This window comes from Candidatus Planktophila sp. (assembly GCA_030681675.1).
Lineage (GTDB): Bacteria > Actinomycetota > Actinomycetes > Nanopelagicales > Nanopelagicaceae > Planktophila.
On the sequence record JAUXRP010000040.1, the window covers coordinates 288,358 to 402,965 of the forward strand.

The following is a 114,608-nucleotide window of genomic DNA, read 5'->3' on the forward strand; positions in this document are numbered from 1 at the left end:
CGCTCTAACGTGCCTGGGCGGAAATTTTCAATGAAGACATCGGATTTCTTAATTAACTCTTTTAATACTTCGCTACCAGCTGGCTTTCCTAAATCAAGTGCAAGGGTTTTCTTATTACGTGCCAACATGGTCCACCAAAGCGGTACGCCATCTTTTGAGTGTCCGTGCAAACGAACTGGATCACCTTTAGTCGGATGTTCAATCTTGATCACTTCAGCGCCAAAATCTGCCAACATGGTGGCAGCCATCGGCCCCGCAAATAGAGTTGCGGCATCAAGTACGCGAATTCCTTTTAATGCGCTCAAGCTCGGAACTGATATTTTCCAACGGCCGCATCAACAATCTTGCCATTCTCTAGAACGTGATTGCCGCGCACAAATGTGTCGGTAACTTTGGCAGTTAAAGTGAAACCTTCGAACGGTGTGTATTCCTGCGTCGATTCTGAATCAGTAGCGCGCACTGTGTAATTGACATTCTCATCAACGAGAGCGATGTCGGCTGCAAAACCTACCGCTAACGAACCTTTGTTCTTTAAGCCATAACGTTGGGCAGGTGCATATGAAGTTAACTTGGCGATTTCTGGTCGAGTTAAACCGCGCTTTAGACCTTCCGTAACCATTCCTGGCAATAGATATTCAGCGCCACCGAAACCAGATTTTGCCAAGAAGACATCTTCTTTGGGATTTCCAAACTTAAGTTCTTCTTTGCAGCAAGCGTGATCGCTAACCACCCAGTCGAGTTCGCCCGCTTTGAGGTGGCCCCAAAGTGATTCCACATCAGCGCGCGGACGAAGTGGTGGATTTACCTTGCCCCCAACACCTTTGGAGTTCTCGATGTCGGCGAGCAAGTGTCCTACAGTGACTTCGCGACGGAAATTGATATGCGGGAAAGTCTTCTGCATCATGAGCGCAGCCTCTACCGCTTTGCGCGATGATAAGTGCAGCAAATTTATATTTGGAAGTTGAGTTTCATATGCCAAATACGAAGCGATTGTGATTGCCAAACCTTCTGAATGTGGCGGGCGTGATTGGTGATATGCCTCAAGCCCGCTGTATTTACCCTCTTCTTCAACTATCTTGGTATACGCGTTCATGATTTCTGCAGTCTCGCAATGCAAACCGAGTGAGATTGCATCAGCCTTGTCGCCAAATTTTTCGCGCGCTGATTGAATTCCACGCATTACAAATTCAAAGTGGGCAATATCGTAACGCTCATCTGGGGGAGTCATCAAGAATGAACTCTGATCATTTGAGCGACCATGTAAACCATGGCTACCGTAGAACATAAAGATCTTGAACGAGCTCACACCGAATTGCGAAATGATTTCGGGAATTTCTGAGATGTGCTGCTTGGTCATTGGAGCTAAATGGAAACCGTAATCAATGTGTGCACGATTTTCACTAAGCGCTAACACCTCAGGGAAGAAGTCTAAATAACTGCCACCTTTATTTAAGTAATACTGGCCGGTGCGCATATACGTAATCGCGGTGGTGACGCCGCCTTGGGCAGATGCTTTACTTTCAGTTACGGTGTCTTGGTCGAGAGGGTTATAGATACCCCAATGCTGGTGGCTATCAATTGCTCCCGGGTATGCCACGCGCCCGGTGCCATCAACAACCTTCTTAGAGTTGCTTTCATCTAGCCCGGAACCGATCGCCGTGACGATGCCATCGGTAACAGCAATTTCTTGTGGCGTAGCAGATTCGCCATCGTGATTTACCACTTTTACATTTTTAATCAGTAAGTCGTATGTCGCCATCGCCGCACCTTTCACAAAAACCGAGTGTTCCACCTAGTGAAACTCTATTCCATTACAATACCTGAAATGTGGTGCATCAACAAGTGTTTCCTCTTCACAATTCAATTTTATGGTGTTACGCTCTGCGGAACGAGATTCCATTTTGGGAAAGGCACGATCAATGGTTTCTAAAAGTAAATCACAGCGTATTGCGACTGTAGAACGCGCAGCCGATGTGTTATTGCTTTTTTCACAATGCGGTGAATCAGATTTAGGCGTCACTGAAATTGCCCTTAACCTCGGAATATCAAAAGCAGCAGTTCATAGAATCTTGGCCTCTCTTAGGAGTAGGGGTTTTGTTGATTTAATTGAAGATACAAGACGGTACGCGTTAGGAACATCCTCGTTGGCGCTTGGTCTTACTTGTTTATCTCAACTCGATATACGTTCAATTGCTGCGCCCGAGTTAGCAGCTTTGTCTCGGGCAACTCAAGAAACTGCAACACTTTCTATTCGATCTGGATTTGAGAGGTTGTATGTCGATCAGGTTATTCCTAACCGAGAGATTGTAATGTCTGTTGCAATGGGGATAACTTATCCTCTTCATGCCGGAAGCTCATCGAAAGCTTTCTTAGCATGGATGCCCGAAACGGAAATCTTGCAATATTTGAAGCGGAAACTGAAGCCTTTAACACCTGCGACTCCAACCGACCCTTCTAAGATTATTAATGAACTGCGTCAGATTCGTACTCGAGGATTTTCACAATCAGTTGGCGAACGTCAGGTAGGCTCCGCATCTGTTGCCGCACCTATTTTTGACCGTTCAGGTCAACCAGTTGCAGTAATTAGCATTTGTGGCCCTGCAGATCGATTTAAGTCCGAACTTCCCCAATGCGTACCCCTACTTCTTGATTCGGCAGCACGTATATCTAAACGCATGGGTTATTTGCCAAAGAAAAAGCAAATATAAGAGCTTGCAAATAGAAGGCTTAAACTTTGGTCGAAATTCAAGGTGGTGCCCATCGATTTGCGATATTAAAGCGATATGCCCAGACCCGCCCGTAAGATTGGGGCGATAAGATTAGTTGCGCGCGCCGGGAATAAGTGCAGATTGGCAAGCGCTGGATATTTTGAACATAGATAGAAATTGACTTGGTGATTAAGAGTTAACGGCTAACTTCTTGAGTGCATCTCCACTAACTCGGAATACGGTCCACGCATCCATGGGCACAGCTCCAAGGGATTTGTAGAACTCAATTGCAGGCTGGTTCCAATCAAGGACCCACCACTGTAATCGCTCGTAATTTCGTTCGACACATATCTTTGCGAGTTCTTTTAATAGTGTTAGACCAAAACCTTTTCCGCGATAAGCGGGATCTATGTAGAGATCTTCAAGGTAAATTCCGGGCTTACCGAGCCAGGTTGAATAATTAAGAAACCAGATTGAAATTCCAACTACTAGTCCGTCGACTTCGACCACATGGCAATAGGCATGCGGGTTAGGCGAAAAGAGAGATTCTTCTATCGCTTCGAGCGTAGCTTTGGCCTCTAACGGTGCTTTTTCATACTCGGCAAGATCCTTTATAAGCGCAAGAATGCGGGGGGAATCCTCTTTACGAGCAAATCGAATCACGAATTAAGTGTAGAGGAATGCGCCGTTGCTAGATAGTTTTGAATATCTACTCTATTCTTCTGGAACTATGACAAATGCTAACAACGAGCATGAGATAGGTTTACTAAGAACCGAGCAAGTTGATTCTAAATTTAACATGCTCGACGTCATGACAGTCTCAGAGTTATTACTTGCCATGAATGAGAGTGATGCCGAAGTTCCTAAAGCCATAAGTTTAGTTCTTCCTAAAATTGAAAAAGCGATTGATGGTATCGTGGATCGAATGCTTCAAGGGGGCCGACTTATATATATCGGCGCGGGAACATCGGGGCGTTTAGGTATTTTAGATGCAGCCGAATGCGGACCAACATTTTCCGTTACATCGGATCAAGTTTTAGCATTGATAGCTGGGGGTGACAGCGCAATTAAGAATGCCGCTGAAGGTGCTGAGGACCAGCCTGAACTAGGTGTGAAGGATTTGAAATCTGTACATGTTGGACAACTTGATTGTGTTGTTGGAATTGCGGCAAGCGGTCGAACGCCATATGTAATGGGGGCAATTGAATATGCGCGCAGAGTCGGGGCGCTAACAATCGCTTTAACTTCTAATCCCAATTCACAGCTCGGCAAGATTAGTGATCACGCCTTGGACATCGACTCTGGCCCCGAACTTCTTGCAGGCTCGACTCGGCTTAAATCAGGAACTGCGCAAAAACTTGTCCTCAATATGATTTCAACCGTTTCAATGGTCCGCCTTGGCAAGACCTTTGGAAATCTGATGGTCGACTTGCAAGTAAGCAATGGAAAACTGGCAGATCGTGCCGTACGAATAATACAAACTGCTACTGGTTCGACAAAAATTGAAGCGAGTGAGGCGTTAAAAGCTTCGGGGCATGAGGTGAAAGTGGCGATTCTCATGCTGCTTCTGCATGTTGAGCCTGAAATCGCGCGCGAGCGCTTACAGGCATCATCAAATCGGATCCGAGAAGCACTCACCGATCGTTAGATAACGGCGATTCGTTACCAAAATAGGCTTGACGTGTCGGGATTTCGGCGATAATTTTCACCAATCACAATATTTCTTGAAGGTTATTTTCATGAGGGGGTAAGCAATTGGCAGTTTCGCTAAAGAGCCCCTCAACGAATAGTACTTCCTATAGCGACCTATTAGGTGAAATCAAAAGCTCATTTAAATCCTTCCATGCCAGCGAAGCATCAATTGCAAACTGTGTACTTCGAGATCCGCACGGTGTTTCACTTCTAAATATTTCACAACTAGCTGACTTCAGTAAAACATCAGTTGCATCGGTTGTTCGCTTCAGTAAAGCAATTGGTTATAAGGGATTCCCGGAGTTTCGAAGGGCTCTGATTAGCGAAGTAAGTCGTAATGGTTTAGACACTCAAAATATCTCTGAGCTTGATAGCGGTATCGAACTTGAAGATTCAATAGAAGAAGTAATAAGAAAAATTGCCCTTGCCGATTCTCGAGCAATTCAAACCACTGCTGAACGATTAGATATTAACTCATTTATGAGAACAGTTGATGCTTGGAATAGCGCGCAAACGATTGGAATATTTGGGCTTGCTTCCAGTGGTTATGTAGCAATGGATTTACAGTTGAAGTTGAACAGGCAGGGTAAATCTACAACTGCATGGAGTGATGCACACACTGCTTTAACTTCGGTATCACTTCTTAAAGCCGGTGACTGTCTAGTTGCTATTAGTCATAGCGGTACGACAATAGATGTCGTTGATGTTATGCAAGCATTCAAGTCGCGTGGAATTTCGATAATTTTAATTACAAATGCTCTAAGAAGTACTGCAACAGCTCTTGCAGATATTGTTTTACATACATCGGCACGGGAAACCACCTTCCGTTCTGGAGCAACGGCTAGCCGTATTGCTCAACTAACGGTGGTTGATTGTCTCTGTGTCGCTTTGGCACAGAGAAACTGGAGCGGCACCAAGTCAGCTCTTGAAGAATCTAGAGCAGCGGTGGGTAGTCGCTCTGGAGCAAAAGTGAGTGCAGACGAGGGTATGCGCTCGCAACCATCAAATCGCAAACGAGGAGGAAATAAGTGAAAATCTCACAACGCCGCATCCGCGGATTGGTGGCGATTGCTGCATCAGTATCCATAATTTCTGGGTCACTCATTGCAGCAGGACCAGCACAAGCGGCTAGCAAAGATTTAAATATCGGGTTAACGCTTGATATTGATAAGTTAGATCCACAGGTAGCAACTAGCTTTGCAACTGTTCGCGCACTAGGTCTTGTCTACGGCTCACTAGTCGAAGTAGGACCAAAATTAGATATTCGATCAGGTCTTGCCCGCTCATGGGGATTCAATGCAGAGGGAACGCAGTTACGTCTTCACCTTCGCAAAGGTGTTAAGTTTCAAGATGGATCAGCCTTTGATGCATTAGATGTAAAAGCATCTCTTGAGCGAATTCTTGATCCTGCTACGAAAGCGGCAGCACGTGCAAATATATTGACAATTAAATCGATTCGCGCTTCAGGATATGAAGTCACGCTTGAGCTAACAATTCCTAACGTGGCTATTTTAGCTGCGCTAGATGGAGTTAACATGGCCATGCTTTCGAGCGATGATATAAAAGAGGGTAATGTTGGTAAAACTGTAAACGGAACTGGTCCCTTTAAATATGTTTCCTGGGAGCCTGGTCAAAGTGTCAAACTTGCAGCCAACACAACCTATTGGGGCGGAAAGCCAAAGTTAGATACAATTACATTCCGCGTGATCCCAACAGAAGCTTCAATTATCTCTGCGCTTAATGCAGGAACAATTCAGTTCTCTGTGATTACAAGTCCACTTGTTGCAAAGCAGGCAGGATCAAACCTAAAAGTCTATAAGACTCCAGGTTTGGCATATGTTGCACTCCAACTTAATGCGAAAGTAGCTCCATTCGACAAGCTCGGCGTTCGCCTTGCTATTCAATGCGCAGTGAGCCGAGCTGAAGTTGTGAAAACGGCTTCATCAGGTGAAGGTGCCGTGATTGGGCCAATTACAAGTCCTGCTTATGCATCGAATCCAAAATCTCGCCCATGTCCAAACGTTGATTTAGTTAAGGCCAAGCAGTACTTGACCGATGCTGGATATCCAAATGGATTAACGTTCAAAACAATGGTTGCACCAACTCAGTTTGCTACTGCTTCAGGCACAGCTCAAAGCTTGAAATCTCAGCTAGCTAAAGCTGGAATCACAATGGAGATTGATGCAGTAGATGATTCGACCTTTATTTCTCGCTGGTTAGCTGGAAACTTTGGATCATCTGTTGCAAACAATGGTGGTCGTATCGATCCAGACACGATGTACACCCGCTACTTCACATCAACAGGTAACCTTAATAAGGTTGCTGGATATTCATCTGCGACACTCGATGCTAACTTTGCTAAAGGTAAATCATCGGGCAGCGACTCAGACCGAAAAGCTGCTTATACGGCTATTTCAAATGAGTTGGAAGATAACGCTGTATGGATTTGGCTGTTTTCACCATACGAATACCGCGTAGCTACTAAGAATGTAACGGGATTCATCCCGCTTGCAACAGGTTCATTAATTGAACTACGTAAGGTAGACCTCAAGTAAGTACATGAGGGCGGTGTGTGGAATCTAATTTCACACACCGCCCTTTTCTTGAAATTTCACAGTATGTCAGCTTAGGGATGGGAGGCAGCTAGCGATGAACTTTAGACGAATTATGAAGTACCCCGGTGTTTCCCGTACCCTCAGCGTACTTACAACACTATTTGGAATATCGGTTTTTGTATTTCTAGTTCTTCGCGTTATTCCTGGAGACTCGATTACTGGTGCCTTTGGAATTGAAACAGGGGCGCTATCACCACAACAGATAGCTGAGCTTCGTGTCTACTATGGCATCGATCAATCCTTGTTTATGCAGTACATCTCTTGGATGCAAAGTTTCCTTTCGGGAAAATTTGGATTTGCCTACTCCACAGGCGTTTCAGTTGCCACGCTTACTAAATCCTCGTTACCAGTAACTATTGAACTTGCAATTATTGGAACTGTGCTTGGCGTAATTCTCGGGATTGCAATTGGAATGTTTAGCGCTAAAAAGCCTGGGAGTACAAGGGATTTCGCTGGCCAACTATTTGGATTATTGGCCTTAGCAATCCCAGGATTTGTCTTGAGCACTGGAATAGTCACAATTATGGCTAATAAGTTTCACTACTTTCCCAATGGTTATGAGTACATGACACCGTGGGAGAACCCCTGGATGAACTTCCAACAGATGATGTTTCCGGGTCTTGTCCTTGGTATCGCTGTGGCTGCTCCGGTTATGCGCACAACAAGATCTGCGCTACTTGAAACTGTTGACAAAGATTTCGTACGCACAGCCCATGGCAAGGGTGTGCCAAATAATACAGTGCAGCTTAGACATATTTTACGTAATTCTTTGATACCCATTGTGACAATGACTGGAATTCAATTCGGATACTTGTTAGGTGGCGCGGTAATTGTCGAAAAGATTTTCGCACTTCCCGGAATGGGGCGACAGATTTTGGATGCAATCATGAAGCGCGAGTATGCAACTGTACAAAGCAGCATCATGATTTTTGCCATTATGTTTGTATTAATTAATGTCGCAACAGATATTATCTATCGTAAAATCGATCCTCGGATAAAAAAATGAGAAATAAAGAGGAGAAGGCAAAAGGCGCACTTCATTACTATTTACAAAGCACGAGCGGTATCGTGGGCGCAGTACTAGTTTTGATCATGATTCTTGTTTCCATCTGTTCAATCTTTGGTATAACGCCTTATGACCCAGTAGAACAACACATTGAGAATATTTTGCAAGGTCCTTCTGCCCACTTTTGGTTTGGAACAGATGAGTTTGGTAGAGATGTATTTTCGCGAACATTAGAGGGCATGCGCAGATCGCTTACTGTGTCGATTACCGCTGTCACTCTCGCCGCCACTTTAGGCGTCTCTTTCGGAATTCTCGCAGGATATATTGGTAAATGGTTCGATCAATTAGTAACACGCGTAAGTGATGTATTTTTCGCTTTCCCGGCAATTTTGTTGGCCTTAGCGATTGTGGCTAGCCTCGGCAATGATTGGTATGACACAGCTCTTGCAATTGGAGTTGTTTACACACCGATATTTATTCGTGTAGCACGCGGTCCTGTCTTAACAGTTAAAGAGATGGATTACATTAAAATTTCGAGAGTTCTTGGCTTTTCATCCTTTCGAATTCTGAGAAAACATGTCTTTCCAAATGTTTTTGCGCCAATTGTTGTACAAATAGCACTCTCGCTATCTTGGGCGATTTTGACTGAATCTGGCTTAAGTTTCCTTGGTTTAGGTACCCAACCACCGACTCCTTCGCTTGGCCTAATGGTCTCGGAAGCTCAACCTCTCGCAGCCTTTGCGTGGTGGACTCTGGTTTTCCCATCACTCTTTATAACGATTGTTGTTGTGGGATTGAATTTGGTTGGTGATGGCTTACGTGATGCCTTAGATCCAGCTCGGAGAAGCTCATGACCGCACAACCATTGTTATCAGTTATTGATTTAGGAATTTCAACTATTCAAGATCCACGGGTACTCGTAAACAACGTTACATTTCATATAAATCCAGGTGAAGCCGTCGGCGTTGTTGGTGAAAGTGGATCTGGGAAAACCCTATCTGCGCTCTCAATTCTTGGACTTTTACCTAGAGGTGTTGGTGTTGTAAGTGGCGAAATTTTATTCAACGGCAAGAGCCTTCTAACTTTAAAAACTGATGAGTTACGACAGATACGTGGCAATGAAATTGCAATGATTTATCAGGATCCAATGACTGCATTGAATCCTGTGATGAAACTCGGCAAACAGTTACTAGAAGTAATCGCCTCTCATGACGGAATTGATTCTGAATCGGATAATCAAGTCAGAGCACTTCTCTCTGAAGTTGGAATTCCAGATGTGAACCGTGCAATGGAAAGTTATGCGCATGAATTTTCAGGTGGAATGCGCCAACGAATTATGATTGCTATGGCCCTATTGCTATCGCCCAAACTTCTGATTGCAGATGAGCCAACAACGGCTTTAGATGTAACCATTCAGCAGCAGATTTTGGCACTTGTTTCTGATGCTCGAAAAAAGAGAGATATGTCAATGCTCTGGATTACCCATGATTTAGGGGTTGTTGCAAATCTAGTAAACCGATTAAACGTTATGTATGCCGGAAGAATCGTTGAATCGGGTACCGTTGAAGAGATTTTTAGGAGGCCTAAACATCCATATACGGACGGACTTCTCTCATCACTTCCAACTTCTACTGGTACACAAAGAGAACGCTTAACTTCAATCGCAGGTGTCCCTGAAAAGCCCTGGCTAGTGGGGAATTCTTGTGGATTTGCTGCCCGTTGTTCACGCGCGCAGAACCGATGCCATAAAGAAATCCCACTTTCGGTAATAAAAGACGACAGCTCAGTAGCATGCTTCTTCCCGATAGGGAGTAAATAATGAATCTTGAAATTAAGAATGTAGAGAAGCTGTATAAGATAGTTTCAACCCAAACCATCATTCACGCGCTTAATGGCGTGGATATTACACTTCCTAGAGGAAAAACTCTTGGAATAGTTGGCGAAAGTGGCTGTGGAAAATCAACACTCGCAAGACTCGTCACTGGACTTGAAGCGCCTAATAGTGGCAGCATTATATGGAACGGTTCACCGATTCATAATGTAAATAAGGGAAGCTTTTCAACAAAGAAATCCGTAGTTCAACTTGTTTTTCAGGATCCTTATTCATCGCTTAATCCAAGACAGAGAATTGGGGATGCGATAAGTGAGATTATCTTCGTTCACAAGTTAGTTGAAAAGCAAGACATTGATTCTCGCGTCTCTGAACTTCTCTCTCTCGTCGGTTTGGCAGATGATTTAAAAAATCGATATCCCCATCAGCTTTCGGGAGGACAGAGGCAACGAGTAAGCATCGCTCGTGCATTAGCCGCTGAACCTAAGCTTTTAGTACTTGATGAGCCAGTCTCCGCCCTTGATGTTTCAGTTCGAGCAGAAGTGATGAACCTGTTAATTGATCTACGAGAAAAGTTAGGTCTTACCTACATTTTCATAAGCCATGATCTTGCAATGATTCGTTACATTAGTGATTTTGTCGCAGTGATGTATTTAGGCAAAATTGTAGAGTTTGGAAATTGGGAGCAGGTAATTAATGATCCTAAACATCCTTATACGCAAGCGTTAATTCAAGCGATGCCTGATCACACAGTTATCGGTAACCCCGAGTCACTTTCAAAAACTCTGCAAGGCGAAGTTCCTGACCCGGTTAATTTGCCGACTGGCTGTGCATTTCACTTAAGGTGCGTAAAAGCCACTCCGGCATGCGCGCAAGTCCCCCAAATTCTTACTGAAATCTCCCCGAAACACCAAGTGGCATGTATGGAGGCAAAGGCATGAAGATCATAGGTATGATTTCCGGTACTTCGTATGACGGAATGGATATTGCTTGTTGTGAGTTCGAGCAAGTTGGCGACACAATTGAAATCAAGCAAGTTGGCTTCGAAAGCGTTGAATACACGAGCGAGCTTCATGATTTGATCGCAGATTCAATGCCTCCGCGCGAGATAACGATGGAACGTGTCTGTATTTTAGATACACGAATTGCGCAAGAGTTTTCCCAAGCGGCTCAAAGGACTATGAAGCGTTTCGAATTCAAGCCAGATCTCATTGTTTCGCATGGTCAAACACTCTTTCACTGGATTGATGCCGAACACAAAGCTAAGGGCACGTTGCAATTAGGTGAACCAAGCTGGATAGCCGAAGAAACAGGCGTTTCCGTCCTTTCGAATATTCGATCTAGAGATGTTGCAGCAGGAGGACACGGAGCTCCATTGGTAAGCATTCTCGACCATTTGTTATTTAATGCCAGTGAGCAACCTGAGGGCGCTTTAAATTTAGGTGGTATTTCTAACATCACAATTGCAGGAAAAGGATTAACATCTACTGCTTATGACATTGGTCCAGCAAATGGATTAATGGATGCTGCGATTTTTGCTTTCACAGAAGGTGCCAAATCATTTGATGACGGCGGATCCATTGCTGCAACTGGAGTTGTAGATCAGGTATTACTTAAGAAGTTTCTTTCAGAGCCTTACTACGAACTACCTGCACCAAAATCAACGGGCAAAGAGTTATTTCATCTACCGTACATTATTGAATTCGCCGGTGCAATAGATACATGGAACCTTCCAAATCTCATGGCGACGCTTCTTGAATTAACTGTCGAAACTGTGGCACAAGAAGTTGAAAAGTTTAAACTTGCCAAGCTCTACGTTGCGGGAGGAGGATCGGCAAACCCGGTATTAATGGCTAGGTTGGGCCAACGCTTAAGTAGGTGTGAAGTGCTTTCGATGGGTGCATTAGGTATTGATCCACGGGCTAAAGAGGGCGTAACTTTTGCCCTTATTGGCTTTCTATCAATGCATGGTCATGCTGGACAAGTACCTAGCTGTACCGGTGCACGTGGTGAACGGATTTTGGGTTCTCTTACACCAGGAGTGAATGGTTTTCACGTGCCGGCGGCAAATCCAGTAAAACCGGTGCGAGTCAGAATAATTTAGATGGGGCAAGCATTTCGATCTCTGGATTTTTCCAGCGATCATCGATGCGCTCTTGCCCGGTCTCTTGAAATCCTAAGGAGCGATACAAATGTCGAGTCGGGGCATTGTTCTTGAAGACCCACAGCGTGATTTCTTCAAATCCAATCTCGCGAAGTGAAGCGAGTGCGTGCTTTAACAAAATCTTTCCCAATCCGCGCCCGGCATTATCTGGATGGACATATAACGAGAACAGGTGTCCTCGCATTGAATTCGACTCGTCACTTCCAACTCGAGTAACACCAACAACTTGGCCGGCTAGTTCGATCACAAAGGTGGTTCGAGCTGCATGTGGCGCCACAGAATGTGCCCACATCTGGTGCGCCTTTTCAACACTCATTTCATCTCTTACCGACTCGGGTAAAATATCTTTATATGAGGTTAGCCAGCAGGCTCTAAAAATCTTTACAAGAGAGTCTAAATCGGCCGTAGTAGCTTGCCGCACGAGAGATTCCATAGGTCACATACTATGACGAAAATAGTAGAAACTTCACTTGCAGTTCGAAAAGAGGCTTTGAATTCTAGTTTTTCTACCTCGCTTCGATCAGTGAGCGAACTTGATGTTATCGAATTCCATATCAAAACCGATGATGGTTATTGTGTTTTTGGTGAGACCGTAGCAACTCCAGCCATTACCGGTCACACATTAAGCACCATCCAAAGCGACTTGTCCGGAACCCTTACTACAGCGATTCTAAATAAGGATTTTGAACTTCCAGGAGATTTCTACCGTGACCATGTACAGGCCGAGACTGCAACCACGAGTGCCAAATCGGCAGTCGATCTAGCACTTTATGAACTTGCAGCGACGATACAAGCAAAAACATTGCCGGATTTGTTGGAATGCACAGTTAGTGAAGTTAAAAGCGATGTGACATTGCCGCTCTCGGGGGTTGATGATATCCCTCAACTTCTTGCTGCCCGATCAGAGTTCACTTCCTTTAAAGTCAAACTAAGCGGTGAAGAAATGGAGATTCGGGTTGAGAAGATCCAACTGATTAGGGATATTGTCGGAAGTAACTGTGGAATCCGCGTTGACCCTAATCAAGCATGGAGCGTTAAAGAGAGTATTAAGTTTTTAGAGGCAGTAGAACATCGAGGGCTAAATATTGAGTATTTGGAGCAACCAGTTTCTGCCCAAAACAAAAAGGGGTTGGCACAGATACGTGCACAAAGCAACACAAGGATTATGGCCGACGAATCAATATTCACGATCTTGGATTTAGAACAGCTAGTCCAACTTAATGCAGTCGATTTAATCAATATCAAGATTATTAAATCTGGTGGGATTACCCCTGCCTTAGAAATCATTAGTCGCGCAGAGCAGTTAGGTATTGATTTTTCCATTGGAACGATGATGGAGGGAGATAAAGGCGTTTTAGCGGCCGTTCTTCTAGCAGGTGCTTATAAATCTGATTATTGCCATGATTTAGATGCAGCGTGGTGGGCCACCAACTCCATACTTAAATACCGCAAAGGTAGGGTTTACATATGAGCGCGCCAGGGATGGTTATTGGAACATCAATTTCAGGTAACCGCACAATAACTGCAAGTGGATTCAGAAGTACTTTAGACCGGGATATCCCTCTAAAAATGCAGTCAGATACAAGCTTTGATTTAGCATCACTCACAAAAATTGTCGCTACGACATCATCACTCATGGTTCTTGTGGCAGAAAATGAAATTGGAATCGATGATCGAGTATCAAAGTTTCTTCCAGCGTGGAATACTAGTGAAAAGGGCGAGATTTCAATTCGTCACTTACTACAACACCGCTCTGGTTTGATGGAATGGAGACCGTTATATATATCTGCGAGCGATGTCGAAGGAGCACATTCGCTGATTGCCACTTCGCCTCTTCGCTACACAGTCGACAAGCAGAGGGCTTATTCGGATTTGGGTTTCATTACATTAGGATCCGTTATATCAGCAGTCACCAAAGTTGGATTTGTAGAAAGCGTAGGTAAACTCACTCTTAATAGATTGCCCCTTACGGCAACCAAATTTGCCACACCAGTAAATGTGAATAATGTTGCCGCTACATCGCGTGGTGACCGGTTTGAATACCAAATGGTTCAAAAGAAGATTCCATATCCAGTATCTGAAAATGTGGATGATTTTAAGGTTTGGAGGAGTCAAATAATTTCTGGAGAAGTTAACGATGGGAATGCTTTTCACGTATTTGACGGTGCCGCTTCCCATGCGGGTCTATTTTCAAATGCAAACGATTTATTGCAGTTTGGTGAGTTACTCCTGGAGCTAAATGAATTTAGAGTTTTTTGCCAAGATGGAATTGACGCGGACTTTCACCTGGGATTTAGAAGTTGGGTAGACACCTTTGACAACTGTAGCGCCCGTTTTTATGGTCACACTGGATTTACAGGAGTAATTCTCGCCGCCTCGCCGAAGCATAACGCAGTATTTGTTGGATTAAGCAATCGTCTTCATACAGATGGAGAAATTACTCCAACGGAAGAGATTTTTTCTCCGCATTTGCAGGAGCTTCACAGCCAACTTCATTAGCATGGAAGTCGATACCGGCTACGGGAAATTGACTGAATTAGTTGGTCTTCAAGAAGACTAACTAGCGCCTTTTCAACCTGTGATTCATCGGGCCAGAGTTTCTTGATTGCGTTTTCTGTAAGTGAGTTATTTTCACGGAGCGCCTGCACAATTGTGCCACGACATTTGCGGTCGGTGCCATGCCAACTTTGAGATCTACGAATCAGCTCTGTTTTTGGATAACCATTTATTCGCCAATTACATAAGGAGATAACCGGGCAGGTCTCACACTGTGGACTCTTGGAAGTACATACTACCGCGCCGAGTTCCATGGTCGCCGCCGCCCAGATGTGTGCATCTTTGATTGGAACTAGAGCATGGCGCTCTATTTTTTCCTTCGATGTTGGTGCGGGTGTCGGATGTTCATTGCCGTCAATAACGCGCGTTAGCAATCGGCGAATATTTATATCCATGACAAGTGTGCGTTTCTGAAAAGCAAAGCCAGAAATTGCCGCCGCAGTGTATTCACCAATACCTGGCAGTTGGCGAAGAGTTAATTCATCCTCTGGAACTTCATTGTTGAAATCCTCGGCAATAGTTTGTGCGGCGCTATGTAAGCGCAGTGCACGTCGCGGATAACCGAGTCGACCCCAAGCGGTAATTATTTCTGCTGGCGTAGCCGCTGCTAAATCTTTTGGTGTGGGCCAGCGATCCATCCATTCAATCCATTTAGGTAATACTCGGTTGACTGGTGTTTGTTGCAACATGTATTCGCTCACCATGACTCCCCACGGCGAAGTATTGCGCCACGGCAGATCTCTTATATTTTTCTTAAACCAATTAACTATCGGCTTTTCAAGCGGATTCATTCGCCAGTGATTTTTACCCGCGAGAGGGCTTGATCAAGGCGCGATACTTCAACTATCTCCATGCCATCGATCTTCACCTCTGATCCAGCAGGTACCAATGCGCGTTTAAAACCTAACCTGTAAGCCTCTTGCAATCGACGGTTAACTCCGCTGACTTTTCGAATTTCACCAGCCAAGCCGACTTCACCGATTGCAACTAAATCAGATGGTAGAGCCAGACCTTTTGCCGCCGATGCAACGGCCAGAGCTAGCGCTAAATCTGCGGCGGGCTCGGACATTTTCATTCCGCCAACGGTTGCTGCATAGACATCACGCCCACCTATTCGCACACCGGCACGAAGTTCTAGAACCGCTAGCGTCATTGATGTACGGGCAGAATCAAGACCCGATACAACTCGGCGAGCGTTTCCGAAATCATTTTCACGACCTTGACTAACTAAAGCTTGAATTTCGGCAAGTAAAGGGCGCCTGCCTTCAAGCGTCACGGTTACGCACGTACCTGGAACAGGTTCGGCGTGGCGAGAAGTAAATAAACCTGTCGGATCTAATACGGATTCGATTCCGGCATCGCTTAAATCAAAGCATCCAACTTCATCGGATGCACCAAAACGATTTTTTATCGCACGAATTAAGCGCAGCCGCGAGTGGCGCTCGCCTTCGAACTGCAAGACAACATCAACTATGTGTTCGAGCAAGCGAGGACCGGCAATTGATCCATCTTTTGTAACATGACCAACTAATAATAAAGTTATGTCGCGATCTTTACAGATTCGAATTAAGGCGCCAGCAACCTCGCGCACTTGTGTAACACCGCCAGGCGAACCATCGGCAGTTGCGCTACCAATAGTTTGTACAGAATCAATTATGACGAGCTGTGGTTTAACGGCATCGATATGTGCGATGACGGCACCTAAATCAGTCTCAGATGCCAAATACAAAAGAGGGTCGATGGCTTTGATTCGTTCGGCACGTAATCGAACCTGAGAAGCCGACTCTTCACCACTTATGTAGAGGGCAGATAAACCTTTAGATGCTGTTTGAGCTGCAACTGAAAGTAGCAGTGTGGATTTACCAACGCCCGGTTCACCCGCCAATAAAATTGCCGCGCCTGGAACTAAACCGCCACCTAAAACTCGATCAAGTTCAGAGACTCCAGTGGGACGTGCATGTGCGGCAGATAGATCGACGTCTCCAATTGGCGTTGCCGTATGTGTTACACGGCCTGGCACAAGTGAGAGTTTCTTAGGTGCGGCAATCTCTTCGACACAGCCCCACGCTTGGCACTCTCCACAGCGCCCAACCCATTTTTGTGAACCCCAACCGCACTCAGTGCAGCGGAATGGATCCTTTTCGACTTTAGCCATGGGAAGAGCCTAGAACTAAGGGCTGACTATTTCTTGGCTGCGGCAAGTGTTGCTGGATGTTGAATTACGAAGAGTGGGAGCGAGCGCGACTGGGCCTCGCGGATTCCCGCCATACGAATATCGCACAGGCGTGCGAGTTCGGCGTAAGGGAGTTCACCCATTAGCTTTTGAAGTTCGAATTTATTTGAGATGTATACCGGCTCGGTACCGACATGCGCATCCGTATTGCTCGTGCAGTACCAATCAAAATCATCTCCACCATCTCCCCATGCAAGACGCTCATACTCACCAATTACAGTAATCGAATATTCGCGCTCGCCAACTTCCCGAGTCTCAAAACTACGACGAAGTGGTAACTGCCAGCAAACATCAGGCTTTGTATCTACGAAATGCTTATTCTCTTTAATTGCTAAGTGGTGAAGAACACAACCAAATGATCCTGTGTATCCTTCGGCTTCATAACCTTTACGATTCAAAAATATACATCCATCTTCAACGCGGCGAGTTTTACGATCGCCATCCTCATCCTTTTCGGAGATGCGAAGTTTGGCACCTAACTTCTTAGGTCGAGCCTCTGAATAAAATTGCCACATCTCTGGGGTTAAATATGCCGCGGCTTTATCAGTGCGTGCCTCATCATCTTCATCGGTGTACATCGCACCTTCCGTACAACAACCTGCATTAGGTTGGCTCTTAAAAACTCCTTGGCAACCATCACCATAAATGCAGGTCCAATAAGAGGTTAACCAAGTGAGGTCGCACTTAAAAATTTCCTCTGGGTTGGTTGGATCTGAGAACTCAACCCAATCACGTGCAAAACCTGGCTTTACTTCGGACATAGTCGCAGAGCCTACACGCTTAACAGGTAGGCTTGCACAATGACGAAGTCGAAATCAGTTGGTGTTATCGGCGCTGGAGTAATGGGCGAAGCGATTATTGCTGCGCTGATTTCATATGGGGTATCACCGAAGAATATAACTATCTCTGAAAAACGAAAAGATCGAAGCGATGAACTCAGTAACCGATACGGGATTAATGTCGCAGAGATCGACGACAACGTTTCAACTGCGCAAGTGTTGCTTCTTGTTGTAAAGCCTCAGGATATTACTGGCGTATTAGAAGATATAAAAGCAGATTTTCTCCCAGAGTGCCTCTTTATCTCCTTCGTCGCAGGGAAGAAAATTAGTTATCTCGCTGATCTCATCGGGACTGGCGCTAACCCAGTCATTCGCGTTATGCCAAATACTCCGACTTTGGTCGGAGCCGGCATGTCAGCGATTTCATGTTGCGAGCTTGTCACTACAGAACAACGTGAATTTGTTCTTGGCTTTTTAGGCGCAGTCGGTAAAGTAATAGAAGTTGATGAAGAACTACAAGATGCCGTAACTGCGACAAGCGGATCTGGGCCGGCCTATTTTTTCAGATTCGTGGAGGCCATGGTGGAGGGTGCTAAAGAGCTCGGCCTATCGCATGAAATTGCGACAGAGTTGACAGTACAGACCATGCTTGGCGCCGCTAAATTATTGGAAATTTCTGGAAAATCAGCTTCTACTTTGCGTGAAAATGTCACAAGTCCAAATGGGACAACTGCTGCAGCATTGGCATCTTTTGACACTGATCAGATATCGACGATGGTTGCCAGAGCAATGAAAGCCGCGCACAATCGCTCGCAGGAACTAGCGTGAAGCGATTTTTGTCTTTAGTATTAATCTCAACGTTTTTAGTAATTTCGCCGGCACAATCGGCTCCGAATAAGATTGCCGTTAAACCTTTGAAGTTACTTGCCTCAATAAGTTATAGCGAAGGAACCGCGGGATTCTTGATAGCGGGATCGTCGATAATTCTGTACGGGACATCAGGTGAAAATTCATTCGCTCGTGCTATTGACGTTACAGGTCAAACATTGTGGAGTATCGAACTTGATCTAAATTCACCTTCTATTGCGACTTCAGGAGTAATAGATAGTGAAGGAAACATTTGGATTGCAGGTGCAACATCTCTTTTTCGTTCAACTCCAGCGCCATTGCCTTCTCCTGCACTCAACCCAGATAGTGTCACTGTAACTTCAGAGGTATTTCACCCTGATTTAAACGCTTTAGCTCTCTGGAAGATTCCAGCTGGATCAACGGAACCAATTCTCTTTACATCCCAACAAAGTTCGCCGGTACTCATTACAGCAATCGCGGTAGACAAGAACGGGATTTCTCTCGCTGGAATCGCTCGAGCATCAAAGGGAAGCGCGGGTTTTGTAGTCTCTGTTAGTTTGTTAGGAGAGTACGGGGTGCCAGTTTTTATCGGTAAAACATCAACTACCCTTGATTCTGTCGTTCGGAATGTCGATGGCAGTACAACGCTCACAGGTGCCAGTGGTGAAACTATCGGTGGCAAAAAACTAGCTGGAACGGTTGATGGTTTAATCGTAAAGTTATCTACAACAAATAAGATTCTCACCGTTATTCGCAGCTCTGCTATTAAGGCTAAGCGAAACTGGAGTAGCGCTACACCAACATTTCTACTTGGTGGCCAAGTTGTTACTGGTAAGAAGATTGAGAGTGCGGTGACTAAGTTTACGAAGAGCTATGTTCCCTCTTGGACATATAGATTTCGCTCTACTGGTCCAGTATTTACTCAAGGTTCGATTTATGCCCTATTCGCATCCTCTGGAGCTATTCCACAGTTAAGGAAGTGGGCGCCGAAAGTACCTCAACCGATACTTCTAAAATTCGATTCCAAGGGCACAATTATTGCGGCATCATACGCACCCTCGGATCAGAAGGAAATTATTGCAATAACGAACTCTAAAACGTTGGGGATTTTATGTCTGACACAGAATGCTCAGGCAATCTCTATTTTTAGCGTTGGTAATTAAGGTTTGAGCAGGGCTAATTTATTACTAACCGTGGCAAGTAAATATTTAACCTTATTAACATTGACCCAGGCGCTTTGTGTAGGTTCAGCCTCTTGGTGGCTGCGAACTAATCGAATTGCAGATTGGCCAGCAGTTTTCTTACTTGTATCCAGAGCGCATAAACGATCCTGGCAGTTAAAGACAATAGTCTTTCCATTAATAGATAAGTAAGCACTTGGTGCGCCGAAATTTTCAGTAGTCATTCCCGAGATTATTAAGGGTGCACTTAGCATGGCCCAACGAATTTGATTGGGTTTTGGAAAAGAGGCAGTAGATGTTGCAAGCCAAGCTGCCATGACGTCACCATTTACTTTGGCTAAAGCTACGTCATAACCAAAAACTGATGCCTCATCCGTGGATACATCAAGAGTCTGGTAACTCCATGCCGTGGCATCACTTCCAAACCGCGTTGCGACTCTTACAGCGCCTGCTGAGATTTCATTCTTTTGGTTAACACTGACTACTGAATCGTAGATAAGAAAAACCTTGGCATCAGCAAACAGGGTCTGCAAATGAAAGCCCACATCGCCTGTGGATCGTCCATCAGTTGTACGATCCCCATCTACTAACTCATAAACCCAAGGAGAGTTCTTTTCCTTTACCGCCCCCAAGAGAATACCTTGGCTCTCGTCGCGATAAAAGACTTGGACACCGTTCGCTGTTGCTACGCAAGCGTTCGAGATACTCACATCACTTGAAGTTCGGACGCGAACTGGATCTTCATAGTTATTGACCTGTGGACCATCACCGTCGACTATTTCGAAAGTAAAACTCTTGCCATTAAAGACTGCATAACGGAGATCTTTATCAGTTGCATCGCTGTAGAAAATATGAAGAGTCTGCTTGGTTCCACTGCCGTTAACGCACAGCGAAAGGCTACTATTTATTGAGTTTGATGTGCGACCACCTGTGCCACCTGCGCCATCGACAGTTGTCTTTTTCCAAATCTTGCCATTAAAGGTTGCAAGTTTTAAGTCGCCGTTCTTTGAATCGGTATACGCTATTGCGGGCTTACCGTTGAAAGTTGTGCTTACAACTGATTTCCCATCGGCTCTACCATCTAAGACAGTGCTCTTCCAACCAGCTTGCGGGATTACAGCCTTCGTGATTGCCGGCTCGGATAGCCCTAAAACGTTTTTAGCAACAACACTAAATGTGTAAGAAGTTCCGTTCTTTAATCCAGATACTACGACAGGACTTGAGACTGCCTTTTTTTCAAATCCAGTCTTTAAGTTTTTAATGATGTACTCACTTATATGCGCAGTTCGCAGATTTACGGGTGGGTCAAAAGATATGAGTGCTGCAGTATCGGCGGTAAAGGCTTGAACATTACGGGGTGATTGAGGCATATCAGTGGCCATACCTGCAGGTGGCTTCGTTCGCATATCTTCCAGCATCGCAAGAAGCAGTGGACCTGGCTCCTTGAAGATTTCTCCAGGTTCTAGATTTGGTGTCATTACCGAGTCCAGTCCAGAATTTGAAAATGTCGCTTCATCTAAATGACTTATAGAAGATCCAAATTCGTAACGAGATGGGGTGTACAACTTTGGCTTAACCCCGCCATTAGCTTTTATTGCATTTTCACCTGACCACACCAGGGAGGAAGTGAGTGCAACCGCTAGCTCCTGTGATGGTGTTGGCAAATCCGCTAAACGAAGATTATTAGGCGTTTGAGCATATGCATCGAATGGAGTTGGTTGGTCAAGACTAGCGACTCCGAAGTTAGCGTCGTAGGCGTCATTAGATAAAAAGCCAAGACCATGCGCAATTTCATGTAAGAAAACCGACACTAGATCGTATTCCTGCGTAGTTGGCAAGCCATCTCCGCGAGTATTCCAACCAGCATTTGAATTAACTTGAATATCAATATCGGAGTTAGCTCTATCTAAATCCTTACCCGAAAGGGCATTCGCTAAAGCTGATGCGTACCAGAGCGATGGATCTGGTGCTCCGGCAAAAGATGAAAAGAAACTAACTGGACGTGCACTTCCGAGAATCCCCCACGAACTAGAACGTCCCCATGAAGCATCCACGCTAATGGGAACTGTTGAAGCGAAATTCGTTGACCAAATATCGACAGCGGCCTGAACTTCTTTTTTAGCCCACTCGGGAAAATTATTATATGTAACGTTGAAACTCGATTTAGCCGTACCAACAGCGAATTTTTCGCGGGGAGAAGCGGAAGTAACTGGGCTTTTTCCTGCATAAATATGGCCCCACTGAACTCCAGGAACTTTTAGGAAGAGGGCTTCGGCGGCGGGTGCATTCAGAAGCGACCCAGCGAGTGCAGTAATTACGACCGCTACCCGTATCTTCCTAAAGTTGAACGCCCGCATAAGCGCAAACACTACCAAGATGAGATGATTTCACCATGGTCAATAGCGGCGGTAGTGAATTCTCTAAGCAAATTGACAGGGTTGCTGCTTGCAGAATCACCGTCTTTACCCGCCATGGTTGTCATTTATGTCAAGTCGCTATAGATCTTTTGGAATCAATGCGCACTGAATTGGATTTTACAATTGAGAAGATTTACATCGAAGGCGATGAAAAACTTGAGAGACTCTATGGAGAGCAGATTCCAGTAATTCATATCAATGGAGAGCACCATGGGTTTTTCAAAGTTGATCCAGAACGCTTCAGATCTTCCCTTGAAAAACATCGTCGGCGTCAATAATTTTGTAGGAATATCCCTGCTCGGCTAAGAAGCGCTGACGGTTTTGTGCGAAGTCTTGATCAATAGTGTCTCGAGATATTACTGAGTAAAACTTAGCGCTTCGGCCATCAGATTTTGGTCGAAGAATTCGTCCCAAACGTTGTGCCTCTTCTTGTCGGCTACCAAATGCACCTGAAACTTGAATCGCAATCGTCGCATCGGGCAAGTCAATTGAAAAGTTCGCAACTTTTGATACAACTAAACATGTTATTTCTCCAGATCTAAACTTATTAAAGAGAATTTCACGCTCTTTTATTGGAGTGTCGCCCTTTATGAGCGGAACACCGAGGGTTTCAGAGAGTTCATCCAGTTGATCGATGTACTGTCCGATTACCAAGATCTGCTCACCGGCATGTTTTTCAACTAATGCCTCTGCGACGTTTCTTTTTGTAAGAGTCGTCGCACATGTGCGATATCGATTCTCGGGTTCGGCCGTTGCATACGAAAGCCTTTCTTCTTCCGTTAAGTTGACACGGACTTCTATACACTCAGCCGGAGCAATGTAACCTTGAGATTCAATCTCTTTCCAAGGAACGTCATATCGCTTAGGACCAATGAGAGAGAAAACTTCACCCTCCATACCATCTTCGCGCACAAGTGTTGCTGTTAAACCTAAGCGGCGACGAGATTGGATGTCAGCTGTGAATCGAAAGATAGGCGCAGGCAGTAAATGAACTTCATCATAAATAATCAGACCCCAGTCATGAGTGTCAAAGAGATCCAGGTGCGCATAAACGCCATTCTTCTTTTTAGTCATAACTTGGTATGTTGCAATAGTTACGGGACGTATCTCTTTCTTCGCTCCTGAGTATTCACCAATCTCATCTTCATTAAGCGTTGTGCGATGTAAGAGTTCCTCTCGCCACTGACGAGCTGCAATTGTATTTGTAACTAAAATTAAGGTCGTAGCCTTTGCGTGAGCCATGGCGGCAGCACCGACTATCGTTTTTCCAGCGCCACATGGGAGAACTACAACTCCAGAACCTCCATGCCAAAACCCTTCCGCGGCTAGCTCTTGATAGGGACGTATCTTCCAATCCTTTTGAACTAACTCAATTGGGTGAGCCTGTCCATCCACATACCCCGCGAAATCCTCAGCGGGCCAGCCTAAGCGAAGTAACGCTTGCTTAATCGCTCCACGTTGACTGGGCAGGACTGCGATGGTTTCAGCATCAATTCGTGCACCAAGGAGCGGGGCAATCTTTCGTGCGCGAATAACCTCTTCTAGCACGGCAGTATCGGTCGTGACAAGAATCAATCCATAAACGGGATCGGCTTCTAATCGCAATCGACCATATCGAGACATTGTTTCTGCGACATCAATCAAAATTGAGTGGGGCACGGCATAGCGGGAGTATTCAATTAAAGTGTCGATAACTTGCTCAGCGTCATGGCCTGCCGCACGAGCATTCCATAACCCAAGTGGCGTCAGGCGATATGTATGAATGTGTTCAGGGGATCTTTCGAGCTCAGCAAATGGCGCTATTGCTCGCCGACACTCAGTTGAGAGGGGGTGGTCGATATCTAGAAGTAAAGTCTTATCACTTTGAACAATTAACGGACCATCAGTCATTGAGAATATCCTTTATAAAGGCATGTAAGAATTTGCTCCGACTTTCCAGGGTTGTTATGTCGATCCATTCATGTGCAGCGTGTGCGCCATCTCCAACTGCACCCAGACCATCTAATACTTGAACACCAGTTGCGGCGGCAAAATTACCATCGCTTGCACCTCCAACGGATGCATGTCCCAGTGGGGACATACCTAAAGTTTTAGCAACTTTCTCTGCACGTTCGTATAAAGCTATTGTCGATGCAGTTTCAAGAGGTGGGCGATTAAATCCACCGGTAATTTCATATCGAGCTAATGGGTTTACTGAAACTAATTTCCGAATCGCTGCATCTACTCGATCTAATTCAGACATCGAAAAAGAGCGGACATCAATATCAAGAGTTGCTAAATCTGGGACGGTGTTTGTCGTGTTTCCAGCCCGCAACATTGTTGGAACCACAGTTGTTCCGAGATCAATATTTTCTAAGCTCGAAACTTTGAGAATTGCATGAGCGATTTCAATGGTCGCATTAATACCTTTTTCAGGCTCAAGTCCAGCATGAGATGCCCTGCCATGAATCGATATTTGATACATGGAAGTGCCTTTGCGCCCAGTTTTAACCTTTCCATTTAATGAAGCTTCGAGAACTAGAACCGCCCTAGCGCGAGCAGAAATCTCTTTAATAAAATCCTTACTAGAAACACTGCCAGTTTCTTCATCGCTTGTTGCTACAAGAGCCACAGCACCATCAATGCCCACCATCGCAAATAAGGCTTGGATAAATCCAGCTTTCATATCAAAGATTCCAGGCCCAGTCGCCGCCTTTTCAGTAACGCTCCATAAAGGTTGAAAAGATCCCTTTGGCCAGACAGTGTCCAAATGTGCAAGCAGAATCACTTCTGGAGTATGTGGACCCCACCAAAAAATGGGGCGACCATTAATCTCCTGAATCTGTGCTGGAGTACCAAGAAGCTCATGAGCAATCTGGCTAGCGCAATCCATGACTTCACGGCATGCTGCTAAATCCTCAGTTGGAGATTCAACACGAACAAGTTTTTCTAGCGCCGACAGCATAAGGCAATCCTATATCGGCGCTACGCCGGTAATGCGTGGAATTCGAAAGGATTGAACTTCACCAGTTGCATGGTCACGGGCAATTAATGATCCAGCGCTGACCCGAATTGGATCAATTATTCTGTGAGTAACCGAACCGTTGTTATCGGCATATCCGATGGAGAGGGACTTCTCTTCAATAATAAATCTATTTACTAAATCCATGGTTTCATTTGCGGTGCTACGGGGAAGAGCTCCCAAAGCCTCATTAGCAATTTGACGCAAACGCGTTTGTTTGTGGGTAGATTTTTCACCAGTTCGTATCGCTCGTATAGCTGAGATCAAAGAATCTTCGCTCGGAATCTCGATTTCACCGATGACACGGGGAGGTCGCGGCTTAGTCAAAGCCCGATTTGCTCGAGTGCCCATCAACATCAAACCATTGGCAGATTCGGCTGCAGGTAAATACCCGGATTCTTGTAAATGACGCATGAGTTCATTGGCATCGTGATCGCAGATAACAACTTCAGGTGCGATTCGACGAAGTGAAAGTATCTCTAATTTTTTGTCAAGCATTATTTGTGAGATAAGAGAAGTATCTTCACAGCGGATAAAAGATGATGTATTCCCAACTCGCAACTTGCCGTGCTTTTTGGCAACATCGGTAATTAAGTATTCAAGTGGCTGCGGCATAGGTGTTTTGGAGGTTTTGGTTAAAAAAGATCTAATCTCATCGCCAGTTTTTCCATGATCTAGCGCGCGACGAATAGTAGCTTCACTAAAGCGATAAACCGTTGCACCACCGCGACTTTCAATTTCGGCCATAATCGCTAACTGTTGTGATATTTCATGTTCTAGCGGTCCCGGCGCAATCGCCGTATTGTCGCTTTGTATCAAGATGTGGTCCACAGTTTTAGGTAGATCACGATTTATTAAATCCAATTCTTCTCCGTTAAGGAAACGAACACCGTACTTCGAAATTGCACCTTGGCCAGTGATTCCTAACCATTCAGCTTCACGCAGAGTCCAAGCGGCTAGCTCTTCCTGCAAAGAGGAGTTTCTTCGTACCGGCGCACGCCAAGCAAGTAACTCATTAAAACTCTTACTCTCAGGTGCCACAGACTCATTCTCAGTAAGAATTGAGAGTGTTAATGCACGCACACGAGCAGCGTTAACACGATCTAGTTCCGGTCCCAAAGCGGCAACATTCTTCGCCTCGGCCCGCCCAACTAAACCACTAACACGTGAAGTAATTAACCATGCAGATGCAATCGCTTGCCATCGATCTGAAGGTGTTTGCATTAACCAAATGTCGAATTTATTGCTTGGCATAATCCGATTGGCTGCGTCAACACTTATTAAAGAGGCCAAGTACGCTAACTCCACAATAAATGCCGTACATGATTCTTCGAGTCCGAGGTGAGTTGCGATAATTTTTAAATCACGTACGCCCAATCCTCCGGCTCGAAGCGCATCTGCAGGCTCTTCCGCCCAGAAATTAAGTAGCTCTTCAACCCAACGCAAAACCGTCGAAATATTTGCAATTGCTGCACGATTGACTTGATGCTCATCTCGTTTAACTCCAGACAACGTTGGTGCAGTAATGAACATTTCTTTGTGTGTTTTCCCACCACGCAGGTATAAGCCCACTTCACGCGGTAAAATAACTGTGCGTTGATCTAGAGGTACTAAGAATTTGCGCTCCAATAACCATCCAACTCCAGCTCCGGGGTTTTTAATGTCACCAACGCTGCCACGGGGAGGTCCCCATATAAGACGCTCCAATACTTTTTTCGCGTCGGCCGGGGCGTTCTCTAAATCTGCCAGCTTAAGTTTCGCCAGCGAAGTCGGCCCAAGTCCTGCCGGCTCATTACCAATTAAATCTCGAAGTTGAGATGGAAGTCGCATGCCATCATTGGATGGATATACAAGACCGATAGCAATTAAATGCTCAAGAGCACTGGTGGCCGCTTTATGGGTGAGTGCAACTAATGATTTGACTGAAAAGGGTTCGTTGAGTGTTCCTGCCGCTTCTAATACTTGAAACTGCCATTGGTTGAGCGAGTCAATCGCCCGCGCCAAACTAGGCGCCGAACAAGCCCGGACGGAGAGAGATGTTATATCTGGAGGTACCGGTGTAATTAAATCAGGCCTGGCAGTAAATAACTCCAAAAAGGAAGCGTCATCGATACTACGTAAGTAGTCGGAGAAAGAGCGCATTTCCATAACTTGCTAACATTACTGGGCTTTAGTACGTAATGGGTAATTAACTGCGCTTTCTGCGGGGAGTAAGCCATGTCACCAACGCTGCCAAGCGTACGACCAGCGGGGAGACTGCCTTTCCAATGAAACGGGCTTTACGGAAATCATAAATTGGCCACCCTTCGGCCATTGCTCGAAGTCCGAGAATTGCATCAGGATTAATCGCAGATGGATGACCCACACATTGCAGCAAAGGAAGATCATTGTTGCTATCAGAGTAGGCATAACATTCGGATAGATTTAAGCCTGTCCGCTTTGCTAAATCTTGAACAGCAACGACCTTCTCCTTCCCATGTAATAAGGCACCCAACATTGCGCCAGTGTATGCACCATCTTTAATTTCAGCTTTGCTTCCGAGAGCGCCTGTAAATCCTAAGCGATTTGCAATCAAAACGGCCATATCTTCCGGAGCGGCAGTGACTAACCAAACTTCTTCATTGTTCGAAAGATGTTTTTGGGCGATCTCAATTGTGCCTTGCCAAATCGCTGGCGATACATACTCATCATAAATCTCTTGGGCGATTGCTTCTACATCTTTTACAGAGTGGCCGCCAATAAAATCCGTAGCTGATTTTTGGAATCGCGCGATCTCCTCTTTATTTTCTTTTCCTGTTAAGCGAAATCTCAGATTTGCCAAAACAAATCGTGAGATATCTCTTTTGGTGAAATAGCCCCTCTGATACATGCCGCGACCAAGGAGGTAGATGGTTGAACCACGGATAAGCGTGTTATCGACATCAAAAAAGGCCGCTCGCTTCGCTGTGAGTGCCATGTCACTACCTTAACTAACTTGGCCTACAAGAGAGGCTTTATGCTTGCGCAATGAGTTCAACGGTCCATGTTATTCGTCACGGTGAGGTAGAAAACCCGGCCAAAATTCTCTACGGTCGACAGCCAGGCTGGAAACTCTCGCAACGAGGCCAAGAGATGGCAGTGGTTTTAGGAGATTGGTCAAAATCAATTGACCTGGGTGCTTTACATGTTTCACCTTTGCAACGTGCACAGGAAACCGCAGCCCCAATTGCGCAAGCACACAATGTGGCAGTCACAACCGATGAGCGGTTAATTGAAGCTTCAAATATTTTTGAAGGCAAAGCTTTTGGGGTTGGTGACGGAGTTTTGCGCCACCCAGCAGCATGGCGACACTTATGGAATCCTTGGAAACCATCTTGGGGAGAGCCGTATGAAGAGCAAATAGCACGAATGCTTGCTGCAATCTTTTTCGCTCGTGACAAAGCAGAAGGCAGAGATGCTATTTGTGTCTCACACCAACTCCCTATTTGGATTCTACGAAGTGCCATTGAGAACCGTCGATTGCTGCACGATCCTCGTAAACGCGAATGTTCATTAGCATCTGTCACAAGTATTCATTTTGATAATGACGGGTTAATTTCTGGCTTAACTTACTCCGAACCTGCACGTCACCTATTGCCAAAGAAATGACTATGAGTTTTTTTTACAGATATCTAAGTTTCATAGTTGTAGCACTTATATTGGCCGGTTGCAGCGGAGGCGGAGGCGGAGCGTCAAGTGCTCAAGAGAGTTTTGTTTCGGGTAACGGTTTAGTGACACTTATCAAATCTCAAGATCGAATCGAAGCACCTTCATTAACAGGAATGACTCTTTCAGGAACAAATTATTCACATGTCTCTGGTCGAGTTACTGTAGTAAATGTTTGGGCATCTTGGTGCGCACCTTGCAGATCCGAAATGCCAACGCTAATTGCTTTGTCCAAAAAATATAAGGAAACCACATTTATTGGAATTCTTACCCGTGATAATCTTCCGACGGCAGAGGCATTCCAACGTCGATTTCAAATCCCATATCCAACACTGATTGATGACTCAATCTTGATAGGCTTTAAAGGCTCACTACCCGCAAATGCAATTCCCACAACAGTCGTAATTGATCGAGATGGGAAAGTCGCTGGACGAATTTCAGGAGCTATCACAGTGGCTTCACTATCTAAGTTAATCGAAACCGTGAGTAACGAATGAGAGATTTCTTTGTAGAGCAAATCCTTAATGGTTTTTTGATTACAGCTTTTCCAATTGCAGTAATTGCTGGCCTTGTCTCCTTTCTATCCCCATGCGTACTTCCTTTAGTTCCAGGCTATTTATCATTTGCCGCAGGATTTTCAAATAACCGAGGTAAAGTATTTTTAGGCTCACTTTTGTTTGTTTTAGGCTTCTCAATTGTATTCATCTCGTACGGAGTTATCTTTGGAGGTTTAGGTAATCAACTTGCGGCCAATGAGAAAATTATTTCTAGAGTTCTGGGTGTATTAACTATTTTCATGGGATTTATCTTCCTGGGAAAATTTCCTATGGTACGTACATTTCGACCACAGATGAAGACGACTAGTGGCTTAATTGGTGCACCATTACTCGGTTTTCTATTTGGAATTGGTTGGACGCCTTGCATCGGTCCGGCTCTTGCAGCCGTCCAAACTTTAGCATTTCAAGAATCAAGTTCGATGCGAGGGGCTTTTCTCTCACTTGGTTATTGTCTTGGATTAGGTCTTCCATTTATAGCTTCAGGAGTTTTTTTCGATCGTTCCGAAAAATTGCGCAAGTTCTTAGTTCGACGTGGAGATTTGATCTCTAAAATTGGAGGCGTTTTTCTTATTGCTTTGGGGTTCCTTCAGGTAACTGGCACATGGGGTCAGATCATCAACTCAATGCGCTCACTTATTTCAGATTTTATTCCGGTAGTGTAAATGAGCCAAGAGGTTCAGCTTCCAGAGTTAAGCAGCGTTGATTTATTGCGATTTGGATGGCGTCAATTAACTAGCATGCGCACTGCGCTTATCCTTTTAATGCTCTTAGGTATTGCCGCAGTTCCTGGTTCTCTTATTCCCCAACGCACACAGAACCCAATGGCAGTTACTGCTCATTTTAAGCGCGATCCCGAACTTTCACAGTGGATGGATAGATTCTCACTCTTTGATGTATACGGTTCTGCCTGGTTTAGCGCTATTTATATTCTGCTTTTCATCTCACTAATTGGTTGTGTACTCCCGCGCACAATCGAACATTTTCAAGCGATGCGCTCACTTCCACCCGCTACACCTAAAAATCTTAACCGAATGGAGTTCTTCTCGACGTGGGCTGCTAGTGGAGGAGAATTATATTTAGCTCGAACCTGGTTTAAGACTAATCGATTTAGAATCCTTGAAAGAGACGGCACTATTTCTGCCGAAAAGGGCTATCTGCGCGAAACGGGTAATTTATTTTTTCACGTGGCACTTATTTTAATTTTATTAGGAATCTCTTTTTCCTCGCTCTTTGGAATGCGCGGCGAGGCAATTCTAAATGTTGGCGAGAGATTTGTTAATACACCAACCAGTTATGACTCGTTAGCGTATGGGAAACTCTTCAAAGATGGAAAGCTTGCGAATTTCATTGTGACTGTTGATAAATTTGATGCCTCGTATAACGTTGTAACAAATGCACCTGAGGATTACACACTCAATATCACGCTCCGGCAGGGAGATCTCTCAATTCCCGAAAGGCGAGTAATTAAAGTGAACTCTCCATTGGCAATTGGAAATACAAAAATCTACCTTCAGGCCAATGGTTACTCTCCAATAGTGACGGTACGAGATTCAAGAGGTAATGTGGCATTGCAGGGTCCAATCCCATTTCTTCCACAAGATGGCAACCTACGATCAATCGGTGCAATAAAAGTTCCGGATGCTATTCCGCAAGTAGGTTTTGTAGGATCCTTTGTACCAACATATGCAAGAAGCAATGGAAATGGAGCTATCAGCGTATTTCCTCAGGCGTTAGATCCTCGGCTATTACTCTCGGCTTGGAGTGGAAATTTAGGTTTAGATTCAGGAGTTCCACAATCTGTTTATCGACTAGATACATCCACGCTTAAGACACTTGGTTTGAAATCACTAAAACCCGGTGAGACTTTCACATATACGGGTGGCTCAATAACATTTGAAGGATATGTCCAGTGGGTTAATCTCCAAATAGTTGACGATCCTGGCAAGCACTATGCCCTTCTCGGCGCTATTGTTGCCATCCTTGGACTACTTGCATCTTTGTTTACTCGACGTCGACGAATTTGGATTCGATTTGGAAGTGAAGTAGAAGTTGCAGGTTTAGCAAAGAATGCAACGCCAGGCTTAGAGCAAGAGTTAACTAAGTTAATAAGTGTATTAAAGGGAGAGATTTAAATGTCACGTACTTGGGCCTACCTTTCTAACTACTTGATCTATTCTTCAATGGCGGTTTACACCATCTCCTTTTTCGCTCATGCTGTTGAGACGGCTTGGGCGGTAAGAATTCCGGATGTCTTAAGCGGAAAAATCTTCGACTACAAGCGGACAGAAAAAGTTGCGCGAATCGCAACGGCAATGATGGGTCTTGGATTTTTACTTCTTTTCGCCGGCGTCATCGCTCGAGGAATTTCTGCAGGACGCGTCCCTTGGGGCAATATGTATGAGTTTTCTATAACTGGAGCATTGGCATTTTCAGGTGCTTATCTGGCCGCGCTTCGCAAATATGATGTGCGCTGGTTGGGCCTACTTGTTTCAATTGCAGTTTTATTAACTCTTGGCACAGCCGTTGCTGTTCTTTATGTTCCTAGTGCCCCATTAGTCCCAGCACTTAAATCAACATGGCTAGTTATCCATGTTTCGGCAGCGATTATTTCGGGCGGAGTGTTCTTACTTGCAAATGCGATTGCTGCTGCCTACTTGTATCTAGATTCAATGGAGTCAAAAGGTGAACGAACTCCATGGGCAAAGCGATTACCAACTCTTGAATACCTGGATCAATTGTCATACCGCTTAGTCGCATTTGTTTTTCCATTATGGACTTTCGCTGTTATTGCCGGAGCTATTTGGGCTGAGAGCGCATGGGGTCGATATTGGGGCTGGGATCCAAAAGAGACATGGGCCTTTATTACCTGGGTTGCATATGCGGCATATTTACATGCTCGTGTAACGGTTGGTTGGCGAGGGCGCCGTGCGGCATGGCTGTGTTTATTTGCCGGCTCCACATTTTTATTTAACTACGTATATGTCAATATATGGGGAACGGGCAAACATACCTATTCGGGACTTTAAAGCTTTCTTAAGAAATCAGGGTCATCATCTGGCGGCAATATTCGTCGCTGTGGTCGCTTGAAACCTTTTGGTTTATTTCTTCCGGCAATTAAATACGCAATTGGTCCAATCGCAACCGCCTGTGGTCCCAGAAGGATAATTAAAAGTAACCAACCCCACTTTGGGAGGTTCTTAATCTGAGATTCATCGGCACGGGCGCAATCAATTAGGGCATAAATAGTTACACCAAAGATGAGAACTAATGGAATGATGCGTGACATGGTTTTATTGTATCGCCAAGGCCACCGCAAAGATTGCCGAAAAGATAAGCTGGAGTTTTCCAGTCTTACCTAAGAGTGGGATCAATGCCGCTCCAGATGCGCCGCCTATCACTTGGCGAGCTAATGAGAGTGTCAGTGGTGCTACAAGTAAAGTTATAAGAACGGCTGGTTTAAAGGTAGCGACCGCCGAGATATGGGTGATAACTAGTAGAGCAACAAATGCGCGCCTAGCCGCGGCATCCCCCATTTGTACTGCAAGGGTTCTTTTTCCAGCAATTGCATCTTGGTTCAAATCTCGTAGGTTATTAATTGCAAGGATGGCACACGAGAGTGCGCCCACTGGAATCGCCACTATGAAACTCATTAAGGTAATCCTCTGAGTTTGGACATAGAAACTTCCAACCGTTGCTATTAGGCCAAAGAAGACAAAGACTGAAATTTCACCAAATCCAATGTAACCGTACGGCCTTCGCCCCCCGGTATAACTCCAGGCTGCTGCGATAGATAAAATACCGACCCCGATTAATATGGGCGAAGTTAATACGGCTAACCAAAGGCCGCAGATTGATGCGATACCAAAAGAAATGAAGGCCGCAGTTCTTACGCTCCGGGCAGTTGCCAAGCCACTGCCAACGAGTCGAGTAGGTCCAATACGATTGGCATCGGTTCCCTTGATTCCATCTGAATAATCATTTGCGAAATTCACGCCGATTTGCAGCCACAAAGAAACTTTTAGTGCCAAAGCGGCGCGAAACCAATTGAAATCGCTGCCAGCTAGTGCCGATGCCACTAGTACTGGCGCAAAAGATGCCGGTAAAGTGCGTAGGCGCGCTCCAAGAATCCATCTATTCATTTCTAACCATCCTTGCAAGAGTTAAACGATCAACTTTCCCAATACCGAGCAATGGTAGTGATTCAATCGAATGAATGCCTTTTGGCTTTGCTATTTGCCCGAGTGCGCCCTCCAAATAAAGCGAAATTTCATTCTCATTAGCTTTGCCAACAATTGCAATGTGAAGAGCTTGTCCCCACTGAGGATCTTTGACTCCAAAAGCTGCGCACTCCATATCTGGAAATCGAACTGAGAGCACCGCTTCGATTGCCATGAGTGAAAGATTTTCTCCTCCAGTAATAATTACATCATCAGCACGACCAAGTACAATCAGTTTCCCATCATTTATTTCACCAAGGTCATTTGTAGTGAACCAACCATTGTGGAGCTCAAAGAGATTTGATGAGTTCAGATAATCACTTGCCATCACAGCGCCACGAATTTTTATAACACCCTGATCATTAATTGCAACTTCCACTCCATTTAAGGTGCGACCATCATAAACGCATCCACCACATGTTTCAGTCATTCCATATGTTTCAACAATATTAATACCCTCAACCTCTGCTTGTTCTCGAAGGCTTTGAGCCAAAGCAGCGCCTCCAACTAAAACAGTTTTAGCGCTCTGCAAATGACGAAGCATGCGCTCATCTGAATTTAGAGCTCTAAAAAGTTGAGTTGGAACGATCGAGGTAAAATCTACAGGTGGATACTCTCCTTCGAAATTGCGAAGGTCAAGTGGAAGAGTGCCAAGTTCCATTGACCGAAGAATTACATTGACGCCTGCGATGTGATTGATAGGAAGTAGAAGTGACCACTGTGACCCAGGCGTTGCACCAACGAATGAGTTAGATGCTTGCGCCGATGAAATGAGGGCGGCCCGAGTGAAAGCGACCTCTTTTATTAAACCTGTGCTGCCACTTGTACCAATAACCATGGCGAACTCATTGGATAGGTTTTTAGTGCGGACCTCGCCAAAGCTCAGGGCAGGGCCATTTCCAACGAGGGCGGCCGTGATTTCGGCGGCTAACTGCGGAATTGACCACGCAGGGTTGGCTCGAAGTATTTCTCGTTGTGACGACATGTCCATTGCAGCCGTAGGCTATCGCTAGCGACGATAATGGAGGAAATGTGAGCAAGCCGATTAATCGTGAGTTTGGTAGCCGTGTGATTCCCGCCTGGGTAATAGCGCCGGGTGGCGAGGAGTTTATTGATATCAAATATCAAATAGGTGATGGCATGGCGAAAATCACTATCAACCGCCCTGAAATTCACAATGCATTTCGTCCTCAAACCATTATTGAGTTAATGCAGGCTTTCTCATTAGCTCGTGACAATGAAGAGGTCGGTGTAATTATATTAACCGGCGAAGGTACTGAAGCTTTTTGTTCAGGTGGAGATATCACCGTCCGAGGCGATGATGGCTACCTTGGCGATGATACGTTAGCAAAAAAAGGTATCGGCCGGCTCAACGTTCTAGATCTTCAGGTGCAGATCCGTCGAACACCGAAACCAGTTGTTGCGATGGTCGCTGGTTGGGCCATTGGTGGAGGACATGTGCTTCATGTCGTTTGCGATTTAACAATTGCCGCCGACAATGCAAAATTTGGCCAGACAGGTCCGAGAGTTGGTTCATTTGATGGAGGATACGGAGCAGGCCTCCTTGCAGCCCACGTAGGTCAGAAAAAAGCGCGCGAGATTTGGTTTATGACTCGCCAATATGATGCACAAGAAGCGCTTGATATGGGATTGGTAAATACTGTAGTGGCAGTGAATGACTTAGAAAGTGAGACGGTTTCATGGTGTCGAGAAATGCTTCGCAACTCACCATTAGCGCTCCGTTTACTGAAATCAAGTCTAAACGCTGCCGATGATGGTTTGGCAGGCGTGCAGCAACTTGCTGGCGATGCGACACTTCTTTTTTACATGAGTGAAGAGGGTCAAGAGGGCCGTGATGCATATAAAGAAAGACGTGCACCAAACTTTGAAAAATTTCCAAAGCGTCCTTAATCGATGCTTGATTCAATATTAGGCTCGCTCAAAGTCGTTGCACTGGCGACTAAGACTGACTTTCGTTCAGTCACTTCCCGAGAAGTCGCACTTTTTGAGGGATCACAGGGATGGGGCGAGTTTTCTCCCTTCCTTGAATACAGTTATGAAGAGTCAGTGCCATGGCTCTTAAGCGGTATAGAAGCCGCTTTTGTTGAAACGCCGGCAGCAGTGCGGCAGAGAATTGAAGTTAATGCCACGTTACCGGCTATAGATGATCCAACAGAAATTGAAAAACTCCTTAATGCATTTGAGGGGACTAAAGTTGTGAAAATTAAAGTTGGTGGAGAGCCGGAGATAGATTTAGCTCGAATTGCTTGCGTCCGAGCGCTTCGCCCAGATGCAAAAATTCGCTTAGACGTTAATGGATTATGGAGTGTTAACCAGGCTCATGCATTCTTAACTCAAGTGGGCGAGATTGAGTATGTCGAACAACCTTGTTCAACGATCGAGGAGCTTCGCGAGTTAAAACATCTCACGGGAGTAAAGATTGCTGGTGATGAAATCATTAGAAAGGCCAAAGATCCATTAACTCTAGATCTTTCAGGTGCAATAGATATAGTGATGCTCAAAGTGGCGCCACTTGGTGGTATCACCAAAGCTTTAGAAATTGCACGTCACTATTCTCTTCCAGTTGCGGTCTCAAGCGCGCTAGAGAGCGCGGTTGGAATTTCGCATGGACTAAAGCTTGCTGCTGCGATTTCGCAACTGGATTATGCATGTGGTTTAGGAACAGGAGCCTTACTAGCAGTAGATGTTGGTGAACTTCCCATTATCGACGGCACAATTGAGGTTACAGATGTAAAACCAGATGCTTCGGCGTTAAATAAGTTTGCAGTGTCGAACGAGCGCTTAAACTGGTGGAAGAATCGAATTCGCATGGTGTGGACTGCTGGAGCAGAACAAGGTATTAAGAATAATGGGTGGAATGAATGAATACTTCGACAGCGTTAGCTCGGACAGTAGTTCGTCAGATTATTGAAGCCGGCATCACCGATGTAGTGGTCTCTCCTGGCTCTCGAAATGCACCTCTTTTGCTGGCATTCAACGCTGCTGCTACACGCGGACTTATTAAAATTCATATTCGAATCGACGAGCGCACCGCAGCTTTTTTTGCACTGGGTCTTATTAAATCTACTCACAGACCTGTGCCTATCGTTTGCACAAGTGGTACGGCAGTTGCGAATTTCCACCCCGCGGTTTTAGAAGCAAACCACACGAATGCTGCATTGCTAGTTTTAACCGCTGATCGCCCGGCAATGCTTCGGCGCACGGGTGCAAATCAAACTACAGAGCAGGCACGAATCTTTGGAAAAGCCGTTCGATATTTTGCCGATATTGACGGACCAGTTTTTCCAATGGAATTACCTTTGGATAGCTTACGGTTCGGTCCCGTACATTTGAATCTCCAGTTTGATGAACCGCTGTTGCCTGATGAATCAGCTGAGTGGTTGGATGAGATTGAAATCGCCACGCCTTCATTTGAATCTCGCAAGAGCGCAGTAAAACTAAAAGTGCAGGCAAGTCGTGGAGTTTTAGTGATTGGCCATGATCGCGGCGGATTAAGTGTGGATGAGGTGAGTACATTTGCTAAGAAACTTGATTGGCCAATAATTGCAGAAGATCCACTTACTTTTCCGCACGCGATCGCACACGCCTCGATTTTCTTAGCCGCAGCCCAAGTAAGAAGTGTTTTAGTTCCGCAAGCCGTCATTGTTATAGGGCGTACAACACTTTCACGATCGATCAATGCACTTGTTGGATTGGCACCATTGATTTATGTTATTGATCCACGAATCGCAACAGTTGATAGCGATCGGTCTGCAGAAAAGCGCTTTACTGAAATTCCGCTGTTAGACAATGTGATGGCATCCGAAGATTGGATTGCTCAATGGCAGAAATACTCAGCGCGCTGTGCGAAATTAATTAACGAACTCGATGGCTGGAACGAAGCTGCGATTGCAAGGCAGATAGGAGAGGCGATTCCAGATGGATCAGCTCTATTTATGTCCTCATCACGCCCAATTCGAGACTTTGAGGGCTTTGCAACTCCTCGCTTTGGCGTAACTACCTATGCAAACCGAGGTTTAGCAGGGATTGATGGGAATATCTCTTCGGCATTGGGTGTAGCGTCGGGACATCTTCAAACTTTTGCAGTACTTGGAGATTTAGCTTTTCTTCATGACATCACTGGGTTAATTGAGTGCGAAGATATTAACTGTAAGTTTATTGTAATTAATAATGATGGCGGTGGAATTTTTTCAACACTTTCACAACGTGGGATCGAAGGCTTTGAAAAAGTATTTGGAACCCCTCATGGTTTAGACCCTGCAGCTATTGCAAAGTCATTTGGAGTACCTTCAACAACGATTACATCTATTGCAGAACTTAAGAATGAATTGACGAAGCCGATCAAAGGTGTCTCTGTTGTAGTCGCTAAGGTTCAATCACGTGATGCTAATGCGCAATACTTGAAATCGATTTATGAAAAAATGAGTTCTATTTAATTAAAGCACTTCGCATTGGTATTAGTTTGGCTTCACTCTCTGCTAGCTCTTTGTCGGGATCGGATCCGGCAACTATCCCGCAACCAGCAAAGATTCGAATTGTTCGCCCCTTAATCTGACCACATCGAAGTGCAATCCCAAGTTCTCCATCTCCGGCGGCATCAATCCAACCAACTGGACCGGCGTATCTACCACGTGAGATTCCTTCAATCTCGGCTATTAATAAAGCAGCCTGTTCTCGCGGTGTACCACAGACTGCCGCTGAAGGATGAAGTTTTTCAAGGATTGTAAAAGCATCAACATGGGCCAATTTTTCAGCTAAAGCACCAGTTACATCGGTTGCTAAGTGCATGACATTTGCTAAGTGCAAGACATATGGCGACTCAGGAACATTTGTTGAAGTACACAGTGGTTCAAGAGCATCGGCAACAGATCGCACAGCATAGATATGTTCCTCTAAATCTTTCGAAGAACGAGCAAGAGATGCCGCAAGCGCTAAATCGCGCTCGTCATCACCGGTTCTACTAATTGTCCCAGCTAAAACTCGAGAAGTAACCATTTTACGGCTCAATCTCAGTAGTAATTCAGGTGTAGCACCGATTAATCCGGATACTGCAAAACTCCATGTCGAGGGATATTCGACTGCTAACTTTCTTAAGATCGTTCGCGGCTCAATATCTTCTTCGGCACTTCCAGTGAAATCTCGGGCAAGTACAACTTTATCAAGAGCACCACCTTGGATTCGATTAACTGCAGTAGATACCCGAGCTTTCCATGCGCTATCTGCATCGTTGTTAACATCCCAAGAAATCGAGGTGGGAATTAATTGCGGAGAGAGAGATTTCAAATCTGGTTGGGGGGATGGACCGATCCAAGTGATCCAAGATTTCTCTGCTTTCTTTCCGACGATTACTTCCGGAATAATTAAGACTGATTCATCCTCTGCCGAAAAAGAAAAGGATGCAAATAGAACTGGGCCTGTTCCATTTCCATGTACAGAATTTGTTACCGCAAAGCTTTCAAGTTGTTTCAACCACCAGTTACGTGCATCGGCAAAGCGGTTCGGGCCACTTACGGTTGTTGTTGCATAAACACCCCAACCAACTAAACCTTCTCCGTTGCGAACCCAAGCAACTGGATTCGAATCAGGTAAAAGATCGAGAAGAGGCAAGTGTTTACCAAGATGGGTCGTTGTTACTGAGACTAGCGAGGGCATGGAGCCGGCAAAACCATGAGGGAAATCTCCTTGGGCGATGAAGTTGTGGATGAGCCTACTTCAAGGGAGAATGCATGTATGTCCCGCGCTAATCTCGGCAAAGATCCTAAAGAGGTTGCGGCGATGTTTGATGGTGTGGCCAAACGCTATGACTTCATCAATGATCTCCTGTCTCTTGGCAGGACTAAAGCCTGGCGCAAAGCGGCAACGAAAATAATCGCACCAGCCCCTGGCATGACAATTCTCGATATTGCCGCCGGACCGGGATCTTCCTCAGAGCCCTTGCATAAAGCCGGCGCAACCGTACTGTCAACTGATTTTTCTGAGGGAATGCTCGCTCAGGGTCGAAAATCCCGCCCATATCTGAACTTTTCCAAGGCCGATGCCCTAAATCTGCCCTTTGATGATGAGAGCTTCGATGTAGCAACGATCTCTTTTGGCTTGCGAAACACAGTGGATTACAACAAAGCGCTCGCCGAAGCGCTACGTGTGGTTAGGAAAGGGGGGCGAATGGTCGTTGTTGAATTCTCCCACCCCACATGGCGCCCTTTTCGTAGCCTATATATGGGGTATTTGATGCGCGCTTTGCCCGCAATAGCTCGGAAAACAGCGTCAAATCCCGATGCCTACCTCTATTTAGCGCAATCAATCAGGGCATGGCCAAATCAAAAGGGTCTGGCAAAGGCGATGGAGCTCGCAGGCTGGAGTTCGGTAATCTGGAAAAATCTGACTTTTGGGGTTGTTGCAGTTCACATCGGGATAAAGGGTTAGCGGTCATTGGCATAGGCCATACGACTCTAAGATTTCGTACGTGATATCCACATCTAATCCATATGTGCCGATTCTCGCACTAGGGGCAATTGGCTTTGCCTTTGCCTTAATCTCGGTAGTTGCAGGTGCGCTCACAGGTCCTGCCCGTTATAACCGTGCAAAGTTAGATTCATATGAATGCGGAATCGAACCATCTCCACAAGCTGCAGAGGGTGGACGTTTTCCAGTTAAATACTTTTTAACGGCGATGCTATTTATTATTTTTGATATTGAGATCGTTTTTCTTTACCCATGGGCAGTCACATTTGATCAATTAGGACTCTTTGGCTTAGTTGAAATGGCAATTTTTATTGGCACCGTATTTATTGCTTATGCATACGTGTGGCGGCGCGGCGGATTGGAGTGGGATTAAGAAATGGGTCTTGAAGAAAAAATTCCAAGTGGATTTCTATTAACTTCCGTTGAAAAACTTGCTGGTTACATGCGCAAGAATTCATTGTGGCCAGCAACTTTTGGTCTTGCCTGTTGTGCAATTGAAATGATGGCCGTTGGATCGGCTGCAAAGTATGACATTTCGCGTTTTGGTATGGAGGTTTTTCGCGCATCTCCACGTCAGGCAGATTTAATGATTGTTGCCGGACGAGTGTCGAATAAAATGGCTCCAGTATTGCGCCAAATTTATGATCAGATGTCGGCACCCAAATGGGTTATTGCGATGGGTGCTTGCGCTTCTTCAGGTGGAATGTTTAATAACTACGCAATTGTCCAAGGTGTAGATCACGTAGTGCCTGTTGATATTTACCTTCCCGGCTGTCCACCCCGCCCAGAAATGTTAATGGATGCAATTTTAAAGCTTCATGAAAAAATCTATGATGAAAAACTCGGCGCTAATCGTGCGCAAATTATTAAGGAAGTTGAACTCGCTGCGATGAATGCGAAACCAACTCAGCAGATGAAAGGTTTGCTTGCATAAATGACTGATTCTGGAATGTTTGGGGCACGTGGTACGGGTGATACCTCCGGTTATGGTGGTCTAGTTAGAAGCGCGGCATCGACAGGCTCATCAGAACGTCCTTATGGTGGCTATTTCGATGGTTTAGTTGATGATTTAGAGCGTGCTTACCCCGAGTTTTCAGCCTCCATTGAGCGCGTAATTGTTGATCGTGGCGAACTAACACTGCATGTAAAGCGTGAAAAATTAGTTGAAATTTCCTTGGTTTTACGCGATACATTGAAGTTTGAAATGTGCATGGGAGTTTCTGGTATCCATTACCCAAACAACACTGGTCGCGAACTTGTAGCTGTGTATCCACTCCTCTCCATGACAAATAATCGTCGCGTTCGTCTCGAGGTTTCGGTTTCAGAGGCCGATGCGCACATCCCATCATTAGTTGAGGTGTGGGCGGGCAATAACTGGCATGAGCGCGAAACCTTTGACATGTTTGGAATAATCTTTGATTCTCACCCAGGTTTAACTCGGATTTTGATGCCAGATGATTGGCAGGGCCATCCTCAACGCAAAGATTACGCATTAGGTGGAATTGCAGTTGAATATAAAGGCGCAACAATTCCTCCGCCTAGTGAACGTAGGAGCTATTCATGACAACATTTGACCCATACGCACCTTCTCGCGAAACCACCGAAGGAACGGTTTTTTCAGTAACTGGTGGGGATTGGGATTCACTCGTTCAAGAAATTGGTTCGACTAAAGAAGAGCGCGTAGTCGTAAATATGGGGCCGCAGCACCCATCTACTCACGGAGTTCTTCGTTTAATTCTTGAACTAGAAGGAGAGACTGTCACGGAAGTCCGTTGCGGTATTGGATATTTGCACACAGGAATTGAAAAGAACATGGAGTACCGTAGTTGGACGCAAGGAACAACTTTCGTAACGCGTATGGATTACTTAGGGCCAATCTTTAATGAGACTGCTTACTGCTTAGCGATAGAAAAACTTCTTGGCATTACTAATGACGTTCCAGAGCGTGCCAGCGTTATTCGCGTGATGATGATGGAGCTCAACCGTATCTCATCCCATATGGTCGCCCTTGGTACAGGTGCTCTCGAACTCGGCGCAATTACGCCAATGTTTTTTGCTTTTCGCGAACGTGAAATTGTTCTAGATATCTTTGAAATGATCTCGGGTTTACGCATGAATATGGCTTATATCCGCCCAGGCGGAGTTCAACAAGATCTTCCGGAAGGTGCAATTTCAAAGATTCGTGATGCAGTAAAACTGATGCGCAAAAACTTTAAGGACAACACAAACCTTCTTGTCGGAAACTCAATCTGGTTAAAACGAACACAGGGGATCGGCTATCTTGATTTAGCTGGAGCTACAACGCTTGGTATCACTGGTCCAGTACTTCGCTCGACCGGTCTTCCGTGGGACTTACGTAAAATGCAGCCATATTGTGGATATGAAAACTATGACTTTGATGTAGTCACTGCCGATACGTGTGATGTTTATGGTCGTTTCTTGATTCGCATGAACGAGCTAGAACAATCACTGCGCATTATCGAACAGGCACTTGATAAATTAGAAAATCTAGATGGCGCACCTGTCATGGTTGCCGATAAGAAAATTGCTTGGCCCGCACAGTTAGCCCTTGGCAGCGATGGACTTGGAAATTCACTTAACCATATCCGCGAAATTATGGGAACTTCAATGGAATCACTCATTCACCATTTCAAATTAGTTACCGAAGGCTTTCATGTTCCAGCCGGTCAGGTCTATCAAGCAGTTGAATCTCCAAAGGGTGAACTCGGTGCTCATGTTGTATCCGATGGTGGTACACGTCCATACCGTATGCACTTCCGAGAGCCATCTTTTAACAACTTGCAAGCAACATCGGCAATGAGTGAAGGCGGAATGATCGCCGACATAATCGCCGCAGTCGCATCAATCGATCCAGTAATGGGAGGCGTTGACCGCTAATGGCTTACTCAAGCGAAGATCTCGCGATAATGGATTCAATAGTTAAGCGCTATCCACGACCACGTTCGGCAATCATGCCGCTTTTACATTTTGTTCAATCACGTGTGGGTTTCGTAAATGGCGAAGGCATTGAACTTATTGCCAAGATTTTAACTTTAGAGATGGCAGAAGTTTCAGCAGTGTCAACGTTTTATACTCAGTACAAGCGCAAGCCGGTTGGTGAGTATCACGTAGGTGTGTGCACTAATACTTTATGCGCAGTAATGGGCGGGGATGCAATTTTTGCTGGTCTTAAAGAGCATCTTGGCGTAGAGAATGATGGTGTTACTGAAGACGGGAAAGTCTCTCTTGAACACATTGAATGTAACGCGGCCTGCGACTATGCACCAGTAGTTATGGCTAATTGGGAGTTTTATGACAACCAAACTGTGCAATCCTCAAAGGATTTAGTTGATTCAATGCGCGAAGGAAATCCAATCCCACCTACACGTGGTCCAGATAAGTTAGTAACGTGGAAAGAGGCATCGGCAGTTCTGGCGGGGATCAATGATGGAAGAGCACACGAAGGTGTTCAAGCTGGCGAACCAACTCTTCTCGGTTTAAAGATTTCGAAAGAGGGCAAGTAATGACTGCGTTAACGCCTGTACTTTCAGCGCATTGGGATGAAAAGGATTCATTCACGATTGAGGCATATACACGTCACGGTGGATACACAGCTTCGAAAAAAGCATTAGCTATGGATCCCGATGAAGTTATTCAATTAGTCAAAGATTCTGGCCTCCGTGGTCGTGGCGGAGCGGGATTCCCAACTGGAATGAAGTGGGGTTTTATTCCGCAGGGCGATAATAAAGATCACTACTTAGTTGTAAATGCCGATGAGTCTGAGCCAGGTACGTGCAAAGACATGCCATTACTCATGGCAAACCCACACGTGTTAGTAGAGGGTTGCATTATTGCTGCTCATGCAATCCGAGCGAAGCATGCCTTTATTTACATCCGTGGAGAAGTCACACATATTGTCCGCCGACTCAATCAAGCAATTGAAGATGCCTACAAAGCCGGTCATCTTGGTAATGGAGTAGATTTAGTTCTACACGTCGGAGCGGGTGCATATATTTGCGGTGAGGAGACTGCACTATTAGATTCACTTGAAGGTTTTCGGGGTCAACCACGTCTGCGTCCACCATTCCCAGCTATCGCAGGTCTATATGCTCGTCCAACCGTTGTTAATAACGTCGAGTCCATCTCAGCAGTTCCAGCGATTGTTAATAATGGTGCTGAGTGGTACCAATCGATGGGAACTGAAAAGAGCAAGGGTGCAACGCTGTATTCATTGTCGGGCCATGTTAATAATCCAGGTCAATTCGAAGCACCTCTTGGAATAACTTTGCGGCAAATTCTTGAAATCTCTGGCGGAATTCGTACTGGGCATTCCTTAAAATTCTGGACACCTGGTGGATCCTCGACTCCTATTTTTACGTCCGATCATTTAGATACTCCGCTTGATTACGAAGGCGTAGCCGCTGCTGGGTCGATGTTAGGTACGAAAGCGTTACAGATATTTGATGAGACAACGTGCGTTGTCCGTGCGGTACTTCGTTGGACCGAGTTTTATAAACATGAGTCATGTGGAAAGTGCACACCATGTCGTGAAGGCACATGGTGGTTAGTCCAGATTCTTCGCGATTTGGAGGCTGGTAAAGGTACAGAAGAGGATCTTGCAAAACTCCTAGATCTTTGCGACAACATTTTAGGTCGCTCATTTTGTGCTCTAGGCGACGGCGCAACGAGTCCAATTACTTCTTCAATTAAGTATTTCCGTGATGAATACATTGCACATATCACGAACAAAGGGTGCCCCTTTGATCCAGTTGCTTCAACACTCTTTGTTGGGGCAGGTGCGTAAATGGATACTACTGAAATCGTGGACTTGATTACTGTTGTTATAGATGGTTTTGAAGTTACTGTTCCGAAGGGGACTTTAGTAATCCGCGCAGCTGAGCAACTTGGAATTCAGATTCCTCGATTCTGTGATCACCCACTGTTAGATCCAGTCGGCGCATGTCGGCAGTGTTTAGTTGATATTGAAATTAACGGTCGAGCATTTCCTAAACCACAGGCATCATGCACAATTCCGGTTGAGCCAGGAATGATTGTAAAAACACAGCTCACATCAACTGTTGCCGATAAAGCACAGAAAGGTGTTATGGAGCTTCTGCTTATTAATCACCCTCTGGACTGCCCAGTCTGCGATAAGGGCGGAGAGTGCCCACTTCAAAACCAAGCGATGAGCACTGGTCGCTCGGAAACGCGCTTTGAAGGCGTAAAGCGAACATTTGAAAAGCCAATTAATATTTCATCCCAAGTCTTACTCGATCGTGAACGTTGCGTATTATGCGCGCGTTGTACTCGTTTTTCAGATCAAATTGCTGGCGATCCATTTATTACTCTTAATGAACGTGGCGCACTACAGCAAGTTGGTATTTACGAGAAGCAACCTTTCAAGTCATATTTTTCTGGAAATGCAGTTCAAATTTGTCCAGTTGGAGCCCTAACTGGTGCGTCTTATAGATTCCGCGCTCGACCATTTGATTTAGTTTCAACTCCTTCGGCATGCGAGCACTGTGCATCGGGCTGCGATATGCGCACCGATGTTCGTCGTGGCAAGACACTTCGTCGGCTAGCTGGTGATGATGCCTCAGTTAACGAAGAGTGGAATTGCGATAAAGGACGTTGGGCATTTAAATACGTAACTGCGGTTGATCGCTTAACTCATCCACTTGTACGCAATGAAGCAGGAGTGCTAGTTCAAGCATCTTGGCCAGAAGCAATTGCCGCCGCAGCTAATGGTTTAAAATCAAATACTTCGGCAGTCCTTGTTGGCGGACGTGCAACACATGAGGATGCATATGGATATAGCAAGTTTGCACGTATTGCACTAGGTACAAATGATGTTGATTTCCGTTCCAGGATTTCCTCAGATGAGGAGCGAGACTTCTTAGCGGCCCACGTAGTTAGTTCAACCACAACGTATCGCGATATCGATCGCGCCGATCACGTTGTATTAGTTGGCTTTGAACCCGAAGAAGAGTCGCCAATTGTTTTCTTGCGCTTAAATAAGCAGGTACGCAAACGCGCGTTGAAAGTTACGGCGATTGCTAGCAAACTTTCAATTGGAGTTGAAAAACTCAAAGCTGAGTTTGTAAAGGTTGCACCAAGTCAAGAGGCAGCCGCACTTTCTTCATTGGCATTGACTGCTCAATCAATTTTTCTCGTCGGAGAACGCGCATGCGAGAGCGCCGGGGTTTTAACGGAAGTTGCCGCCTTGGCAGTTTCAACCGGTGCGAAGATCGCCTGGATTCCACGGCGTGCAGGCGAGCGTGGAGCGTTAGAAGCCGGAGCAATTGGAAACTTATTACCAGGTGGACGTCCCGTGATAGATGCGCTAGCCCGTGTAGATATTGCCGCATTATGGGGCGTGCCATCACTTCCAGCAACTGTTGGTCGAAGTAGCGATGAAATCTACGCCGCGGTTAAATCAGGTTCGATTGGAGCACTCATTATTGGTGGAGTCGACCCACTAGATTCTAAAAACAGTGCCGTAGCCCTTGAAGCCCTTGATAAAGCATTTGTTGTCAGTCTTGAAATCGCTCCAAGTGAAGTGAGCGCGCGCGCAAATGTAGTTCTGCCAGTTGCCGCAATCACAGAAAAGAGTGGATCATTTTTAAATTGGGAAGGACGGGCACGTTCATTTGATGCGGCCGTTCATGATTCACTCAATCGCAGCGATCTTCGAATTCTCTCAATGATTGCCGAAGAAATGGGTGCTGAATTAAACCTCGGAACCGTCACTGCTGCAGCTAAAGAGATTGCATCTCTCGGTGCGTGGGATGGTGCACGAGCATTAATGAAGCCAGTGAACTCAACAGATGCCCCAATGCTAAGTGACAAGCAATTCATTCTTAATTCGTGGCGCCGTTTATTAGATCTTGGCACACTTCAGAAAGGTGAAGAAAATTTAGCTGGTACAGCGCGCCAAACCGTTGCAGTTATTTCGCCAAATCGCGCACAAGCAATGGGCGTTGTCGATGGAGATCTCTTAAAGATTTCAACATCTCACGGTTCAATTACCTTAGCTGCGTTAGTTGAAGATATTCATGACGATGCAATTTGGGCGCCACGTAATTCACAAGGCTCTCAATTACTTGTAAACCTAGGCGCTGGACATGGCGCAGTAGTTACGGTGGTGAAGCTATGACAACAGCGCAGTTAATCGGAGCAGATCCAGGTTGGTTAATCACTGTAAAAGCCTTACTCGTCTTTATCTTTTGTGTTGTGCTCACACTGCTTTCTGTGTGGGGAGAGCGTCGCTTAGTCGGTCGCATGCAACAACGCCCCGGACCTAACCGCGTTGGTCCATTTGGTTTAATCCAAGCTCTGGCTGACGGTGTAAAACTTGCACTCAAAGAGGACATCATTCCTGCTGCTGCAGACAAGATTGTCTTTATAGTAGCCCCCATTATCAGTGCTACCACATGCTTTATGTCTTTTGCCGTGATTCCAATTACCGGCCCGGTAAATCTCTTTGGGCAGAAAACTGCCATGCAGCTGACCGATCTTCCCGTCGGGGTTCTCTACGTCTTAGCTATCGCCTCGGTAGGTGTTTATGGAATTATTTTGGCAGGTTGGTCATCGGGCTCTACATATCCACTTCTCGGAGGGCTCCGTTCAAGTGCACAGGTAATTTCTTATGAAATAGCGATGGGTCTTTCACTTGTAGCTGTCTTTATTTATGCAGGTTCGATGTCAACATCAGACATCGTGGCCGCTCAATCCACGACCTGGTATGCAGTCGTCCTGTTCCCATCCTTTGTTATCTATGCAATATCAATGGTCGGTGAAACTAATCGTGCACCATTTGATTTAGCAGAAGCAGAAGGCGAACTTGTCGGCGGTTTTCACACTGAGTATTCATCACTCAAATTTGCACTCTTTTTCTTAGCTGAATATGTCAACATCATAGCTGTCTCAGCCCTTGCGACAACTCTCTTTCTCGGTGGATATCACGCACCACCGTTCCTTGGCTTTACCGAAAATTGGTTAGGTGGTTGGTTTACCGCAATTTGGTTCTTCTCAAAAGTTTTGGTTTTCTTCTTTGTATTCGTTTGGCTGCGAGGAACACTTCCTCGACTTCGCTACGACCAGTTCATGCAGTTTGGTTGGAAAGTCTTAATTCCAGTGTCAATCGTTTGGATCTTAGTAGTTGCAACACTTCGAGTAATGTCCTTACAAGGCGCACCTCGATTGACCGTTGTGGCCTTCGCTAGCTTTGTAGTGCTTCTCGTCATGGTGGTCAACATTGCCTTCGATAATGCAAAGAAGAAGAAGGAATCCATAGTGTTCAAAGATGCAACAGCGCCTAGCTTTGCAATTCCAGAGCTGCCAATGAATATTTCTGCAGTCAATATTTCTGAACACAGTAATGGAGGCGACCGTGGCTGAAATTGAACCTTTAAAAAGCAACGATATGGATTTAAAGAAAGTAGAATTCACACAGGTAGATCAACCTGGCTCAGTTGGGTTGACCGGTCATATGAAGGGATTCTGGACCACTTTTTCTACTATCTTTAAAAAGCCTGAAACCGTTGAATACCCTGAAGTCAAAGCACCAACACAAGAACGATTCCATGGACGTCACCAACTCAATCGCCACCCAGATGGTCTTGAAAAATGTATCGGCTGCGAACTATGCGCTTGGGCTTGTCCGGCCGATGCAATCTATGTCGAAGGTGCTGATAACACCGAAGAACATCGGATGTCACCTGGTGAGCGCTATGGCAAGGTTTATCAAATTAACTATCTTCGCTGCGTTTTTTGTGGGTTATGTATTGAAGCTTGTCCAACTCGCGCATTAACAATGACTAATGAGTACGAACTTGCCGATGATTCGCGAGAAAAACTCATCTTTGAAAAAGATGACTTACTCGGACCATTGCGTGCAGGAATGTTGATGCCACCACATCCAATGTACCCAGATATGAATGATTCAAACTATTACAAAGGTGACGTGCTTGGTGCTCATCCATCGCAGGAAGTAAACAAATGAGCGATCTAGCATTACAAGTTGGTCAGACTGCATCGCCAGAAGCGACGCTCTTTTGGATTCTCGCCCCGCTAACTTTTTTGGCAGCCCTTGGTATGTTGCTCGTAAAAAAAGCGGTTCACTCAGCGATTTTAATGGCATTTGTAATGGTCGCCCTGGCTATTTTTTATATCGCACAAGGTGCACCATTTCTCGGAATTGTGCAGATAGTTGTTTACACCGGCGCAGTAATGATGCTCTTTCTATTTATTCTTATGTTGGTTGGCGTTGATTCATCGGATTCGTTAACTGAAACAATCCGCGGTTTGCGACCTATCGCAATTATGGCCGCCCTTGGTTTTGGCGGATTAATGGTTTCTTTACTCGCACGTGCATCTCTCGGCCGCACAGCGGTCGGAGTCGAGGCGGCAAATGCCGACGGAAACGTTCAAGGAATTGCACAACTTTTATTCTCTACTTTTGTTTGGCCATTTGAAGTTGTTTCTGCGCTTTTAATTACCGCCGCCCTTGGCGCTATGGTTTTAGCTCACCATCATCGAATCCAAGAACGTCCAACACAGCGTCAACTCTCAATAGAGAGATTTCGTGGGGAGTCACTGGCAAATGCCGCTGGTCTTCCAGCACCAGGTGTTTTTGCCCGTCACAACGCAGTTGATGTTCCTGCGCTATTGCCAGATGGCACGGCTTCGGTGGCATCGGTTAATGCCAGCTTAAAAGCTCGCGGAGATGTTTTGGATCCATCGCAATTTGAACTTAGCTCTATCGATACAAGTGTTGAGGAGGAGAAGTAAATGAATGCCGCTAACTACCTCTACCTTTCCGCACTCCTTTTCACAATTGGCGCAGTTGGCGTTGTAGTTCGCCGGAACGCAATTGTGGTTTTTATGTGCGTTGAACTAATGCTCAATGCTGCAAATCTCTCTTTCGTAACATTTTCTCGTATCAATGGTGATCTCAATGGTCAAGTAATTGCCTTCTTTACAATGGTGGTAGCAGCTTGCGAAGTTGTGGTTGGTTTGGCAATTATCGTGACGATTTATCGTTCACGTCGATCAGCATCCGTTGATGATGCTAGTTTGTTGAAGCGATAAATATGATGACTTCAAATAGCCTCGTCTATCTAATTGCACTTCCACTTGCTGGCGCTGTAATACTTTTACTTTCTGGCCGTCGAAGCGATAAGTGGGGACATTTGCTTGCAACAGCGCTTTCTGCCTCGTCGTTCTTCGTAGGACTTTATCAACTCTCATTGATGCTGGACCGTACAAATGAAGAACGCCCAATAACTCAAAAACTCTTTGAGTGGATTTCAGTTGGAACTTTTAAAATTGACGCTGGCTTACTTCTTGATCAACTATCCATCTGTTTCGTACTTTTAATTACAGGTGTGGGTACCCTGATTCATATTTACTCTATTTCTTACATGTCTCATGACCCAGATCGTCGACGTTTTTTTGCATTCCTTAATCTCTTTATCGCTTCGATGTTGTTACTGGTTTTGGGTGATAGTTACCTCAATCTCTATGTCGGTTGGGAAGGCGTAGGTCTTGCTTCTTACCTCTTAATTGGATTCTGGAATCAGAAGCCGGCCTATGCAACTGCATCTAAAAAAGCCTTTGTCATGAATCGAATCGGCGACATGGGACTCTCCTTTGCCATCATGATTGCCTTTGCCACGATGGGCACCGTTTCCTTTACTGGAGTAAAAGCTGCGGCCGAGCACACATCAACGGCTGCACTAACTGGGATTGGAATTATGTTGCTTGTTGCAGCTACAGGAAAATCAGCTCAATTCCCACTCCAGGCATGGCTTGGCGATGCGATGGCTGGTCCAACTCCTGTTTCAGCCCTTATTCACGCTGCGACCATGGTGACTGCGGGTGTGTATCTCATTACTCGATCAAACTTCATATTTGATGCAGCCCCTACCGCACAGCTATTAGTTGTGATTGTTGGTGCAATTACATTGATGTTTGGCGCCTTGATCGGTACAGCAAAAGATGATATTAAAAAAGCGCTTGCCGCTTCGACTATGTCGCAAATTGGTTACATGATTTTGGGTGCCGGTCTTGGCCCAGTCGGATATGCATTTGCCATCATGCACCTGCTCACTCATGGCTTCTTTAAAGCTGGAATGTTCCTTGGAGCAGGATCCGTTATGCATGGAATGAACGATGAAGTAAATATGCGCAAATACGGTGCGCTTCGAAAGTTTATGCCAATTACATTTATCACTTTTGGTTTAGGGTACTTAGCAATTTTGGGAGTTCCTCCATTTGCTGGCTTCTATTCAAAAGATATGATCATTGAGACGGCATTTAACGCTGGCGGCATAAAGGGAATCATTCTTGGTACTGTCACATTGCTAGGCGCAGGGATCACCGCTTTTTATATGACTCGGGTAATGGTCCTGACTTTTACAGGCCCATCACGGTGGGATGAAGAGGCACATCCTCATGAATCCCCATGGCTGATGTGGCTGCCAATGGCGATTCTTGCAGTAGGTTCGGTTACATCAGGATATTTATTGAGCAATGGCGACGCCTTAGTTAACTGGCTATCACCGCTGTTTGAAGATCATGGAGAGCATGAAGAGCTCTTGTCACCGATCTTAGTTTCGGCAATGGCTTTAACAATGGTGGCTATCGGTGTTGCATTCGCTTTCATTAAGTATTCACTCAACGAAGTTGATGAAGTTGCTCCTTCTGACGTTTCAATCTTTACCAAAATTGCGCGCCAAGATCTTATGCAGGATCGCTTCAATGAAGCTGCCTTTATGCGCCCAGGTCAAGCACTTACCGAGGTTTTACTTAAGACCGATGAAGTTGTAATCGATGGGGCGGTTCGTGGTATTGGGCGAGCGGCGCTAGGTTCAGGTGCATCTCTGCGTAGGATTCAGTCCGGCTTTGTCCGTAGTTATGCGATGTTAATTTTGATTGGTGCAGTCGCACTGGTCGCAGCGATTTGGGTGGTGACTCAATAATGATGTGGTTAACACTCTTAATGGTTTTGCCTCTCGCGGGTTCAGTTTTAATAGTTAGTCTTCCTAAAGCAAATGAGAAATTAACTAAGCAAGTAGCTTTAGCTACAACTTTGGTTGTCTTGGGCACGACTATCGCGATGGCAGTTGGTTTTGAACGAGATAATGTAGAACTTCAATTCGTCGAAAAGTATGCATGGATTCCCTCCTTTGGCATTAATTACGCGCTAGGGATAGATGGCTTGGCACTTGTATTGATATTAATGTCTACAATTCTGGCACCTGTTGTTGTTCTGGCTGGTTGGAATGAAGCACATGGCGGACGTTGGAGTGTTAAAACTTTCTATATCTTGATTCTCGTTCTTGAAACAATGATGATTGGCGTCTTTGCTGCAACCGATGTCTTCCTTTTTTACGTAATTTTTGAAGCGATGTTGATTCCGGTTTATTTCCTTATTGGGGGATACGGCACAGGGGAGCGATCGGCCGCAGCAGTTAAGTTTCTAATTTATAGCCTCTTTGGAGGCTTGTTGATGTTAGCCTCCATCATTGCACTGTATGTGATGTCAGGTGCCCAAGGCGGTCACACATTTGATCTGGCTGCACTTTCAGATCTTGAAATGAGTTCAACTACTCAGAACTTTCTATTCTTGGGATTCTTTTTAGCTTTTGCAATTAAAGCGCCGCTCTGGCCTCTCCATACATGGCTTCCCGATGCTGCAGAATCAGCAACACCAGGAACTTCCGTGCTGCTGTTGGGCGTACTCGATAAAGTTGGAACTTTTGGAATGATTCGTTACTGCCTCTCGCTATTTCCTGAAGCGAGCAAAACATTCACTCCGATGATTCTTGTCTTGGCGGTAATCTCAATTATCTACGGTGCGATCCTGGCTATAGGACAACGTGATTTAAAACGCCTCATTGCCTTCACATCGATCTCCCACTTCGGTTTCATCACTATGGGAATCTTCGCAATGACCTCCCAAAGTCAAAGCGGAGCCACGTTATATATGTTTAATCATGGGTTTTCAACGGCAGCGCTCTTCCTTGTCGGCGGCTGGATGATTTCGCGTCGTGGCTCTTCAACGATCACAGACTTTGGCGGATTGCAACGGGTGACACCTGTAATGGCTTGGATGTTCTTCCTAGCCGGAATGTCTTCTCTTGCCCTTCCAGGACTCTCAAGTTTCGTGAGTGAGTTTCTAGTTTTAGTTGGAACATTCACTCGCTATCCAGTTCATGCAATTATTGCAACATTTGGAATTGTGTTAGCTGCACTTTACATACTGATTCCAGTACAGAAAGCTTTACATGGTCCAACTACATCTGGCAATGAGAATCTTAGTGATTTAAATCTTCGAGAGAAGGTCGCCATCGCTCCGGTTATTGCAATTATTGTTGTACTTGGCTTCTATCCATCGCCACTGCTTAAAGTTATCAATCCAGCGGCCACACATGTCATCGCTCAATTTGGTTTCAGCGATCCTGTACCGAATTTGAATAGTGGGGGTAAGTAATGACATTCACAGCACCAGTTCTTAACTACACACTTCTCTCACCAATGTTAATTCTCCTTGCCGGCGCATTAATCGGCGTGCTTGTCGAAGCTTTCGTATCAAAAGCGCTTCGCCCAATAGTTCAGCTGAGTATCACCATCGGCACTCTAGTTTTATCTCTCGCGCAATTGTGGCGAATTCGACATGAAGAATCTACGTCAGCTGCAATGGGATCGGTGGTAATAGATGGACCAGCAATTTTGTTGCAGGCCTCAATACTTATCATTTCAATTATTTCGGTTTTTCTTATTGCAGACACTGATCATTTTACTGCTCTCGCCGCTGCCCTACCGGGCTCTGATGAAGAGCGTCACGCAGTGCAGAAAGGAAATCAAGTAACCGAAGTTTATCCACTAACTCTTTTTGCAATCTCTGGAATGATGTTGTTTCCAGTTTCAAGTGATTTGATCACCCTTTTTGTCGCCCTTGAAATGCTCTCTTTACCGCTCTATTTAATGGCCGGGCTCTCACGTCGCCGCCGTTTAGCATCACAGGAAGCAGCGTTGAAATACTTCTTACTTGGCGCGTTTTCTTCGGCATTTTTCCTCTTCGGAATGGCTTATTTATACGGCTATTCAGGCTCAGTAACTTTTGCTGGAATTCGTGAATCTGTAGTCGGCGGAAGTGGTAACGATGTATTACTTCTAATCGGTATCGCCTTTGTTTCAATTGGACTTCTCTTTAAAGTTGGAGCAGTACCGTTTCATGCCTGGTCACCCGATGTCTATCAAGGTGCACCAACTCCAGTAACTGGTTTCATGGCCGCAGCGACGAAGGTAGCAGCCTTTGGCGCAATGCTGCGTATTTACTACACGGTTTTCGCCAATGCGGAATGGTCATGGTCGCCTCTGCTCTCCGCAATTGCAATCATTACAATGTTATTTGGTTCATTGGTAGCGATAGCCCAACGCGATGTTAAACGTATGTTGGCTTACTCTTCAATAGCACATGCCGGTTTTCTTCTTGCAGGTGTAATTGCTTTGAACAAAGCTGGACTTGAAGCTTCAATCTTCTACCTATTTACATACGGAGTTGCAACCGTTGGCGCATTTGCAGTTGTAACTTTGGTGCGAGATTCAGGTGGAGAAGTAACTGATTTGAATCGTTGGAAGGGTTTAGGCAAACGTTCACCTTGGGTAGCTGCAACCTTTGCTGGGTTCCTATTGGCATTTGCCGGAATTCCTTTGACAAGCGGCTTCATAGGAAAGTTTTCTATCTTTTCTGCGGCCTATGAAAATGGTGCTAAAGGCGTTGTAATCGCTGGCGTTCTTTCAAGTGCAATTGCCGCCTTCTTCTACATTCGCGTAATTGTCTTGATGTTTTTTACCGATCCAATTCAAGATGGTACAAGTGTAGAAATTCCATCCGTACTTACGCGTGCTGCAGTCATCTCTTCAATAGTTCTTACTATTCTGCTCGGTATTTACCCAGCACCACTTCTGACAATGATTACAAACTTCTCAACCTTTATTCGCTGATGTCCTCATTTGGTATTCCAAACATTGCTCCAGAACTTGAAGCGACACTGCTTGCGCAAATGGCACAAGTTGAGAGCTTACTTTTTAACCACACACAGAGCCAGTACCCATTTGTTAATGAGACTGCCCACCACTTATTGGCCGCCGGAGGTAAACGCCTTCGCCCTTTATTAACCCTATTAACAGCTCAATTTGGGGATCCAACGAAACAGGAGGTCATTGCTGCCGCGGTTGCCTGCGAAATAACCCATTTGGCAACGCTTTATCACGATGATGTTATGGATGAAGCGCCCCTGCGTCGAGGTGTAGAGAGTGCAAATATGCGTTGGGGAAACACCATAGCAATCTTGACGGGTGACTTTCTATTTGCAAAATCATCTGACTTACTTGCCGATCTTGGCCCCGAGGCGGTTCGTCTACAGGCCCGAACTTTCGAACGACTTGTGGTTGGCCAGATTATGGAGGCTCAAGGACCTGCATCAGGCCAAGACCCATTAGAACATTATTTAAAGGTCGTCGCCGATAAAACCGGATCATTAATTGCAGCAAGTGCGCGCTATGGCGGAATTGTCTCTGGTGCCCCTGCAGAAATTACTGAAACCGTCACTTTATTTGGCGAAAAAATCGGAGTTGCTTTTCAGTTAGCGGATGATGTAATCGATATCGCAAGTGAGTCAAATCAATCGGGTAAAACACCGGGTACAGATTTACGTGAAGGTGTTCCAACCCTTGTGACTTTAAATGTCATGAAGTCAACCGATCCTGCTGACCGAGAACTACAACGATTACTCGCAACGCCAATAGAAGATGAAACGACAGTTGCGCACGTATTAGTGGCACTGCGCAATCACAAAGCTTTGGATGATTCACGTAACCAGTTACATCAAGTTGCACGCGAAGCCAAGCTTGCACTTGGCCCACTTCCTGTCAGTGATGCAACTGGTGCATTGGTGTCGTTATGCGAAGCCGTTATCGATCGCTCGGCTTGATTTAACTAAATCAATAGCCAGTGTTATAAGCGCAATCCAGATAATAAGAAATCCAATCCAGCGCGCAGTTGGCATCGCTTCATGCCGGACCCACACTCCGATTGAAAATTGAATCGTTGGAGTTATGTACTGCAGCAGGCCAATAACCGTAAGTGGCAAACGAGTGGTCGAACCATTAAAGAGGAGAAGAGGAATTGCAGTTATTGCTCCAGCACTAATGAGAAGAATGGTTATACCCAGACCATTACCGAACTGTCCGGTGCCCTTCTCGCCAAGGTAGATCAAGAAAAACAAGTATGGCAGGCTCGCTACTAGCGTTTCTATCGCTAATCCCTCGAGGGCTCCAAGGCCAAGTTGTTTCTTTACAAAACCGTAACTGCCCCATGAAAAGGCAAGCGTGAGTGCAATCCACGGTAAGCGTCCATAATCAATTGTGAGCACTAAAACACCCACTGCAGCAATACCAACTGCACACCATTGAAGCGCGCGCAATTTTTCCTTCAAAATTATGGTTCCAAAACCAATCATGACTAATGGATTTATGTAGTAACCCAATGAGGCCTCTACAACGTGTCCATTATTTGTTGCCCAAATATAAACCAACCAGTTAATTGAGATAAGAATAGAAGTTAGGAATAACTTTGCTGCCACTTTCGGGCGGCGCATAGTTTCACGAGTAGCGCGTAAAGATTTTGTGATTGCTAAGATAATGATACAAAAGACCAGCGTCCAAACTGCACGATGTGAAACTATTTCAAGTGCTGAAGCAGGTTCCAGGAGCGGCCAATACAGCGGAAAAGCACCCCAAAGAACATAGGCGCTCACTCCAAAGAGTAGGCCCGTTTTGTGGTGGCTCAATTATCTAAAGTTCGTAAATTGAACTGCAAAATCCCAGCCACCATCTTTAATCATCGCCATAGTTTCTTGCAAGTCATCGCGGCTCTTTGACGTTACCCGTAGTTCATCACCCTGAATTTGAGTCTTTATAGATTTAGGTCCCTCGTCGCGTAAAAACTTCGCAATCTTTTTCGCGTTCTCAGTTGAAATTCCCTCTTTCAAAGGTGCGGCAATCTTGTAAATCTTGCCGGATAAGAAAGGTGCACCTGGATCTAAATGCTTTAAAGATACTCCGCGCTTGATCATCTTATCTTTGACCACATCAAGTGCTGCTTTAGCTCTCTCCTCAGTATCAGCCTCAATCAAAATCTTTTCACCCTCTAACTCGATCTTTGAGCCCGTATTTTTAAAATCAAAGCGAGTATCAATCTCGCGTATCGCCTGGTTAATGGCGTTATCGAGCTCCATACGGTCAATCTTGGAGGTTACGTCAAAACTGCTATCTGCTGCCACTTTGGGGCTCCATTCACTCGAAAAAGCGCGGTTTGTGCGCCTACTCGCCTAAGGTATCCTTTCCCTTCGCACTATCCATAATTGCCGCATAACTTGTTCGACCTTGGCGGGTTGCCCGAGCGGCCAATGGGAGGGGACTGTAAATCCCCCGGCTCTGCCTTCGAAGGTTCAAATCCTTCACCCGCCACCAGTAAGACATCATGAAAATGAGCGTGAGTTCCGTATTTAGTTGTATTCAAAACGCATTCTCTCACTAACCACTGACAATTTCTAGTGCGCTCAAATTGCAGGTGTAGGCAATCGTTTCATACCAAATCAATACTGAAAAATAAATAGAATTTCCTCCCCCCAAGGTTAAATTAGGTCTAGTTGATTAATTCACCAGGGCTTACGTATAGTTGTCACAATTCTAAATAATAACAACGTGCCCGTAAAAACAAACTACAAACCACGATTGGCTCTTAAAATTGGTGGTGAAATTACTCAAAATGTAGTTCAATTAAGACCCAGTGAACAGTTGGCTAAAACTTGGAGAAATTTTATCTTGAGTATAGACATAAAGTCGGAGCTATATTTTGGATTGAATTCGACAATTTTACAGAACGAAGTATTGAGATTGCGAATAATTCCTGATTTAGGTTGCAAAATTGTAGAGATATTCGATAAAGAAAATCAGCATGAATGGCTCTGGTCTGATAAGTCGCGTCCAATAAAGTTAGCTGAATATGGTGATGCTTACGACAAATATGACATCAGTGGTTTCGACGAGTGTTTTCCCAATATCGGAATATCTAAATATCCTGAGAAAGATGAAATCGAATTACCAGACCATGGTGAGATTTGGTCCTTGCCGTGGAAAGTAGAAAATACCGAACTAGGTATTACCGCAACTGTAATTGGAAAAATCTTTGAGTACCGATTTTCCAGAAGAATTTCATTAATAGGTCGCAAGATATTAATTAATTATTCTGCTTCGAATATTGGGAAAATTGACATTACCTATTTGTGGTCGGCTCATCCGCTCTTCAAAATCGATGACGATATGAAAATTGAGATTTCTGGAAACCCAAAGATGTTGAAGGAGTTTGGCTTTGGCGGACGAATTGGTGATGATGGCGAGGCTTGGCACGGCGGTCACTTATCAGAACATACCTGGCCAATAGTCTTAAGTAGAAACGGAAATCTAAGCGATATTAGTGAGGTTTCGCTTTCGAAAATTTTGACGGATAAAGTTGTTTTAGATGCGCCAACTGACGGGATAGTCAAACTTAGAAAACTCAACTCTAATCGGATTTTATCAATGAAATTTGAACCAAATAAAATTCCATATCTTGGAATTTGTTTTAACTTCGCCGCTTGGCCATTAACGGGTGAACCAGCAACTTGGGTAGCGCTGGAACCAACTACCGGAAGAACCGATCGATTAGATGAGTGTAAGAGTTTAGACAGTGCGAAAATTCTGAAAGCGAATGAAAGCAAGGACTGGCAGTTAGAACTAGAGATTAATTGAAGAGAACTGTCTTATTGCCCTTAATCCCTGGATCTATCACGAAAGTCATCCCTGACTTTGGATTTTCTGTATCGTCGGTGCTGGCTGTAGTAATTACTAACATATCTAGATTTTCGCCTGCAAATGCGCATGAAGTAATATTTTTCACGGGCATTTTTATTTCATGAGTTTTCTTGCCTCTACTGTCATATCGTCGGATGTGTGAACCTCCCCAAAAACCTACCCACATGCCGCCACCAGAATCTGAGCAACCTCCATCCGGCATGCCGTCCTTCTCCTCAAATGTCACTAATGTTCGACGATTAGTAATCCCATGATCTGAATAATCGAATCTATCTAATTGCATTGTTAACGTATCGATGTAATAGAAATATGATCCATCAGGGGACCAATCCAATCCGTTACTTATAGAAACCGAGGAGAGTAATTTAGTAATTGACTTTCCGTCCTTTGAGAATTTATAGAGAGAACCAGCGCCTTCTTTACCATCAAATGCCATTGTTCCTGCAAATAGTTCACCATTAGGTGCAACCTTCGCATCATTCCATCGAACTGGAATTTTTAGTGGCTCAGATTCAGCCTCAAGCCAACTTGGCAATGGTGACTCAGTTCCATCGATGTCTCTAAGTGTTGCACCAGATGAATGCCCGACAACAACTCCAAAATTCTTCCTTGGAAGCGCAAAACCAACTTCTGCGGGGGTTTCAAATGATCCAAACTCTCCAGAAATAATATCTCGCCATAAAACCTTAAAAGACAAGATATCAATCCACATCACATGGTTGTTTGTTTGGCCGCTAGAGGTAGGTCCTTCTCCCAGCACACAACGACGTTCATCAAATATTTCGATATTCATTTTATCTCAAGCATTTTTTGAAGGGTTTTATCGCTAATTCTTCATCTTAAGTGTAGAAATCCATACCGCAATAATCATCACCGCACCGACAACTGCCTCAAGTAAAAATGGATTCAAACCAAGCATTACCAACCCTTGAAGAATTACTTGAAGGAAAAGAATTCCAATGAATGCTCCGGTTAGCGAACCACCACCACCAGTCAATTTAATACCGCCTACAGCCGCTGCAGCGATAACACTCAATTCCCAACCAAGGCCAGTTACGGCATCAGATCTTTCAAGTTTGCTCATCAATAAAATTCCGGCAAAGGCTGACAATGCGCCACAGAGTGTAAAGAGACCAATTTTTATTTTATCAACTTTTATCCCAGATAGTTTTGCCGCCACTTGATTGCCGCCGATTAAATAGAATTGGCGACCAAGCACACTTCGTCGAACGAATTGGTCAGCAATAATGAAGAGTATTAAGAAAATCCATACTGCAGTCGGGAAACCTAAAATCATCGGTCTTGATAAATTACCAGTACCCTTTGGCAGTGGATAGACCGGGTCGCCTCCGCTTAGTACATATGAAATTCCGCGGGCTAAGAAGAGCATTGAAAGCGTTGTGATGAAAGCCGGAATTCCAACTCTTATTGTGATAAATCCATTTAAAAATCCGACGAATGCACCTATGCCAATTCCGATTATTACTGCAACTGGTAATGGCAAATTCCAATCGGCAAGCATTAGACCTGTTGTGATTGTGCCCAAAGATGCAACTGCACCAACTGAAAGATCAAGCTCCCCAACGATCATTAAGAGAGCTTGCCCAATTAAAACTATTCCAGTATAAATAACGGTCACCAATAGAATCTTTAAACTGGCAAGTGAAGCAAAATAGGGGTTGAAAGCTGAAAAGAGAATTAAAGTAGCAATAAAAACTATAAATAGTCCGAGTTCGGGAATTTTTTGAAAGATTTGAACTCGCTTCTTCGAATTTAGACTCAAAGTTGTCATGATGCTTCAAACTCCTAACTCAATAAATAACTCTAACCTGGCGATAATTGTCGACTCATGGTTCGCGTTCTTTTCAATAAATATGACGACTTGCATTCTTGAAATACCCCCCAAGAATGCTTGAAATACCCCCCAAGAATCTATTGACTTTTAACGCCGACTACTGAAGCATACTTGACAATCGTTAATTGTAAACAGTATTAGTCTGTTTCTCTTGATGCCCACTCTAGGAGGAGGATTTACGGAAAATGGTGAAAGAAAAGAAAAGTAGCAAAGCTATATTTAAAACATTGGCAATATTTTCAGTTTCAGCGCTCTTGTTATCAGCTTGCTCATCGAAAGCAGAAGAGAGTGTTGCCACTGACGATGCTGGTGGAACTGCAGCTTCAAAGGTGTACACACCCATGGCAGCAGCGCCATGCGATGTCAGCGAAAAATCAATTACATTCTTGTCAGTGCTTAAGGGACACCCAACTCTTAGACTTTGGCAACAAGGTTTCTTGGATCAAGCAAATGCACTTGGCTTCAAGAGTGCAACAATTGTTTCTCCAGATGAGCCTGATTGGACTAAGGCAGTAACACTTGGCGAAGGCGTACTTGCGACCGGAACAGATGGACTTGTACTTGGTTTCGTTGATCCGGTTGAAAAAGACTTGATCGCTAAATTTGCTGCGAAAGATATTCCGGTGGTAGTCGGACACGTTCAAGTAAAGCCAGATGAATATCCTGGCGTTATTGCATACGCAGCCTTTGATCCAAAGGCTTGGGGATCTGCCGCAGCAGATGCAATTGGCGAAAAAATTGAAGGCAAAGGAACTGTTGCAGTAACTGAAGGTGGCTTCAATCCAGTTGAAGATGCAGTTGCCGCCGCATTCACTGCTCAAATGAATGCGAAATATCCTGACGTTAAGGTTCTAAAGCCGGCTGAAGAGGGATTCGATGTACCAAAGGCGATCGCTAAGGCAGTTGCAATTGCTATTGCAAACCCAGATCTAGTTGGAGCAGTTGGAACCACTGGGGGAAGCCCTGTTACGTGGGCTGGCGCTTCAGATCAAATCGGTAAGCCAATTTGGGCTATCGGACCTGATGCAACTCGTCCAAATCTTGACGCAGTTCGCGACGGAAAGATTCTTGGAGTGGCTGCACAACCAGGATACGAAGAACATCAAATGGCTGTCGATTTAGTTGCCAACGCAATTTGCGGCAACCCACCCGCACAATTCGCTAATGATTTGCCAACACCTATCATCTTTGCTGACGGTTTAGCACCTTATTACGCAGTTGTAGACGCAATTGATGCTCGAGTGGAGAATGAATAGGAACGAATAAGGCGTAAGACATAATAAGTGAACCAGGCTAACGTCTATTAGTAGCTTGGTTCACTTATTATTCGCAATTCCCCTTGTGTGACTATAAATTTAATTCAAGGAAGGTAAATGAGGATGCCAAGTTCCGATAGCACCGATTACGCCCTAGAAATGACTAAAATCCATAAGAACTTTGGACCCGTGATTGCGTTAGATTATGTTTCCTTGCAAGTAATAAGCGGCACCATCCATGGATTGATTGGCCAGAACGGCGCTGGTAAATCCACTCTCATGAAAATATTGAGTGGTATCTATCCTTATGGAACATTCGGTGGTGAAATAAAGGTTTCAGGGGAATCAGTGAAAATGAATTCACCACTTGATGCCCAATTACGAGGAATATCAATCGTTCCGCAGGAGATCACGGTTGCAGATACGTTAACTGTGGCTGAGAATATCTTGCTCTCCGAGTTAGCAAGGCACCGATTTAGTTTCTATTTTAAAAAAAAGGGATTGCAAAAGATTGAGAAATTCTTAGAGGATAATGAAATCCCTTTAATAGCTGACCAGCTGGTATCGGAACTTAGTTTGCACAAGAAGCAAATATTGATGATAGCCAGCGCTCTTTATAAAGATCCGAAAGTGCTTGTATTAGATGAACCTACCTCAAGTTTAACTTCTGATGAAATTGAAAATCTTTTTTCTATAGTAAGAAATCTAAAGAAACGTGGATTCACAACCGTCTTTATTACACATAAACTTCCTGAAATTCTTGAATTGTGCGATGCCGTCTCAATTTTGCGTGATGGCAAGACAGTACGAACGAGTAGCAGATCAGAATTTGTCGCAAATGCACTGGTAAGTGACATGATCGGAAGAAAATTGGGCGACCTTTATCCAGAGAAGAATCCTTTACCTGTTGATGCAAAAGTTATTTTTTCAGTTCGCAATTTGATTGTAGAGAACCCCCGTAAACCAGGCGAGAAGATGGTTTCGGAGTTTTCATTTGATTTGTACGCTGGCGAAATCCTTGGTCTGGGTGGACTTGTCGGTTCTGGAAGAACCGAGATTCTTCGTGCACTGTACGGGGACAATAGAGTTTTAGCTGGGAAACTCGAGTTAGATGGCGCAGAGCTGATAGCCAAAGATATCCCCTCTGCAATTCAATCTGGGATTGGGTATGTGACTGAGGATCGAAAGATAGAGGGCTTATTCTTTAATTTGGAGATAAAATCAAACTCAACTGCAAGTATTTTAGACAGTTTTAAAAAGTTCGGAATCTTGAATAAGCAAAAAGAAAAAGATGTTGCTACAGAAATTACCGAGTCGTTGGCAGTTAAACCTCAAGATATTTACGAGATGATCGGAAATCTCAGTGGTGGAAACCAACAAAAAGTATTAATTGGAAAAGGCTTACTTGCCAAGCCAATCATTTTTATGTTGGATGAACCAACAAAGGGTGTTGACATAGCGTCAAAAGCTGAGATTTATCGAATCATAAGTGATTTAGCAAATAGGGGAGTCGGAATTATTTTGGTATCTAGCGAATTCCCAGAACTGTTAGCGCTATCTCATCGGATTTTAGTGTTTTCAGGAGGCGCAATGCGTGGGGAAATGGTTGGAGATATCACTAAAGAGAAGGAACTTATGATGATGGCGATCGGGCAATCATGAAATTGAATTTTAGTGCTTTCACTTCGTTATCGCCTTTTAATAAGCGATTGATCTTTGTTGCTGTAGTTTTCGGAATTTTCTCAATTCTTAATCCATCCTTTGCAAATTACGCAAGCATCCTTTCTATAGTTCAAGGTATAACTTTCGTGGGCATAGCCTCAATCTTTTTGGTTCTCCTCATAACTTCTGGAGAGTTCGATATCTCAATTGGTGCTACTGCTGCACTCAGTGCTTTGACTTCTGCAATTCTAGTGACGCACCAGGGTTTCAGCATGCTGAGTGCTTTTTTCATCAGTTTAGGCACAGGTATTTTAGTTGGACTAATAAATGGCCTAGTTGTGATTTATGGAAAAGTCCCTTCATTTATCGCAACAATCGCAATGCTATTCATGTGTAAGAGTCTGGCGACTTTTGTATCTGAAGGCAAAGGAATTGCAGATTTTCCAGATTTATATGAAGGATTTAAAAATTCGATTCTTGGACAGTACTTCTCAATTATAATCTTTGTAGTTTTAATTTTTGTTGGCGAGTTAATATTAAATAAGAGCAATTTTGGAAAAGTAATTGCGGCGGTAGGAAGTAACCCTGAGGCGGCTCGAACCGCTGGTATTAATACAAATAGAGTTAAATTGCTACTCTTTATGGCGACAGGTTGCGGCGCAGCTTTGGCGGGGTATTTATCACTTCTGCATTTCGGTAGCGCATGGTTCACACTTGGATCCGGGTGGGAGCTTTTGGCGATTGCAGGAATGGTAATTGGAGGTACAAGTCTATTTGGTGGAAGAGGAACGGTAACTGGGCTATTTCTTGGGATGCTACTTATGCAAGTTGTTGCGAGCGGCATGGTAGCTTCACATATCGATCCCTGGTGGCAAACCGTCATAACTGGAGTTATCGTATTGGTCTCGCTTAGCGTTGATATGAAGCGAAAGAAGGTAAAATTCGATGCCAAATGAGGCTTCGTTTATTCCCAATAGATTTGTTAACAAAGTTGTAATTGTTACAGGAGCTGAGTCAGGTATCGGCAAAGCTACCGCAACTAGATTTGCCCAAGAAGGTGCGATTGTTTATGGACTAGGTTTGCGCGCTGAAATTGGCGAAGCTTGGGTTAAAGATATGGCGAGTTCAGGATTGAACGTAAATTTTAAAGTTTGCGACTTAAGGATTTCCGCAGCTATTGCGGCAGCCGTAACTGGAATTGGTGAAGCAAATAATGGTATTGATATAGTTGTAAATAATGCAGGAACTTTTCTGTTTAGGTCTGTAGATGAAACGTCTGAGGATGAATGGGATAACGTTCTAGATACAAATTTAAAAGGAGTTTTTTTAGTTTCTAAATATGCAATTCCTTTTCTTCGTAAAAGAGGCGGTGGATCAATCATAAATATCGCTTCAGTGCACGCATATGCAACGATGGAGAAAGTGGCTGCTTATGCAGCAAGTAAAGGTGCAATTGTTTCCCTGAGTAGGCAAATGGCAATTGATTACACAAAAGAAAGAATTCGAGTTAATTCTGTAGTTGTAGGGGGAGTAGACACCGATATGTCTAAGACGCACGCGTTGGCGCTCGGGAGACCTCTTGATGACCTTGGCTTTAATTCTGATGTAACCAAACTTGGTCGAGCTGCCCAGCCTCATGAAATTGCTGCTGGAATCATCTTCCTGGCTTCTCCGGAAGCTTCATTTGTGATTGGTGCACCATTTATTATTGATGGCGGACTCTTAACCGACCTTTAGTTTAATTGTTCAGCCATCACTGAATCGAATTTAATACCTAAATTCAATTTGCTCACCGCGTTGCAGCAATGCAGCGAGCGATGCAAACCCCACTTGGAGCAAGACCATGCAGTTGGCGTTTGAGAGTTGCTCGCTCGAGTCAACGGGTAGGTTGCTTGAATCTGTAAGTAATTACAGATCTAGATGGATGGTGAACCGTTCACAAGAACGACAGGATCCGGCTTATAGGGCGGTTCTTTATGAGTGTTCCCCCACATGCTCGGGGTGCTGGTCCGTCGTTGGTTTTGCATCGCCCGTGCCACTTAGCTTTGGGCCAATGACGAAGGTTGAGAGCGAAAATAGCAGTGTAAAAATGAGTAGTCCGATAGCTGGGGCTCGCCAAGTTCCGAATCGTCGGTGCAGGCGCACTAACATCGGAATCGAAAAGAGAAAGCCCAGCGCACCAAAGAGGGCTGTTCCTCCCGATCCAGCAACGAGCGCAGTACCAGCCAGGAACCCGACGTGATGGAGAATGTGTGGAAGCAGACCCATTACCAAACCCATGGCTCCGACAAGTGAACCCCAAGTGGAGCGTACCCGATCTCGCCAAGTAAATTCCCTCTTAGTTTGCGCCATGGTGACCTCCAAGGTCTGTTCATATTGCCATTGATGTCTTAACTGATAATAGCTGAACTGTGATGTGAATATTGGGTAGCTCTGCTTTAATTTTATTGAAGAGTATATTGGTCTCTATTCAAAACCCGATCTTGCAATAACTTTGAATGACCAAGTCTGTACTTCAAATGTTGAAATTGGTCATTCACTACTCACATGGGCTTAAAAGGGTTCGAAAACTCAGTAACTTCAGTTGCTTCAAGCTCCAGCAGGCGATTCCATTTTGCGGTGCGCTCAGACCCATGTGTTGATCCGACTTTAATTTGACCTGCTCGCCATCCAGTTGCACAATCTGCTAACCACGCATCCTCAGTTTCTCCAGATCTAGCCGAGACGACAGCATTGAAACCCGCGGCCTGTGCTTCCTTCAATACCGAGTAGGTTGAGGTAATTAAACCATTTTGATTGGCTTTAATGAGAATTGCATTTGATGAATTCTCAACTATGGCTCGCTCTAGTCTTGCCGAATTGGTAGTTAAGAGATCATCGCCGACAATCTGTAATGATTTTGGTGCAGTTTGTGTGAACTCATGCCAGGCTTCCCAATCATCCTCTGCAAATGGATCTTCTATTGAAGTAATTGGAAATTCAGTGACAAGATTATGCACATACTTTACAAATTGCTCAGATTGATAGCTCTTTTGTGAGGTCCGTAAAAAGTATTGTCGGCCATTAAAGAACTGTGTGGCCGCAATATCGAGTGCGAGTCGAACTTGAGAATCAATAGAGAGTCCCACCATTTCAATCGCCTCAATGACAAAGTCGCAAGCCATTTCAATGGATTCAAAAGGAATTCCAAGCCCGCCCTCTGCGGCTACTAAGTGCGTTACTACTCCAGTCTCTGCTCCAAGTCTCGCTGCCATTTCGCGAACAGCCACAATCCAAGAGATTGCTTCTGTAAATGATTTCGCGCCGACTGGAATGATCAAGATATCTTGAATGTCTAAACTATGATTTGCGTGGGCTCCTCCTGAAAGAATATTTACCATCGGCATTGGAATCAATAATTTGCCTTCGGGCTGGAAATATCGGGCCAATGAAAGCTTTTCTGCATGTGCAGATGCAAGTGCTCCAGCTAAAGATACTGCCAGCGTTGCATTAGCCCCCAAAGTTGAATGATTTGGCGATGGATCTATGTCTTTAAGTGCACCATCGACGAAATCTAGGTTGATTTCGTTCCCGACAAGTTTTGGTGCAATGTGGTCATTAATGTTGTCAACTGCAGTGTAAACCGAATACGAACCATAAAATTTATTGGAGAGCGGAGAATCTCCATCACGTAATTCAATCGCCTCATGTTTTCCAGTGGATGCACCTGAGGGAACTCGAGCGGTATGAGTAGAACCATCTTCTAGTGAAATTGCTGCCGCTACAGTTGGCTTTCCGTGAGAGTCAAGCACTTGATAACTCTGTAACTTTGTAATCTTCATCTGGCACTCAATTCAAAGAGTTTTCTCGCATCGACCACATCTCTATTACGAAGAATATTTTTTGTAAACTTTTGCAACTTAACTTGAGCTGATTTATTTAGATAATCAACTGGTGATTTTCCTTCAACTCGCGCAAGTGCTATGAGCGCGGTATGGAGTGGAAGGCTTGAACTAATTGAATGGGAGGCCTCGTATTTACTTAAGAATTTGTCAGCAAGACTTGCAAGCTGTAAAGCCATCTGATCATTCTCTGCCCTGAAGAATTTGCAAAGTAAGTGTGAAACCAAGAATGCAAGATCAAAAATTGGATTTCCAACATGCATAACTTCAAAATCCAAGACATAAACTTGCTCGCCCGGCGTGACCATAATATTTTTGGGTGAAAAATCTCCATGAACAATTGTGCTGTTGTCTGACTTGAGTTCGTCAATCAAAGCGAAAATCGACTTTTGAAGATACGGATTTTTATCCCCGACAAATCTATAAAATGGGTCAACACGTAACTGTTCAAAAAGCGTATCCTCTTTAAATTTAGATTGGTACTTTGGATGCTCTGCACCAAAGTGATGCCATTCGGCAAGGGTTTTACCTAGAACTTCTGGCACCATTGGATTAAAAATGCCAGTTAATAAGTCAGATTTCCAAACACTACTTCCCAAAGGAAGACGCTCCATAATCAAGACAAATTCAATTGGATCAATGAATACTAGTTTTGGAACAACTGTTGGACTTATCTCATGAAAGAGTCGCAAAGCGTCGGCCTCAACAATTGCGCGACGTGGGTCGGCCTCCCACTTCTGAGCCACTTTTAACTCAGGCAAAGCCTGCTTTAACACTAAATCTTGGTACTTTGTGGTAATCGACAAGACAGTATTCGAAACTCCACCTGTCAAGATTTCCACGCGGGGATCCTCAGTAGAAGTAACTACGCCATGATCGATTAAGTAGTCGATTACGGTTGATTCATTCAGTAACTCCAAGGTCCTTCTTCTTCCTATTGAGTTTGATTCTTAGGATGAGTAACGCTCAATTGCTTGCCAATCCCATTGGATTCCAAAGCCCGGCTCTGTATTAAGGATAGCTTTCCCATTTCTAATTTCTATCGGATTAAGTAAAAGATGATGGAATAAATCGATTTCGTATCGGGGATCTAGGTACTCCAGTCCTCCAGGATAGAGATTTGGGGTGGCTGCGGCTAATTGGGAGTGAATTTCAGTGTGGATATGAGTAGCAAAAGTTTTACCCTTGCTATTGGCATACTCAACTGCTTTAAGAAATTCACTAACGCCGCCAATGACGAGTGCGTCTATGCGCAATACATCAACGTGATTATAGTAAAGCGCTTGCTCTGCCATCTTTGACGAAGCCAAAGACTCTCCAAAAGAGACCGGGACTCCAGTGGCTTCGCGTAAAGCGATGGCTGCCACACCCTCGGATTCAAGAAATGGGTCCTCTACAAATGAAATCCCAAACTCTTTTATAAGGTTCACTCGTGTAATTGCATTTTCTAAATTGCTGAGCGTCCTAAATGCATCAACTGCTATTAGAACAGAGTCCCCAACTTTTTCTCTTAGTACTTTTAAACGTTTCACATCGCGCTCTGGCGTCTCAGCACCGAAAACGATCTTAAATGAATTTATTCCGCGGCTAAGTGCGAAATCAATCTCTTCTTCAAGCCCGGCTTCGTCTTTGCCATAGTGATAGCCCACAACAGAATAAATTGGAAGTTCACTCAGTTGAGCCCCGAGCATGCTGGCGATACTTTTACCCAGCCGCTTTCCACCGATATCGTTAAGCGCAATATCTATCGCGCTCAGACCAGCTGTCAAGGTTCCATGTTCTGCAGATTGCCAATTGAAACCGAGCACTAATCTTCGGATTTCATGGGGGGATTCAGAAGTCTTCCCAATGATAACCGGCGTCATGACATCGTCGATGATTTTTGTGATTGGTAGACCTCGGCTATAGCAATAGCCAACTCCAGTGATCCCGTCTTCTGTCGTAATTCTTACAACCGAATAACTTCGATGGGTTATGAGAGCCGATCCAACTGATAGTGGTTGCGGAAGAGGGACTCGGGTTTCAAAAGTTTCTATTGAGTTGATTCTGTCCACAGTTGAAGATGCTATATGCTTGATTCTTTTTGGTCAACTGTTTACAATGGAAACTCGCGCAAGCATAATCAATGAAAAGGAAATCAAATGAGAGTGCTCCTCTTTGGCGGAACTAGATTTATGGGGCGTTATGTATTGAAAGCGCTGCTGGAAAATGGTGTGGATGTAACGATCGCTAATCGCGGCACACGTGAGGAAAATCTTGGAGCTACAAATGTAAAGTGTGACCGCTCGGAACCAGGCTCACTCAATCAATTTACAGATTCACACTTCGATGCAGTTATCGATTTTTCAGCTTATGCATCAGCCTGGGTTGAAGAGGCTGGAGAATTTTTCGCCAATAAAATTTCGAAATATATCTTTATTTCAACCGGTGCTGTTTATACCGCTAGTAATATTTTTCCAATTACCGAAGATTTCCCAAAAGGGCCACCACATCTTTTTGCAGATTATGCGCGAGAAAAGATTCGTTCCGAGTCTCTACTTATTGAATTTAGTAAGAAAGGGTATTTTCAGACGACTTCTTGTCGATTGCCATTTGTATTGGGACCGGATAATTATGAAGATCGCGAATCATTTGTATTCAGTCGATTATTGAACGGGGATCCAATTTATTTGGCAAACGGCGGGAAATCAATACACTCATTTATATTTGCAGGTGATGTCGCCGCAGCAATAGTCTCGATTTTGAAGGCCGACGAAAGTGTGGATGGTGAAGCTTTCAATATTGCGATTCCACAGACGATTACAAGTCGAGGATTTGTAGACATTGCCGGCAAAATTTCCGGCAAAACGCCGAATGTCATTTCATACGTTCCTGAAGATTTTAGAATTGATACCTCAAATTTTGATTTGCGAAATGTTGCTTTTCCATTTCCCGAAAACAACGCATTTCTTAGTTCTGAAAAGATTAAATCAGTACTTGGATTTATTCCGAAGCTCTCGCTAGAGGAGATGCTATCCACGTACCATAAGTGGTGGTTGGATAAATCGGATCTTAACCCAAAAGAGTACCCACTTGAGAATCGAATTAAAGAAGAACTTAATGGTTAGTCAATAAGTTGCAAAATTAGTGGGGCTAACCACCCAGAAGCAGATCTACAATGTTATTTTCTAAAGCGATTTCAACGATAAATTGGATTTAGAATCTGACTTTGAATCGGGTTTTCCATTGACCTTTACATCGGACTTCACATTCTTCTTTTCATTGCCACTGTTTTCTGGCTTTTTTATCTGTGAATCAGTTTTGGCGTACTTGGCTTAGCTTCGTTACTTGGCTTAGCTTCAGCCGATTTGCTCTCTGTTGGTTTGGATGCTGGAACAGGTTTAATCTCCGCAGGAGTAGTGTTGGCAGGCTCCTCCTTTTTAGGATTCTCACTACTCGTAGGAGGGGTAGGTTTGTCTGAAGCACCCGAAGCAAAACTTGGTGCTATTAATCCAAGGGATGGGCAACACAGACTTACTAAAAGCCTGAGAACTACCTTTTTCCTGATCAACTCGAACTCCCCTTTGCAGGGCTTAGCCACTAACTTGTCATAGACGTGGAGCTCTATAAAACTCAAGAAATAAACATCAAATTCTCTTTAAAATTTCCTCTCATAAGGCTCAATCTTTTGAAATTTAAAGGTCTTTATGGGCTTATGGATTAAGAATAATTCGAATCGGATTATCAGTCTTATTTTCCAATTGTTTCAGAGCTAATCCTGCCTCTTCTAGAGAGAAAATTGAAGAAATGGAGGCGGAGAGATCGAGTTTGCCCTCCTTCAAAAGTGCGACTAACTCTGCGGTGTGATGTGGCTCAGAGCCGTAGTGTCCTAAAATTTGATTTCGCTTATACACAAATGCCATGTCATTCGGAATCACTACCGCCTCATTGGCGATTCCAATTATGACTAAACGTCCCCCTTCGGCTAATAGTGGCAACGCTTGAATTCGAACTGCACCCACACCGGCGAAATCAAAAGCGGCATTGACCCCTCGACCATTAGTTGCCGCACGGATTTGCTTAGAAAATTCGCCATCACTTGGATCTAAAGCAAGATCTGCACCGATCAGTAATGCGCGCTCACGTGCAAGTGGCAGTGGATCAACCGCGATTATTGGAGTTGAGCCAATTATTTTTAAGAGTTGAACCGCGTGAATCCCAAGTCCGCCGAGACCGAACACCATGCTTGATTCACCTGATTCAACTTTAGCCGTCTGAGTGATTGCAGCCCATGGTGTTGATACTGCATCGGGAATTATGCAGGCCTGTTCAAAACTTAACTCATCATGTATAGCAACTAACGTAATCACATCCGCGATCATGAATTCAGCAAAACCGCCATCAAAATCAAATCCTTGAGTTCGGACGCGACCTTTTGCATCTCTAATGCCTGCACAAACAATTACTCGATTCCCAATCTTCCAGTCCGAAACATCTGAGCCTAAAGATTCAATTACGCCGGCAACTTCATGTCCCATAGTTACTTCGTCGCCCTCTAAATACCCTGGCGAGAGTGTCGAATCAAGCAAGTGAACATCGGAAAGACATACACCAGCTGCCTCAACTTTAATTCGAACCTGTTGTGGACCAGGCAGCGGAATTGGAAAATCGACGATTTGGAACTCTCTGGTACTTATTTTTATTCGTCCGGCGCGCATCAAATCATCCTCATCGTTCGATTAATCATAATGTTCACCGCATCACCAAAGCCCGCGAAGGCCGGATTAGATGTCTGACCTGCAAAATATCGCGCCCAGATCTGTTGCAAAATCACGGTTAACCTGAAAATTCCAAAGACTTCGTAAAAAGTAAAGTCATCACATCTCCACTGCGTCTTTTTAAGATATCTGGAAATGAACTCTTGTCGTGTTGGCATTCCGGGCAGATGAGTTGGTTGTCTGCGCAGTGCTACAAATTCAGGCTCATCATTGCGATCGATCCAGTAAGCCATGGATGAACCTAAATCCATTAGAGGGTCGCCAACCGTTGCTAACTCCCAATCGAGGGCACCAACTAGTTGTGGTCTATTGTCTAGATTCAGAACTAAATTATCTAATCTCCAATCGCCATGAATAACACAGGATGCAACGTCGTCGGGTTGATTCTCATCCAGCCACCTCATGAGAACTTCAGCATCTGCAACATCAGGAGTTCGCGCAGCTCTATATCTTCTAGACCAGCCCTCCACTTGGCGTCCAACATAACCAGGACCTCTACTCAATTGTGCAAGCGGGGCAGAATCTACATTGTGAAGTGAAACTAAGCCATCTATAACTAAATCTCCGATATGAGTTATATTGTCAAGAGTTAGAGATAAATCTTTGGGCAGATCTCGTCTCAAGATTACCCCTTCAATCTTTTTCATTACATAAAAGTCGGATCCGATAATTGAAAGATCTTGACAAAGGGCGACAACTTTTGGAACTAGTGGAAAATCCGGAAGTAAAGCCTTTTGAATTGTGAATTCACGTTTCATATCATGAGCTGAAGCGGCCTTAGTTCCTACCGGGGGACGCCGCAGAATAAGTTCTTGATCCCTATATGTAAGAAGATACGTTAAATTGGATGCACCTGCACCAAATTGTTGAACTCGTGGAATCTCTGATGGCACGTCAGCGCTTTTCTGTAACCATTCATGAACTGCAGCGACATCAAAGGCATCTTCGCTGCGCACTTCTCCAAGTTCAAAACTCATTTTCTAGAGCTGGGCTGGCTTTTCAGTTCAATTCGCGCAATATCTCGAAGGTGCACTTCATCTGGCCCATCGACTATTCGAAGGGTGCGAATTCCGGCAAACATCGCAGCCAGAGGCGTATCTTGGCTGACACCGGCAGCCCCATGAGTTTGAATCGCATGATCGATTATTCGTTCAGCCATTCTTGGTACGACAACCTTGATAGCGGCAATTTCTCTTCGTGCAGCTTTTGCTCCAACAGTATCGATTAGCCACGCCGTCTTTAGTACAAGTAGTCGCGCCTGTTCAATATCGATTCGTGCATTGGCAATCCACTCTTGAATAACGCCTTGCTGATTCAATCCCTTTCCAAAAGCTGTTCTCTCAGCTGAGCGGCTAACCATTAGAGATAAAGCCCTTTCGGCCATTCCAATGGCACGCATGCAGTGGTGTACCCGACCCGGACCTAAACGGGCTTGTGCGATTTCAAAGCCAGATCCCGCTTCACCTATTAAATTAGCAACTGGAACTTTTACATTTTCAAAGAGAATTTCGGCATGACCATGTTGATCCTCATAACCAAAGACTGTCAAATTTCTTACGATACTTAATCCAGGTGTATCCATCGGCACTAGCACCATTGATTGGCGTCGGTAACTTTCAGCATCTGGATTAGTGATACCCATAACTATTAACACTTGACAACGTGGATCCATTGCACCTGTTGTCCACCATTTGCGACCGTTGATAACGAACTCGTCGCCGATACGATTGATTGAAGTAGAAATATTGCTAGCATCACTTGATGCAACATCGGGCTCGGTCATTGCAAAACCAGAACGGATTTCACCCCGCAATAGCGGCTCCAGCCATTGATGTTTTTGTTCTTCGTTACCGAAGAGGTGCAAGACCTCCATATTTCCAGTATCAGGGGCGGCGCAGTTAAGCGCTTCAGGTGCGATCTCCGGAGACCAGCCAGTAATTTCGGCTAACGCCGCATAATCGGTAACGGTTAGACCGTGCGCAGGTTCATGTGAATCTGGCAGAAATAAATTCCATAGCCCTTTTGCTCTGGCATATTCCTTCAACTCCTCAATTACTGCAGGTAAGACATGAGGGTGACCAGATATTTTTAGCACTTCGCGTTGCCGGTGATAAATCGGTTCAGATGGCAGAACTTTTTGTTCCATGAAAGTGCGTAGGCGCTCAAGGTATTCCTCAGCCTTTAAACTGTTACTAAACTCCATGGTAGTACCGTACGCATAGTGCACTAAAAAGGGGAGAGCCTCATGAATGTTTTAGATACTTTTCGACTTGACGGCAAAGTGGCCGTTGTCACAGGTGCCTCTTCGGGATTAGGCGTTGCATTTGCGCAAGCTTTAGCCCAAGCTGGAGCAGATCTTGTGTTAGGTGCACGTAGAGTCGAACGGTTGCCAGAAACAGGTGCACTCGTTGAAGCTGAAAATAGAAATTTCGTTGCGCTAAAAACAGATGTAACAATGCCGGATAATTGCACAGCACTCATTGCACTAGCAATCGAACGTTTTGGCAGAGTGGATATATTGGTTAATAACGCTGGAGTAGGAACTGCTGTCCCTGCAACTTCTGAAACTCCCGAACAGTTTCGAAATGTCATCGATGTAAATTTGATGGGTTCATATTGGATGGCACAAGCCTTTGCACGCGCAGCAAAAAGCGGTGGGGCAATAGTTAATATCTCGAGCATTCTTGGAATGCGCCCTGGAGGTTTGCCCCAAGCCGCCTATGCATCCAGTAAAGCGGGAGTAATTGGATTGACTCGTGATCTAGCGGCGCAGTGGACGGCCAGAAAAGGAATTCGAGTCAATGCACTGGCGCCTGGATTTTTCCCATCTGAGATGACTGATCAGGTGCCAGAAGTATCGATTGAAATGGTACGAACACTGACGGCGGCCCAACGAATTGGGCGGGTCGAAGAGTTAGCCTCCACCCTTATTTGGCTAGTAAGTGATGCCTCCTCGTATGTTTCAGGTGTGACGGTGCCGGTTGATGGCGGCTTTGTGATGCCTTAACCTTTACCTTTATCCTTTTATCCTGATGGCTACGAAAATTGGAGATACCGTGAAAAAACGTTTTGGATTGTTATCAGTTGCAGTTATTTCAACAGCATTAATTCTTTCAGGCTGCGCCACGAGTGATTCAGCAACATCGGAAGAGGCGGCATCGTGTGCCAAGGCAGATCTTGCGACTATTGAGCCAGGCAAGTTAACAATAGCTACAGGTGAACCTGCTTACTACCCATGGATTATTGACGATGCACCAGAGACTGGAAATGGTTTTGAAGGCGCAGTGGCGTATGCAGTTGCAAAACAACTCGGATTTACTAATGATGAAGTTGTCTGGGTCCGTACTACATTTGATAGTGCAGTAACACCAGGGGAAAAGAATTTTGACTTCAATCTACAACAGTTCTCTATCACCGCTGAACGGTCAGCAGCAGTTGATTTTTCATCACCGTACTACACAGCTCCACAGGCAATCGTCTCTTTCAAAGGTAGTAAAATTGAAGGTAAAACTTCTATAGCTGAGTTGAAGGATGCAAAGCTTGGTGCAGCCGTAGGCACAACATCTCTAGATGCAATTCAAAACCAAATCGGGATTAAGCCAGAGGTATTTAATGACAATGCAGCCGGCGTATCAGCACTTAAAAATGGGCAGATTGATGGTTTAGTCGTGGATCTTCCAACGGCTTTCTACCTATCCGGAGTTGAAGTAACAAATGGACTAATTGTTGGACAGCTGCCTTCATCAGGTGCCGGCGATCAATTTGGTCTCTTGATGTCAAAGGGAAGTGCGTTGACAGCATGTGTCTCTGCCGCCGTTGATGCGATTACAGCCGATGGAACTTTGGCTGCGATCACGGATAAATGGCTCGCAACTGATGCTGGTGCGCCAGTACTAAAGCCTTAATAGAAAGAATGAAGTAGACGCGGTAGCTTGGCGACCATGAGCGAGCGAGTTAACTCGGCGTGGTCGCCAAGCTCACGTGAGACAGAACGTGCAATTGCCCGGAAGCGAATTGCCCGCAAACAGCGTTTAATTGCCGCGATTTCCTCGATTTTCGTAATCGGAACACTCATTGCAATCGTGGTTTCTTCACCGGGCTGGAAAGTAGTTAAAAAAACTTTTTTTGATATCGAATATGGGCGCGAAGTTCTTCCAACTGTCATCGCCGGTCTTTGGATTAACCTGCAGTTAACTTTTATCGGTGGCGCTTGTATCGGTGTAATAGCCCTAGGCCTAGCACTAATGCGAACAACGAAATCCCCAGCACTTACACCTTTTAGATTTCTTGCCACGGCATATGTAGATATCTTCCGCGGAGCCCCGCTCATTTTGATCATTTTGCTCGTTGGATTTGGGGTACCGGCGCTACGACTAACGGGTATATCAAGCAACGTAATTTTCCTGGGCACCGTAGCAGTTGTACTTACTTATTCTGCCTATGTTGCTGAAGTTATTCGTAGTGGAATTCTCTCAATTCACCCAAGCCAAAGAGCTGCAGCCAGGTCACTAGGCCTGACATCGGGACAGACCATGCGATACGTGGTTTTACCGCAAGCGATTCGCAGAGTTGTGCCACCCTTACTCAATGACTTCGTTTCATTATTGAAAGATACAGGTCTAGTGTCAATCTTAGGAGTTACCGATGCAGTACGCGCTGCACAAATTAATTCAAGTCGAACATTTAACTACACACCTTATGTAGTTGCCGCAATTCTTTTTCTCCTAATTACAATTCCTATGACGCGCTATACCGATCGCGCGATTCGCCAGCGAACTAATGCACAGAATTCAGAAGGTGCAATCTGATGAGTAACGTTTTAGAACTGATTGATATTCGCAAATCTTTCGGAGAGGAATTAGTTCTCAACCACCTTTCTCTTTCAGTGCCAGAACACACTGCGACAGTTTTAATAGGTGCCTCGGGATCAGGTAAATCAACGCTTCTTCGCTGTATAAATCTCCTTGAATCCATTGATGATGGACGGATTCTCTTAGATGGCGATGAAATATCTGACCCACTAATAAATGTAGATGCCGTGCGTCGCAAACTTGGAATGGTCTTTCAATCTTTTAATTTATTTCCACATAAAACAGTCTTAGAAAATATTACGTTGGCACCGATTAAAGTTCAGGGTAAGAAAAAAGAAGAGGCGATTGAAGCTGCACAAAAGCTTCTCAAACGCTTTGATTTAGCTGACAAGGCCGATCAATACCCAGATCGTTTGAGCGGGGGACAGCAGCAACGTGTTGCAATCATTCGTTCTTTGGCTTGCAATCCACGTCTACTTTTGTTGGATGAGATTACTTCGGCCCTGGACCCAGTCTTGGTGAATGAAGTTTTAAGCATAGTCCGTGATTTAAAGAGCGACGGAATGACAATGGTCTTAGCAACACATGAGATGGGATTTGCTACCCAAGTTGCCGATGAAGTTTGCTTCCTAGAATCTGGAGACATTCTCGAACGTGGCAGTGCCCAAGAGGTTTTGCACGATCCTAAAAATCTTAAAACTAAGGAGTTTTTAAAGCGAGTTCACGAAGCTGGCCGCCTTTAAAGTTTTACAGGCAGTGAGATTAATCCCCGCAATGCGACATCTTTTCGCCAAGATAATTCAATCGTCGGATCTTTCAATGCAATATTAGGAAACCTAAGCAGAATCTCTTTTATTATCTCTTGACCTTCAATACGAGCAAGAGGTGCTCCTAAACAAACGTGGACTCCTCGTCCAAAAGCTAAGTGTTTTCTGGTGTCGCGTCGTATATCAAATCGATCTGGATTTTCAAATACGCTCTCATCTCGATTGGCCGATGAAAGCATTGGAAGTACCAATTCACCTTGAGGAATCGTTATGCCTCCAACATCCATGTGCCGCTTTGTAATCCTCCATGAGCGAGGTACCGAACCGTCAAACCTAGCCATCTCATCAATAGCCGCAGGAATTAAACTAGGTTCAAGCTGAAGCAAGTTGAGTGATTCAGGTTGATTTAGAAGCGCTAACATCCCATTTCCAAGTAGGTGAGTTGTAGTTTCATGGCCGGCAACAAAGAGAGTAACAACAGTTGAAACTAATTCTGATTCACTCAATGAGTCGCTGTGAACCTCAGCATTGACTAAGCCCGACAAGACATCAACTGTTGGATCCAGATCCCCACTTTTACTCAGCAATCTACGCTCACCCGCGAGCTTGATCACGAACTCTCGTATTTCGTGAAGCATTTCTTCGGCAAAAATCGCTTTCTGCGGGTCAATATTGCCCCCTTTTTCATACAAGCCATTAATTGCCCCTGCCCAACGAATCAAGTGTGGGATATCGCTCTCACTTGATCCGAGCAAACGGCCTACCACTAATGCAGGAACTGGAGTAAATAAATCGGAAATTAAATCAACGTCGCCTCTCAATTCTTTGAGAATTCTGGTTACAACTTCGTGCGTAATTGGTCGCATATTTTCTGAGATTTTGGGAGTGAAGGCTTGAGCCAAAATTCCCCGTAAACGCTTATGTTCTGGGGCATCAGTATGGGCGAGACCGGTGGCAAAATGAGAGTGGAGCATAGGCAGACGCTCTTGAACAGCGGGTTCTAGTTTACTCAAAAGGTGAAGAACGCGTCCTTTACTTGAGTAATCTTCGTGGTTGTGCAAAATCTCTGAGACATGTGCGTATCGAGTGATTATCCATCCACCAAGAGTTGGGCTATAAAAAACTGGCGCTGATTTACGAAGTTCACCAAAGAGAGGATATGGATTTGAAAAATATGAACCGTCAGTAATAGCGTTTTTTAGTAAATCTTCGCCCACCATGTTTTGGCTCCTTCATGAACGCTCCATTGGCAATTCTTAAGTAAGATTGTAACCATGAACGCAATTAATGAACGCATTCAGCCAATCCGCGAGTTGATGAAGAAAAAGGGGCTAGACGCTTTTGTTGTACGCCGAAATCCAAATCTAGCATGGGCGATTGCAGGTCGTGCTCATGTCCCATCCACAATTGATGCAGCATGTTTTGATCTCATTGTGACTTTGGATTCAGTTATAGCGGTCACTAATTCAATCGAAGCGCCGCGTTTAGTGGCAGAAGAGTTTCCGGCTGGGCTGGAAGTAAAGATTATTAACTGGTGGGAAGGTCGAGACTCTCTTCTACCAAGAGGCGACATGGTTGGTTCTGATCAAGCAGGTGCCGGACGTATTGATTTGAGTTTGGAAGTTGAAGTAATACGTTCCTCGCTGATTGAATCTGATGTTGCACGTTTTAAAGAGATCTGCGTTGATGCAGCTTCGGCATTGGGAGCTGCAATGAAGGAAGTTAAAAGTTCAGATCGCGAAATTGATGTAGCAGGATTGATTTCTAAATCATTATGGGAGTCTGATTTAGAGATTGCTTTTCTAGGTGTCGCAGGTGAGTCACGAGTGAAGAGATTTAGACACCCACTCCCGACTAGTGAATTAGTCGGCTCGCGTGTGGTGGCATCAATTTGTGCCAAACGAAAAGGGTTAATTGCATCGCTTACTCGGATAGTCACTTTTGGTGAATTATCTGAACCTGAAATCAACTCATATTTCTCACTTTTACAGGTTGAAGCCGCGCTTTTTGATGCAACAAACGTTGGGAGTGCATTTAGCGAGCCAGTAAAGGCAGCCGTTACCGCCTATCCTGCCAATGGATTTGATGCCGATGAGTGGACTCACCACCATCAAGGAGGACCTACGGGATATCTACCCAGAGATTGGCCGGCCACCACAACGACAACTCGATTGATCGCCGAACACCAACCAATTGCCTGGAATCCAACGGGTCAGGGGTGGAAAGTAGAAGATACGCTTCTAACAACAACATCTGGAGTCAAAATCCTCTCAATCGATCCCAATTGGCCCATGCGAATGGTCCAGGGTAGAAATCGTCCGAACCTGCTTCGTAAATAGCCTGTCTTTTATTTAACTTGAACGCCTTTAATTAAAACTGCTTCAATCTCATGATTAAAATTAACTACAACAATATTAGCAAGTTTTCCAGTTGCTAAAACTCCGACTTCTGGCAAATGATATTTCACTGCCGCATTGCCTGCGAAGAACTTAGCAGCTTCCACGTAACTAACGTCAAAGTTTTGCATGAGAAACTTAAATGCCCTATCCATAGTCAATGTACTTCCGGCTAAGAGTTCACTGTTCTTAATTTTAGCTACTCCATTTTTTACAATCACCGCGATATTTCCAAGTTGAATTTCCCCGTCGACAGACCCAGCAGCTGAAATTGCATCAGTGACAGCGATTAATTTTTTCCGAGCAGTATCTAATAGGAGTTGGATTGCCTCTGGAATAATATGCGTCCCATCTAAGATAAATTCAAGGAAAACATCTTTGTCATATAGAGCTTCTAGAGCCAGACTTGAAACACGGTGGCTTAATGGGCGCATTGCACTATAAAAGTGAGTGATAATTGAAGCACCACAATCAATGGCTTCACGTGTTATTTTTGCATCTGCATCAGTATGACCCAATGCAACGACAACCCCAAGGGATTTTAGCAATTTTATTGCATCGAGAGCCCCTTCAATCTCAGGCGCAATGGTCACAGAAATAATTGTGTTATTTGAATTAAAAATTAGTTCTTCAATCTCACTTTTATCTGGTTTCCGCAAAGCCGATATATCGTGTGCACCACAAAATTTTTCAGATAGCCAAGGGCCTTCCAAATGTATGCCTGCTACCGTCAAAAAAGGAATGATTGAACCAAGCCGACCAACTTGCTCTAAGAGAATCGACGGTTCCTGTGTGACGAGGGAGGCAAAGAGTGTAGTAGTGCCTTTTTGCAAGTGAAACTCGGCAATAGATTCAAGGTTTATAACGTCGGTATCAGAGAAGAAGAACCCATTACCTCCATGGCAGTGAGTATCTATAAACCCAGGAAGCGCAACACCATCAATGACCAGATCACGAGTACTTGGCTCCACAGCGCATTGAATCTCAGTTATCTTGCCCTCATCCACAACAACACGAACGCTCTTTTCGAGATTTTCTCCTATGACTGCCGTTGGAAACCAATATTTAGTTAACATTCAGAGCCTTAGCTGCACTTAATTCATCAGCAAGCACAATGGTATCTGGATGCGATTGAAGTAAAGTGATCGGATAACTCACACTCAAAGGCCCTTTAACAAATTGATAAATTGCTTCATTTTGGCGAATACCACCATCGCAATATAAGCGAACTTTTTTTGAAGAGAGAATTAAATCCATCCCAATCGTTACTGCTAATGTAGGAAAATCTGAGAAATTTCCTCCGGCAGATCGCAGAGCATTTATCACAAAAGTTTCTGGAGTAAGTGATACAACTCTTGTTTTGGAGTTAGCAAACTCTTCAATAGAAATCGCGCCATATTTTGAAACGGGGGGTTCATTAAATGCAATGTGTCCATTTACGCCGACTCCTCCATAACAGACATCAACTCCACCTAAATTATTAAAAAAACGTTCCGTCCGATCGATATCGAATGGGTCGGGAACCACCCATTGTGCCTCACTAGGCCGTAATTCAATATCTAACGAGTTTAGAAATACTTCAAACGAGCCTTTAAAACTTAACGAGTGGCTTGTCGGAAGTGGTCGACCTTGCCAGTCCAAGTACTCATCCATGAGGGAGATAAAAACTCCTTGAAACGAAATCCTTTCGCTGTTGCATATTGCTGCTAAGAGTGGGTAGTGAGCAACTGGCCCAACTGGGAATATCAGCTTTAGCTCCCGCCCATCTCGATGTGCTTGTTTGATTTCATCGGCTATTTCTCGGGCAAAACTGGCATAAACATCCTGTGGTTCAGGAACAACTACTAACCGTGCCTTCACACATTTCACCTTTCATGGCCATTAACGAGCAGGAGCGTGGCTAGCCCCGGGCTTAAGTAACAGTTTGATAAAGGTACCCAAATACAATTGACTTGGATAGGCTAAAGGTGGCACCCTCCTCCAAGAGGTCTTACCACTGGAGGTTAAATGAGCACCGTTGCTCTCGTTGCATTAGCGCGACCTACCTTTGATCTCACGTGCGCACAGGCTAATTTCGATAGCGCGAGGTCATTACTTCTCGAACTCGGTGCGCAAGTGGTCGGACCAGCAGAGCTCGTAATGACCCCTGAGGATGTTGCTGCAGTCACACTTCCTCCAGCCGATCTACATATTCTATTTATGGCCTCATTTTCAGATGCATCACCAGCCGTTGAACTTCTCGGAAAAGTTAAAGGCCCGATTCTTGGCTGGTCAATGCGAGAGCCTGGAGCCGTGGGAGAGCGGCTGAAACTCAATTCAATGTGCGGAGTCAATCTTGCCGCACACGCTTTGATGAATGTTGGTCAATCGATGCGACATATTCATGGAAATGCAGATGAGCCTGACGTGCGCAGCGCGATCAAAGCAGCGCTCGCAGGAGAGCTACCAACTGCAGATGCTCCAAAGATTGTCTCTGGAGAATTTGCAACAGATGCCGTAGTTGATGCTGCATTTGCATGGCTTAAAGGAAAAAAGATTGGAGCGGTAGGTGAGGCTCCCAATGGCTTCACGCCATGCGTTTTTGATGGTCCACAACTGCAGAAACTCTTCGGTCTTGATGTTCGACAGATAACAATTGATGATGCTTTTGGAAGAATTTCTGAGGTAAGTGAAGATGCACGCGAACTTGCATACGCAAATGCAGTCTCCGCACAACCATCACTTTCATCTGTCAATGTGATAGAGGCAAAGAAAGTTTATGGAGTCGAAGTTGCGTTAGATAACTGGCGAGTTGCAGAGTCATTAGATGCAATTGCAATTAGATGCTGGCCAGAGTTTCCTACAGATTTAGGTGCTTGCATTTGCTCATCCCTCGGTCGATTATCTGATCGCGGCACTGTTACAACGTGCGAACGCGATGTGCTTGGAGCCGTCACGATGATGGTCTGCGAATCTCTGGGTTCGGATGAAAATTATTTAGTTGACATAGTGGACCTTGATGCCTCTCAAAATTTAGTACGTTTGTGGCACTGTGGATCCGCAGCCACAAAACTCGCAGCTGACCCAATGAATGCAACACAAACAACCCACTGCAACCGCAAACTAGGCGTTGCAGGTAACTTTCCGCTCAAGACCGGACCAGTAACACTGTTTCGAATTGATCGGGATGTAGATCCGAGCAACCGCACGGGTTTACGAATGGTTGTGAGCCGAGGGGAATCAATCCCTGCTCCCAATCACTTCCAAGGCAATACAGCCACGGTCGTCACTCAACCCGACGCCGCAGCTTTAGTAAATGGAATAGTCACTGGTGGATACCCACATCACTTGGTAATCTCGTGGATCGATGTGCGTCCGGGTATTCGGCAGATGGCAAAGAAGTTAGGGATCCCCCTCACAGAATGGTAAATCAACCCACAAACCCTCGAAAGCAAGGACAACAATGAAAACTAAAGGAACTAAAACCTTCAGCATGAGTCGCCTTGGAGCAGTAGCTGCAGTTGCATTTGCACTTGTCGCTACCACAGTTCCATCCGCGTTTTCAGCTGGAGAAGTATTCGGAAAAAAATGTTCGACGGAAGGAATCAGCACTGGAACCAGTTCTACTTCTCTTGTTTGTAAAGAAAATGCAGCGGGCAAGTTAACTTGGCAGCGAGTCCGACTCGCCAGTGGCAATGGTGCCCCTGTTGCAGCTCTTAGAGCTCTACCGGGAACAATTGAGTTCCACCACTGGCGCGGTGCTGAAGATGGCAAAATCTTTGACGAGATAATTGCTCTCTTTGAGGCAAGAAATCCTGGCGCAAAAGTCAAGCAGGTCACTATGCCATCCGGCGACTACACGAACCTTGCATTTTCGAGGATTCGTTCAAATCCAAAGGCTGCCGTCTTCGCAACTTTCCGCGGCTCCCAATTCGCACAGTTCGCTAAAGGCGACTTGATGACGGATTTGAAAAATGAACGCTTTACTAGACAAAATGTAATTGCTACTGGTCTGACTGCAGGTCAGTATGAGGGTAAGCAACTAGGCATTCCATTGCATTACCTCTTTAATAATCCTGTCTACAACACAGAGATTTTTGCTAAGGAAAAATGGACACCCCCAACTAACTTCACAGGACTTCTTGCTTGGTGTAAGGCCGCCAAAACTGCAGGGTATACACCTTTAGCGTGGTCAGGTGGATTCCGTCCAAATGCTGGACAGATGCTCAACTCAATGTTGATGAACTCAGCGCCAGATTATGCAACGCTTTTGCAGCGCATTGAAGATATCGATACTGGTAAAGCAGATTTACAAACTGCTTGGTTTAAAGACATGGCTAATCGCTATAAGAAGATGGCTGATGCCAATTGCTTCCCTGACAATGCAACTGGAGTAACAGATGCCGCTGCATTAAACCTCTTTGCAACTGGAAAATCTCCAGTTCTTCCAACAGGATCTTTTTCGATGGGATCAATTAAAGTCCTTAACCCTTCAATGGCTGGCAAGATGCAGCTTTTTTCACTCATAACAACGGATGAGAAGCCTCAGTACGTTGGAATCCAAAACAACACATTCATTTTGAGTGTCAATAAGAACTCAAATGCAAGAGATCAAAAGATAGCAAGGGCATTTATTTCATTCTTAATGACTGGTGAAATAGCATCTATTTATGCAAATGGAACCTCACAGCATGTAAATGTTTTAAATGTTACATATACGAATCAAGATTTGATTAATACTTCTATATGGCAGTCGAAGAAGACGCTTTTGGCACCACGCTTCAACTGGCTAAATCAGGGAGTGCGCGATCTAATGGAGGATGCCCTCATTGCTATTGTGGGTGGTAAACCAATCGATGCTACTTTAGAAGATTACTCGAAACAGATTAAGCAAAAGCTAGGCTAACCCAATCTCAACTATGAAGACGCTGAGTAGCCCCCTCAATAAAATGAGTGGGGCTACTCGTCGTTCCTCCAAAAATCGTCGTGCGGTCCAAGGATCAAAAACTGCTCTATATTGGATGTCAGCACCTGCACTTGCTCTTTATGCGTTTCTATTTTTATTTCCAGTTTTGAGCAACTTCAGATATGCGCTCATGAAGTGGGATGGAATAGATGAGGGAGAATTTGTCGGTCTAGCGAACTTTAAAAAACTCGCGACGGATGATGATTTGGCAACTAAAGTTTTAGGTAACAACATTGAGTTCATGTTTTGGGTTGTCATTTTTCAGACTTTACTAGCCCTTCTCTTTGCAACTTATTTAGTTAAAAATACTCGAGCTAGCTTATTTTTTAGAACGCTATTCTTTTTCCCCACAATTCTCTCCTCAGTCTCTGTGGCCATGATTTGGCTCTTCCTTTATGACCCTAACTACGGCGCAATCAACTCAACTCTGGTACGTCTTGGGCTCGATTCCTTTGCGCTGAATTGGTTAGGTAGCGAAACATCCGCTTTATATGCGATTATCTTTGTTCAAGTTTGGTTTCACACTGGCCAAATGATGGTGATCTATATTGCAGGGCTCCAGCAGATCCCCGCTGAGCTCTATGAGGCAGCAAACGTTGATGGTGCAAGTCGATGGCAACAATTCAAATCAGTTACTTGGCCGATGGCACTTCCCACAAGCGCCGTGGTAGTTGCCTATACGACAATTCAATCTTTTAGAGCCTTTGATCTCGTTTATGCAACGACTCAAGGTGGTCCAAATAATTCAACATCAATTCTCACAACGATGATTTTTCAGACAGCTTTTAATGAATTTAGATTTGGATATGCGGCGTCTCAGTCAATAATAATGATCATCATGATCTTCCTCATCACTGGTCTGCAACGTCGTATTTTACGGACTAGGTATTAGGGAGGGGAAATGATGTATAAAATAACGCGTTGGATTGCCCTCTCATTTTTCTCTCTCTTGATATTGATTCCCAGCACTATGGTCTTCTTGGGCTCCTTTAAGAGTGATTTAGAGATTTATGACTCTCCTATGGCATTACCGGTAAAGTGGACTCTAAATAATTACCAACGTCTTTTGGATGACGGTGACATCCTGATCAATTTCAAAAATAGCATAATTGTTACGTTTTTCTCAGTCGTAATTACTTTACTATTGGCGAGTATGGTTTCATTTGCGATCGCTAGATTGATGAATGTTACGGGGAAAGTGCTTTTTGTTCTATTTTCACTCGGATTAGCAATTCCAGGCCAAGTAAATATAATTCCAATCTATTTACTTTTCAGCGACTTAGGTCTTACAAACACATATCATGGATTAATCGCAGTAAATATTGTGGCGACCTTGCCTATTTCTGTTTTTATCCTGACTTCATTTTTCCGTGAACTTCCTAATGAAATGTATGAAGTTGCATCTATTGACGGAGCATCACACTTTAGGGTTTTTAGATCTATAGCGGTACCTCTTTCAAGACCGGCTTTAGGAGCAACTTCTATTTTCCTCTTTGTTATTTGTTGGAATGATCTTCTATTCCCATTACTTCTAATTACTGAAAGTGCAAAGAAGACTTTGCCTCTCGCAATGCTGGATTACCGAGGAGAGTATGCTACAAGCTTTAGCATGATCTTCACGGCTGTCATGGTTGCGTCGATCCCGATGGTTGTGATGTATTTGGCGATGCAGAAGTCATTCGTTGCGGGTCTCACAGCGGGTGCCGTGAAGGGATAATTGGTGAACAAGCGAGCAACAGAACTTCTTCCTCAACGAGCTGCAAAGATTGCACAGCAGCTTCTAGATATAATTGAAATTCAAAAATTAGAACCAGGTCACAAGTTGCCACCAGAACGCCAACTTGCGGAGATGCTAGAAGTAAGCCGCCCAAGTTTACGTGAAGCGTTACACATTTTGCAGGCACAAGGACGAGTACAGATTAAGCATGGCCAGGGGACGTTTGTACAAGAACCGGTAATTGCACAAGAGCTTCGGGCCTCGGTTATGTCAAAAACGCATGGTCTGAATGAATTATTTAATGCTCGAGAAGTTTTGGAAGTCCCAGCTTCAAAATGGGCCGCCGAGAAAGCAACAAAGGAGAACATCAGGCTACTTCGTGCAACCTTAAATCAAATTGACACTGTTACAGCATCCGAACCAATTGATTACGAGCAACTACAGACCTTAGATGCCAAATTTCACTTAACAATTGTTGAAATTGCAGGAAATAGATTTATAAACCAAACTTTAAATGTGTTACAGGACGTGATGAAAATGTCTATGGAAACAACTCTCCGATTGCCGGGACGCATGAAAATTTCTCGAAATGAGCATAGTGCAATTTTGGCGGCAATTGAATCTGGAGATGGCGACCTTGCATTAAAACTAACATTGCAACACATAACTGGTGCTCGAGCCGTAGCTTTGGCGAATGCTCACGAAAAGAATCAACATTGAGCCAAATTGAAGTTGTTTGCGTCGGGGTAATAACCATCGACACAATCGCACTTGTTGATGCCTACCCCGCTGAAGATGAGCGAGTTTTAGCTAAAGAAATTGTACGTGCCGGTGGGGGACCAGCTGCGGTAGCGGCGGTAGCACTTAGTCGCCAAGGTATTCGCACCGCAATTGCTGGAACTATTGGTGCTGATGCTGATGGCCTCGAAGTTATGAACATTTTTTCTCGTGAGAATATAGACACAACGGGAATTTCATTTGGTGAAAATGCAACTGCAGGTAGTGTCATCATTGCATCACGTGAGCACAACACTCGTGCAATAAGTACTCGCCAACCAATGAACCAGCAAGAGTTAAACCTGGAAGCGAAGAATTTAATTAGGCAAGCACGTTGGGTGCATGTGGATCATGTGGGTGTGGGGCAATTATTCGGTGCCGGTCTTACAAGGGGCATGGGACCACTAATTTCATTTGATGCTGGCTACGGAGCAGAAGAGTTTGACTCATCAATGGTCGACCTCTTCGTACCGACAGATCGTCAAATTGCAGCTCGATATCCACATCTAGATTTTGCTACGGCTTTGGAAGATGACGCCACAAATGCTGGGAATATCGTTGTTGCGACTCGAGGTTCGGAAGGTAGTACTGCATTTTCGTCAGAAACTGGGCTAATTTCAACACCAGGATTTAAAGTCGATGTCAAAAGCACATTAGGTGCAGGCGATGTATTTCATGGCGCTTTAGTTGCACAGCTGATTCATGGTCACCCTTTACAAGAGGCGATGCGTAGAGCAAATGCTGTCGCCGCACTTTCTTGCCGAGGTCTAGATGGTCAATCAATGATTCCAACAACAATCGAACTCAATGAATACCTGGAGGCGCAAATATGAGAGCACCACTTACCCATTTAGCTAGACCATCGGGTGCGCTCGCGATGGTTGCCGTAGATCAACGGGAGGCTTTGCGTGGAATGTTTGCGGCTCATCAATCTGCTCCAGTTACAGATGCACAGCTAACTCAGTTCAAAGTTGATGTTGCGCGAGAACTTTCACCATTTGCATCGGCGCTTCTTGTCGATCAAGAGTTTGGCATTGATGCAATTATCGGCCAGAAAGCGCTCGCTGATACTTGCGGATTGATTGCAGCAGCGGATTTATTGGTAGGACCTCCAGGGGGAGCAGCTACAGAAACTGCAATTGATCCAGATGTAGACCCTCTTCGAATGCGAGATATTGGGAGTGTGGGACTTAAGTTCCTAGTTTTGTGGCGCAACGATGAGTCGCCAGAGATTCGAGCGAAATTAGTGGAGGAATTTAATAACTTATGTGAAGTTTCAGAGTTGCCATCAATTATAGAAATCATTGTAAAGCCACCAATAGATTCATCAAGGAGTTTCAATCGTGAGGAGGAATTGATAATTGCTGCACGTGAAGCTGCAACATGGAAGCCAGATCTTTATAAGGCGGAGGTTCCATTCCACGGTGAAGGTAATCTAAACCTAATAACAAAGAATGCCGAAAGAATTTCAGAAGCCATCGGTTCGCCGTGGGTCGTACTCTCAAATGGCGTAAAGCAGCCATTTTTCAATGATGCTGTTAAGGCATGTGCAATGGGTGGAGCAAGCGGATTCCTTGCCGGTCGTGCAGTTTGGGCCGACATTGTGGGGGCGGCAGATATCCCTAAGTCGTTACGTGAAACCTCTATTCCCCGTTTACAACGGCTCGCTGAAATTGTTGACACCCATGCAAAACCTTGGAGCAATTGGTAATTAGTTCCAGAGTTCTTTGATTTCAACTACTCGGCCTTCATTAATACTTTTGTGAGCAGCAAGACCTGTAACTACGCTGGTCACCCCATCTTTTAAAGTAACTTCTGGACCAGTTGAATTCAAGATCGCGTCGCGAAACTTAGTATGTTCGATATATGAAGCACCATAGTGGTGACCCATGTATTTAACATCGTAGTTGTGAACTATCTTCTGTTCATTTCCACGTGATCGGCTTGCACCACGTGACCAACCAGAAAGCTTGCCTATTGATTCACGACGAGAAGCACGCACAACTTGTGAAGGCAAGAAAGATTCAATCTTTCCTTCATCTCCGACAATAGTCAGAATCTCTTTATCAAAAGATCCCTCACCAAACATGCATAGATCTAACATTCCGCGAGCACCATTTGCATACTCCAAAACAACATAGGCGTTATCTAACATGTTCGCTTGTTTGCCATCATACTTTTCATCTAGGTGGTTAACACTTTGTCCACCTGATGCAAAGACACGGATTGGTTGTTCGCCAATGACGATGTCCATCAAGTTGAAATAGTGGCAGCACTTTTCAACCAATGTTCCGCCTGTGCGATCTGCAAAGCGATTCCAGTTATCAACTTTTGGGTAAAAAGGTTCGCGGTGTTCGCGAATTGACACCATATGTATTTTTCCAGCATCGCCTTCTTTTGCTCGGGCAATAGCCTCAGCAACAGGTGGCATAAATCGGTATTCAAGCCCCATCCACGTCATGGCGTTACGGTTTTCATCCCAGCTAAGTATTGATTTCAAATCTTCGATAGTTGTTGCGAGTGGTTTTTCGACAAAGACTGCTAAATCAGTGGAAAGAACTTCCTTCAAAATACTTGCATGAGTGTCATTTGGAGTCGCAATTACAACCGCATCGACTAACCCTGAATCTAGAAGCCCACGGTGATCGCTAAATACCTTTGCGCCAGAGGCCATGGAAAGGGCCGCTTCCTGAGATGGAATGTGAGGGTCGCTGATAGCGGTAATTGTCGCCCCATCCATGAGTTTGATGTTTTCAATGTGCTCACGCCCCATGCTGCCTACGCCAATAACGCCGTACCGAAGTTCAGTTTTCATGGTTACAGGTTAGACCACTGGCCGAATTTTCGGCATAGGGGTAGACGAAACGCGCTCGTCTAACCTAGAATCTGTCAAGAGGTCAGACCACTACCCAACTTAGGCGAGAAAGGCACGTGTAGTTATGGCAATTACTCCACCGCAGTTCCTCCTTCACCATGACGGCGACAACGTTGCCGTCGCGATGACGGACCTGCAACCAGGAACACTTCATGGCAGGTCAGTAAAGGAGGGAACCGAGAGTGAGGCGGTCTTAAATCACGCTATCCCTCTTGGACATAAATTTGCACTAACAGATTTGGCCGAAGGTGATGCGATCATCAAATACGGCACCAAAGTAGGACTTGCATCCGCTGCAATCAAAAAAGGCGATTACATTCACACACACAACATGAGGAGTTATCGATGGGAAGCAAGCCGCGCTTAATGGGATATCGCCGTGAAAACGGCGCGATGGGTATTCGCAATCACGTCATTATTTTGCCGCTCGATGACCTCTCAAATGCCGCGGCAGAGGCCGTTGCCAAAGTCATTCCAGGCACTCTTGCACTGCCACATGCTTTTGGCCGTTTACAGTTTGGCGATGATTTAGCTCTAACTTTCCAGACACTCATTGGAACTGGAAAGAATGCAAATGTTGCAGCTGTTGTTGTTATTGGTATCGAACCAAAGTGGACACAGAAAGTTGCCGATGGAATCGCAGTTACTGGGAAACCGGTTGCGGCTTTTTCAATAGAAGGTAAGGGCGATCTACATGTAATAGCTGAAGCCAGTCGCGCAGCGGCGATGTTCTTGCAGGATGCCTCGGCGTTAGAGCGAGAGGCCGCTGAAATGGGCGACATGATTATGTCAATCAAGTGCGGCGAATCAGATACAACATCTGGCCTCGGATCGTGTCCAACAACTTCACAGGCTGTTGATCGATGGGTTGCCGCAGGAGGAACAGTATTCTTCGGTGAAACATCTGAACTTACCGGTGGCGAAAACTTAATTGCCGATCGATGTATAGATGATGCATGCCGCGATTTATTCCAACTCACGTATGACAACTACATCAAAGTTATTGAATCAACAGGTGCAAACCTTCTCGGCTCACAACCTACTCAAGGAAATATTGCTGGCGGATTAACAACTATCGAAGAGAAAGCACTTGGCAATATTGCAAAAACTGGATCAGTTCCGGTCGTCGGTGTTCTAAGACCGGCTGAAGAACCAGATCCGAAGAAGAAAGGTCTGTATTTTATGGATTCATCTTCAGCTGCCGCAGAGTGCATAACTCTCATGGCTGCTGCAGGCGCTGTTATCCACTTGTTCCCAACAGGCCAGGGAAATGTAATTGGAAATCCAATCATCCCTGTCTTGAAGTTAACGGCAAATACTAAGACTGCAAATTCCATGAAAGAGCATATAGATCTAGATGTTTCTGGCCTCCTTCGTTATGAGTACGATTTAGTAAAAGCCGGTGACATGATGATGGATGTTATTAATAAGACTGTAAATGGTCGCTTATGTACCGCAGAAGTTATGGGACATCGTGAGTTCACTTTCACGAAACTATATATTTCGGCATAATGATTCTCATCTCTGAAGATGTATGGGGAGCTCCCTTCCAAGACCTGGAGGGGAGTTTTCCTATTCATCGCGGTGATGATTTGTGGAAAAATCCAGAGGAACTTTTAGATTCAATTAAAGATGCAACTGCACTTGTAGTTCGCAACCGCACGAAAGTAACTGCGAATATTATTGCCGCAGCGCCAAAACTGAAGGTAATCGCTCGTGCCGGGGTGGGTCTAGACAATATAGATATTAAAGCCGCCGATGCAGCGGGAGTCGTTGTCGTCGCCGGACTCGGTGCAAATGCAGTAAGTGTCGGTGAATTAACTCTTGGATTAGCTTTAGCGCTACTTCGCAATATCCCGAACCATGATGTTGCCACGCGCAATGGTGGTTGGATTCGCTCTCCAGGTCGCGAATTATCCGGACTCACATGGGGGTTGCTTGGATGTGGTGCAACGGGATTAGCAACGGCAAAACTTCTTCAAGGTTTTGGCTGCGAAATTATTGGATACGACCCCTTCGCTAAAGATCTAGATTCGATTACGTTGACCACCTTCGAAGAGGTACTAAAGCGCAGCGATATCGTAAGTATTCATATGCCTTCGACACCGCAGACAAATGGTGCAATCAATTCCGAAACTCTCGACTTGATGAAAATAGATGCAATCATTATTAACGTCGGACGTGGAGAAGTAATTAATGAGGAAGATCTTATTGCAGCTCTAAAAAATGGGAGGATTGCTGGCGCGGCACTTGATGTTCGCGCACAAGAGCCACCAGTTACAGGTGAAATGGAGAGCATTCTTAACTTAATTCTGACTCCACATGTTGCCGGGATTACTTCAGAGAGCCAATTGCGCATTAATCAGATTTTGACCTCAAATATTGAGTTAGTTCTTAACTCAAAACCAGCAACACATGCCGTTGGTGCATTAAAAGTAAGCAGTAACTAGTGGCGAAATTACAAGTAGGTGCAGCAATTGCACAGGCGCAAGCTTTATTAGAGGCGGTCGGTGTACCTACTTCTGAGGCTAAAACAACGGCCCGATTAATTGTCGCTAGTGATCGGTGGGGTATCGGAAGTCACGGTTTAATGCGCTTACCTTTCTATTTGGCTCGCCTGCAGGCCGGTGGGATTAATCCAAAAGCAGAGTTGAAAAGAGTGACAGATCTTCCCAGCCTTGTCATATTTGATGGTGACGGTGGACTTGGTCATTGGCAATTACAAAAAGCTGCTGAAGTTGCATCAGAGCGCGCAAAAATAAATGGGATTGCAGCGGTTGGAGTTGGTCGCTCGAACCATTGTGGAGCATTAGGAATTTACGTATGGCCAATGATTAATCGGGGATTAGTTGGTATTGCATTTAGTACTGGACCAGCAGTGATGCCTCCATGGGGCGGCAAAAAAGCGCTGCTTTCGACATCTCCGATGGCTGCAGGGATTCCAACGAATCCGCCAACGGTTATCGATCTTGCGACAAGCGCCGTTGCGCGAGGCAAGATTCAAGCAAAGGCACAGGCCGGCGACGAGCTCGAACCTGGTTGGGCTTTTACTAAAGATGGTGCACCAACGACCGATGCTAAAGAGGCATTGGCTGGAATGCTTGCCCCACTTGGGGGAGCAAAGGGGTATGCAATTGCCGTTCTAGTTGAGTCATTAACTGGAATGCTCATTGGTCCGACATTAGCTAAAAATATTCCAGATATGTTCGCATCCGATCAAGATGCGATACCACAAGAGATTTCACATTTTGTCATTGCAATCGATGCAGCAAAACTATCTGTAGATGGAAAAAATTCACGCACTCTAGAGTTTGCAGAAGAGGTGAAAATCGCTGGCGGTCGCCTTCCCGGTTCTACCCGTATAAATCCCGAAGAATTGAACAACAGTGATGAAATCACAATTACTGATCTTGTAAATGATCAATTAGCACTCTGGTCAGCCAAGCTAGAGATTTAGATGGTCAAAACTCTCCCAGGCATAGGTTTCATTGCCGCAATTGTTACCGTCGCCTTTCAAATACATAATTTTCAACCTGCGATTAGCCCGCTGGCTCTCTGCGTCGCCTTCGGGTTTTTGATTGCCAATCTTGGTTCCTGGCCAGCATTTGCAAATGAAGGCACATCGTTAGCTAGTAAAAGATTGATGCGCATCGGTGTTGCACTTTTAGGTGCACAAGTTAGCGTCGTTTCACTCCAAGCAATCGGCATTAAAGGTGTCATCACTGTCATTCTCGTTGTGAGTTTTACGATATTTGGAATCCTTGCACTATCTAGATTATTCAATATGACAGGAGAGTTAGGTCTGCTCATCGGTGTTGGCTTCGGAGTTTGTGGCGCAACTGCAGTTGCCGCAATACGACCACAAACACGTGCAACTCAAGAAGAGACCTCATATGCAATTGCATTGATCTCTTTGTGTGGAACCCTTTCAATATTCGTGCTTCCATTTCTTGGTCACTTAATGGGATTAAGTGATCAGACTTTCGGAGCTTGGGCCGGAGCTGCCGTTCACGATGTGGGTCAGGTAATTGCAACGGCCTCAGTCTGGAGTGACGATGCGGTGAAGTCAGCAATTGTTATCAAATTAGCCCGCGTCTGTTTGTTAGCACCTATAGTTTTGATTCTCTCGCTTCGCCATAGACGATATTTAAAAGCTCAGGGAGAGAGCGCGCAAACTTCAGCAAAAGTACCGTTGATACCTTTTTTTGTTCTAGGTTTCATCGCTGTAGCAACAGTTCAGAACACCGTGGATATTCCTATTGCTTTGCATGATTACATTGTTTTAGCTAGCAAAGTTCTATTGGGAGCTGGATTAGTAGCTCTCGGTTCTAGTGTGCGATGGAAAGCTATCCGTGCGATAGGTCCACGACCAATGCTTATGGGGCTGATTGCTTGGATAATTGTCGGTGGTGTCGCATTAGCTGCAGTCCGCATTACCGGGATTTGACGATACCCCCGGGGGTATGCTAACTTTCCTTCTAACCAATGAGGGAGCCAAAAATGTGTTCACGCGTCACATGTCATGTCTGTAAAAAAGCGAGCTGGTCGGGCTGTGGAAATCACGTCGAGCAGGCACTTGCTGGAGTACCCGAGCAGGATCGTTGCACCTGCTAATGGCAGCTAAAAAGATTGCCCATGTACTTTCTGATGCCGAGCAAATCGATGCCATTGCAAAACGGATTAAGCGCGCTCAGGGCCAACTAGGCGCAGTTGCGCGCATGCTCGAAGAGGGTAGAAACTGCGATGAGATTGTTACTCAAATGTCAGCGGTTTCAAAAGCCGTGAATACAGCCGCCTTTACTCTAATTTCTGCGAGTTTAAAAGAGTGCATAGTTGAAGGAAAGTCAAATTCGGATGCAGTGACTACACAACTGCAAAAACTATTTTTATCTCTAGCTTAAGGGGAACATAATGAAGAAAATAATCTTAATCATTTCTTTAGTAATTGCTGCGTTGTTTTTATCTAGTTGCTCGTCACCGTCATCAGCTACCAACTTGGATGCAACTGCATTCTCCCAAAAAACCGCTGAATCTGGGGTGGTAACTTTAGATGTTCGCACGCCTGGTGAGTTCATGGTAGGCCATATCCAAGGTGCAATTAATATTAATGTTGAGAGTCCTCAGTTTGAAAGCGAGATTGCAAAATTAGATAAATCTGCAACATATGCAGTCTACTGTCAGAGCGGCCGTCGATCAGGAATCGCTATTGAAGCAATGCAGCAAAATGGATTTAATAGTCTTTTCAACTTAACCAATGGAATTGCAGACTGGCAGGCAAATAACTTTCCAGTGGTAACGTCATAGTGCGCATTGTAATTATCGGTGGCGTGGCAGGAGGTATGTCGGCAGCAACGCGTCTACGACGACTAGATGCGAATGCCGAAATTATAGTTCTTGAGAAATCTGGCTATGTGTCATATGCCAACTGTGGTTTACCTTATTACGTGGGCGGCATAATTGAAGAAGAGAGTGCATTACTCCTACAAACACCGGCAAGTTTGCATGCACGTTTCCGCCTCGATGTTCGCGTAAATACCGAAGTTTTAGCTATCAATCCAAGCAAGAAGACTGTGGCTATAAAGAATCTTGATAACCATGAATCGCGTGAAATCGATTATGACAAGTTAATTCTTTCACCAGGTGCATCTCCAGTTATTCCGCCGATTCCAGGAGTTGAACGTGGGTTGACGCTTCGCACAGTGGAAGATGTTGAAAGGATTGCAGATCGCGTGCGCTCAAAGCCCAAAAGCGCGGTTGTAATAGGTGGAGGTTTTATAGGCGTAGAGATTGCCGAAAATCTTGTCCATCGCGGAATCCCAACCTCACTTGTCGAGGCGACTGATCAAGTTTTGATGCCTTTGGATCCAGAGCTTGCAACTCTGGTTGCCAAAGAAATGGTGGCTCAAGGAGTGGCACTTCACTTAGGTGCAAGCGTGGTAAATATTGGATCGGAGAGCGTCGATTTATCAAATGGCGACAATCTTTCAGCGGAGTTAGTAATTCTTGCAATAGGTGTTCGCCCTGAAATCGGTTTAGCTAAGGCGGCAGGCTTAACAATTGGTTCACGCAATGGAATTCACGTGGATGAATTTAATCGAACAAGCAATCACGATATTTATGCAGTTGGTGATGCCGCTGAAAAAACCGATTCATTAGATGGCAGTGCAACGTTGGTTCCTTTAGCAAATCTTGCTAATCGACATGGACGAATAGTTGCCGATCACATTGCTGGGCGGACAGTTCGCCCTGTAAAAACTATGGGCACAGCGATTGTAAAAGTCTTCGATTTAATGGTTGCAACTACTGGTTGGAATGAAAAACGATTAATTGCTGCAGGCCGTGCCCACCAGTCGATTCATACGCATCCAAACTCGCATGCGGGTTATTATCCCGATGCTAAGCAGATGGTGCTTAAACTAATCTTTGAACCAAAGACAGGCGAAATTTTAGGTGCCCAAGGAATTGGAATTGAAGGCGTAGACAAACGAATTGATGTGATCGCCACTGCAATGCGCGGAGGTATTACGGCACCAGAGCTTGCAGATTTAGAGCTTGCATATGCGCCACCTTTTGGCTCAGCTAAAGATCCAGTAAACATGCTCGGCTATATAGCTGAAAATGTAATCTCTGGATTAGTTAAGACTGCACAGTGGAATGAAATTGAGGATTTCACCTCTCGTGATTATGAATTAATCGATGTTCGAAGCGCAGGAGAGTTTGCCCGTGGAAGCATCCCAGGTGCTATAAATATCTCCGTTGATGAAATTCGGGAGCGCTATACGGAAATAACCTCAAAGAACCTTCTCGTACATTGCCAAGTGGGTCAACGTGGACACACTGCCGCGCTTTTACTTAAAGAACTCGGCTTTAATGCAGTAAATCTCGATGGTGGATACCTTACGTGGAGCAACTCACCAGCAGCGATTTCTATGTCAATGGCAACCAAGAACTAAGAAAAGGAAATAGAAATATGTGCAGCAGAACAACTTGCCGTAAGTGCGGAAAACCAACGTGGAGTGGTTGTGGTAGTCACGTTGAGATGGTGATGAAGGGTGTTCCAAAGGCTCAGCGTTGCCAAGGACATCAAAATGATCCCGTTGAGCCGGGTTTCTTCAGCAAGATATTTGGGAGAAACAAATAATTCTCAAAGCTCGAATTTTAGTAACCTCGCAGTTTTCACTGTTGGGGTTGCTATTTCTTAAGCCGAAGGCCCCGCTGCTCATGGCTCCCTCCTGGGCACCGGGTCTGGCTTTTGTTATCGATGTAGTTGCTATAGCTATCCTTTTCGCCGCTTGGTATGCACTGCGCCCTTCACTACAAATATCGCCGATCCCTAAAGAGGGCGCGGCTTTGATCACATCTGGCATCTATAGATTTATTCGCCATCCTATGTATGTAGGCGTACTTCTCCTCGGCGCAGGTTTTGTACTTACAAATATCAACTGGGTATCCATTGCTATTTGGGCTGCTTTAGTTGCGACGCTTGTATGCAAAGCCCACTTTGAAGACTCTCTCTTAGCGACTAAGCACACACATGCCGCTGCTTATCAATCTTCGACGGCGAGATTTTTCTTTAAGAGGGGCAAGGATGCCTAATTGTTTTACAGCCTTAGTGGCTTGGCCGGCAAAACGTTGGCTGGTCGCAGTTTCTACCGCTCTTTTAACCGGGTTAATCATCTCTCTTCCTACCGCAGTTTTGAAAAATCCTATCTTTGGTCGCCAAATTGCCGCAACTGATTGGTCTACAACTGTCATTTTTGTCACTGCAGTCTTTACGGGATTGCTTGTTGCAACTTATGTGAAAATTGATGCTGATTTAGCCGAAGAACGTTCTCTAAAAATCGGCGGAGCAGGAGCATTCTTATCTTTCTTAGCCGTCGGTTGTCCTGTGTGCAATAAGTTAGCCCTCATTGCTCTTGGATACTCTGGAGCAATTAAGTATTTTGCTCCAGTTCAACCGTTTTTAGCTTTGATTGGCGTTGCTTTACTTTTGTATGCCTTGCGCAAGCGATTGAACAATGAATCATCCTGTCAATTAACTTTTACTAACACAGAAAAATAGAAAAGGTGCGGAAAATAAAATGGCTACATTGAACTTAACAGAGACGCAGTTTGAAGAGTTAATACCTAAAGAAGGTACGGTGCTTGTTGACTTTTGGGCCGCCTGGTGTGGACCGTGCCGCTCTTTTGCACCGGTGTATGAGGCAACTTCTGAGAAATATCCAGAGTTAACTTTTGCCAAAGTCGATACTGAGGCAGAGCGCTCATTAGCTGCGGCTGCAGGTATCACTTCAATTCCAACTCTAATGATTTTTCGCGATGGAATTCTCTTGTTCAGTCAGCCAGGCGCACTTCCAGGTTCAGCCCTCGAAGAGATTATTAGCAAAGTCACCGAACTAGATATGGATGAAGTCCGAAAAAAAATTACCGAGCAGGAGATTAAGAGTTAACGTAATCGCTGAGCGCTTTTCGCTCTGCATCCAACTCATTAATGTGGGCTTTTACAACATCACCGATTGAAACTATGGAAATTAGGTTCCCAGATGCATCTACCACTGGAACGTGACGGATTCGGCGTTCGGTCATTACCGTCATGAGATCGGCAACGGTTGTTTCAGGAGTACATGTAATGACTTCAGCGGTCATTAGATCCCGAACCCGCATGTGGGTAATTTCATCAAGTTTGCCAGGCATTGCACGCACAACGTCACGCTCTGAAACTATGCCATCGATTTTTTTCCCGTCAGGGGAGACGACCAACGCTCCCACATGATGAACATTGAGGGCATTAACCAGGTCATGAAGCGTGGCGCTGGAAGATATAGTTTCAACACGCTTACCGGTAATTAAAGTAGAAACCTTCATCGTGATCTCCTCGCCTCGTTGGGGATGTCCTGCCAATGGTGCACCTGCCGACGGCCGATGACAAGAGCCCCGACTTACTGCAAGAATTAAGCGTAAAAGAGACCAATTCGTTACCATATTTCCCTTTCTAAAGAGGTGGTCAGACCTTTAGATTTACGCTGTTACCAGGCTCATCCCCTCACTCGCCTGATGACCTATCACAACCTCCTCTCTAGAGAATAGGAAAACAATGTCAGAAGTAAAAAATGGCATTTCCCGTCGTTCAGTACTTAAAGGTGCTGCAGTCGGCGGTCTTGGATTAGCAGCTGGAGGATCACTCCTTGCCGGATGCGGATCCGACGGAACAGGTGCTCTCGCATTCGGTGCTCGCACTGTAGATGCTGGACCAACTTCGCAACTAAAAGCCTTGGTTGCTGCTTACACAGCAAAGACTGGAAATGAAGTTACATACAATGCAACAGAGTCAAATGCCTTCCAGAACAATCTTTCACAATATCTACAGGGAACACCAGACGATGCCTTCCAATGGATGGCCGGATACCGTATGCAATTCTTTGCAGAGCAGGGATTGCTTGTTGATCTGACCGATGTTTGGAATGAGATCGGCTCTCAGTATGCAGATAGTTATAAAACTGCAGCAACTGGACTAGATGGAAAGCAATATTTTGTTCCACAGTCTTGGTACCCATGGGGTATGCACTTCCGTAAGTCAATGTTTGCTGATCTTGGTCTAAGTGCCGACACAGTGACTAACTGGGATGAATTCCTTAAGATGCTAGATGGCATGAAGAAGAAGGGTCTTGTTGGATTTGCAGCTGGCGATAAGGGCGGCTGGGAAGCAATGGGAACATTCGACATTCTTAATGCACGTATCAATGGATACCAGTTCCACGTAGATCTTTTGGCCGGTCGCGAAAAGTGGACCGATGCAAAGGTTCTAGAAGTATTTAAGTACTGGGAGATGTTGATCCCTTACATGAATCCTAACGTTCTAGATCTCGAGTGGGATGGCGCTATGCAGCTGCTTCTTCAGAAGAAAGCTGGATCGATGCTCATGGGCTCATGGTTCGGTGGAAACTTCAAAGAGCAATCTGAAGCAGATTATGCCGATCTTTCAATTATCCCATTCCCAGAAATCAATCCAGAGCATGGTCGCGACACAGTCGATGCACCTATCGATGGTTTCTGCGTGGCCGCAAACGGTGCAAATAATGCTGGTGGAGCTGACTTCTTGAAGTTTGCTGGAGACATGGAAGGCGTTCAAGCAATGCTTGATGCCAAAGATGCCGATGGCAAATCGATTCCAATGACCTCAGCCAACAAGGGTCAAGACACATCAACGTATGATGCCTTCCAGAAAGAGCAGTTGGCAGTTATGGATGAGGCTAAGTACATCACTCAGTTCCTTGACCGCGATACACGCCCTGACTTTGCTGGTCCAGTTGTTGGTCCTGCGATTCAGTCATGGTTTAAGAATCCAAAGGATGTTAACAAGATTGTTGACACCCTTCAAGCACAATGGGATGCACTACCACCTCTTGCATAGTTTGTAATTTCAATTACTATTCGTAAAAATTACGAACTAAGAGATAGGTCTAAAAGATGAACTCGACGGCGATGGATAGTAAAAAACCCCATCGCCGTCGAGCTTTTTCTAGGGCCGATAGAACGACACTTACTGCTTTTGTCGGGGTTCCACTTTTCTTTCACTTATTACTTGTTTGGGTACCTGCCTTTCTGACAATTGTTCTCTCATTTACATATTGGTCGGGAATCTCAATATCTCGAATAAAATGGGCAGGCTTTGCCAATTACAAAAACATTTTCTTTGATACTCCCGCTTTTTGGGAAGGGATTCAAAACAACATCATCTGGTTAGTTTGGTTTGCAGGTATTGCTACTCCAATTGGAATCCTGTTGGCCTATCAAATCGATCGTCAGATTCGTGGACACAAATTTTATGAAACTGCTTACTACTTACCTGTTGTTCTATCCTTAGCAGTCACTGGAATTATCTGGAACTTCCTTCTTCGCCCAGATGGCTTCGTAAATGGTCTCTTTGGGCGCGATATTGATAATGCGATCTCATTTTTCGGTAACTACGACATTAATATTTACGTGATTTTGACGATTGCATCATGGCGTCATATTGGCTACATCATGCTCTTATATTTAGCTGGGCTCAAATCCGTCGATATGGCGCTGCGTGAGGCGGCTTCATTAGATGGCGCAACTGAGTGGCAGACGTTTAAGAAGGTTATTTTCCCGGCCATGAAACCGGTAAACGTCATTGTCATTGTCATCACAATTATTGAATCGCTTCGAGCTTTCGATATTGTTTATATTATTTATGGCTCATCCGCGGGCTTCCCAATTTTAGGTACTTTAGTCTTTCAAAATATTGCTGGCGAAGGCGCATCGATGAAAGGTGCCGCCTACGCTGTCATCCTCTTTGTTCTTTCCATTGGTCCGATAATTGCTTACTTACGCACAACTTTTAAGAGTGATGTCCAATGAGCATCGATGTAGAGCTTCAAGCTGCGGCAACGAAGTATCGTAATAAGCAGAAGGTTAAAGATCGCTTTATTTCCCTATTTATCGGTATTTTTGCCATTGTATGGATTTTTCCCATCGCTTGGACGGTCTGGTCCTCCCTTCGCCCGTATAAAGAGGTTCGAGCTAACGGTCTATTTTCAGTTCCAAAAGTATTAAATTTGTCGAACTATGCCGATGCTATCTCGCGCATGGAACTTCCAACATACTTTTTTAATACCGCGTTAATTACAATTCCTGCGGTTTTCTTAACTTTATTCTTTGGCTCACTCATCGCTTTCGTCGTGAGCCGCTACTCATTTAAGTGGAATGTATCTCTTCTCTTGCTATTTACCGCCGGCAATTTACTACCAGCTCAACTTGTCTTTATTCCTGTCTTTAAAATGTACATCACTTTGGGTAAAGCCGTTGGAATTCCGAGACTTTTATATGATTCGCCTTGGGGTGTTGTATTAATTCACGTAGCTTTCCAAATGGGCTTTGCAACCTTCGTATTATCGAGTTACATGAAGACTGTTCCCAAAGAGATTAGCGAGTCTGCAATGGTCGATGGTGCAACCGTATTTACGCACTATACAAAGGTGATGCTTCCATTGTTGCGTCCAGCCTTGGCGTCACTTGCAGTTTTGATGACGACCTGGATTTATAACGATTTCTTTTGGGCTCTGGTCTTGATGTCTACGGATTCTAAGCGACCGATTACTTCGGCCTTGGGTCGATTACAAGGGGAGTTCGTGACTGATTACAATTTATTAGCAGCTGGCGCGGTTATCGCAGCTTTACCGACATTAATTGTTTTCTTCATATTACGGAAGCAGTTTGTTTCTGGCCTAACTCTCGGCTCCACTAAAGGATAGATATGAAAGCTATACAAATTACCGCCTTTGGCGGTCCAGATTCCATGCAATTTGTCGATCTGCCAGATCCGATTCCAGGTCAAGGTCAAGAGGTAATTGATGTAACGTCAATCGGAATCAACTATGCCGATACACATCAGACCGAGAACTCATATCTTTCACCTCAGCGACTTCCCTTGGTACCAGGAATCGAAGTAGTTGGTACAACCGCTTCAGGAGTTCGCGTTTTAACTCCAGTGGCCAGTGGAGGATATGCGCAAAAAGCTCTGGCATATAGCGCGGCCATGATTGAAATTCCCGATGGCGTTACTGACGAACAGGCCTTGTGCATGTTAGTTCAGGGCTCAACGGCGTGGCATATTTTGAAAACAGTCGGGCATGTCAAAGCTGGAGAAAGCGTCGTGATTCATGCGGCTGCAGGAGGAGTTGGAACAATTGCAATTCAACTAGCAAAGTTGTGGGGCGCTAAAGTTATTGCCGTTGCATCAACCCAAGCAAAGCGCGATTTAGCAAAATCTTTAGGCGCCGATGTTGTTATCGATGCCGATCAAGAGAGGCTACATGAAACAATTCTCGAGGCAAATAATGGCAAGCCAGTTGATTTAGTTTTAGAGATGGTTGGAGGCAAGACATTTGATGCCAGCCTTGAAGCACTCGCTCCATTCGGTCGCTTGATTACATATGGAATGGCATCGCGAAAAGCTCCGACTGTAATTCATCCGGGATCACTAATGGGTGGCTCAAAAACAATTACCGGCTTTTGGCTCTCACACTGCTTCGGAAGGAAAGAGTTGTTAAATGATGTTATTGCTGAGCTATTTTCATTAGTCGAAAGCGGAAAACTCAAACCGATAATCGGCGCAACTTTTGGTTTGAGCCAAGCAGTGGAGGCGCATAAGGCAATGTTGGCCCGAGAGACGACGGGCAAAATTACGCTAAATCCTGCGCTTTAAGGTTCGAGTTCACCGATCCCTGAGCCAGTGATGATTCTCACGATTCAATAGTTGTTAAACTTTTGGAGAGGGAGTAAATATGTCGCTAAAGATTATAAATCTAGATACCCCAACCTTAGGCGATCGTTCATATATTGCCCACGATGGGAAAACCGCCCTCGTGGTTGATCCACAGCGCGACATCGATCGGGTTGAGGAGATCATTGAGGCTGAAAATCTTCATATTGGAGCGGTCGTCGAAACCCACATGCATAATGATTACGTTAGTGGTGGGTTGGTACTTGCCCGCAAATATGGCGTCAAGTATGTGACTAGCGCACAAGACCCAGTAAGTTTTGATCGACAAGCAGTAAAAGATAATGAAGTCATAAACGTAGGTGATTTTGCAATTAAAGCCATTCATACCCCAGGCCATACTTTTACGCATATGGCCTTTATTTTGTTGACGCAAGAAAATGACGCACAAAGTATCTTTACTGGTGGATCAATGTTGCATGGCTCCTCTGGCCGACCGGATCTACTTGGTTGGAATAATGCAGCTACTCTTGCCGGGTTACAACATGAATCTATTCGTCGAATTGTTAAACTGCTAGAGGATAAAATTACCATTCACCCCACTCATGGTTTTGGGTCATTTTGTGCAGCTACACCAACTAGTGGAGATTCATCCACCATTGCCGATGAAAAACGTAATAACCCCGCCCTGTTATTGGATAGTGAGAGTTTCATCTCCCAGACGCTTGCTGGTCTTGATACTTTCCCCACATATTTCAAGCTGATGGGTGCGATTAATTGCTCAGGCGCAGGACCCATTGATATCTCCGCACTAAAAGCATCCTCAACTGAGGAAGTGTTAAAAGCGATAGGTGCTGGCGTGTGGACTTTAGACTTACGATCTAGAAACTCATATATTCAGGGACATATTCCAGGAACACTCTCATTTGGATTAGATGGATCTTTTGCCAGTTACTTTGGATGGATATTTCCTTATGAGGATACTTTGATATTACTCTCAGACAGGAATGAAGATATCGCCACTGCACAACGAGAATTAGTACGGATTGGAATTGATCGGCCTATTGGCGCCTTTGTTGATAACTTAAAAAGCATCACTGGGCTTAAAAAGAATAGAGAAATTACATTCAAAGATGTTGCGGCAGGCCTAAAGAATCCCGACTTTCTCATCCTTGATACGCGTAGCAAAGGCGAATGGCGCACCTCTCATATCCAAGGAACGATAAATATTCCGTTTTATGAATTAGCCGCTCGAACCACTGAGTTACGACGTGAAAAAGAGATTTGGGTGCACTGTGCTAGTGGTTATCGTGCTTCAGTTGCGTTGGGTATTTTGGAAACCGCGGGCTATAGAGCAGTTCTGGTAAATGATGATTATGAGAACAGTGCACATGTTGCTGGATTAAAAATCATTACGGGAACTGCTGACGCAGGAAAACCTAGAGAACCTTAAGTGTTGATTCGTTTACTCAGTGAATTTGACTGCGATTTTCTGTTCGGGGCGACGCTTTTCAACGGCGGCGGTTTCAATCAGAAATTCTTTGTCAGCTGAGGTCAAGGGCGGCTGGGTAATGCTGCGCGGCCACAGGTGATGAGCGCGGACTACGTCGGCTTCAATGGCATAAACGGTGACGGTGGCTTGCAAGCCGAACCAGGCAAGTAATCCGAGGACGACACCGAAGAATCCGGCGAGCGCCTGGGCATGTTTGAGATTGTGGCTAATAATGATCCCCGCCAGGCTGAGCAGAATCTGCCAAGCGATACTGGACAAGATGGCACCAAGAAGTAGGTCGCGGGTGGCGATGATTGTGGCGGTGGCAATCCGGAAAGCGGCGAGGAAGAGGCCGATACCAATTGCAGTTGAGAGGGCGAAGGCCAGGGTCTTACTGGGTACCCCGCTAATCCCCAAAGTTTCACCTGCCCCGACTAGCGATGCAGTGGCCGTGTTGACGATGGTTCCGACGCCTAGCAATCCAAGTAGGCCGAAGGTGCGCAGGTAGTTGGAGGGGAATCCAGGTCGGGCCACTTTGGGGACGTTCCAGAGAGTATTGAGCGTATTTTGTAAGGCGTTGCCCAACCCTCGTCCGCCCAGAATTGCGCCAACGGTGCCGATAATAAAGGCGGGGGTGGAGTGCCCGAGTGAGGCGAGCCCGATTTGAGAACCTAACTGGGTACCGATGATAGGGAACTGGGCCAGTGCCGAAGTTTGGATGTTGGCCTGTAACAAAGGATTTCCTTTGAGTACCATTCCGAGTATGCCCGATAATGCCAGCAGCAATGGGAAGGTCGCCAGGAAGGCGAAGTAGGTCAGAAGTGCGACAAGATTGCCGGCTTGGTCGTCGCCAAATTTCTTAAAGACGGCAAAGACGAAGGCGGGGAACCGGTGCCGTTGCTGCCAAGCATCTAGGGTACGGACGCGCCTTTCAATGTAGTTCATGAAAAACTTCCCTCTTTTGAACAGGATTGTAGTTGACCAAGCTCCACGTGTGGCCTCTGCCACGGCGTCGGTTGCCAGTGCAAATGCGGCACATGCTTAAATGAAGGTTTAAATGAGCGTGAGATGAAGATACATCGGGCGTGTTAAACTCACGCGTTCTCAGATCAGCGCCCCCCTAGCTCAGTTGGTAGAGCGTTTCCATGGTAAGGAAGAGGTCACCGGTCCGATTCCGGTGGGGGGCTCGAAGAGAATCCCTCCATCAGGAGTGGTTCATTTCAAAGCACACCCTTGGCGGGGTAGCTCAGCTTGGTAGAGCAAGCGGCTCATAATCGCTGTGTCGTGGGTTCAAATCCCGCTCCCGCTACGAGTATTTCCTGTGCGAATTTCGCGCATTGAGTGGCCTCAGGTAACCTAAGCCACCTCAATAGTCCGTTCAGAAATCGATAGAAGGAGTAAGACCATGGCAAGTAAGAGCACGGACGTACGTCCGAAAATCACCATGGCCTGCGTCGATTGCAAAGAGCGTAATTACATTACTAAGAAGAACCGTCGCAACGATCCCGACCGCATGGAGCTAAAGAAGTTCTGTCCACGTTGCAAGCTTTCAACGCTTCACCGCGAAACCCGCTAATGATCAATCCCGATTCGGTCGGGCGCACTTTTAAGGGTGCAGATCAAGTCACTGTTACACAGTCTGAGATTGATGCTTTTGCTGCCGTAATTGGCGAAAGCGATACGAGCGTTGCGCCTCCAACTTTTTCTATTCGAATCTCACTCTCACAATATGAATCTATTTTGACTCAACCTGAAATTGGTGTTGATTGGTCGCGCTTAGTGCACGGAGATCAAAAGTTTGAAATTTATCGTCCAGTTGTCGCTGGAGATGTTTTCACTTGCTCGGCGACAATTGAAACTTTGCGAACCGTCGCCGGGAATGAAATTATTTCGGTCCGATCCGACCTGCACAATGGCGCCGAGTTAGTTGTCTCATCTTGGTCAACTTTGGTGGTACGCGGATGATTAATGTTGGCGATGCGGTTCCTACAAAGGTTTTCTATCTAGATCGCGCCTTACTTAAATCGTATGCAGATGCTAGTGGAGACCAAAACCCAATTCATCAGAACGAAGAAATAGCGATTTCAGTCGGGCTCCCTAATGTAATTGCCCATGGAATGTTGACCATGGCGCTGGCGGGGAAATTCGTATCCGATTGGGCAGGTGGCAGCGCCAATGTTAAAGAGTTTTCTGTGCGCTTTATTAAGCCCGTAATTGTGCCAGTCGACGAAAAAGTTGATTTAACTCTTAGCGCAACGGTTGTAGAAGTAGATGGGGATCGAATTAAGTTAGAGCTAGTGGCTACCTCGGCCGGGGTTAAAGTGCTTGGAATGGCTAAAGCTGTAGTCATCACATGAGCGCGCCAGATTCAGTCGTAGATGTTGAGAACGGTTTTGGAACTCATAGAAAAAGCAGCATTTATTACTCTGGCTTATGCCCGCGTTAGCTCGAGCGCTTTAATGGTAAAAGCGCAATTTCATCTCCACGCCGCTAATCTTTAGCCATGGAGCAGTTATCTCAATACACCAGCCTTCGTGTGGGTGGTCCAGCTACAAAAATTGTCCATGTATCAACAGAGTCAGAAATCATTGATGCGATCACCGCTGCGGGGGATTCTCCAATCTTAATTATGGGTGGTGGGACTAACGTTTTAGTTGCAGACAGTGGCTTTGACGGAACAGTAATTCATATTGCAAATAACAGCGTGGAAGCTGAAGTTGATGCATGCAGTGGTGCAACCTTGACTATTGGAGCCGGCGAAAATTGGGATAGTTTTGTTTCAACAACCATTACCCGAGGATTTGCAGGTCTTGAAACTTTGAGCGGAATTCCAGGAACAGTTGGAGCAGCTCCAATTCAAAACATTGGTGCGTATGGCCACGAAGTGAGTGAGTTTATAACGCGGGTACGAACCTATGATCGCCTGAAAAAGGAAGTAAAAACATTCACAAACGCCGAATGTGAATTTTCATATCGAAACTCTTACTTTAAGGCTCACCCTGGTCGATACGTAGTTCTAGATGTGGCTTTTCAACTGAGGATTGGTGAAAAAACAACACCGATTACCTATCTTGAGCTTGCTAAAAAACTTGGAATTGAAATGGGTGATAAAGCCTTAGTCATTGATTGTCGAAAGGCCGTACTAGAGTTGAGAGCCAATAAAGGAATGCTTCTCTCGGCCGAAGACCACGACTCATGGTCGGCTGGATCGTTTTTTACAAATCCAATTGTTTCCCAGCAAGTAGCGGACGCACTTCCTAATGCTGCGCCAAAGTGGCCGCTCAATGATGGAAATGTAAAGATTTCAGCGGCTTGGTTAATCGAACACTCGGGAATCCAAAAAGGTGATGAAATTGGCGGAGCACGAATTTCGATGAAGCATGTTTTAGCGCTTACAAACTCTGGGACAGCTACAGCGTCAGATATTGCAGCGTTAGCTAAGCACGCGAGAGATCAGGTGCAAACTAGTTTTGGGATCACATTAGTAGCTGAGGTAAACCTCATTGGTATTGAGATTTAGCCTTCGGTTAAGAGTTTTTTAATACGTCCTATACCTTCGACAATATCGGCATCGCTCGTTGCATATGAAAAACGTAGGTATCCAGATGGGCCAAAAGCTTCTCCTGGCACAGCGGCAACCTCAACTTCTTCTAGTAAAATCGTTGCTAATTCGGCTGAAGTTTGTGGAACCTTACCGCGAATAGTTGTGCCAAGCACTCCTTTAACCGATGGATATACATAGAAGGCACCTGTTGGTGTTGGACAGACAAATCCAGGAATCTCATTGAGCAGACCCACAATTAGAGTTCTGCGACGATTGAAAGCCTCACCCATTGCTTTAACTGCAGTCAAGTCACCACTAACTGCAGCAATCGCGGCCCGTTGTGAAACATTTGAAACATTTGAAGTCAAGTGAGATTGCAGATTGGTTGCTGCTTTAATGACATCTTTTGGTCCGATCATCCAACCAACACGCCAGCCAGTCATTGCATAAGTTTTTGCAACACCGTTCACGATGATGCATGTGTCGGCAAGCCCAGGGACTAAGACCGGCATGCTCGGTGCAGTGGCACCGTCATAAAGCAAGTGCTCGTAAATCTCGTCTGAGATTACCCAAATGTTATTTTTTAGCGCCCACTCACCAATCGCCTTAACCTGCGTCGGTGAATATATCGATCCAGTTGGATTAGATGGTGAACAAAACAAAATCGCTTTTGTCTTTGGAGTTCGTGCAGCTTCTAACTGTTCAACGCTCACTAAATAGTTTTGAGTTTCGTCGGCAAATACTTCAACTGCAACTCCACCGGCCAATTTGATGCACTCTGGATACGTTGTCCAAAATGGCGAGGGTAACAAGACCTCGTCACCATCATTAATAATTGTTGCGAAGGCTTGATATACGGCCTGCTTTCCGCCATTGGTAACTAAAACCTGATCAGGTGTTATCTCGTAATGAGAGTCACGCATTGTCTTTGCGACAATTGCTGCACGAAGCTCGGGCAGTCCAGGTGTCGGTGTGTATCGATGATTAGAGGGAATATGAGCTGCAGCAGCCGCGGCTTCGACGATGTAATTAGGAGTTGGAAAATCAGGCTCGCCGGCGCCAAAGCCGATAACTGGACGGCCTTGGGCTTTAAGCGCTTTGGCCTTGGCATCGACGGCCAATGTGGCAGATTCAGCGATCGCGGCGATTCGGGATGAAATTCGTGAGCTCATGGCCCTAAGTCTGCCGTATCTGCGAAGCGAGTTAGACCGGAACCCCTCCTAGCCTCTACACTTCAACGCTCACGAGGGTTTGCTTTTCCCTATGGTTTTGCCATGCCTTCGTGCGAAGGGCAGTAGCTCAATTGGCTAGAGTTGCCGTCTCCAAAGCGGCCGGTTGGGGGTTCGAGTCCCTCCTGCCCTGCAAGATGTACATGTTCAGAGTTGTAATAGGTAAGTACTTGAAGAGAAAAGGAAATGACGATGACAGAGTCACCTGATCACGTAGCCGAGAAGCTAGGGCTATTTGCGCGCGTCGGCCTTTTCTACCGCCAAGTTACAAGTGAGTTGACCAAGGTAGTTTGGCCAACTCGTAAGCAGCTAACGACTTATACCGCCGTTGTTTTGGTCTTCGTATCTTTCATCATTGCAGTTGTCTCACTTCTCGATCTCGTATTAACCAAGATCGTCTTCTGGGTATTTGGATAAGGAAGAGAAATGACTGAAGAACTCAACATCGAAATACAGAAGCCAGATGCCTTCGAAGCAGCTCTTGCCGCCTCTGCAACTCAAATCGCAGCACCAGAAGTTGAAGTCACTGAGGATGTAGTTGTAACTGCAGATCCCGAACTCGCGCTCGCTTCAGATGAAGATGGCGATATCGAATCCGATGAAAACGATCCAAACGCTGAATTTCGTCGCACACTGCGCACGGCACTTGGAGATTGGTATGTAGTTCACTCGTATGCCGGTTATGAGAAAAAAGTTAAAGGCAACCTTCAGACTCGTATTCAATCTTTAAATATGGAGGATTATATTTTCCAGATTGAAGTTCCCGAAGAAGAGGTTAAAGAGCTCAAAAACGGCGCTTTCAAAATGGTTAAGCGCAATATCTATCCTGGTTATGTTTTAGTTCGCATGGATCTCACTGATGAATCTTGGTCGGCAGTTCGTAACACTCCTGGTGTTACTGGATTTGTTGGTAACGCCCATCACCCAAGTCCATTGAATATGGATGAAGTCGAAAAGATATTGGCACCACGACCAGTTAAGAAATCAGACAAAGTTGATATTCGCTTAATTGATTTCCAGATTGGCGAATCGGTAACTGTAATGGATGGTCCATTTGCAACGCTCCCAGCTTCGATTTCAGAGATCATGCCAGAGCAGGCTAAGTTGAAGGTTCTCGTCTCTATCTTCGGTCGCGAAACACCAGTAGAGCTTTCATTTGCGCAAGTACAAAAGATTTAATTACCCTAGTAAACGATAAGAAAAAAGAGGACAAGAAATGGCACCAAAGAAGAAGGCAACCGGCTTTATCAAGTTGCAGATCCAAGCTGGCTCGGCAACACCTGCTCCACCAGTGGGTCCTGCCCTTGGCCAGCATGGTGTCAACATTATGGAGTTCGTTAAGGCATACAACGCTGCAACTGAAGCTCAAAAGGGTCAGATCATTCCAGTAGAGATCACTGTCTACGAAGATCGCTCATTCACTTTCGTCCTTAAGACACCTCCAGCATCACGTCTTATTTTGAAGGCCGCTGGCGTTGAAAAGGGCTCTGCAGTTCCACACAAGACCAAGGTCGCTAACATCACCATGGCTCAAGTTGCTGAAATCGCAAAGGTAAAGATGGATGACTTAAATGCAAATGACATCGATGCCGCATCACGCATAATCGCTGGCACTGCACGTTCAATGGGAATAACAACGAACGGATAAATAAAGAATTCTCCTTCTCATCGTGAGAAAGAGATGTGGGAGAACCGCGCTGGTTCGCCAACCACAACCTAGGAAAGAATGAGGATGAAATGAAGCGTTCAAAGAAATACAACGAGGCTGCGGCTAAGGTAATTAAAGATCACCTTTACACCCCACTCGAAGCTGTAACACTTGCAAAGGAAACAACAACGGTTAAGTACAATGCATCTATTGAAGTTGCGTTGGTTCTTGGCGTTGACCCAAAGAAGGCCGATCAAGCGATTCGCTCAACGGTTAACTTGCCACATGGCACAGGAAAGACTGCACGCGTTTTAGTTTTTGCTAATGGCGATAAGGCCGATGCTGCTCGCGCAGCAGGTGCTGACATTGTTGGCGGCGACGAATTAATCGAAGAGGTCGCAAAGGGTCGCCTTGATTACGATGCAGTAGTTGCAACACCAGATCTCATGGGAAAGGTCGGTCGCCTTGGAAAGGTGCTTGGACCACGTGGCTTGATGCCAAACCCAAAGACCGGAACAGTTACAACCGATGTTGCAAAAGCAGTTACAGATATCAAGGGCGGAAAGATTGAGTTCCGCGTTGATAAAAACTCAAACCTTCACTTCCTTATTGGTAAGGCATCATTTACCGCCGAGCAGCTTGCAGAAAACTACGCAGCTGCTATGGAAGAAGTTCTGCGAGCAAAGCCAAACTCTTCAAAGGGTCGCTATATTCAAAAGGCAGTTATCTCAACAACGATGGGACCTGGAATCGCAGTGGACCCAAACCTCGTTCGCGAGCCTGCATCTAATTAAGCAGAATTAATAAGAAGGGCCTCGGCATTGCGCCGGGGCCCTTTTTATTCCCTGGAATGTATGCAATTACCTAGACTTACGTTATGGCATCAATTGTTGAAACCGCACCTCTAGTACTCGATGTTGGTGTTGTCTTAACTGTCGCAGCGACCATGGGTTTCCTCGCCCGAAAAATTGGCTTGCCATCGGTAATGGGTTACCTACTTACAGGTTTAGTTGTTTCCCCTTTCACACCAGGATTTGTTGCTGATAACAATCAACTCGCACTACTTGCAGATATCGGTGTCGTCTTACTGTTGTTTGAAGTTGGAATCGAAATTGATCTTCGCCGAATTAGTAGAGAACAGAAAGCTCTACTCTGGGGGGTGCCTGCACAGGTTGCGATTGGTTTATTAATCGGTACACCAGTATTCCTCTGGTTGGGGATTCCTGCACTTGGCGCTCTACTCTTAGCTCTCTCTGTTGCAATGTCATCAAGTGTTGTCATCGTAAATATAACTAGGAGTCCTCGACGTACAACGGATACCCCAACTGAAGATGCATTATTAGGGTGGTCCGTTGTCCAAGATGTTGTAGGTGTTACTTCTGCAGCGGTGATCCTGGCTCTATTTGGTGCCGGCGATAAACCCTTGCCCGTAGCAATTGGTGGGTTATTTGGTTTTGCCTTTATTGCAATGGTTGCTTCAAAAATGCTCCCAAAGCTTTTACGAATTGTGCGCTGGGAGAGAGATTTATTTCTCATTTATTCAGTCTCAATTGGATTGGTGCTTGCAGCAATGGGAACTGTTGTGTTTGGAATCCCAATGGCACTTGCAGGATTCGTTGCAGGTCTTGCAATTAACCAAAGCAGAGATACAGATGAGGTAAGAAAGGCAATCTTGCCTTTCCGCGATTTATTTGCAGTTTTATTTTTTGTAGTTATTGGTTCTTTAATTGAACCAGGACAAATTAGTAAAGCTTGGCCATTTGCGTTGCTGCTTCTTGTAATGATGGTGGTTCTTAAATCTCTACCAACTGCTTTGCTCTCAAAGTTGGGCAAGATGAATGTAAGGCGCCTGCAATTTGCGATTGGCATTAGCCAGATTGGGGAGTTCTCATTTGTGTTGGGCTCATTGGCGTATTCCCAGGAGGCTCTTACTCAATCTCAATACACCGGCGTCCTATTGGCGGTCGTGTTATCCATTATGGGATCAACCCTGTTGGCACGCAGGGTCCCCGCATAAATTAGCCAATTTGACCCTGAAGACTGCCGACCCTTAGCCTTACCCCATAACCAAAGACCGCAGGTCTGGATTAACCGCAAGGTTGGTTCATTAAATGAGGAAATCTCAACCCGCGTAGGTGTACACATTAATCCGTGCACGCTTACGCGTCACGGATTTTTTATTGCCCTGAAGTCGCTAAGTACCAGGAAAGGTGAACCGAATGGCTCGCCCAGATAAAGAAGCAGCAGTTGCAGAACTGACGGAAGATTTCCGCACAGCTACAGCAACAATCCTCACCGAGTATCGCGGACTTTCTGTGACCTCGATGAAACAACTACGTCGTGCACTCGGTGATAAAACCAAGTATTCAGTAGTGAAGAACACTCTTACAAAGATTGCAGCAAAGAATGCCGGCGTTGATCTCTCACCAGATCTACTCGTTGGTCCTTCTGCAGTTGCATTCGTTAATGGCGATGCAATCGACGCGGCTAAGAGCCTGCGCGATTTCGCTAAAGAGAATCCATTTCTTGTGATCAAGGGTGGAATCTACGAAGGCAAAGCAGTTACTAAAGAAGAGATCATGCAACTTGCAAATCTTGAATCTCGCGAGGTTCTACTTGCAAAGCTTGCTGGCGCTATGAAGGGATCGCTTGCTAAGGCAGCACGTGTATTCGATGCTCTCCGTATCAAGATGGTGTCCGAACAATCAGAGAACGGTACTGAGTCCGAGGTGTCCGAAGCAATAGCTAACGAAGCTGTGGCAGAAGTGTCCGAACCAGCAGCAATCGATGCCGTGTCCGAGGTTCCAGCTGAAGCTGTGACTGCAGATGTAGTGTCTGAAGAATTAATAACAT

At 45.0% G+C, this 114,608-nt stretch carries 115 protein-coding genes, 4 tRNA genes and 1 pseudogene (1 of these 120 running past the window's edge); 86 read left to right on the plus strand and 34 right to left on the minus strand.

Going from position 1 to position 114,608, the window contains the following annotated elements; genetic code table 11:
- Positions 1-305 carry the start of a CoA transferase gene (locus tag Q8K48_08530; protein MDP1852440.1) on the minus strand. Its footprint begins 925 nt before the window's first position, so the window shows 305 of its 1,230 coding nt (coding positions 1-305); its start codon is at positions 303-305; its stop codon lies beyond the left edge, outside the window.
- Complete coding sequence (locus tag Q8K48_08535; protein ID MDP1852441.1) at positions 302-1,759, minus strand: dihydroorotase family protein; 1,458 nt, start codon at positions 1,757-1,759, stop codon at positions 302-304. Before Q8K48_08535 ends, Q8K48_08530 begins: the two co-directional genes overlap by 4 nt.
- 160 nt (positions 1,760-1,919) lie before the next feature.
- On the opposite strand from Q8K48_08535, the gene Q8K48_08540 reads away from it, so the two are divergent.
- Positions 1,920-2,708: an IclR family transcriptional regulator gene (locus Q8K48_08540; protein ID MDP1852442.1), complete on the plus strand. Its 789-nt coding sequence runs from the start codon at positions 1,920-1,922 to the stop codon at positions 2,706-2,708.
- A gap of 189 nt (positions 2,709-2,897) precedes the next feature.
- Here the strand turns inward: Q8K48_08540 and Q8K48_08545 are convergent, their stop codons facing one another.
- The gene (locus Q8K48_08545; GenBank protein MDP1852443.1) at positions 2,898-3,371 is read right to left on the minus strand and encodes a GNAT family N-acetyltransferase; all 474 of its coding nucleotides are present in this window, start codon (positions 3,369-3,371) and stop codon (positions 2,898-2,900) included.
- Positions 3,372-3,438: 67 nt separating this feature from the next.
- Here Q8K48_08545 and murQ point away from each other — a divergent pair, with 67 nt between their 5' ends.
- The 8 genes from murQ to Q8K48_08585 all read left to right on the plus strand — a co-directional run bounded on the left by murQ (position 3,439) and on the right by Q8K48_08585 (position 11,956).
- Positions 3,439-4,356 (plus strand): N-acetylmuramic acid 6-phosphate etherase, encoded by a 918-nt coding sequence (gene murQ, locus Q8K48_08550; GenBank protein MDP1852444.1) that lies wholly within the window; start codon positions 3,439-3,441, stop codon positions 4,354-4,356.
- Positions 4,357-4,463: 107 nt separating this feature from the next.
- Positions 4,464-5,432 (plus strand): MurR/RpiR family transcriptional regulator, encoded by a 969-nt coding sequence (locus Q8K48_08555; GenBank protein ID MDP1852445.1) that lies wholly within the window; start codon positions 4,464-4,466, stop codon positions 5,430-5,432.
- Entirely contained in the window at positions 5,429-6,955 is a 1,527-nt protein-coding gene (locus Q8K48_08560; GenBank protein ID MDP1852446.1) for an ABC transporter substrate-binding protein, read from the plus strand. Before Q8K48_08555 ends, Q8K48_08560 begins: the two co-directional genes overlap by 4 nt.
- Before the next feature lie 94 nt (positions 6,956-7,049).
- Entirely contained in the window at positions 7,050-8,021 is a 972-nt protein-coding gene (locus Q8K48_08565) for an ABC transporter permease (GenBank protein ID MDP1852447.1), read from the plus strand.
- Positions 8,018-8,875 carry an ABC transporter permease gene (locus tag Q8K48_08570; GenBank protein ID MDP1852448.1) on the plus strand — a complete coding sequence of 286 codons (858 nt, stop codon included), beginning with the start codon at positions 8,018-8,020 and terminating at the stop codon, positions 8,873-8,875. The genes Q8K48_08565 and Q8K48_08570 overlap by 4 nt, the downstream gene beginning before the upstream one ends.
- Positions 8,872-9,840: an ABC transporter ATP-binding protein gene (locus tag Q8K48_08575; GenBank protein MDP1852449.1), complete on the plus strand. Its 969-nt coding sequence runs from the start codon at positions 8,872-8,874 to the stop codon at positions 9,838-9,840. The genes Q8K48_08570 and Q8K48_08575 overlap by 4 nt, the downstream gene beginning before the upstream one ends.
- A complete protein-coding gene (locus Q8K48_08580; protein ID MDP1852450.1) occupies positions 9,840-10,793 on the plus strand; it encodes an ATP-binding cassette domain-containing protein in 954 nt (317 codons plus the stop codon). Before Q8K48_08575 ends, Q8K48_08580 begins: the two co-directional genes overlap by 1 nt.
- Positions 10,790-11,956, plus strand: a complete 1,167-nt coding sequence (locus tag Q8K48_08585; protein ID MDP1852451.1) for an anhydro-N-acetylmuramic acid kinase — start codon at positions 10,790-10,792, stop codon at positions 11,954-11,956. The genes Q8K48_08580 and Q8K48_08585 overlap by 4 nt, the downstream gene beginning before the upstream one ends.
- Here Q8K48_08585 and Q8K48_08590 read toward each other — a convergent pair.
- Positions 11,943-12,449, minus strand: a complete 507-nt coding sequence (locus tag Q8K48_08590; protein MDP1852452.1) for a GNAT family N-acetyltransferase — start codon at positions 12,447-12,449, stop codon at positions 11,943-11,945. The genes Q8K48_08585 and Q8K48_08590 overlap by 14 nt on opposite strands.
- A gap of 12 nt (positions 12,450-12,461) precedes the next feature.
- Between Q8K48_08590 and Q8K48_08595 the strand changes: the two genes are divergently transcribed.
- Together Q8K48_08595 and Q8K48_08600 are read left to right on the plus strand one after the other, a co-directional pair.
- Complete coding sequence (locus tag Q8K48_08595; GenBank protein ID MDP1852453.1) at positions 12,462-13,487, plus strand: enolase C-terminal domain-like protein; 1,026 nt, start codon at positions 12,462-12,464, stop codon at positions 13,485-13,487.
- Positions 13,484-14,515 (plus strand): serine hydrolase domain-containing protein, encoded by a 1,032-nt coding sequence (locus tag Q8K48_08600; GenBank protein MDP1852454.1) that lies wholly within the window; start codon positions 13,484-13,486, stop codon positions 14,513-14,515. Before Q8K48_08595 ends, Q8K48_08600 begins: the two co-directional genes overlap by 4 nt.
- On the opposite strand, the gene Q8K48_08605 is transcribed toward Q8K48_08600, so the two are convergent.
- Genes Q8K48_08605 through Q8K48_08615 form a run of 3 tightly spaced genes read right to left on the minus strand, consistent with a single transcriptional unit; the run spans position 14,512 to position 17,566 of the window.
- Positions 14,512-15,363: an A/G-specific adenine glycosylase gene (locus Q8K48_08605; GenBank protein MDP1852455.1), complete on the minus strand. Its 852-nt coding sequence runs from the start codon at positions 15,361-15,363 to the stop codon at positions 14,512-14,514. The genes Q8K48_08600 and Q8K48_08605 overlap by 4 nt on opposite strands.
- Complete coding sequence (gene radA / locus Q8K48_08610) at positions 15,360-16,727, minus strand: DNA repair protein RadA (GenBank protein MDP1852456.1); 1,368 nt, start codon at positions 16,725-16,727, stop codon at positions 15,360-15,362. The genes Q8K48_08605 and radA overlap by 4 nt, the downstream gene beginning before the upstream one ends.
- A 26-nt stretch (positions 16,728-16,753) precedes the next feature.
- A complete protein-coding gene (locus Q8K48_08615; GenBank protein ID MDP1852457.1) occupies positions 16,754-17,566 on the minus strand; it encodes a hypothetical protein in 813 nt (270 codons plus the stop codon).
- 39 nt (positions 17,567-17,605) lie between these two features.
- On the opposite strand from Q8K48_08615, the gene proC reads away from it, so the two are divergent.
- Both proC and Q8K48_08625 read left to right on the plus strand, forming a co-directional pair.
- Positions 17,606-18,412: a pyrroline-5-carboxylate reductase gene (gene proC / locus Q8K48_08620; GenBank protein MDP1852458.1), complete on the plus strand. Its 807-nt coding sequence runs from the start codon at positions 17,606-17,608 to the stop codon at positions 18,410-18,412.
- Entirely contained in the window at positions 18,409-19,596 is a 1,188-nt protein-coding gene (locus Q8K48_08625) for a hypothetical protein (GenBank protein ID MDP1852459.1), read from the plus strand. The genes proC and Q8K48_08625 overlap by 4 nt, the downstream gene beginning before the upstream one ends.
- Here Q8K48_08625 and Q8K48_08630 read toward each other — a convergent pair.
- Positions 19,593-21,971: a hypothetical protein gene (locus tag Q8K48_08630; GenBank protein MDP1852460.1), complete on the minus strand. Its 2,379-nt coding sequence runs from the start codon at positions 21,969-21,971 to the stop codon at positions 19,593-19,595. The genes Q8K48_08625 and Q8K48_08630 overlap by 4 nt on opposite strands.
- 35 nt (positions 21,972-22,006) lie before the next feature.
- Between Q8K48_08630 and Q8K48_08635 the strand changes: the two genes are divergently transcribed.
- Positions 22,007-22,309, plus strand: a complete 303-nt coding sequence (locus Q8K48_08635; GenBank protein ID MDP1852461.1) for a glutaredoxin family protein — start codon at positions 22,007-22,009, stop codon at positions 22,307-22,309.
- Here the strand turns inward: Q8K48_08635 and Q8K48_08640 are convergent.
- Genes Q8K48_08640 through Q8K48_08655 form a run of 4 tightly spaced genes read right to left on the minus strand, consistent with a single transcriptional unit; the run spans position 22,272 to position 27,988 of the window.
- The gene (locus Q8K48_08640) at positions 22,272-23,921 is read right to left on the minus strand and encodes a DEAD/DEAH box helicase (protein ID MDP1852462.1); all 1,650 of its coding nucleotides are present in this window, start codon (positions 23,919-23,921) and stop codon (positions 22,272-22,274) included. The two genes, Q8K48_08635 and Q8K48_08640, sit on opposite strands and share 38 nt — an antisense overlap.
- Positions 23,914-24,975: a M20/M25/M40 family metallo-hydrolase gene (locus tag Q8K48_08645; GenBank protein MDP1852463.1), complete on the minus strand. Its 1,062-nt coding sequence runs from the start codon at positions 24,973-24,975 to the stop codon at positions 23,914-23,916. Before Q8K48_08645 ends, Q8K48_08640 begins: the two co-directional genes overlap by 8 nt.
- A 9-nt stretch (positions 24,976-24,984) precedes the next feature.
- Entirely contained in the window at positions 24,985-27,180 is a 2,196-nt protein-coding gene (locus Q8K48_08650) for a helicase-associated domain-containing protein (GenBank protein MDP1852464.1), read from the minus strand.
- A 40-nt stretch (positions 27,181-27,220) separates the two neighbouring features.
- Positions 27,221-27,988: an HAD-IB family hydrolase gene (locus Q8K48_08655; protein MDP1852465.1), complete on the minus strand. Its 768-nt coding sequence runs from the start codon at positions 27,986-27,988 to the stop codon at positions 27,221-27,223.
- A 50-nt stretch (positions 27,989-28,038) separates the two neighbouring features.
- Here Q8K48_08655 and Q8K48_08660 point away from each other — a divergent pair, with 50 nt between their 5' ends.
- Genes Q8K48_08660 through ccsB form a run of 5 tightly spaced genes read left to right on the plus strand, consistent with a single transcriptional unit; the run spans position 28,039 to position 32,299 of the window.
- On the plus strand, positions 28,039-28,659 hold the full coding sequence (locus Q8K48_08660; GenBank protein MDP1852466.1) for a histidine phosphatase family protein: 621 nt from the start codon (positions 28,039-28,041) through the stop codon (positions 28,657-28,659).
- Between the two features lie 2 nt (positions 28,660-28,661).
- The gene (locus Q8K48_08665; protein ID MDP1852467.1) at positions 28,662-29,213 is read left to right on the plus strand and encodes a TlpA disulfide reductase family protein; all 552 of its coding nucleotides are present in this window, start codon (positions 28,662-28,664) and stop codon (positions 29,211-29,213) included.
- Positions 29,210-29,935 (plus strand): cytochrome c biogenesis protein CcdA, encoded by a 726-nt coding sequence (locus Q8K48_08670; GenBank protein MDP1852468.1) that lies wholly within the window; start codon positions 29,210-29,212, stop codon positions 29,933-29,935. Before Q8K48_08665 ends, Q8K48_08670 begins: the two co-directional genes overlap by 4 nt.
- Complete coding sequence (locus Q8K48_08675) at positions 29,936-31,405, plus strand: cytochrome c biogenesis protein ResB (GenBank protein MDP1852469.1); 1,470 nt, start codon at positions 29,936-29,938, stop codon at positions 31,403-31,405. It begins immediately after the preceding gene.
- Positions 31,406-32,299 carry a c-type cytochrome biogenesis protein CcsB gene (gene ccsB, locus Q8K48_08680; GenBank protein MDP1852470.1) on the plus strand — a complete coding sequence of 298 codons (894 nt, stop codon included), beginning with the start codon at positions 31,406-31,408 and terminating at the stop codon, positions 32,297-32,299.
- Here the strand turns inward: ccsB and Q8K48_08685 are convergent.
- From Q8K48_08685 to Q8K48_08695, 3 genes are read right to left on the minus strand one after another with little or no spacing between them, the layout of a single operon-like run.
- Entirely contained in the window at positions 32,296-32,559 is a 264-nt protein-coding gene (locus tag Q8K48_08685; protein ID MDP1852471.1) for a PLDc N-terminal domain-containing protein, read from the minus strand. The genes ccsB and Q8K48_08685 overlap by 4 nt on opposite strands.
- 4 nt (positions 32,560-32,563) lie before the next feature.
- The gene (locus tag Q8K48_08690; GenBank protein MDP1852472.1) at positions 32,564-33,412 is read right to left on the minus strand and encodes a 1,4-dihydroxy-2-naphthoate polyprenyltransferase; all 849 of its coding nucleotides are present in this window, start codon (positions 33,410-33,412) and stop codon (positions 32,564-32,566) included.
- Entirely contained in the window at positions 33,405-34,481 is a 1,077-nt protein-coding gene (locus Q8K48_08695; GenBank protein MDP1852473.1) for an AMP-binding protein, read from the minus strand. Before Q8K48_08695 ends, Q8K48_08690 begins: the two co-directional genes overlap by 8 nt.
- A gap of 95 nt (positions 34,482-34,576) precedes the next feature.
- Between Q8K48_08695 and menB the strand changes: the two genes are divergently transcribed.
- Genes menB through menD form a run of 3 tightly spaced genes read left to right on the plus strand, consistent with a single transcriptional unit; the run spans position 34,577 to position 37,947 of the window.
- A complete protein-coding gene (gene menB, locus Q8K48_08700; protein MDP1852474.1) occupies positions 34,577-35,401 on the plus strand; it encodes a 1,4-dihydroxy-2-naphthoyl-CoA synthase in 825 nt (274 codons plus the stop codon).
- A gap of 3 nt (positions 35,402-35,404) precedes the next feature.
- A complete protein-coding gene (locus tag Q8K48_08705; protein MDP1852475.1) occupies positions 35,405-36,376 on the plus strand; it encodes an o-succinylbenzoate synthase in 972 nt (323 codons plus the stop codon).
- Positions 36,373-37,947, plus strand: coding sequence for a 2-succinyl-5-enolpyruvyl-6-hydroxy-3-cyclohexene-1-carboxylic-acid synthase (menD, locus tag Q8K48_08710; protein MDP1852476.1), 1,575 nt, complete (start codon positions 36,373-36,375; stop codon positions 37,945-37,947). Before Q8K48_08705 ends, menD begins: the two co-directional genes overlap by 4 nt.
- Here menD and Q8K48_08715 read toward each other — a convergent pair.
- A complete protein-coding gene (locus Q8K48_08715) occupies positions 37,940-39,163 on the minus strand; it encodes an isochorismate synthase (GenBank protein MDP1852477.1) in 1,224 nt (407 codons plus the stop codon). The genes menD and Q8K48_08715 overlap by 8 nt on opposite strands.
- A 78-nt stretch (positions 39,164-39,241) precedes the next feature.
- Here Q8K48_08715 and Q8K48_08720 point away from each other — a divergent pair, with 78 nt between their 5' ends.
- Genes Q8K48_08720 through Q8K48_08795 form a run of 16 tightly spaced genes read left to right on the plus strand, consistent with a single transcriptional unit; the run spans position 39,242 to position 55,977 of the window.
- Positions 39,242-39,934 carry a demethylmenaquinone methyltransferase gene (locus tag Q8K48_08720; GenBank protein ID MDP1852478.1) on the plus strand — a complete coding sequence of 231 codons (693 nt, stop codon included), beginning with the start codon at positions 39,242-39,244 and terminating at the stop codon, positions 39,932-39,934.
- Positions 39,935-39,977: 43 nt separating this feature from the next.
- Positions 39,978-40,346 (plus strand): NADH-quinone oxidoreductase subunit A, encoded by a 369-nt coding sequence (locus tag Q8K48_08725; GenBank protein MDP1852479.1) that lies wholly within the window; start codon positions 39,978-39,980, stop codon positions 40,344-40,346.
- A gap of 3 nt (positions 40,347-40,349) precedes the next feature.
- On the plus strand, positions 40,350-40,907 hold the full coding sequence (locus Q8K48_08730) for an NADH-quinone oxidoreductase subunit B family protein (protein MDP1852480.1): 558 nt from the start codon (positions 40,350-40,352) through the stop codon (positions 40,905-40,907).
- Positions 40,908-41,537: an NADH-quinone oxidoreductase subunit C gene (locus Q8K48_08735; GenBank protein ID MDP1852481.1), complete on the plus strand. Its 630-nt coding sequence runs from the start codon at positions 40,908-40,910 to the stop codon at positions 41,535-41,537.
- Positions 41,534-42,871 (plus strand): NADH-quinone oxidoreductase subunit D, encoded by a 1,338-nt coding sequence (locus tag Q8K48_08740; GenBank protein ID MDP1852482.1) that lies wholly within the window; start codon positions 41,534-41,536, stop codon positions 42,869-42,871. Before Q8K48_08735 ends, Q8K48_08740 begins: the two co-directional genes overlap by 4 nt.
- A complete protein-coding gene (gene nuoE / locus Q8K48_08745) occupies positions 42,871-43,497 on the plus strand; it encodes an NADH-quinone oxidoreductase subunit NuoE (GenBank protein ID MDP1852483.1) in 627 nt (208 codons plus the stop codon). The genes Q8K48_08740 and nuoE overlap by 1 nt, the downstream gene beginning before the upstream one ends.
- Entirely contained in the window at positions 43,497-44,777 is a 1,281-nt protein-coding gene (gene nuoF, locus Q8K48_08750) for an NADH-quinone oxidoreductase subunit NuoF (GenBank protein ID MDP1852484.1), read from the plus strand. The genes nuoE and nuoF overlap by 1 nt, the downstream gene beginning before the upstream one ends.
- Positions 44,778-47,129, plus strand: a complete 2,352-nt coding sequence (locus Q8K48_08755; GenBank protein ID MDP1852485.1) for an NADH-quinone oxidoreductase subunit G — start codon at positions 44,778-44,780, stop codon at positions 47,127-47,129. It begins immediately after the preceding gene.
- Complete coding sequence (gene nuoH / locus Q8K48_08760; protein ID MDP1852486.1) at positions 47,126-48,373, plus strand: NADH-quinone oxidoreductase subunit NuoH; 1,248 nt, start codon at positions 47,126-47,128, stop codon at positions 48,371-48,373. Before Q8K48_08755 ends, nuoH begins: the two co-directional genes overlap by 4 nt.
- Positions 48,366-48,977 (plus strand): NADH-quinone oxidoreductase subunit NuoI, encoded by a 612-nt coding sequence (gene nuoI, locus Q8K48_08765; GenBank protein ID MDP1852487.1) that lies wholly within the window; start codon positions 48,366-48,368, stop codon positions 48,975-48,977. The genes nuoH and nuoI overlap by 8 nt, the downstream gene beginning before the upstream one ends.
- On the plus strand, positions 48,974-49,765 hold the full coding sequence (locus Q8K48_08770) for an NADH-quinone oxidoreductase subunit J (protein ID MDP1852488.1): 792 nt from the start codon (positions 48,974-48,976) through the stop codon (positions 49,763-49,765). The genes nuoI and Q8K48_08770 overlap by 4 nt, the downstream gene beginning before the upstream one ends.
- Complete coding sequence (gene nuoK / locus Q8K48_08775; protein ID MDP1852489.1) at positions 49,766-50,065, plus strand: NADH-quinone oxidoreductase subunit NuoK; 300 nt, start codon at positions 49,766-49,768, stop codon at positions 50,063-50,065. It begins immediately after the preceding gene.
- Positions 50,066-50,067: 2 nt separating this feature from the next.
- A complete protein-coding gene (nuoL, locus tag Q8K48_08780) occupies positions 50,068-51,957 on the plus strand; it encodes an NADH-quinone oxidoreductase subunit L (protein ID MDP1852490.1) in 1,890 nt (629 codons plus the stop codon).
- Complete coding sequence (locus Q8K48_08785) at positions 51,957-53,471, plus strand: NADH-quinone oxidoreductase subunit M (protein MDP1852491.1); 1,515 nt, start codon at positions 51,957-51,959, stop codon at positions 53,469-53,471. Before nuoL ends, Q8K48_08785 begins: the two co-directional genes overlap by 1 nt.
- Positions 53,471-54,988, plus strand: coding sequence for an NADH-quinone oxidoreductase subunit NuoN (gene nuoN, locus Q8K48_08790; GenBank protein MDP1852492.1), 1,518 nt, complete (start codon positions 53,471-53,473; stop codon positions 54,986-54,988). The genes Q8K48_08785 and nuoN overlap by 1 nt, the downstream gene beginning before the upstream one ends.
- Positions 54,988-55,977: a polyprenyl synthetase family protein gene (locus Q8K48_08795; GenBank protein MDP1852493.1), complete on the plus strand. Its 990-nt coding sequence runs from the start codon at positions 54,988-54,990 to the stop codon at positions 55,975-55,977. Before nuoN ends, Q8K48_08795 begins: the two co-directional genes overlap by 1 nt.
- Here Q8K48_08795 and rarD read toward each other — a convergent pair.
- Together rarD and Q8K48_08805 are read right to left on the minus strand one after the other, a co-directional pair.
- Positions 55,945-56,835, minus strand: coding sequence for an EamA family transporter RarD (gene rarD, locus Q8K48_08800; protein ID MDP1852494.1), 891 nt, complete (start codon positions 56,833-56,835; stop codon positions 55,945-55,947). The two genes, Q8K48_08795 and rarD, sit on opposite strands and share 33 nt — an antisense overlap.
- Positions 56,836-57,327, minus strand: a complete 492-nt coding sequence (locus Q8K48_08805; GenBank protein MDP1852495.1) for a YajQ family cyclic di-GMP-binding protein — start codon at positions 57,325-57,327, stop codon at positions 56,836-56,838.
- Between the two features lie 105 nt (positions 57,328-57,432).
- Here Q8K48_08805 and Q8K48_08810 point away from each other — a divergent pair.
- Both Q8K48_08810 and Q8K48_08815 read left to right on the plus strand, forming a co-directional pair.
- A tRNA-Tyr gene (locus tag Q8K48_08810) sits at positions 57,433-57,517 on the plus strand.
- A 264-nt stretch (positions 57,518-57,781) separates the two neighbouring features.
- On the plus strand, positions 57,782-58,837 hold the full coding sequence (locus Q8K48_08815) for a hypothetical protein (protein ID MDP1852496.1): 1,056 nt from the start codon (positions 57,782-57,784) through the stop codon (positions 58,835-58,837).
- Here Q8K48_08815 and Q8K48_08820 read toward each other — a convergent pair.
- Positions 58,830-59,693: an SMP-30/gluconolactonase/LRE family protein gene (locus tag Q8K48_08820; protein MDP1852497.1), complete on the minus strand. Its 864-nt coding sequence runs from the start codon at positions 59,691-59,693 to the stop codon at positions 58,830-58,832. The two genes, Q8K48_08815 and Q8K48_08820, sit on opposite strands and share 8 nt — an antisense overlap.
- A gap of 33 nt (positions 59,694-59,726) precedes the next feature.
- The gene (locus tag Q8K48_08825; GenBank protein MDP1852498.1) at positions 59,727-60,692 is read right to left on the minus strand and encodes an ABC transporter permease; all 966 of its coding nucleotides are present in this window, start codon (positions 60,690-60,692) and stop codon (positions 59,727-59,729) included.
- 248 nt (positions 60,693-60,940) lie between these two features.
- Here Q8K48_08825 and Q8K48_08830 point away from each other — a divergent pair, with 248 nt between their 5' ends.
- The 4 genes from Q8K48_08830 to Q8K48_08845 all read left to right on the plus strand — a co-directional run bounded on the left by Q8K48_08830 (position 60,941) and on the right by Q8K48_08845 (position 65,410).
- On the plus strand, positions 60,941-62,011 hold the full coding sequence (locus Q8K48_08830) for a sugar ABC transporter substrate-binding protein (GenBank protein ID MDP1852499.1): 1,071 nt from the start codon (positions 60,941-60,943) through the stop codon (positions 62,009-62,011).
- Between the two features lie 117 nt (positions 62,012-62,128).
- Positions 62,129-63,673, plus strand: coding sequence for a sugar ABC transporter ATP-binding protein (locus tag Q8K48_08835; protein MDP1852500.1), 1,545 nt, complete (start codon positions 62,129-62,131; stop codon positions 63,671-63,673).
- Complete coding sequence (locus Q8K48_08840) at positions 63,670-64,629, plus strand: ABC transporter permease (protein MDP1852501.1); 960 nt, start codon at positions 63,670-63,672, stop codon at positions 64,627-64,629. Before Q8K48_08835 ends, Q8K48_08840 begins: the two co-directional genes overlap by 4 nt.
- Positions 64,619-65,410 (plus strand): SDR family oxidoreductase, encoded by a 792-nt coding sequence (locus Q8K48_08845; GenBank protein MDP1852502.1) that lies wholly within the window; start codon positions 64,619-64,621, stop codon positions 65,408-65,410. The genes Q8K48_08840 and Q8K48_08845 overlap by 11 nt, the downstream gene beginning before the upstream one ends.
- A 237-nt stretch (positions 65,411-65,647) precedes the next feature.
- On the opposite strand, the gene Q8K48_08850 is transcribed toward Q8K48_08845, so the two are convergent.
- From Q8K48_08850 to Q8K48_08865, 4 genes are all read right to left on the minus strand, one after another.
- On the minus strand, positions 65,648-66,025 hold the full coding sequence (locus tag Q8K48_08850; protein MDP1852503.1) for a hypothetical protein: 378 nt from the start codon (positions 66,023-66,025) through the stop codon (positions 65,648-65,650).
- Positions 66,026-66,216: 191 nt separating this feature from the next.
- Positions 66,217-67,494, minus strand: coding sequence for a phosphopyruvate hydratase (eno, locus tag Q8K48_08855; protein MDP1852504.1), 1,278 nt, complete (start codon positions 67,492-67,494; stop codon positions 66,217-66,219).
- Positions 67,491-68,474, minus strand: a complete 984-nt coding sequence (locus tag Q8K48_08860) for an aminoglycoside phosphotransferase family protein (protein MDP1852505.1) — start codon at positions 68,472-68,474, stop codon at positions 67,491-67,493. Before Q8K48_08860 ends, eno begins: the two co-directional genes overlap by 4 nt.
- 30 nt (positions 68,475-68,504) lie before the next feature.
- Complete coding sequence (locus tag Q8K48_08865) at positions 68,505-69,608, minus strand: mandelate racemase/muconate lactonizing enzyme family protein (GenBank protein ID MDP1852506.1); 1,104 nt, start codon at positions 69,606-69,608, stop codon at positions 68,505-68,507.
- Positions 69,609-69,695: 87 nt separating this feature from the next.
- Here Q8K48_08865 and Q8K48_08870 point away from each other — a divergent pair, with 87 nt between their 5' ends.
- Positions 69,696-70,661: an NAD-dependent epimerase/dehydratase family protein gene (locus Q8K48_08870; GenBank protein ID MDP1852507.1), complete on the plus strand. Its 966-nt coding sequence runs from the start codon at positions 69,696-69,698 to the stop codon at positions 70,659-70,661.
- Between the two features lie 585 nt (positions 70,662-71,246).
- On the opposite strand, the gene Q8K48_08875 is transcribed toward Q8K48_08870, so the two are convergent.
- Genes Q8K48_08875 through Q8K48_08885 form a run of 3 tightly spaced genes read right to left on the minus strand, consistent with a single transcriptional unit; the run spans position 71,247 to position 74,514 of the window.
- Positions 71,247-72,251: a zinc-binding dehydrogenase gene (locus Q8K48_08875; protein MDP1852508.1), complete on the minus strand. Its 1,005-nt coding sequence runs from the start codon at positions 72,249-72,251 to the stop codon at positions 71,247-71,249.
- Positions 72,251-73,288 (minus strand): phosphotransferase family protein, encoded by a 1,038-nt coding sequence (locus tag Q8K48_08880; GenBank protein ID MDP1852509.1) that lies wholly within the window; start codon positions 73,286-73,288, stop codon positions 72,251-72,253. The genes Q8K48_08875 and Q8K48_08880 overlap by 1 nt, the downstream gene beginning before the upstream one ends.
- On the minus strand, positions 73,285-74,514 hold the full coding sequence (locus Q8K48_08885) for an acyl-CoA dehydrogenase family protein (GenBank protein MDP1852510.1): 1,230 nt from the start codon (positions 74,512-74,514) through the stop codon (positions 73,285-73,287). The genes Q8K48_08880 and Q8K48_08885 overlap by 4 nt, the downstream gene beginning before the upstream one ends.
- A 42-nt stretch (positions 74,515-74,556) precedes the next feature.
- Between Q8K48_08885 and Q8K48_08890 the strand changes: the two genes are divergently transcribed.
- The 4 genes from Q8K48_08890 to Q8K48_08905 are packed head-to-tail and all read left to right on the plus strand — an operon-like array spanning position 74,557 to position 77,865.
- Positions 74,557-75,318 (plus strand): SDR family oxidoreductase, encoded by a 762-nt coding sequence (locus tag Q8K48_08890; protein MDP1852511.1) that lies wholly within the window; start codon positions 74,557-74,559, stop codon positions 75,316-75,318.
- Positions 75,319-75,343: 25 nt separating this feature from the next.
- The gene (locus Q8K48_08895) at positions 75,344-76,216 is read left to right on the plus strand and encodes an ABC transporter substrate-binding protein (GenBank protein MDP1852512.1); all 873 of its coding nucleotides are present in this window, start codon (positions 75,344-75,346) and stop codon (positions 76,214-76,216) included.
- A gap of 36 nt (positions 76,217-76,252) precedes the next feature.
- Entirely contained in the window at positions 76,253-77,119 is an 867-nt protein-coding gene (locus Q8K48_08900) for an amino acid ABC transporter permease (GenBank protein ID MDP1852513.1), read from the plus strand.
- On the plus strand, positions 77,119-77,865 hold the full coding sequence (locus Q8K48_08905) for an amino acid ABC transporter ATP-binding protein (GenBank protein ID MDP1852514.1): 747 nt from the start codon (positions 77,119-77,121) through the stop codon (positions 77,863-77,865). The genes Q8K48_08900 and Q8K48_08905 overlap by 1 nt, the downstream gene beginning before the upstream one ends.
- Here the strand turns inward: Q8K48_08905 and Q8K48_08910 are convergent.
- Positions 77,862-79,109: a cytochrome P450 gene (locus Q8K48_08910; protein ID MDP1852515.1), complete on the minus strand. Its 1,248-nt coding sequence runs from the start codon at positions 79,107-79,109 to the stop codon at positions 77,862-77,864. The genes Q8K48_08905 and Q8K48_08910 overlap by 4 nt on opposite strands.
- A gap of 54 nt (positions 79,110-79,163) precedes the next feature.
- Here Q8K48_08910 and Q8K48_08915 point away from each other — a divergent pair, with 54 nt between their 5' ends.
- Entirely contained in the window at positions 79,164-80,228 is a 1,065-nt protein-coding gene (locus Q8K48_08915; GenBank protein ID MDP1852516.1) for an aminopeptidase P family N-terminal domain-containing protein, read from the plus strand.
- Between the two features lie 8 nt (positions 80,229-80,236).
- Here the strand turns inward: Q8K48_08915 and Q8K48_08920 are convergent, their stop codons facing one another.
- Both Q8K48_08920 and Q8K48_08925 read right to left on the minus strand, forming a co-directional pair.
- Positions 80,237-81,361: an amidohydrolase family protein gene (locus Q8K48_08920; GenBank protein ID MDP1852517.1), complete on the minus strand. Its 1,125-nt coding sequence runs from the start codon at positions 81,359-81,361 to the stop codon at positions 80,237-80,239.
- On the minus strand, positions 81,351-82,145 hold the full coding sequence (locus tag Q8K48_08925) for a hypothetical protein (protein ID MDP1852518.1): 795 nt from the start codon (positions 82,143-82,145) through the stop codon (positions 81,351-81,353). The genes Q8K48_08920 and Q8K48_08925 overlap by 11 nt, the downstream gene beginning before the upstream one ends.
- A gap of 147 nt (positions 82,146-82,292) precedes the next feature.
- Here Q8K48_08925 and Q8K48_08930 point away from each other — a divergent pair, with 147 nt between their 5' ends.
- The 7 genes from Q8K48_08930 to Q8K48_08960 all read left to right on the plus strand — a co-directional run bounded on the left by Q8K48_08930 (position 82,293) and on the right by Q8K48_08960 (position 89,435).
- Positions 82,293-83,693 carry a hypothetical protein gene (locus tag Q8K48_08930; GenBank protein MDP1852519.1) on the plus strand — a complete coding sequence of 467 codons (1,401 nt, stop codon included), beginning with the start codon at positions 82,293-82,295 and terminating at the stop codon, positions 83,691-83,693.
- A 64-nt stretch (positions 83,694-83,757) separates the two neighbouring features.
- Positions 83,758-85,170 carry an ABC transporter substrate-binding protein gene (locus tag Q8K48_08935; GenBank protein ID MDP1852520.1) on the plus strand — a complete coding sequence of 471 codons (1,413 nt, stop codon included), beginning with the start codon at positions 83,758-83,760 and terminating at the stop codon, positions 85,168-85,170.
- Positions 85,171-85,285: 115 nt separating this feature from the next.
- Positions 85,286-86,122, plus strand: a complete 837-nt coding sequence (locus Q8K48_08940; GenBank protein MDP1852521.1) for a sugar ABC transporter permease — start codon at positions 85,286-85,288, stop codon at positions 86,120-86,122.
- 9 nt (positions 86,123-86,131) lie between these two features.
- Positions 86,132-86,947 (plus strand): carbohydrate ABC transporter permease, encoded by an 816-nt coding sequence (locus tag Q8K48_08945; protein ID MDP1852522.1) that lies wholly within the window; start codon positions 86,132-86,134, stop codon positions 86,945-86,947.
- 3 nt (positions 86,948-86,950) lie between these two features.
- On the plus strand, positions 86,951-87,667 hold the full coding sequence (locus Q8K48_08950; protein MDP1852523.1) for an FCD domain-containing protein: 717 nt from the start codon (positions 86,951-86,953) through the stop codon (positions 87,665-87,667).
- A complete protein-coding gene (locus Q8K48_08955) occupies positions 87,664-88,557 on the plus strand; it encodes a carbohydrate kinase family protein (protein MDP1852524.1) in 894 nt (297 codons plus the stop codon). The genes Q8K48_08950 and Q8K48_08955 overlap by 4 nt, the downstream gene beginning before the upstream one ends.
- Positions 88,554-89,435: a hypothetical protein gene (locus Q8K48_08960; protein ID MDP1852525.1), complete on the plus strand. Its 882-nt coding sequence runs from the start codon at positions 88,554-88,556 to the stop codon at positions 89,433-89,435. Before Q8K48_08955 ends, Q8K48_08960 begins: the two co-directional genes overlap by 4 nt.
- Here the strand turns inward: Q8K48_08960 and Q8K48_08965 are convergent, their stop codons facing one another.
- Positions 89,436-90,539 carry a Gfo/Idh/MocA family oxidoreductase gene (locus Q8K48_08965; GenBank protein MDP1852526.1) on the minus strand — a complete coding sequence of 368 codons (1,104 nt, stop codon included), beginning with the start codon at positions 90,537-90,539 and terminating at the stop codon, positions 89,436-89,438.
- 124 nt (positions 90,540-90,663) lie between these two features.
- On the opposite strand from Q8K48_08965, the gene Q8K48_08970 reads away from it, so the two are divergent.
- From Q8K48_08970 to trxA, 11 genes are all read left to right on the plus strand, one after another.
- Positions 90,664-90,966, plus strand: coding sequence for a UxaA family hydrolase (locus tag Q8K48_08970; protein MDP1852527.1), 303 nt, complete (start codon positions 90,664-90,666; stop codon positions 90,964-90,966).
- The gene (locus Q8K48_08975; GenBank protein MDP1852528.1) at positions 90,945-92,111 is read left to right on the plus strand and encodes a UxaA family hydrolase; all 1,167 of its coding nucleotides are present in this window, start codon (positions 90,945-90,947) and stop codon (positions 92,109-92,111) included. The genes Q8K48_08970 and Q8K48_08975 overlap by 22 nt, the downstream gene beginning before the upstream one ends.
- Positions 92,111-93,049, plus strand: a complete 939-nt coding sequence (locus tag Q8K48_08980) for an NAD(P)-dependent oxidoreductase (GenBank protein ID MDP1852529.1) — start codon at positions 92,111-92,113, stop codon at positions 93,047-93,049. Before Q8K48_08975 ends, Q8K48_08980 begins: the two co-directional genes overlap by 1 nt.
- Entirely contained in the window at positions 93,049-94,056 is a 1,008-nt protein-coding gene (locus Q8K48_08985) for an Ldh family oxidoreductase (GenBank protein MDP1852530.1), read from the plus strand. The genes Q8K48_08980 and Q8K48_08985 overlap by 1 nt, the downstream gene beginning before the upstream one ends.
- Positions 94,057-95,046, plus strand: coding sequence for a putative sulfate exporter family transporter (locus Q8K48_08990; GenBank protein MDP1852531.1), 990 nt, complete (start codon positions 94,057-94,059; stop codon positions 95,044-95,046). It begins immediately after the preceding gene.
- 166 nt (positions 95,047-95,212) lie between these two features.
- Complete coding sequence (locus Q8K48_08995; GenBank protein ID MDP1852532.1) at positions 95,213-95,500, plus strand: metal-sensitive transcriptional regulator; 288 nt, start codon at positions 95,213-95,215, stop codon at positions 95,498-95,500.
- Positions 95,501-95,510: 10 nt separating this feature from the next.
- Positions 95,511-95,903, plus strand: a complete 393-nt coding sequence (locus tag Q8K48_09000; GenBank protein ID MDP1852533.1) for a rhodanese-like domain-containing protein — start codon at positions 95,511-95,513, stop codon at positions 95,901-95,903.
- Positions 95,903-97,552: an FAD-dependent oxidoreductase gene (locus Q8K48_09005; GenBank protein ID MDP1852534.1), complete on the plus strand. Its 1,650-nt coding sequence runs from the start codon at positions 95,903-95,905 to the stop codon at positions 97,550-97,552. Before Q8K48_09000 ends, Q8K48_09005 begins: the two co-directional genes overlap by 1 nt.
- 268 nt (positions 97,553-97,820) lie before the next feature.
- Positions 97,821-98,195, plus strand: a complete 375-nt coding sequence (locus tag Q8K48_09010) for an isoprenylcysteine carboxylmethyltransferase family protein (protein MDP1852535.1) — start codon at positions 97,821-97,823, stop codon at positions 98,193-98,195.
- Positions 98,188-98,661, plus strand: a complete 474-nt coding sequence (locus tag Q8K48_09015; protein ID MDP1852536.1) for a hypothetical protein — start codon at positions 98,188-98,190, stop codon at positions 98,659-98,661. The genes Q8K48_09010 and Q8K48_09015 overlap by 8 nt, the downstream gene beginning before the upstream one ends.
- Positions 98,662-98,680: 19 nt before the next feature.
- Positions 98,681-99,049, plus strand: coding sequence for a thioredoxin (trxA, locus tag Q8K48_09020; protein ID MDP1852537.1), 369 nt, complete (start codon positions 98,681-98,683; stop codon positions 99,047-99,049).
- Here the strand turns inward: trxA and Q8K48_09025 are convergent.
- Positions 99,039-99,581, minus strand: coding sequence for a CBS domain-containing protein (locus Q8K48_09025; GenBank protein MDP1852538.1), 543 nt, complete (start codon positions 99,579-99,581; stop codon positions 99,039-99,041). The two genes, trxA and Q8K48_09025, sit on opposite strands and share 11 nt — an antisense overlap.
- 112 nt (positions 99,582-99,693) lie before the next feature.
- Between Q8K48_09025 and Q8K48_09030 the strand changes: the two genes are divergently transcribed.
- The 5 genes from Q8K48_09030 (at position 99,694) to Q8K48_09050 (ending at position 105,295) form a co-directional block, all read left to right on the plus strand.
- Positions 99,694-101,010, plus strand: a complete 1,317-nt coding sequence (locus Q8K48_09030) for an ABC transporter substrate-binding protein (protein ID MDP1852539.1) — start codon at positions 99,694-99,696, stop codon at positions 101,008-101,010.
- A gap of 71 nt (positions 101,011-101,081) precedes the next feature.
- Positions 101,082-101,981 carry a sugar ABC transporter permease gene (locus tag Q8K48_09035; protein ID MDP1852540.1) on the plus strand — a complete coding sequence of 300 codons (900 nt, stop codon included), beginning with the start codon at positions 101,082-101,084 and terminating at the stop codon, positions 101,979-101,981.
- Complete coding sequence (locus Q8K48_09040) at positions 101,978-102,874, plus strand: carbohydrate ABC transporter permease (GenBank protein MDP1852541.1); 897 nt, start codon at positions 101,978-101,980, stop codon at positions 102,872-102,874. Before Q8K48_09035 ends, Q8K48_09040 begins: the two co-directional genes overlap by 4 nt.
- A 2-nt stretch (positions 102,875-102,876) precedes the next feature.
- Entirely contained in the window at positions 102,877-103,827 is a 951-nt protein-coding gene (locus Q8K48_09045; GenBank protein ID MDP1852542.1) for a zinc-binding dehydrogenase, read from the plus strand.
- 79 nt (positions 103,828-103,906) lie between these two features.
- The gene (locus Q8K48_09050; protein MDP1852543.1) at positions 103,907-105,295 is read left to right on the plus strand and encodes a rhodanese-like domain-containing protein; all 1,389 of its coding nucleotides are present in this window, start codon (positions 103,907-103,909) and stop codon (positions 105,293-105,295) included.
- A gap of 12 nt (positions 105,296-105,307) precedes the next feature.
- On the opposite strand, the gene Q8K48_09055 is transcribed toward Q8K48_09050, so the two are convergent.
- Positions 105,308-106,279, minus strand: coding sequence for a YhjD/YihY/BrkB family envelope integrity protein (locus tag Q8K48_09055; GenBank protein MDP1852544.1), 972 nt, complete (start codon positions 106,277-106,279; stop codon positions 105,308-105,310).
- A gap of 169 nt (positions 106,280-106,448) precedes the next feature.
- On the opposite strand from Q8K48_09055, the gene Q8K48_09060 reads away from it, so the two are divergent.
- The 6 genes from Q8K48_09060 (at position 106,449) to Q8K48_09085 (ending at position 108,854) form a co-directional block, all read left to right on the plus strand.
- A tRNA-Thr gene (locus Q8K48_09060) sits at positions 106,449-106,521 on the plus strand.
- A gap of 48 nt (positions 106,522-106,569) precedes the next feature.
- A tRNA-Met gene (locus tag Q8K48_09065) sits at positions 106,570-106,643 on the plus strand.
- A gap of 96 nt (positions 106,644-106,739) precedes the next feature.
- Complete coding sequence (rpmG, locus tag Q8K48_09070) at positions 106,740-106,910, plus strand: 50S ribosomal protein L33 (protein ID MDP1852545.1); 171 nt, start codon at positions 106,740-106,742, stop codon at positions 106,908-106,910.
- Entirely contained in the window at positions 106,910-107,299 is a 390-nt protein-coding gene (locus Q8K48_09075; protein MDP1852546.1) for a MaoC family dehydratase N-terminal domain-containing protein, read from the plus strand. Before rpmG ends, Q8K48_09075 begins: the two co-directional genes overlap by 1 nt.
- Entirely contained in the window at positions 107,296-107,691 is a 396-nt protein-coding gene (locus Q8K48_09080; GenBank protein ID MDP1852547.1) for a MaoC/PaaZ C-terminal domain-containing protein, read from the plus strand. The genes Q8K48_09075 and Q8K48_09080 overlap by 4 nt, the downstream gene beginning before the upstream one ends.
- A gap of 146 nt (positions 107,692-107,837) precedes the next feature.
- A complete protein-coding gene (locus Q8K48_09085; GenBank protein MDP1852548.1) occupies positions 107,838-108,854 on the plus strand; it encodes a UDP-N-acetylmuramate dehydrogenase in 1,017 nt (338 codons plus the stop codon).
- On the opposite strand, the gene Q8K48_09090 is transcribed toward Q8K48_09085, so the two are convergent.
- A complete protein-coding gene (locus Q8K48_09090; GenBank protein MDP1852549.1) occupies positions 108,851-110,050 on the minus strand; it encodes a pyridoxal phosphate-dependent aminotransferase in 1,200 nt (399 codons plus the stop codon). The two genes, Q8K48_09085 and Q8K48_09090, sit on opposite strands and share 4 nt — an antisense overlap.
- 116 nt (positions 110,051-110,166) lie before the next feature.
- Between Q8K48_09090 and Q8K48_09095 the strand changes: the two genes are divergently transcribed.
- The 7 genes and pseudogenes from Q8K48_09095 to rplJ all read left to right on the plus strand — a co-directional run bounded on the left by Q8K48_09095 (position 110,167) and on the right by rplJ (position 114,436).
- Positions 110,167-110,240, plus strand: a tRNA-Trp gene (locus tag Q8K48_09095).
- 59 nt (positions 110,241-110,299) lie between these two features.
- Complete coding sequence (secE, locus tag Q8K48_09100) at positions 110,300-110,524, plus strand: preprotein translocase subunit SecE (protein ID MDP1852550.1); 225 nt, start codon at positions 110,300-110,302, stop codon at positions 110,522-110,524.
- Positions 110,525-110,533: 9 nt separating this feature from the next.
- Entirely contained in the window at positions 110,534-111,286 is a 753-nt protein-coding gene (gene nusG, locus Q8K48_09105) for a transcription termination/antitermination protein NusG (GenBank protein MDP1852551.1), read from the plus strand.
- A gap of 37 nt (positions 111,287-111,323) precedes the next feature.
- Positions 111,324-111,755, plus strand: coding sequence for a 50S ribosomal protein L11 (gene rplK, locus Q8K48_09110; GenBank protein ID MDP1852552.1), 432 nt, complete (start codon positions 111,324-111,326; stop codon positions 111,753-111,755).
- 89 nt (positions 111,756-111,844) lie between these two features.
- On the plus strand, positions 111,845-112,549 hold the full coding sequence (gene rplA, locus Q8K48_09115) for a 50S ribosomal protein L1 (protein ID MDP1852553.1): 705 nt from the start codon (positions 111,845-111,847) through the stop codon (positions 112,547-112,549).
- 83 nt (positions 112,550-112,632) lie between these two features.
- Positions 112,633-113,772: a cation:proton antiporter gene (locus Q8K48_09120; GenBank protein MDP1852554.1), complete on the plus strand. Its 1,140-nt coding sequence runs from the start codon at positions 112,633-112,635 to the stop codon at positions 113,770-113,772.
- Between the two features lie 202 nt (positions 113,773-113,974).
- Positions 113,975-114,436: pseudogene (gene rplJ / locus Q8K48_09125) on the plus strand (50S ribosomal protein L10).
- The last annotated feature ends 172 nt before the right edge of the window (positions 114,437-114,608 follow it).

Excerpts from the sequence above, each read along its gene's own strand:
- Q8K48_08535 (MDP1852441.1), bottom strand. The coding sequence starts at position 1,759 with ATGGCGACATACGACTTACTGATTAAAAATGTAAAAGTGGTAAATCAC.
- Q8K48_08540 (MDP1852442.1), top strand. The coding sequence starts at position 1,920 with ATGGTTTCTAAAAGTAAATCACAGCGTATTGCGACTGTAGAACGCGCA.
- murQ (MDP1852444.1), top strand. The coding sequence starts at position 3,439 with ATGACAAATGCTAACAACGAGCATGAGATAGGTTTACTAAGAACCGAG.
- Q8K48_08565 (MDP1852447.1), top strand. The coding sequence starts at position 7,050 with ATGAACTTTAGACGAATTATGAAGTACCCCGGTGTTTCCCGTACCCTC.
- Q8K48_08570 (MDP1852448.1), top strand. The coding sequence starts at position 8,018 with ATGAGAAATAAAGAGGAGAAGGCAAAAGGCGCACTTCATTACTATTTA.
- Q8K48_08575 (MDP1852449.1), top strand. The coding sequence starts at position 8,872 with ATGACCGCACAACCATTGTTATCAGTTATTGATTTAGGAATTTCAACT.
- Q8K48_08580 (MDP1852450.1), top strand. The coding sequence starts at position 9,840 with ATGAATCTTGAAATTAAGAATGTAGAGAAGCTGTATAAGATAGTTTCA.
- Q8K48_08585 (MDP1852451.1), top strand. The coding sequence starts at position 10,790 with ATGAAGATCATAGGTATGATTTCCGGTACTTCGTATGACGGAATGGAT.
- Q8K48_08590 (MDP1852452.1), bottom strand. The coding sequence starts at position 12,449 with ATGGAATCTCTCGTGCGGCAAGCTACTACGGCCGATTTAGACTCTCTT.
- Q8K48_08595 (MDP1852453.1), top strand. The coding sequence starts at position 12,462 with ATGACGAAAATAGTAGAAACTTCACTTGCAGTTCGAAAAGAGGCTTTG.
- Q8K48_08600 (MDP1852454.1), top strand. The coding sequence starts at position 13,484 with ATGAGCGCGCCAGGGATGGTTATTGGAACATCAATTTCAGGTAACCGC.
- Q8K48_08605 (MDP1852455.1), bottom strand. The coding sequence starts at position 15,363 with ATGAATCCGCTTGAAAAGCCGATAGTTAATTGGTTTAAGAAAAATATA.
- radA (MDP1852456.1), bottom strand. The coding sequence starts at position 16,727 with ATGGCTAAAGTCGAAAAGGATCCATTCCGCTGCACTGAGTGCGGTTGG.
- Q8K48_08615 (MDP1852457.1), bottom strand. The coding sequence starts at position 17,566 with ATGTCCGAAGTAAAGCCAGGTTTTGCACGTGATTGGGTTGAGTTCTCA.
- proC (MDP1852458.1), top strand. The coding sequence starts at position 17,606 with ATGACGAAGTCGAAATCAGTTGGTGTTATCGGCGCTGGAGTAATGGGC.
- Q8K48_08630 (MDP1852460.1), bottom strand. The coding sequence starts at position 21,971 with ATGCGGGCGTTCAACTTTAGGAAGATACGGGTAGCGGTCGTAATTACT.
- Q8K48_08635 (MDP1852461.1), top strand. The coding sequence starts at position 22,007 with ATGGTCAATAGCGGCGGTAGTGAATTCTCTAAGCAAATTGACAGGGTT.
- Q8K48_08640 (MDP1852462.1), bottom strand. The coding sequence starts at position 23,921 with ATGACTGATGGTCCGTTAATTGTTCAAAGTGATAAGACTTTACTTCTA.
- Q8K48_08645 (MDP1852463.1), bottom strand. The coding sequence starts at position 24,975 with ATGCTGTCGGCGCTAGAAAAACTTGTTCGTGTTGAATCTCCAACTGAG.
- Q8K48_08650 (MDP1852464.1), bottom strand. The coding sequence starts at position 27,180 with ATGGAAATGCGCTCTTTCTCCGACTACTTACGTAGTATCGATGACGCT.
- Q8K48_08655 (MDP1852465.1), bottom strand. The coding sequence starts at position 27,988 with ATGGCACTCACAGCGAAGCGAGCGGCCTTTTTTGATGTCGATAACACG.
- Q8K48_08660 (MDP1852466.1), top strand. The coding sequence starts at position 28,039 with ATGAGTTCAACGGTCCATGTTATTCGTCACGGTGAGGTAGAAAACCCG.
- Q8K48_08665 (MDP1852467.1), top strand. The coding sequence starts at position 28,662 with ATGAGTTTTTTTTACAGATATCTAAGTTTCATAGTTGTAGCACTTATA.
- Q8K48_08670 (MDP1852468.1), top strand. The coding sequence starts at position 29,210 with ATGAGAGATTTCTTTGTAGAGCAAATCCTTAATGGTTTTTTGATTACA.
- Q8K48_08675 (MDP1852469.1), top strand. The coding sequence starts at position 29,936 with ATGAGCCAAGAGGTTCAGCTTCCAGAGTTAAGCAGCGTTGATTTATTG.
- ccsB (MDP1852470.1), top strand. The coding sequence starts at position 31,406 with ATGTCACGTACTTGGGCCTACCTTTCTAACTACTTGATCTATTCTTCA.
- Q8K48_08685 (MDP1852471.1), bottom strand. The coding sequence starts at position 32,559 with ATGTCACGCATCATTCCATTAGTTCTCATCTTTGGTGTAACTATTTAT.
- Q8K48_08690 (MDP1852472.1), bottom strand. The coding sequence starts at position 33,412 with ATGAATAGATGGATTCTTGGAGCGCGCCTACGCACTTTACCGGCATCT.
- Q8K48_08695 (MDP1852473.1), bottom strand. The coding sequence starts at position 34,481 with ATGGACATGTCGTCACAACGAGAAATACTTCGAGCCAACCCTGCGTGG.
- Q8K48_08705 (MDP1852475.1), top strand. The coding sequence starts at position 35,405 with ATGCTTGATTCAATATTAGGCTCGCTCAAAGTCGTTGCACTGGCGACT.
- menD (MDP1852476.1), top strand. The coding sequence starts at position 36,373 with ATGAATACTTCGACAGCGTTAGCTCGGACAGTAGTTCGTCAGATTATT.
- Q8K48_08715 (MDP1852477.1), bottom strand. The coding sequence starts at position 39,163 with ATGCCCTCGCTAGTCTCAGTAACAACGACCCATCTTGGTAAACACTTG.
- Q8K48_08720 (MDP1852478.1), top strand. The coding sequence starts at position 39,242 with ATGTCCCGCGCTAATCTCGGCAAAGATCCTAAAGAGGTTGCGGCGATG.
- Q8K48_08730 (MDP1852480.1), top strand. The coding sequence starts at position 40,350 with ATGGGTCTTGAAGAAAAAATTCCAAGTGGATTTCTATTAACTTCCGTT.
- Q8K48_08735 (MDP1852481.1), top strand. The coding sequence starts at position 40,908 with ATGACTGATTCTGGAATGTTTGGGGCACGTGGTACGGGTGATACCTCC.
- Q8K48_08740 (MDP1852482.1), top strand. The coding sequence starts at position 41,534 with ATGACAACATTTGACCCATACGCACCTTCTCGCGAAACCACCGAAGGA.
- nuoE (MDP1852483.1), top strand. The coding sequence starts at position 42,871 with ATGGCTTACTCAAGCGAAGATCTCGCGATAATGGATTCAATAGTTAAG.
- nuoF (MDP1852484.1), top strand. The coding sequence starts at position 43,497 with ATGACTGCGTTAACGCCTGTACTTTCAGCGCATTGGGATGAAAAGGAT.
- Q8K48_08755 (MDP1852485.1), top strand. The coding sequence starts at position 44,778 with ATGGATACTACTGAAATCGTGGACTTGATTACTGTTGTTATAGATGGT.
- nuoH (MDP1852486.1), top strand. The coding sequence starts at position 47,126 with ATGACAACAGCGCAGTTAATCGGAGCAGATCCAGGTTGGTTAATCACT.
- Q8K48_08770 (MDP1852488.1), top strand. The coding sequence starts at position 48,974 with ATGAGCGATCTAGCATTACAAGTTGGTCAGACTGCATCGCCAGAAGCG.
- nuoK (MDP1852489.1), top strand. The coding sequence starts at position 49,766 with ATGAATGCCGCTAACTACCTCTACCTTTCCGCACTCCTTTTCACAATT.
- nuoL (MDP1852490.1), top strand. The coding sequence starts at position 50,068 with ATGATGACTTCAAATAGCCTCGTCTATCTAATTGCACTTCCACTTGCT.
- Q8K48_08785 (MDP1852491.1), top strand. The coding sequence starts at position 51,957 with ATGATGTGGTTAACACTCTTAATGGTTTTGCCTCTCGCGGGTTCAGTT.
- nuoN (MDP1852492.1), top strand. The coding sequence starts at position 53,471 with ATGACATTCACAGCACCAGTTCTTAACTACACACTTCTCTCACCAATG.
- Q8K48_08795 (MDP1852493.1), top strand. The coding sequence starts at position 54,988 with ATGTCCTCATTTGGTATTCCAAACATTGCTCCAGAACTTGAAGCGACA.
- Q8K48_08820 (MDP1852497.1), bottom strand. The coding sequence starts at position 59,693 with ATGAATATCGAAATATTTGATGAACGTCGTTGTGTGCTGGGAGAAGGA.
- Q8K48_08825 (MDP1852498.1), bottom strand. The coding sequence starts at position 60,692 with ATGACAACTTTGAGTCTAAATTCGAAGAAGCGAGTTCAAATCTTTCAA.
- Q8K48_08830 (MDP1852499.1), top strand. The coding sequence starts at position 60,941 with ATGGTGAAAGAAAAGAAAAGTAGCAAAGCTATATTTAAAACATTGGCA.
- Q8K48_08835 (MDP1852500.1), top strand. The coding sequence starts at position 62,129 with ATGAGGATGCCAAGTTCCGATAGCACCGATTACGCCCTAGAAATGACT.
- Q8K48_08840 (MDP1852501.1), top strand. The coding sequence starts at position 63,670 with ATGAAATTGAATTTTAGTGCTTTCACTTCGTTATCGCCTTTTAATAAG.
- Q8K48_08845 (MDP1852502.1), top strand. The coding sequence starts at position 64,619 with ATGCCAAATGAGGCTTCGTTTATTCCCAATAGATTTGTTAACAAAGTT.
- Q8K48_08850 (MDP1852503.1), bottom strand. The coding sequence starts at position 66,025 with ATGGCGCAAACTAAGAGGGAATTTACTTGGCGAGATCGGGTACGCTCC.
- eno (MDP1852504.1), bottom strand. The coding sequence starts at position 67,494 with ATGAAGATTACAAAGTTACAGAGTTATCAAGTGCTTGACTCTCACGGA.
- Q8K48_08870 (MDP1852507.1), top strand. The coding sequence starts at position 69,696 with ATGAGAGTGCTCCTCTTTGGCGGAACTAGATTTATGGGGCGTTATGTA.
- Q8K48_08875 (MDP1852508.1), bottom strand. The coding sequence starts at position 72,251 with ATGCGCGCCGGACGAATAAAAATAAGTACCAGAGAGTTCCAAATCGTC.
- Q8K48_08880 (MDP1852509.1), bottom strand. The coding sequence starts at position 73,288 with ATGAGTTTTGAACTTGGAGAAGTGCGCAGCGAAGATGCCTTTGATGTC.
- Q8K48_08885 (MDP1852510.1), bottom strand. The coding sequence starts at position 74,514 with ATGGAGTTTAGTAACAGTTTAAAGGCTGAGGAATACCTTGAGCGCCTA.
- Q8K48_08890 (MDP1852511.1), top strand. The coding sequence starts at position 74,557 with ATGAATGTTTTAGATACTTTTCGACTTGACGGCAAAGTGGCCGTTGTC.
- Q8K48_08895 (MDP1852512.1), top strand. The coding sequence starts at position 75,344 with ATGGCTACGAAAATTGGAGATACCGTGAAAAAACGTTTTGGATTGTTA.
- Q8K48_08900 (MDP1852513.1), top strand. The coding sequence starts at position 76,253 with ATGAGCGAGCGAGTTAACTCGGCGTGGTCGCCAAGCTCACGTGAGACA.
- Q8K48_08905 (MDP1852514.1), top strand. The coding sequence starts at position 77,119 with ATGAGTAACGTTTTAGAACTGATTGATATTCGCAAATCTTTCGGAGAG.
- Q8K48_08910 (MDP1852515.1), bottom strand. The coding sequence starts at position 79,109 with ATGGTGGGCGAAGATTTACTAAAAAACGCTATTACTGACGGTTCATAT.
- Q8K48_08915 (MDP1852516.1), top strand. The coding sequence starts at position 79,164 with ATGAACGCAATTAATGAACGCATTCAGCCAATCCGCGAGTTGATGAAG.
- Q8K48_08920 (MDP1852517.1), bottom strand. The coding sequence starts at position 81,361 with ATGTTAACTAAATATTGGTTTCCAACGGCAGTCATAGGAGAAAATCTC.
- Q8K48_08930 (MDP1852519.1), top strand. The coding sequence starts at position 82,293 with ATGAGCACCGTTGCTCTCGTTGCATTAGCGCGACCTACCTTTGATCTC.
- Q8K48_08935 (MDP1852520.1), top strand. The coding sequence starts at position 83,758 with ATGAGTCGCCTTGGAGCAGTAGCTGCAGTTGCATTTGCACTTGTCGCT.
- Q8K48_08940 (MDP1852521.1), top strand. The coding sequence starts at position 85,286 with ATGTCAGCACCTGCACTTGCTCTTTATGCGTTTCTATTTTTATTTCCA.
- Q8K48_08945 (MDP1852522.1), top strand. The coding sequence starts at position 86,132 with ATGATGTATAAAATAACGCGTTGGATTGCCCTCTCATTTTTCTCTCTC.
- Q8K48_08960 (MDP1852525.1), top strand. The coding sequence starts at position 88,554 with ATGAGAGCACCACTTACCCATTTAGCTAGACCATCGGGTGCGCTCGCG.
- Q8K48_08965 (MDP1852526.1), bottom strand. The coding sequence starts at position 90,539 with ATGAAAACTGAACTTCGGTACGGCGTTATTGGCGTAGGCAGCATGGGG.
- Q8K48_08970 (MDP1852527.1), top strand. The coding sequence starts at position 90,664 with ATGGCAATTACTCCACCGCAGTTCCTCCTTCACCATGACGGCGACAAC.
- Q8K48_08975 (MDP1852528.1), top strand. The coding sequence starts at position 90,945 with ATGGGAAGCAAGCCGCGCTTAATGGGATATCGCCGTGAAAACGGCGCG.
- Q8K48_08980 (MDP1852529.1), top strand. The coding sequence starts at position 92,111 with ATGATTCTCATCTCTGAAGATGTATGGGGAGCTCCCTTCCAAGACCTG.
- Q8K48_08990 (MDP1852531.1), top strand. The coding sequence starts at position 94,057 with ATGGTCAAAACTCTCCCAGGCATAGGTTTCATTGCCGCAATTGTTACC.
- Q8K48_08995 (MDP1852532.1), top strand. The coding sequence starts at position 95,213 with ATGGCAGCTAAAAAGATTGCCCATGTACTTTCTGATGCCGAGCAAATC.
- Q8K48_09000 (MDP1852533.1), top strand. The coding sequence starts at position 95,511 with ATGAAGAAAATAATCTTAATCATTTCTTTAGTAATTGCTGCGTTGTTT.
- Q8K48_09010 (MDP1852535.1), top strand. The coding sequence starts at position 97,821 with ATGGCTCCCTCCTGGGCACCGGGTCTGGCTTTTGTTATCGATGTAGTT.
- Q8K48_09015 (MDP1852536.1), top strand. The coding sequence starts at position 98,188 with ATGCCTAATTGTTTTACAGCCTTAGTGGCTTGGCCGGCAAAACGTTGG.
- trxA (MDP1852537.1), top strand. The coding sequence starts at position 98,681 with ATGGCTACATTGAACTTAACAGAGACGCAGTTTGAAGAGTTAATACCT.
- Q8K48_09025 (MDP1852538.1), bottom strand. The coding sequence starts at position 99,581 with ATGGTAACGAATTGGTCTCTTTTACGCTTAATTCTTGCAGTAAGTCGG.
- Q8K48_09030 (MDP1852539.1), top strand. The coding sequence starts at position 99,694 with ATGTCAGAAGTAAAAAATGGCATTTCCCGTCGTTCAGTACTTAAAGGT.
- Q8K48_09035 (MDP1852540.1), top strand. The coding sequence starts at position 101,082 with ATGGATAGTAAAAAACCCCATCGCCGTCGAGCTTTTTCTAGGGCCGAT.
- Q8K48_09040 (MDP1852541.1), top strand. The coding sequence starts at position 101,978 with ATGAGCATCGATGTAGAGCTTCAAGCTGCGGCAACGAAGTATCGTAAT.
- Q8K48_09045 (MDP1852542.1), top strand. The coding sequence starts at position 102,877 with ATGAAAGCTATACAAATTACCGCCTTTGGCGGTCCAGATTCCATGCAA.
- Q8K48_09050 (MDP1852543.1), top strand. The coding sequence starts at position 103,907 with ATGTCGCTAAAGATTATAAATCTAGATACCCCAACCTTAGGCGATCGT.
- Q8K48_09055 (MDP1852544.1), bottom strand. The coding sequence starts at position 106,279 with ATGAACTACATTGAAAGGCGCGTCCGTACCCTAGATGCTTGGCAGCAA.
- rpmG (MDP1852545.1), top strand. The coding sequence starts at position 106,740 with ATGGCAAGTAAGAGCACGGACGTACGTCCGAAAATCACCATGGCCTGC.
- Q8K48_09075 (MDP1852546.1), top strand. The coding sequence starts at position 106,910 with ATGATCAATCCCGATTCGGTCGGGCGCACTTTTAAGGGTGCAGATCAA.
- Q8K48_09080 (MDP1852547.1), top strand. The coding sequence starts at position 107,296 with ATGATTAATGTTGGCGATGCGGTTCCTACAAAGGTTTTCTATCTAGAT.
- Q8K48_09085 (MDP1852548.1), top strand. The coding sequence starts at position 107,838 with ATGGAGCAGTTATCTCAATACACCAGCCTTCGTGTGGGTGGTCCAGCT.
- Q8K48_09090 (MDP1852549.1), bottom strand. The coding sequence starts at position 110,050 with ATGAGCTCACGAATTTCATCCCGAATCGCCGCGATCGCTGAATCTGCC.
- secE (MDP1852550.1), top strand. The coding sequence starts at position 110,300 with ATGACAGAGTCACCTGATCACGTAGCCGAGAAGCTAGGGCTATTTGCG.
- nusG (MDP1852551.1), top strand. The coding sequence starts at position 110,534 with ATGACTGAAGAACTCAACATCGAAATACAGAAGCCAGATGCCTTCGAA.
- rplK (MDP1852552.1), top strand. The coding sequence starts at position 111,324 with ATGGCACCAAAGAAGAAGGCAACCGGCTTTATCAAGTTGCAGATCCAA.
- rplA (MDP1852553.1), top strand. The coding sequence starts at position 111,845 with ATGAAGCGTTCAAAGAAATACAACGAGGCTGCGGCTAAGGTAATTAAA.
- Q8K48_09120 (MDP1852554.1), top strand. The coding sequence starts at position 112,633 with ATGGCATCAATTGTTGAAACCGCACCTCTAGTACTCGATGTTGGTGTT.